118 protein-coding genes, 1 tRNA gene and 1 pseudogene (2 of these 120 only partly in view) are annotated in these 109,923 nt (G+C 64.5%); 54 read left to right on the plus strand and 66 right to left on the minus strand.

All coding sequences use genetic code 11. The annotated features are described in order from the left end of the window. The 25 genes and pseudogenes from secY to DM868_RS06265 all read right to left on the minus strand — a co-directional run. On the minus strand, positions 1 to 1,111 hold the 5' portion of the coding sequence (gene secY / locus DM868_RS06145) for a preprotein translocase subunit SecY (RefSeq protein WP_137275990.1). The gene continues 368 nt to the left of window position 1, outside the view; only the first 1,111 of its 1,479 coding nucleotides appear in the window; it begins with the start codon at positions 1,109 to 1,111; its stop codon lies beyond the left edge, outside the window. Next, positions 1,112 to 1,618 carry an uL15m family ribosomal protein gene (locus tag DM868_RS06150; RefSeq protein WP_137275991.1) on the minus strand — a complete coding sequence of 169 codons (507 nt, stop codon included), beginning with the start codon at positions 1,616 to 1,618 and terminating at the stop codon, positions 1,112 to 1,114. Beyond that, positions 1,618 to 2,082 (minus strand): 50S ribosomal protein L30, encoded by a 465-nt coding sequence (locus DM868_RS06155; protein ID WP_137275992.1) that lies wholly within the window; start codon positions 2,080 to 2,082, stop codon positions 1,618 to 1,620. Before DM868_RS06155 ends, DM868_RS06150 begins: the two co-directional genes overlap by 1 nt. Beyond that, positions 2,079 to 2,714, minus strand: a complete 636-nt coding sequence (locus DM868_RS06160; RefSeq protein ID WP_137275993.1) for a 30S ribosomal protein S5 — start codon at positions 2,712 to 2,714, stop codon at positions 2,079 to 2,081. Before DM868_RS06160 ends, DM868_RS06155 begins: the two co-directional genes overlap by 4 nt. Continuing rightward, the gene (locus tag DM868_RS06165) at positions 2,711 to 3,265 is read right to left on the minus strand and encodes a 50S ribosomal protein L18 (protein WP_137275994.1); all 555 of its coding nucleotides are present in this window, start codon (positions 3,263 to 3,265) and stop codon (positions 2,711 to 2,713) included. Before DM868_RS06165 ends, DM868_RS06160 begins: the two co-directional genes overlap by 4 nt. Continuing rightward, on the minus strand, positions 3,265 to 3,714 hold the full coding sequence (locus DM868_RS06170) for a 50S ribosomal protein L19e (RefSeq protein ID WP_137275995.1): 450 nt from the start codon (positions 3,712 to 3,714) through the stop codon (positions 3,265 to 3,267). The genes DM868_RS06165 and DM868_RS06170 overlap by 1 nt, the downstream gene beginning before the upstream one ends. Then, positions 3,711 to 4,430: a 50S ribosomal protein L32e gene (locus DM868_RS06175; RefSeq protein ID WP_137275996.1), complete on the minus strand. Its 720-nt coding sequence runs from the start codon at positions 4,428 to 4,430 to the stop codon at positions 3,711 to 3,713. The genes DM868_RS06170 and DM868_RS06175 overlap by 4 nt, the downstream gene beginning before the upstream one ends. Further along, positions 4,427 to 4,963 carry a 50S ribosomal protein L6 gene (locus DM868_RS06180; RefSeq protein WP_137275997.1) on the minus strand — a complete coding sequence of 179 codons (537 nt, stop codon included), beginning with the start codon at positions 4,961 to 4,963 and terminating at the stop codon, positions 4,427 to 4,429. The genes DM868_RS06175 and DM868_RS06180 overlap by 4 nt, the downstream gene beginning before the upstream one ends. A 2-nt stretch (positions 4,964 to 4,965) precedes the next feature. Continuing rightward, positions 4,966 to 5,358 (minus strand): 30S ribosomal protein S8, encoded by a 393-nt coding sequence (locus DM868_RS06185; RefSeq protein ID WP_137275998.1) that lies wholly within the window; start codon positions 5,356 to 5,358, stop codon positions 4,966 to 4,968. A 2-nt stretch (positions 5,359 to 5,360) separates the two neighbouring features. After that, positions 5,361 to 5,534 carry a 30S ribosomal protein S14 gene (locus DM868_RS06190; RefSeq protein WP_137275999.1) on the minus strand — a complete coding sequence of 58 codons (174 nt, stop codon included), beginning with the start codon at positions 5,532 to 5,534 and terminating at the stop codon, positions 5,361 to 5,363. After that, positions 5,531 to 6,073, minus strand: a complete 543-nt coding sequence (locus tag DM868_RS06195) for a 50S ribosomal protein L5 (protein ID WP_137276000.1) — start codon at positions 6,071 to 6,073, stop codon at positions 5,531 to 5,533. Before DM868_RS06195 ends, DM868_RS06190 begins: the two co-directional genes overlap by 4 nt. Continuing rightward, positions 6,070 to 6,855, minus strand: a complete 786-nt coding sequence (locus DM868_RS06200) for a 30S ribosomal protein S4e (protein ID WP_137276001.1) — start codon at positions 6,853 to 6,855, stop codon at positions 6,070 to 6,072. The genes DM868_RS06195 and DM868_RS06200 overlap by 4 nt, the downstream gene beginning before the upstream one ends. Next, entirely contained in the window at positions 6,852 to 7,214 is a 363-nt protein-coding gene (rplX, locus tag DM868_RS06205) for a 50S ribosomal protein L24 (protein WP_137276002.1), read from the minus strand. The genes DM868_RS06200 and rplX overlap by 4 nt, the downstream gene beginning before the upstream one ends. A gap of 3 nt (positions 7,215 to 7,217) precedes the next feature. After that, entirely contained in the window at positions 7,218 to 7,616 is a 399-nt protein-coding gene (locus tag DM868_RS06210; protein ID WP_137276003.1) for a 50S ribosomal protein L14, read from the minus strand. A gap of 11 nt (positions 7,617 to 7,627) precedes the next feature. Continuing rightward, positions 7,628 to 7,960 (minus strand): annotated as a pseudogene (locus DM868_RS06215) (30S ribosomal protein S17); the annotation flags it as partial. After that, entirely contained in the window at positions 7,951 to 8,229 is a 279-nt protein-coding gene (locus DM868_RS06220) for a ribonuclease P protein component 1 (protein ID WP_137276005.1), read from the minus strand. The gene DM868_RS06220 and the pseudogene DM868_RS06215, both read right to left, overlap by 10 nt. Next, positions 8,226 to 8,435, minus strand: a complete 210-nt coding sequence (gene rpmC / locus DM868_RS06225; protein ID WP_137276006.1) for a 50S ribosomal protein L29 — start codon at positions 8,433 to 8,435, stop codon at positions 8,226 to 8,228. The genes DM868_RS06220 and rpmC overlap by 4 nt, the downstream gene beginning before the upstream one ends. A gap of 2 nt (positions 8,436 to 8,437) precedes the next feature. Further along, on the minus strand, positions 8,438 to 9,349 hold the full coding sequence (locus DM868_RS06230) for a 30S ribosomal protein S3 (RefSeq protein ID WP_137276007.1): 912 nt from the start codon (positions 9,347 to 9,349) through the stop codon (positions 8,438 to 8,440). Further along, positions 9,349 to 9,813, minus strand: a complete 465-nt coding sequence (locus DM868_RS06235) for a 50S ribosomal protein L22 (RefSeq protein WP_137276008.1) — start codon at positions 9,811 to 9,813, stop codon at positions 9,349 to 9,351. The genes DM868_RS06230 and DM868_RS06235 overlap by 1 nt, the downstream gene beginning before the upstream one ends. Before the next feature lie 2 nt (positions 9,814 to 9,815). Further along, positions 9,816 to 10,238 (minus strand): 30S ribosomal protein S19, encoded by a 423-nt coding sequence (locus tag DM868_RS06240; RefSeq protein WP_137276009.1) that lies wholly within the window; start codon positions 10,236 to 10,238, stop codon positions 9,816 to 9,818. Position 10,239: 1 nt separating this feature from the next. After that, positions 10,240 to 10,971 (minus strand): 50S ribosomal protein L2, encoded by a 732-nt coding sequence (locus DM868_RS06245; protein WP_137276010.1) that lies wholly within the window; start codon positions 10,969 to 10,971, stop codon positions 10,240 to 10,242. Positions 10,972 to 10,973: 2 nt separating this feature from the next. After that, positions 10,974 to 11,222, minus strand: a complete 249-nt coding sequence (locus DM868_RS06250; protein WP_137276011.1) for a 50S ribosomal protein L23 — start codon at positions 11,220 to 11,222, stop codon at positions 10,974 to 10,976. Then, a complete protein-coding gene (rpl4p, locus tag DM868_RS06255) occupies positions 11,219 to 11,962 on the minus strand; it encodes a 50S ribosomal protein L4 (RefSeq protein WP_137276012.1) in 744 nt (247 codons plus the stop codon). Before rpl4p ends, DM868_RS06250 begins: the two co-directional genes overlap by 4 nt. Positions 11,963 to 11,965: 3 nt before the next feature. Next, positions 11,966 to 12,976, minus strand: coding sequence for a 50S ribosomal protein L3 (locus DM868_RS06260; RefSeq protein WP_137276013.1), 1,011 nt, complete (start codon positions 12,974 to 12,976; stop codon positions 11,966 to 11,968). 5 nt (positions 12,977 to 12,981) lie between these two features. After that, positions 12,982 to 13,818 carry a putative RNA uridine N3 methyltransferase gene (locus DM868_RS06265; protein WP_137276014.1) on the minus strand — a complete coding sequence of 279 codons (837 nt, stop codon included), beginning with the start codon at positions 13,816 to 13,818 and terminating at the stop codon, positions 12,982 to 12,984. Between the two features lie 206 nt (positions 13,819 to 14,024). On the opposite strand from DM868_RS06265, the gene DM868_RS06270 reads away from it, so the two are divergent. Next, positions 14,025 to 14,095: transfer RNA gene (locus tag DM868_RS06270), tRNA-Gly, on the plus strand. A gap of 324 nt (positions 14,096 to 14,419) precedes the next feature. Here the strand turns inward: DM868_RS06270 and DM868_RS06275 are convergent. Together DM868_RS06275 and DM868_RS06280 are read right to left on the minus strand one after the other, a co-directional pair. Continuing rightward, a complete protein-coding gene (locus DM868_RS06275) occupies positions 14,420 to 15,223 on the minus strand; it encodes a DUF6498-containing protein (protein WP_137276015.1) in 804 nt (267 codons plus the stop codon). Between the two features lie 83 nt (positions 15,224 to 15,306). After that, positions 15,307 to 16,203, minus strand: a complete 897-nt coding sequence (locus DM868_RS06280; RefSeq protein ID WP_137276016.1) for an alpha/beta fold hydrolase — start codon at positions 16,201 to 16,203, stop codon at positions 15,307 to 15,309. Between the two features lie 85 nt (positions 16,204 to 16,288). Here DM868_RS06280 and DM868_RS06285 point away from each other — a divergent pair, with 85 nt between their 5' ends. The 4 genes from DM868_RS06285 (at position 16,289) to hmgB (ending at position 20,427) form a co-directional block, all read left to right on the plus strand. Beyond that, a complete protein-coding gene (locus tag DM868_RS06285; RefSeq protein WP_137276017.1) occupies positions 16,289 to 16,600 on the plus strand; it encodes an MTH1187 family thiamine-binding protein in 312 nt (103 codons plus the stop codon). 54 nt (positions 16,601 to 16,654) lie between these two features. Next, positions 16,655 to 17,236 carry a DUF2150 family protein gene (locus DM868_RS06290; RefSeq protein WP_137276018.1) on the plus strand — a complete coding sequence of 194 codons (582 nt, stop codon included), beginning with the start codon at positions 16,655 to 16,657 and terminating at the stop codon, positions 17,234 to 17,236. A 226-nt stretch (positions 17,237 to 17,462) separates the two neighbouring features. Beyond that, positions 17,463 to 18,995 carry a hypothetical protein gene (locus tag DM868_RS06295; protein WP_137276019.1) on the plus strand — a complete coding sequence of 511 codons (1,533 nt, stop codon included), beginning with the start codon at positions 17,463 to 17,465 and terminating at the stop codon, positions 18,993 to 18,995. A gap of 94 nt (positions 18,996 to 19,089) precedes the next feature. Further along, the gene (gene hmgB / locus DM868_RS06300) at positions 19,090 to 20,427 is read left to right on the plus strand and encodes a hydroxymethylglutaryl-CoA synthase (protein WP_137276020.1); all 1,338 of its coding nucleotides are present in this window, start codon (positions 19,090 to 19,092) and stop codon (positions 20,425 to 20,427) included. 263 nt (positions 20,428 to 20,690) lie between these two features. Here hmgB and carA read toward each other — a convergent pair whose 3' ends face one another. Further along, positions 20,691 to 21,752, minus strand: a complete 1,062-nt coding sequence (gene carA, locus DM868_RS06305) for a glutamine-hydrolyzing carbamoyl-phosphate synthase small subunit (RefSeq protein ID WP_137276021.1) — start codon at positions 21,750 to 21,752, stop codon at positions 20,691 to 20,693. Between the two features lie 102 nt (positions 21,753 to 21,854). On the opposite strand from carA, the gene DM868_RS06310 reads away from it, so the two are divergent. The 3 genes from DM868_RS06310 (at position 21,855) to DM868_RS06320 (ending at position 23,202) form a co-directional block, all read left to right on the plus strand. Beyond that, a complete protein-coding gene (locus tag DM868_RS06310) occupies positions 21,855 to 22,268 on the plus strand; it encodes an Lrp/AsnC family transcriptional regulator (RefSeq protein WP_137276022.1) in 414 nt (137 codons plus the stop codon). A 49-nt stretch (positions 22,269 to 22,317) separates the two neighbouring features. Then, a complete protein-coding gene (locus tag DM868_RS06315) occupies positions 22,318 to 22,917 on the plus strand; it encodes an NUDIX hydrolase (RefSeq protein ID WP_137276023.1) in 600 nt (199 codons plus the stop codon). A gap of 105 nt (positions 22,918 to 23,022) precedes the next feature. Continuing rightward, the gene (locus DM868_RS06320) at positions 23,023 to 23,202 is read left to right on the plus strand and encodes a hypothetical protein (RefSeq protein ID WP_137276024.1); all 180 of its coding nucleotides are present in this window, start codon (positions 23,023 to 23,025) and stop codon (positions 23,200 to 23,202) included. An 86-nt stretch (positions 23,203 to 23,288) separates the two neighbouring features. Here DM868_RS06320 and DM868_RS06325 read toward each other — a convergent pair whose 3' ends face one another. Then, positions 23,289 to 23,573: a hypothetical protein gene (locus tag DM868_RS06325; protein WP_137276025.1), complete on the minus strand. Its 285-nt coding sequence runs from the start codon at positions 23,571 to 23,573 to the stop codon at positions 23,289 to 23,291. Between the two features lie 40 nt (positions 23,574 to 23,613). Further along, the gene (locus DM868_RS06330; protein WP_137276026.1) at positions 23,614 to 24,669 is read right to left on the minus strand and encodes a zinc-binding dehydrogenase; all 1,056 of its coding nucleotides are present in this window, start codon (positions 24,667 to 24,669) and stop codon (positions 23,614 to 23,616) included. Positions 24,670 to 24,810: 141 nt separating this feature from the next. On the opposite strand from DM868_RS06330, the gene DM868_RS06335 reads away from it, so the two are divergent. Further along, entirely contained in the window at positions 24,811 to 25,425 is a 615-nt protein-coding gene (locus tag DM868_RS06335) for a MogA/MoaB family molybdenum cofactor biosynthesis protein (RefSeq protein WP_137276027.1), read from the plus strand. 9 nt (positions 25,426 to 25,434) lie between these two features. Here the strand turns inward: DM868_RS06335 and DM868_RS06340 are convergent, their stop codons facing one another. Next, a complete protein-coding gene (locus tag DM868_RS06340; RefSeq protein ID WP_137276028.1) occupies positions 25,435 to 25,749 on the minus strand; it encodes a cupin domain-containing protein in 315 nt (104 codons plus the stop codon). Between the two features lie 133 nt (positions 25,750 to 25,882). On the opposite strand from DM868_RS06340, the gene DM868_RS06345 reads away from it, so the two are divergent. Next, positions 25,883 to 26,077, plus strand: coding sequence for a cold-shock protein (locus DM868_RS06345; protein WP_015408520.1), 195 nt, complete (start codon positions 25,883 to 25,885; stop codon positions 26,075 to 26,077). 112 nt (positions 26,078 to 26,189) lie between these two features. Here DM868_RS06345 and DM868_RS06350 read toward each other — a convergent pair whose 3' ends face one another. From DM868_RS06350 to DM868_RS06355, 3 genes are all read right to left on the minus strand, one after another. Continuing rightward, positions 26,190 to 26,885, minus strand: a complete 696-nt coding sequence (locus DM868_RS06350) for a carbonic anhydrase (RefSeq protein WP_137276029.1) — start codon at positions 26,883 to 26,885, stop codon at positions 26,190 to 26,192. Between the two features lie 95 nt (positions 26,886 to 26,980). Beyond that, complete coding sequence (locus DM868_RS15065; RefSeq protein ID WP_170964431.1) at positions 26,981 to 27,133, minus strand: hypothetical protein; 153 nt, start codon at positions 27,131 to 27,133, stop codon at positions 26,981 to 26,983. An 87-nt stretch (positions 27,134 to 27,220) separates the two neighbouring features. Continuing rightward, positions 27,221 to 28,183 (minus strand): glutathione S-transferase family protein, encoded by a 963-nt coding sequence (locus tag DM868_RS06355; protein WP_137276030.1) that lies wholly within the window; start codon positions 28,181 to 28,183, stop codon positions 27,221 to 27,223. A gap of 155 nt (positions 28,184 to 28,338) precedes the next feature. Here DM868_RS06355 and DM868_RS06360 point away from each other — a divergent pair, with 155 nt between their 5' ends. Beyond that, positions 28,339 to 28,725 (plus strand): secondary thiamine-phosphate synthase enzyme YjbQ, encoded by a 387-nt coding sequence (locus tag DM868_RS06360; RefSeq protein ID WP_137276031.1) that lies wholly within the window; start codon positions 28,339 to 28,341, stop codon positions 28,723 to 28,725. 69 nt (positions 28,726 to 28,794) lie between these two features. Next, a complete protein-coding gene (locus DM868_RS06365; protein WP_137276032.1) occupies positions 28,795 to 29,679 on the plus strand; it encodes a halocarboxylic acid dehydrogenase DehI family protein in 885 nt (294 codons plus the stop codon). 24 nt (positions 29,680 to 29,703) lie between these two features. Here DM868_RS06365 and DM868_RS06370 read toward each other — a convergent pair whose 3' ends face one another. Further along, the gene (locus DM868_RS06370) at positions 29,704 to 30,153 is read right to left on the minus strand and encodes a thioesterase family protein (RefSeq protein WP_137276033.1); all 450 of its coding nucleotides are present in this window, start codon (positions 30,151 to 30,153) and stop codon (positions 29,704 to 29,706) included. Between the two features lie 226 nt (positions 30,154 to 30,379). Between DM868_RS06370 and DM868_RS06375 the strand changes: the two genes are divergently transcribed. From DM868_RS06375 to DM868_RS06400, 6 genes are all read left to right on the plus strand, one after another. Next, a complete protein-coding gene (locus DM868_RS06375) occupies positions 30,380 to 31,525 on the plus strand; it encodes an alpha-D-ribose 1-methylphosphonate 5-triphosphate diphosphatase (RefSeq protein WP_137276034.1) in 1,146 nt (381 codons plus the stop codon). Between the two features lie 163 nt (positions 31,526 to 31,688). Beyond that, positions 31,689 to 32,015: a HalOD1 output domain-containing protein gene (locus DM868_RS06380; protein WP_246049027.1), complete on the plus strand. Its 327-nt coding sequence runs from the start codon at positions 31,689 to 31,691 to the stop codon at positions 32,013 to 32,015. Positions 32,016 to 32,182: 167 nt separating this feature from the next. Beyond that, the gene (locus tag DM868_RS06385) at positions 32,183 to 32,710 is read left to right on the plus strand and encodes a DUF7344 domain-containing protein (protein WP_137276035.1); all 528 of its coding nucleotides are present in this window, start codon (positions 32,183 to 32,185) and stop codon (positions 32,708 to 32,710) included. 269 nt (positions 32,711 to 32,979) lie between these two features. Then, positions 32,980 to 34,158 carry a Gfo/Idh/MocA family protein gene (locus DM868_RS06390; RefSeq protein ID WP_137276036.1) on the plus strand — a complete coding sequence of 393 codons (1,179 nt, stop codon included), beginning with the start codon at positions 32,980 to 32,982 and terminating at the stop codon, positions 34,156 to 34,158. Between the two features lie 191 nt (positions 34,159 to 34,349). After that, positions 34,350 to 34,832: a hypothetical protein gene (locus DM868_RS06395; RefSeq protein ID WP_137276037.1), complete on the plus strand. Its 483-nt coding sequence runs from the start codon at positions 34,350 to 34,352 to the stop codon at positions 34,830 to 34,832. 117 nt (positions 34,833 to 34,949) lie between these two features. Further along, entirely contained in the window at positions 34,950 to 35,543 is a 594-nt protein-coding gene (locus DM868_RS06400; protein WP_137276038.1) for a metal-dependent hydrolase, read from the plus strand. Here DM868_RS06400 and DM868_RS06405 read toward each other — a convergent pair. Continuing rightward, on the minus strand, positions 35,535 to 36,461 hold the full coding sequence (locus tag DM868_RS06405) for a sugar phosphate isomerase/epimerase family protein (protein WP_137276039.1): 927 nt from the start codon (positions 36,459 to 36,461) through the stop codon (positions 35,535 to 35,537). The genes DM868_RS06400 and DM868_RS06405 overlap by 9 nt on opposite strands. Positions 36,462 to 36,535: 74 nt before the next feature. Continuing rightward, the gene (locus DM868_RS06410) at positions 36,536 to 37,669 is read right to left on the minus strand and encodes a glycosyltransferase family 4 protein (RefSeq protein ID WP_137276040.1); all 1,134 of its coding nucleotides are present in this window, start codon (positions 37,667 to 37,669) and stop codon (positions 36,536 to 36,538) included. A 259-nt stretch (positions 37,670 to 37,928) separates the two neighbouring features. Between DM868_RS06410 and DM868_RS06415 the strand changes: the two genes are divergently transcribed. From DM868_RS06415 to DM868_RS06440, 6 genes are all read left to right on the plus strand, one after another. Further along, positions 37,929 to 39,431, plus strand: a complete 1,503-nt coding sequence (locus DM868_RS06415; RefSeq protein WP_137276041.1) for a lipopolysaccharide biosynthesis protein — start codon at positions 37,929 to 37,931, stop codon at positions 39,429 to 39,431. Between the two features lie 106 nt (positions 39,432 to 39,537). Then, positions 39,538 to 40,791, plus strand: coding sequence for an FG-GAP repeat domain-containing protein (locus tag DM868_RS06420; RefSeq protein ID WP_137276042.1), 1,254 nt, complete (start codon positions 39,538 to 39,540; stop codon positions 40,789 to 40,791). Positions 40,792 to 40,796: 5 nt separating this feature from the next. Beyond that, on the plus strand, positions 40,797 to 41,816 hold the full coding sequence (locus DM868_RS06425; protein WP_137276043.1) for a glycosyltransferase family 2 protein: 1,020 nt from the start codon (positions 40,797 to 40,799) through the stop codon (positions 41,814 to 41,816). A gap of 162 nt (positions 41,817 to 41,978) precedes the next feature. After that, positions 41,979 to 43,316 carry a glycosyltransferase family 4 protein gene (locus DM868_RS06430; protein ID WP_246049028.1) on the plus strand — a complete coding sequence of 446 codons (1,338 nt, stop codon included), beginning with the start codon at positions 41,979 to 41,981 and terminating at the stop codon, positions 43,314 to 43,316. Next, on the plus strand, positions 43,303 to 45,249 hold the full coding sequence (locus tag DM868_RS06435; protein WP_137276044.1) for an alginate lyase family protein: 1,947 nt from the start codon (positions 43,303 to 43,305) through the stop codon (positions 45,247 to 45,249). Before DM868_RS06430 ends, DM868_RS06435 begins: the two co-directional genes overlap by 14 nt. A gap of 40 nt (positions 45,250 to 45,289) precedes the next feature. Continuing rightward, the gene (locus DM868_RS06440; protein ID WP_137276045.1) at positions 45,290 to 46,273 is read left to right on the plus strand and encodes a DUF1616 domain-containing protein; all 984 of its coding nucleotides are present in this window, start codon (positions 45,290 to 45,292) and stop codon (positions 46,271 to 46,273) included. 38 nt (positions 46,274 to 46,311) lie between these two features. On the opposite strand, the gene DM868_RS06445 is transcribed toward DM868_RS06440, so the two are convergent. Next, the gene (locus DM868_RS06445) at positions 46,312 to 46,569 is read right to left on the minus strand and encodes a hypothetical protein (protein WP_137276046.1); all 258 of its coding nucleotides are present in this window, start codon (positions 46,567 to 46,569) and stop codon (positions 46,312 to 46,314) included. A gap of 268 nt (positions 46,570 to 46,837) precedes the next feature. Between DM868_RS06445 and DM868_RS06450 the strand changes: the two genes are divergently transcribed. The 3 genes from DM868_RS06450 (at position 46,838) to DM868_RS06460 (ending at position 51,779) form a co-directional block, all read left to right on the plus strand. Further along, entirely contained in the window at positions 46,838 to 48,631 is a 1,794-nt protein-coding gene (locus DM868_RS06450) for a hypothetical protein (protein WP_137276047.1), read from the plus strand. A 224-nt stretch (positions 48,632 to 48,855) separates the two neighbouring features. Beyond that, positions 48,856 to 49,083 (plus strand): hypothetical protein, encoded by a 228-nt coding sequence (locus tag DM868_RS06455; protein WP_137276048.1) that lies wholly within the window; start codon positions 48,856 to 48,858, stop codon positions 49,081 to 49,083. Then, the gene (locus tag DM868_RS06460) at positions 49,080 to 51,779 is read left to right on the plus strand and encodes a glycosyl hydrolase family 28-related protein (protein WP_137276049.1); all 2,700 of its coding nucleotides are present in this window, start codon (positions 49,080 to 49,082) and stop codon (positions 51,777 to 51,779) included. The genes DM868_RS06455 and DM868_RS06460 overlap by 4 nt, the downstream gene beginning before the upstream one ends. A 62-nt stretch (positions 51,780 to 51,841) precedes the next feature. On the opposite strand, the gene DM868_RS06465 is transcribed toward DM868_RS06460, so the two are convergent. From DM868_RS06465 to DM868_RS06485, 5 genes are all read right to left on the minus strand, one after another. Beyond that, the gene (locus tag DM868_RS06465) at positions 51,842 to 53,263 is read right to left on the minus strand and encodes a glycosyl hydrolase family 28-related protein (protein ID WP_137276050.1); all 1,422 of its coding nucleotides are present in this window, start codon (positions 53,261 to 53,263) and stop codon (positions 51,842 to 51,844) included. A 65-nt stretch (positions 53,264 to 53,328) separates the two neighbouring features. Beyond that, on the minus strand, positions 53,329 to 54,159 hold the full coding sequence (locus DM868_RS06470) for a hypothetical protein (RefSeq protein WP_137276051.1): 831 nt from the start codon (positions 54,157 to 54,159) through the stop codon (positions 53,329 to 53,331). Positions 54,160 to 54,551: 392 nt separating this feature from the next. Beyond that, complete coding sequence (locus DM868_RS06475; RefSeq protein WP_137276052.1) at positions 54,552 to 55,679, minus strand: glycosyltransferase family 4 protein; 1,128 nt, start codon at positions 55,677 to 55,679, stop codon at positions 54,552 to 54,554. Continuing rightward, positions 55,676 to 56,854 (minus strand): glycosyltransferase family 4 protein, encoded by a 1,179-nt coding sequence (locus DM868_RS06480; RefSeq protein ID WP_137276053.1) that lies wholly within the window; start codon positions 56,852 to 56,854, stop codon positions 55,676 to 55,678. Before DM868_RS06480 ends, DM868_RS06475 begins: the two co-directional genes overlap by 4 nt. An 84-nt stretch (positions 56,855 to 56,938) precedes the next feature. Continuing rightward, on the minus strand, positions 56,939 to 57,931 hold the full coding sequence (locus tag DM868_RS06485) for a glycosyltransferase family 2 protein (RefSeq protein ID WP_170964438.1): 993 nt from the start codon (positions 57,929 to 57,931) through the stop codon (positions 56,939 to 56,941). A gap of 717 nt (positions 57,932 to 58,648) precedes the next feature. On the opposite strand from DM868_RS06485, the gene wecB reads away from it, so the two are divergent. The 4 genes from wecB to DM868_RS06505 all read left to right on the plus strand — a co-directional run bounded on the left by wecB (position 58,649) and on the right by DM868_RS06505 (position 62,327). After that, positions 58,649 to 59,749 carry a non-hydrolyzing UDP-N-acetylglucosamine 2-epimerase gene (gene wecB / locus DM868_RS06490; RefSeq protein WP_137276055.1) on the plus strand — a complete coding sequence of 367 codons (1,101 nt, stop codon included), beginning with the start codon at positions 58,649 to 58,651 and terminating at the stop codon, positions 59,747 to 59,749. Next, positions 59,746 to 61,041 carry a nucleotide sugar dehydrogenase gene (locus DM868_RS06495; RefSeq protein WP_137276056.1) on the plus strand — a complete coding sequence of 432 codons (1,296 nt, stop codon included), beginning with the start codon at positions 59,746 to 59,748 and terminating at the stop codon, positions 61,039 to 61,041. The genes wecB and DM868_RS06495 overlap by 4 nt, the downstream gene beginning before the upstream one ends. A gap of 147 nt (positions 61,042 to 61,188) precedes the next feature. Beyond that, on the plus strand, positions 61,189 to 61,830 hold the full coding sequence (locus DM868_RS15300) for a DUF7344 domain-containing protein (protein ID WP_222845488.1): 642 nt from the start codon (positions 61,189 to 61,191) through the stop codon (positions 61,828 to 61,830). Positions 61,831 to 62,042: 212 nt separating this feature from the next. Beyond that, the gene (locus DM868_RS06505) at positions 62,043 to 62,327 is read left to right on the plus strand and encodes a PadR family transcriptional regulator (RefSeq protein WP_137276057.1); all 285 of its coding nucleotides are present in this window, start codon (positions 62,043 to 62,045) and stop codon (positions 62,325 to 62,327) included. Positions 62,328 to 62,334: 7 nt separating this feature from the next. Here the strand turns inward: DM868_RS06505 and DM868_RS06510 are convergent, their stop codons facing one another. Continuing rightward, positions 62,335 to 62,673 carry a HalOD1 output domain-containing protein gene (locus DM868_RS06510; protein ID WP_137276058.1) on the minus strand — a complete coding sequence of 113 codons (339 nt, stop codon included), beginning with the start codon at positions 62,671 to 62,673 and terminating at the stop codon, positions 62,335 to 62,337. A gap of 187 nt (positions 62,674 to 62,860) precedes the next feature. Here DM868_RS06510 and DM868_RS06515 point away from each other — a divergent pair, with 187 nt between their 5' ends. From DM868_RS06515 to DM868_RS06525, 3 genes are all read left to right on the plus strand, one after another. Further along, entirely contained in the window at positions 62,861 to 64,159 is a 1,299-nt protein-coding gene (locus tag DM868_RS06515; RefSeq protein ID WP_137276059.1) for an amidohydrolase, read from the plus strand. Between the two features lie 126 nt (positions 64,160 to 64,285). Then, positions 64,286 to 65,224, plus strand: a complete 939-nt coding sequence (locus DM868_RS06520; RefSeq protein ID WP_137276060.1) for a hypothetical protein — start codon at positions 64,286 to 64,288, stop codon at positions 65,222 to 65,224. Between the two features lie 72 nt (positions 65,225 to 65,296). Further along, positions 65,297 to 66,577 carry an adenosylhomocysteinase gene (locus tag DM868_RS06525; RefSeq protein WP_137276061.1) on the plus strand — a complete coding sequence of 427 codons (1,281 nt, stop codon included), beginning with the start codon at positions 65,297 to 65,299 and terminating at the stop codon, positions 66,575 to 66,577. A gap of 33 nt (positions 66,578 to 66,610) precedes the next feature. Here DM868_RS06525 and DM868_RS06530 read toward each other — a convergent pair whose 3' ends face one another. Further along, entirely contained in the window at positions 66,611 to 67,009 is a 399-nt protein-coding gene (locus DM868_RS06530) for a DUF5518 domain-containing protein (protein ID WP_137276062.1), read from the minus strand. 93 nt (positions 67,010 to 67,102) lie between these two features. Between DM868_RS06530 and htpX the strand changes: the two genes are divergently transcribed. Genes htpX through DM868_RS06555 form a run of 5 tightly spaced genes read left to right on the plus strand, consistent with a single transcriptional unit; the run spans position 67,103 to position 72,501 of the window. Further along, positions 67,103 to 67,969: a zinc metalloprotease HtpX gene (gene htpX, locus DM868_RS06535; protein ID WP_137276063.1), complete on the plus strand. Its 867-nt coding sequence runs from the start codon at positions 67,103 to 67,105 to the stop codon at positions 67,967 to 67,969. A 25-nt stretch (positions 67,970 to 67,994) separates the two neighbouring features. Then, complete coding sequence (locus DM868_RS06540; RefSeq protein ID WP_137276064.1) at positions 67,995 to 68,594, plus strand: hypothetical protein; 600 nt, start codon at positions 67,995 to 67,997, stop codon at positions 68,592 to 68,594. Positions 68,595 to 68,604: 10 nt separating this feature from the next. Then, positions 68,605 to 69,720 carry a thiamine ABC transporter substrate-binding protein gene (locus tag DM868_RS06545; RefSeq protein ID WP_137276065.1) on the plus strand — a complete coding sequence of 372 codons (1,116 nt, stop codon included), beginning with the start codon at positions 68,605 to 68,607 and terminating at the stop codon, positions 69,718 to 69,720. Then, complete coding sequence (locus DM868_RS06550; RefSeq protein ID WP_137276066.1) at positions 69,720 to 71,393, plus strand: ABC transporter permease; 1,674 nt, start codon at positions 69,720 to 69,722, stop codon at positions 71,391 to 71,393. The genes DM868_RS06545 and DM868_RS06550 overlap by 1 nt, the downstream gene beginning before the upstream one ends. 25 nt (positions 71,394 to 71,418) lie before the next feature. Continuing rightward, positions 71,419 to 72,501, plus strand: a complete 1,083-nt coding sequence (locus DM868_RS06555) for an ABC transporter ATP-binding protein (RefSeq protein WP_137276067.1) — start codon at positions 71,419 to 71,421, stop codon at positions 72,499 to 72,501. A 10-nt stretch (positions 72,502 to 72,511) separates the two neighbouring features. Here DM868_RS06555 and DM868_RS06560 read toward each other — a convergent pair whose 3' ends face one another. Further along, entirely contained in the window at positions 72,512 to 72,775 is a 264-nt protein-coding gene (locus DM868_RS06560; RefSeq protein WP_137276068.1) for a nickel-binding protein, read from the minus strand. A gap of 53 nt (positions 72,776 to 72,828) precedes the next feature. Further along, positions 72,829 to 73,143, minus strand: coding sequence for a DUF5783 family protein (locus tag DM868_RS06565; protein ID WP_137276069.1), 315 nt, complete (start codon positions 73,141 to 73,143; stop codon positions 72,829 to 72,831). Positions 73,144 to 73,257: 114 nt separating this feature from the next. On the opposite strand from DM868_RS06565, the gene DM868_RS06570 reads away from it, so the two are divergent. Next, positions 73,258 to 73,731, plus strand: coding sequence for a deoxyuridine 5'-triphosphate nucleotidohydrolase (locus tag DM868_RS06570; protein ID WP_137276070.1), 474 nt, complete (start codon positions 73,258 to 73,260; stop codon positions 73,729 to 73,731). Between the two features lie 12 nt (positions 73,732 to 73,743). Here the strand turns inward: DM868_RS06570 and DM868_RS06575 are convergent, their stop codons facing one another. From DM868_RS06575 to DM868_RS06585, 3 genes are all read right to left on the minus strand, one after another. Further along, a complete protein-coding gene (locus tag DM868_RS06575) occupies positions 73,744 to 74,427 on the minus strand; it encodes a class I SAM-dependent methyltransferase (protein WP_222845489.1) in 684 nt (227 codons plus the stop codon). Positions 74,428 to 74,584: 157 nt separating this feature from the next. Further along, positions 74,585 to 75,082: a dihydrofolate reductase gene (locus DM868_RS06580; protein WP_137276072.1), complete on the minus strand. Its 498-nt coding sequence runs from the start codon at positions 75,080 to 75,082 to the stop codon at positions 74,585 to 74,587. A 3-nt stretch (positions 75,083 to 75,085) separates the two neighbouring features. Beyond that, positions 75,086 to 75,652 carry a DUF1684 domain-containing protein gene (locus DM868_RS06585; RefSeq protein WP_137276073.1) on the minus strand — a complete coding sequence of 189 codons (567 nt, stop codon included), beginning with the start codon at positions 75,650 to 75,652 and terminating at the stop codon, positions 75,086 to 75,088. Positions 75,653 to 75,749: 97 nt separating this feature from the next. Between DM868_RS06585 and DM868_RS06590 the strand changes: the two genes are divergently transcribed. The 3 genes from DM868_RS06590 to DM868_RS06600 all read left to right on the plus strand — a co-directional run bounded on the left by DM868_RS06590 (position 75,750) and on the right by DM868_RS06600 (position 79,941). After that, positions 75,750 to 78,092: an ATP-dependent DNA helicase gene (locus DM868_RS06590; RefSeq protein WP_137276074.1), complete on the plus strand. Its 2,343-nt coding sequence runs from the start codon at positions 75,750 to 75,752 to the stop codon at positions 78,090 to 78,092. A 365-nt stretch (positions 78,093 to 78,457) separates the two neighbouring features. Beyond that, on the plus strand, positions 78,458 to 79,414 hold the full coding sequence (locus DM868_RS06595; protein WP_015409142.1) for a transcription initiation factor IIB: 957 nt from the start codon (positions 78,458 to 78,460) through the stop codon (positions 79,412 to 79,414). A 98-nt stretch (positions 79,415 to 79,512) separates the two neighbouring features. Beyond that, on the plus strand, positions 79,513 to 79,941 hold the full coding sequence (locus DM868_RS06600) for an SRPBCC domain-containing protein (RefSeq protein ID WP_137276075.1): 429 nt from the start codon (positions 79,513 to 79,515) through the stop codon (positions 79,939 to 79,941). A gap of 10 nt (positions 79,942 to 79,951) precedes the next feature. On the opposite strand, the gene DM868_RS06605 is transcribed toward DM868_RS06600, so the two are convergent. After that, on the minus strand, positions 79,952 to 81,322 hold the full coding sequence (locus DM868_RS06605) for an adenylosuccinate synthase (protein ID WP_137276076.1): 1,371 nt from the start codon (positions 81,320 to 81,322) through the stop codon (positions 79,952 to 79,954). Between the two features lie 388 nt (positions 81,323 to 81,710). Here DM868_RS06605 and DM868_RS06610 point away from each other — a divergent pair, with 388 nt between their 5' ends. After that, a complete protein-coding gene (locus DM868_RS06610) occupies positions 81,711 to 82,016 on the plus strand; it encodes a hypothetical protein (RefSeq protein WP_137276077.1) in 306 nt (101 codons plus the stop codon). Between the two features lie 57 nt (positions 82,017 to 82,073). On the opposite strand, the gene DM868_RS06615 is transcribed toward DM868_RS06610, so the two are convergent. Both DM868_RS06615 and DM868_RS06620 read right to left on the minus strand, forming a co-directional pair. Beyond that, entirely contained in the window at positions 82,074 to 84,275 is a 2,202-nt protein-coding gene (locus DM868_RS06615) for a DUF7527 domain-containing protein (protein WP_137276078.1), read from the minus strand. A 64-nt stretch (positions 84,276 to 84,339) separates the two neighbouring features. Next, positions 84,340 to 84,609 (minus strand): DUF7111 family protein, encoded by a 270-nt coding sequence (locus DM868_RS06620; protein WP_137276079.1) that lies wholly within the window; start codon positions 84,607 to 84,609, stop codon positions 84,340 to 84,342. Positions 84,610 to 84,699: 90 nt separating this feature from the next. On the opposite strand from DM868_RS06620, the gene DM868_RS06625 reads away from it, so the two are divergent. Beyond that, positions 84,700 to 84,975: a PadR family transcriptional regulator gene (locus DM868_RS06625; RefSeq protein ID WP_137276080.1), complete on the plus strand. Its 276-nt coding sequence runs from the start codon at positions 84,700 to 84,702 to the stop codon at positions 84,973 to 84,975. An 889-nt stretch (positions 84,976 to 85,864) separates the two neighbouring features. Here the strand turns inward: DM868_RS06625 and DM868_RS06640 are convergent. Continuing rightward, the gene (locus tag DM868_RS06640; protein ID WP_137276081.1) at positions 85,865 to 87,007 is read right to left on the minus strand and encodes an acyl-CoA dehydrogenase; all 1,143 of its coding nucleotides are present in this window, start codon (positions 87,005 to 87,007) and stop codon (positions 85,865 to 85,867) included. 132 nt (positions 87,008 to 87,139) lie between these two features. Between DM868_RS06640 and DM868_RS06645 the strand changes: the two genes are divergently transcribed. The 3 genes from DM868_RS06645 to DM868_RS06655 all read left to right on the plus strand — a co-directional run bounded on the left by DM868_RS06645 (position 87,140) and on the right by DM868_RS06655 (position 90,237). Continuing rightward, positions 87,140 to 87,502 carry a NifU family protein gene (locus DM868_RS06645; RefSeq protein ID WP_137276082.1) on the plus strand — a complete coding sequence of 121 codons (363 nt, stop codon included), beginning with the start codon at positions 87,140 to 87,142 and terminating at the stop codon, positions 87,500 to 87,502. A gap of 792 nt (positions 87,503 to 88,294) precedes the next feature. Continuing rightward, positions 88,295 to 89,059, plus strand: coding sequence for an IclR family transcriptional regulator (locus DM868_RS06650; RefSeq protein WP_137276083.1), 765 nt, complete (start codon positions 88,295 to 88,297; stop codon positions 89,057 to 89,059). A gap of 41 nt (positions 89,060 to 89,100) precedes the next feature. Beyond that, complete coding sequence (locus DM868_RS06655) at positions 89,101 to 90,237, plus strand: acyl-CoA dehydrogenase family protein (RefSeq protein WP_137276084.1); 1,137 nt, start codon at positions 89,101 to 89,103, stop codon at positions 90,235 to 90,237. Between the two features lie 45 nt (positions 90,238 to 90,282). Here DM868_RS06655 and DM868_RS06660 read toward each other — a convergent pair whose 3' ends face one another. After that, complete coding sequence (locus tag DM868_RS06660; RefSeq protein ID WP_137276085.1) at positions 90,283 to 91,809, minus strand: class I adenylate-forming enzyme family protein; 1,527 nt, start codon at positions 91,807 to 91,809, stop codon at positions 90,283 to 90,285. A 100-nt stretch (positions 91,810 to 91,909) separates the two neighbouring features. Beyond that, positions 91,910 to 93,049, minus strand: a complete 1,140-nt coding sequence (locus DM868_RS06665) for an acyl-CoA dehydrogenase family protein (protein WP_137276086.1) — start codon at positions 93,047 to 93,049, stop codon at positions 91,910 to 91,912. A 443-nt stretch (positions 93,050 to 93,492) separates the two neighbouring features. Here DM868_RS06665 and DM868_RS06670 point away from each other — a divergent pair, with 443 nt between their 5' ends. Next, positions 93,493 to 94,254, plus strand: coding sequence for an IclR family transcriptional regulator (locus DM868_RS06670; protein WP_137276087.1), 762 nt, complete (start codon positions 93,493 to 93,495; stop codon positions 94,252 to 94,254). An 18-nt stretch (positions 94,255 to 94,272) separates the two neighbouring features. Here the strand turns inward: DM868_RS06670 and DM868_RS06675 are convergent, their stop codons facing one another. Then, positions 94,273 to 95,013 carry an SDR family NAD(P)-dependent oxidoreductase gene (locus tag DM868_RS06675; RefSeq protein ID WP_170964439.1) on the minus strand — a complete coding sequence of 247 codons (741 nt, stop codon included), beginning with the start codon at positions 95,011 to 95,013 and terminating at the stop codon, positions 94,273 to 94,275. Between the two features lie 124 nt (positions 95,014 to 95,137). Between DM868_RS06675 and DM868_RS06680 the strand changes: the two genes are divergently transcribed. Continuing rightward, positions 95,138 to 95,908: an SDR family NAD(P)-dependent oxidoreductase gene (locus DM868_RS06680; protein ID WP_137276089.1), complete on the plus strand. Its 771-nt coding sequence runs from the start codon at positions 95,138 to 95,140 to the stop codon at positions 95,906 to 95,908. Positions 95,909 to 95,927: 19 nt separating this feature from the next. Here the strand turns inward: DM868_RS06680 and DM868_RS06685 are convergent, their stop codons facing one another. Together DM868_RS06685 and DM868_RS06690 are read right to left on the minus strand one after the other, a co-directional pair. Then, on the minus strand, positions 95,928 to 96,698 hold the full coding sequence (locus DM868_RS06685) for an enoyl-CoA hydratase/isomerase family protein (RefSeq protein WP_137276090.1): 771 nt from the start codon (positions 96,696 to 96,698) through the stop codon (positions 95,928 to 95,930). 74 nt (positions 96,699 to 96,772) lie between these two features. Beyond that, entirely contained in the window at positions 96,773 to 97,222 is a 450-nt protein-coding gene (locus tag DM868_RS06690; protein ID WP_137276091.1) for a MaoC family dehydratase, read from the minus strand. 117 nt (positions 97,223 to 97,339) lie between these two features. Between DM868_RS06690 and DM868_RS06695 the strand changes: the two genes are divergently transcribed. Next, positions 97,340 to 98,404, plus strand: coding sequence for a 2,3-butanediol dehydrogenase (locus DM868_RS06695; RefSeq protein WP_137276092.1), 1,065 nt, complete (start codon positions 97,340 to 97,342; stop codon positions 98,402 to 98,404). A gap of 18 nt (positions 98,405 to 98,422) precedes the next feature. Here the strand turns inward: DM868_RS06695 and DM868_RS06700 are convergent, their stop codons facing one another. Continuing rightward, a complete protein-coding gene (locus DM868_RS06700) occupies positions 98,423 to 99,319 on the minus strand; it encodes an amidohydrolase family protein (RefSeq protein ID WP_137276093.1) in 897 nt (298 codons plus the stop codon). A gap of 170 nt (positions 99,320 to 99,489) precedes the next feature. On the opposite strand from DM868_RS06700, the gene DM868_RS06705 reads away from it, so the two are divergent. Next, complete coding sequence (locus DM868_RS06705) at positions 99,490 to 101,034, plus strand: class I adenylate-forming enzyme family protein (RefSeq protein ID WP_137276094.1); 1,545 nt, start codon at positions 99,490 to 99,492, stop codon at positions 101,032 to 101,034. 27 nt (positions 101,035 to 101,061) lie between these two features. Here DM868_RS06705 and DM868_RS06710 read toward each other — a convergent pair whose 3' ends face one another. The 6 genes from DM868_RS06710 to DM868_RS06735 all read right to left on the minus strand — a co-directional run bounded on the left by DM868_RS06710 (position 101,062) and on the right by DM868_RS06735 (position 107,308). After that, positions 101,062 to 102,195, minus strand: a complete 1,134-nt coding sequence (locus DM868_RS06710) for an acyl-CoA dehydrogenase family protein (RefSeq protein ID WP_137276095.1) — start codon at positions 102,193 to 102,195, stop codon at positions 101,062 to 101,064. Between the two features lie 66 nt (positions 102,196 to 102,261). Then, positions 102,262 to 103,398: a thiolase family protein gene (locus tag DM868_RS06715; protein ID WP_137276096.1), complete on the minus strand. Its 1,137-nt coding sequence runs from the start codon at positions 103,396 to 103,398 to the stop codon at positions 102,262 to 102,264. A gap of 318 nt (positions 103,399 to 103,716) precedes the next feature. Further along, positions 103,717 to 104,160, minus strand: coding sequence for a pyridoxamine 5'-phosphate oxidase family protein (locus tag DM868_RS06720; protein WP_137276097.1), 444 nt, complete (start codon positions 104,158 to 104,160; stop codon positions 103,717 to 103,719). Positions 104,161 to 104,590: 430 nt separating this feature from the next. Further along, complete coding sequence (locus tag DM868_RS06725) at positions 104,591 to 105,661, minus strand: zinc-binding dehydrogenase (protein WP_137276098.1); 1,071 nt, start codon at positions 105,659 to 105,661, stop codon at positions 104,591 to 104,593. A gap of 72 nt (positions 105,662 to 105,733) precedes the next feature. Next, entirely contained in the window at positions 105,734 to 106,306 is a 573-nt protein-coding gene (locus DM868_RS06730; RefSeq protein ID WP_137276099.1) for a carboxymuconolactone decarboxylase family protein, read from the minus strand. 96 nt (positions 106,307 to 106,402) lie between these two features. Next, a complete protein-coding gene (locus DM868_RS06735) occupies positions 106,403 to 107,308 on the minus strand; it encodes an aminotransferase class IV (RefSeq protein ID WP_137276100.1) in 906 nt (301 codons plus the stop codon). Positions 107,309 to 107,423: 115 nt separating this feature from the next. On the opposite strand from DM868_RS06735, the gene DM868_RS06740 reads away from it, so the two are divergent. After that, entirely contained in the window at positions 107,424 to 109,475 is a 2,052-nt protein-coding gene (locus DM868_RS06740; RefSeq protein WP_170964440.1) for a hydantoinase/oxoprolinase family protein, read from the plus strand. Further along, on the plus strand, positions 109,472 to 109,923 hold the start of the coding sequence (locus DM868_RS06745) for a hydantoinase B/oxoprolinase family protein (RefSeq protein WP_137276102.1). Its footprint extends 1,345 nt past the window's final position; only the first 452 of its 1,797 coding nucleotides appear in the window; the start codon lies at positions 109,472 to 109,474; its stop codon lies beyond the right edge, outside the window. Before DM868_RS06740 ends, DM868_RS06745 begins: the two co-directional genes overlap by 4 nt.

A 109,923-nucleotide genomic window follows, 5' to 3' on the forward strand; every position in this document is an offset into this window, starting at 1 on the left:
CGACACGAACCATGATCTGCCAGGGGGCCGCGGCCGTCTCGCCGAGCCACCACATCCAGTCGTTCGGGGAGTAGATCGGGGCGAGATAGTAGAACAGCCCACCGGTCGGTTCGGCGAAGCCCTGTTCGGTCCCGGCGTAATCGCCGAGCCACGCGGGCATACCGGCCCACTGGGCGTTAAGAATGCGGCCGAGGAACTGCACGTTCGCCTGCAGCGCGCGAACGAGGATCATCGGCAGGACGCTCGCGTAGATGAGTTTCACGGGGAAGCGACCGCGAGCGCCCTTGACGCGGGCGTGGCTGAGCGGGATCTCGACGCGGACGGACTCGGCGTAGACGACGATCCCGAAGATGAGAAGCGTCGTGATCAACGCGAGCAGCTCGCCGGGACCCAAGAACAGATCGAAAAGCCCGGTTTGGGTCAGCACGGGCCCCATCTCGACATCGCCCGTGAGGATACCGTACCACCGCGGGAAGAAACCGACGTAGCCCGCACCGAGGCCACTCCACGCGATGAAGCCGCCGATAAGCCGCTGGCTCACACCGGCGATGATGAACAACCCGATACCGGAGCCGACGCCCCACTTCGAGATGATCTCGTCCATGTAGAGGATGAGCATGCCGCCGACGAAGATCTGGGCGAACATGATCCAGCCGAGCACCGAGGCCGACACGCCGAGCGATTCGGCGATCGATTGGCTTGGCTGAAGGAAGCCGGCGAACACCATCGGCAGGCCGGTGAGTACCGTCATGACGATGACGAGCATCTTCTGCAGCCCCTGGTACAGTGCCTGATCGCGAGGGTTCTCGTCCGTGTTGAGCCCCAGCAGGTCCGCCCCGCCGAGCAGCTGCAACACGATGGATGCCGTGACGATCGGACCGATACCGACCTGCAGTATCGATCCCTGCGAACCCGCGAGGATCGTTCGGAACTGCCCGAAGATGTCGGAGTTCTGGCCCAGCCCGTAGATCCCGACGTTCGTCAGGAAAAAGTACAGCACGAGCACGCCCGCGGTCCACCCGAGCTTCCGCTTGAACGGGACGTGACCCGTCGGTCGCTCGACGGCGGGCAGCCGCGTGAGTACCGGTTCGGCGGCCTCCTTCCAGCTCATTTACGCTTCCTCGTTATCCTCGTCGGTTGTGTCTTTTTCGGATTCCGCCTCGGCTTCGAGTTCCTCGCCGCGCTCTGTGAGGACGGCCTCGCCGCCGGCCGCGTCGAGCGCCGACGCCGCGCTCTCGGAGAACGCGTCCGCGACGACCTCGAGTTCGTTGTACACCTGTCCCGCACCGAGAACTTTCACGAGGTCGACGTCGTGGCCGTCCTCGACGAGGTCGCGAGCGTCGACGGCGTAGCCGTCGCCGGACTCGTCGGCAACGCCGTCGGCGGCGAGGACCGCGATGTCCTCGTCGATCTCGCGAAGATTGACCGTTTCGACGTCACGTCGGGTCTTTTGGGGCCGTTTGAACCCCGATTTCCCGAGCGGTTCGTAGTTGTGGAACTCGTGTTTGGATCGACCGGCGCGACCGCGGCCACCGCGATGGCCCGCGCCGCGACGGTTCTTGTGCGTCCCGCCACCGTGCGTTCTGGAACCGCGCTGTCGTCGTTTCTTCGAAGTCATTATCGCATCGCCTCCAGGAGCTCGTCGATCTCCTCGGTCGTGTGTTTGCCGAGCTGACCACCCTCCTTGGTCGGGTGTTTGATTCCGTCGTGGCCGCCGCGGGGCGGGTGGAGACGGATCGTCGGGGCGATCCCCTGCTCTCGAAGCGTCGTCTCCTCGGCGACGAGTGCCTCCGCGAGCGCCGAAACGTCGTCGTAGTCGGTGTGCACTGCGACCCACTCGTCGTCGATATCGGCGTCGCCTTCGGCCGGTTCCGCGCGACGGGAGACGAGCAGTTCGACGGTCTCGAGCGACGGTTCGCCGTGGGCGACCCAGTCGTTGACCTTCGTCACCATGCCGCCGTAGGTGTCCGTCTCAGGGACGAACGTCGCGTGGTTGACGCGGTGGAGATTGAGCATGCCGAGCGTGTCGCGAACTGCGGCGCTCTGGTTGACTTCGCCGCGTAGTTGGACGATCGCCCTCATTCTTGGGCCTCCCGACGGATCTTCCGAGTGTGCTCCGGTGTCCGCGACTCCGACGCGTTCTGCAGGGCGTTGTAGGTCGCCTTCGCGAGGTTGAGCGTCGTTCGCGTGTTACCGTGACACTTCGTCCAGGCGTCCTCGACGCCGGCGAGCTCGAGCACGTGTCGAACAGTCGGCGCCGCGGCCAGCCCGAGTCCGCGCGGAGCGGGTTCGAGCACGACTTCGACGGAGCCAGCCTTGCCGGTCGTCCGCCGCATCAGGGAGTTTCGACCGCCGGGACGGTCCTCCCACGAGCCCGAGCCGAGCGGAACGTCGATGATGTTCAGCTTCGCGACCTCGATCGCCTTCTGGATCGCGCCGCCGACCTGATCGTCGCGGCCCTGCGCGTAGCCGACGTAGCCGTCGCGGTTTCCGACCGCGACGACACACCGGAACTTCACGCGCCGACCGGAGTCGGTCATCCGCTGGACCATGTTGATGTCCAGCACCTCGTCCTCCAGCCCCGGTAGGAGCTGATCGACGATCTTCGGTTCCTTCAGCGGGAGCCCAGACTGCAGGGCCTCGCGCATCGATGTGATGTCGCCGTCCGCTACCTTTCGTCCGAGCCGCGTTCGCGGCTCCCATCCGTTACTCATAGTTCATCCTCCAGGCGCTCTCGCACCTCATCAAAGTGAGCCGGAAGCTCCGTCGCGTCGAAGTCGTGGCCGTAGAGCTCGTCGTCGAGCGATTCGGCGTACTCCGCGATGTGCGAACCGCGGGTCCGCTGCCAGTCGGCGAAGACATCCTCGTTGTGCGGGATCTCCAGCCCTGCGTCGATTGCACCTTCCTGTACTGCGAACACCTTGTTGCCGGGCGTCGCGGTGTTGAGCCCGATGTCGAGCACGGCCTCCTCGAGGCCGGCGTCGACCGCGCGCTTGCCGGCCAGATAGCCGGTCAGGTACGCGGCTGGCAGATTACCCGTCGGGGCCTCCCAACCGAACGCCGAGAGGTCGTTCGACGAAGCGCTCGCCACCGTTTCGTCACCGCTTTGACCCGTAACGACCAGCTGCGCCCTGGTGTGGTTGTTGCTCTTGCGAGCGACCAGTCGTGGCTTGCCGGATTTCAGCAGGCGCAACCTCTGATGGTAGTTCGTCCGGGCCTCGCGGCGACGCCGCATCGGCACCGTGTATCGTGGTCCTGTCGCCATTATTGTTCACCGTAGTTGTCCGCGATATATCGGTTCAGGTCCGCGACGCTGTCGAACTCGCCGCCGCTGGCCATGTCGTACAGCTTGCGGTACTGTGAACCGTCGATGTCGCCGTCCTCGCGCAGCTCGCGCAGCTCGCGACGCTGTGCGCGAATCCGGCTCCGCCAGTCGTCCTTTCGGTTCTGTCTGCCGCCCGCTTTCCCCTTCCGGGACCCGTGTCCCTTCCGGTGGCCGTAGGCGCGCTTTTTCTGCCGTTCGCGCGCTCGACCGCGGGAGTTGCTCTTCGCGTCCGTTGCCTGGATGACGCCGGAATCGATGAGTTCGCGCACGTCGTCGCGCGTGATCGCGTCTGCGATCTCCGCTTGCGCGTCGGGATCGAGTCGAACACGGTTCTTACCGACGCCGAGAATGTCGGCAGCGAGTCGTTTCTGTGCCTTCAGATCACTCATTCTTCGACCTCCACTTCGACGTAGGTCGGGTTGAGAACGCGGATCCCTGCCTCCTCGGCGAGCTCTTCGATGCGCTCTCGCTTTCGGGCGCCGACCGTCGAGCCGATTCGAATCGCCTCGCGATCGCCGTCGATACCGTCGACGTCGTCCGGCGTCTCGACGTGGACTTCCTCGAAGCCGCTCGGGTGACGGCCACGGATCGCCTTGGGCGTCCGGTAGCCGGCCTCGACTTTCGGGCCTTTGCCCTTGTAGCCGCGGCGCTGCTTCGAGAGACCGCCACGCGGGCGTCGCCACGACGTCGGGGTCCGCTTTTTCATGTGGTAGTCCTGTCGGTTGAACTGCGGTTTGCCGACGCGCTCGCGCTGTGCGAGCAGTCGATCTTCGTCGTCGGAGAGCTCCGGAGTCTTGTCTGCCAGCCCGCGGGGCTGCAGTTCCGTCTCGACGTCCTCGTCGACCTTCTCGGCCGCCTCAGGCGTCTCGTCTTCGACTTCGGCCTCCGTTTCGTCGGCGACCTCGAGATCGCCGACATCGGCTTTGATCCGCGCCGCGAGCGCGTTGCCGATCCCGTCGACCCCGGCGAGCTCCTCCTGTGTGAGCTCGCGGATGTCGTCGACGGTTTCGATGCCCGCCTCGCGGAGCTGTTCTGCCTTCGCGTCGCCGACGCCGCTGATGTCGGTCAGCTCCTCGTACTCGTCTTCGTGTTCCTCGTCGCTCATTTGGCCTCACCTCGATCGGGCATTCCCGTGATGTAGACGCCGTCTTGGAAGACGCGAGTATCCTTATCGGAGACGCGTGTCAGCTGTTCGATGTCCGCGGCCGTCTGACCGACGTCCTCGATGTTCGGACCGCTGATCGTCAGTTCCTCGCCGTCGACCGAAACCTCGGTGTCGCCGCGGATCGGCGTCCGTCGCGGCGCTCGCTCGCCGAGGAAGTTCTCGATGACGACCTCGCCGTCCTGAACGGAGACTTGCATCGGGAAGTGAGAGTAGAACACTTCCATGTTGTACTCCCACCCGTCGGTCACACCGTAGAGCATGTTCCGCACGTGGCTCTCGAAGGTGCCGACCGTCGAGTTCGTTTTCGCGTTGTCGTCGTCGGATTCGATCACGACTGCGTCGCCGTCCACCGTGACCGCGATGTCGGGGTACCAGAGGCGTCGCGTGACGCTCCCGTTCGTCCCCTCGACGGTCAACTCGAGGTGGTCCATCGTCACCGTGACCTCGTCCGGTATGTCGATTTCTTTGCGCATTGTCAGTATACGTAGGCGATTACCTGTCCACCGATGCCCTGTTCGCGGGCCTCGTAGTGGCTCATGACGCCGTGGCTGGTCGTGACGATGAGCGTCCCGTAGTCACGGGCGGGGAGGAACCGCTTCTCCCACTTCTCGAACTCGTCCGCGCCCGCCGAGTAGCGGGGCTTGACCGCGCCACACTCGTTGATAGCGCCTTTCAGTTCGACCTCGAATCGTCCGGCTTTACCGTCGTCGACGAACTGGAAGCCGCCGACGTACCCGCGGTCGTAAAAGACCTCGAGTACGGAGCCGATTTCGTTCGAGGCGGGCTGTATCGTCTGGTCTAAGTGGCCGACGCTTTCGGCGTTGTCGAGCCCCGAGAGCGCGCTGGCCAGTGGATCGTTGTCCGCCATTGTTAGCTGTACTTGTTGAAGCCCATGCCGCGGGCGATCTCTCTGAAACACTGTCGGCACAGCCAGATGTCGTACTTGCCGACGAGTCCCTGTTGGCGCCCACAGCGCTGGCACGATTCGAGCTGGCCGGTCCGCTTTGCGACCTGCTCGCCCGTCTGTTGGTCTGATTCGCTCATGCTGAGTCCTCCGCCGCAACGTCGATGTCGAAGCTCGATTCGAGGAACGCGATCGCATCCTCGGCCGTCAGCTGATGGTTCGCCGGGATCGGACGGGCGACCTTGTCGCGCTTGCGAACGCGGTAGCCGGGCCGTACCAAGTTCACCGTCACGTCGAGTCCGAAGATCCCGATGTCCGGGTCGTACTCTTGGCTCGGGAAGTCGGTATGCTCCTCGACGCCGAAGCTGAAGTTGCCGGTCTCGTCGAACTGCGATTCGCGAAGTTCGGCGAGCGGCAGCGCGGTCTCGAGGAACTCCGCGGCGGCCTCACCACGGAGCGTGACCTTCGCACCGATCGGATCGCCCTCGCGGACGTTGAAGTCCTGGATGGTCCGTTTCGCCGTCGTTCGAACCGGCCGTTGGCCGGCGACCTCTGCGAGAATGTCCTCGGCGAGGGCGAGCGGCTCACCGCCGCGACCGACGCCCATGTGGACGACGACCTTCTCGACGGTCGGTTCGCGCATCTCGTGGAACTCGCCCGACTCGAGTTCGGAGCTCATTCCGCATCACCGTCCTCGACGTCGTCCGCGTCGGCCTCCGACTCGTCGTCCGCAGCGTCGTCGGCCGACCCGGCGTCCGTATCCTCGTCGGTGAAGTTCTCGTCGATGACGACGACGTACTCCTCGACCGTCTCGAAGCGTTCGTCGCCGTCGACGGCGTCGATGAGCACGTTGTTGGCCGACGATCCAGGCGTGACCTGAATCTCGTCGACCGTACCGATTCGGCCCGCATGGGAGCCGCTAACGGCCGTGACGAGCGCGCCCTCCTCGTAGGTGAAGTGTGCGACGATGTCGTCGCCCTCGTTGGCGACGACGATGGAGTCGTTCGCGTCGTACGCCGTCGCGTCGTCGACGAGCAGCGTCTCACCGTCGTGGAGCGCGAGCTGCGTGGCGCCGCCGGCGACCTGCGTCTTGCCGACGATCTTGCCGAGCTTCGAGTCTGCGCTCTCGGCGTCGATGGGGGTCAACGAGAGCCGTCCACCCTCGTCGGGGAACACGCGGTAGTACTCCTCGCGCTCTTGGAACGCCAGGATGTCGAACATCCCGATCGGTCGTCGCTCGTCGGAGACCGCCTTCCCGTTGACCAGAACGCTGTCCTGACCGAGCGCGAAGCGGGCTTCCTTCTTCGAGTCGACGTAGCCGAGCACGTCGCGCAGGACGATCAGGAGCGGAACTCCTGCCGCACCGTGCGGACCCGCCGCGGCCTTCGTCGTGTATGTCTCTTCTTTCCGTTCGACCGGCCACGATTTCGGGACGGCCAGTCGTTTCTGATGTTTCGTCATTCGGTATCCTCCTCGGCTTCGAGTCGCGCCTCGCGAACGTCGTCGTCGAGGTCGAGTTCGGTCACCTGAACGTTGCTCGCCTCGAGCGGACGGGGAACCTCTTCGCCGTCCGCCGTCTCGAGTGTCACGTCCTCGACGTGGATCGTCGCCGAGCGGAGATCCACGTGGACGACCTCACCGGACTCGCCGGAGAAATCGCCGCGTTGAACCTCGACCGTATCGCCCGCGTTGACGCGGACGCTACGCTGGCCGTACTCATCGCGAAGATCCGGCGACAGCGATGCACGAACCTGCTTTTGCTTTTCGTGCAGCGGGGCGCGTTCCTGTCGATTGCGCTGTTTGCGTGGTTGTCGTGTCATGGTCTATACGATCATCGTCGCCGTCGAGGCGATGCTTCCGAAGCGTTCTGCGACCTCGCGGGCGATCGGGCCCTTGAGTTCGGTTCCTCGGGGGTCTTCGTTCTCGTCGACGATGACGGCCGCGTTGTCTTCGAATTTGACGCGAGTGCCGTCGGGTCGTCGGATCGGCTTGCGCTGGCGGATGATGACCGCTTCGAGCACCTGCCGTCGCATCTCCGGGGTCCCCTTCGTGACCGAGACGGTCACCTTGTCACCGAGTCCCGCCTTCGGATGGCGGTTCTTGGTGCCGGAGTACCCGGAGGTGGAGATGACGCGCAGTTCGCGTGCGCCGGTGTTGTCGGCGCATGTGACGAGCGAGCCCTTCTCCAGTCCTTGCGTCACGTCGGCATTGAGTGCCTCCATCAGGCATCACCCTCCGTGACCTCGACCACGACGTGGCTCTTCGTCTTCGAGAGCGGTCGCGTCTCTGCTATCTTCACGTTGTCGCCGACGGAAAGCGGCTCCAGTACCCCCGGCACGTGCGCCGGAATCTTCGATCGTCGTTTCATGTAACGATCGTATTTGGGTACGTTCACCTCGTACTCCCGCTCGACGACGACGGTACGGTCCATGTCAGTCGAGACGACCGTTCCCTCGATGACCTGCCCGCGAACGGGCAGCTCACCGTAGAACGGACACGTCTCGTAGTCGTACTCCTCCGGATTTTCGGGTTCCGGAGGCTGTGTTACGTCGAGTCCTATTGCCATAGTGAACCTCTGTGTGTTTCGGTGCGGAGCGCGGGGCGCGCGAGTAGCCGATCGCCCTCGACGGCCACGGTGGCCGTCTCCAGGACGAACCGGAACGTCGTCCCCGCCTTCGGCACCTGTTTGACCCCATCGCTCGTCGCCACGAGCAGCGTCCGCATCGTCTCGTCGCGAACGCAGCCGCTAATCCCGATCAGATCGGGATTGGTCGCGTCCGTGACTGTCACGTCCAAACCGGCAAGTTCGTGGCGGGCGAGCGATTCGGGGGTCATTCGTCGAAGTCGCCCTCCTCTCGCTGCACCGTCTTCAGGCGAGCGATCGTTCGTTTCAGTTCGCCGATGCGGCCCGGGTTCTCGGGCGCACCGCCGGCGGCCAGAACGGCCTTCTCGTTGAGCAACTCCGTTTTGAGCTGTTCGAGCTCCGCCTCGCGCTCGGCGGGCGTCATGTCACGGATCTCGTCGACGTGAAGGATCGCCATCGTCACTCGTCCTCCTCGTCAGCGTCCTCGGATTCCATCTCGTCGAGGAGCTCTTCCGCTTCGGCCTCGACATCCTCGTCGAGCTCCTCGACATCGAGTTCCTCCGCATCGTCCGCGGCCGTCTCGGCATCGCCGGTTTCGGCCTCGAGTTCGTCGTCGATTATCTCCTCTTCGGGGACTTCCTCGACGGCGTCGCTCGTCTCCTCGTCGATGACGTCTTCGGGGGCCGCGCCGACCGGCTCGGCCTCAGCGTCCTCGGGTGCGTCGAGCAGTTCCTCGACGTCGCCCTCGGGCTCCTCGATGAAGTCCTCGACCTCGACGCCCTCGTAGATCTCGAAGTCGTCGGGGAGTTCCGCGTCCGGCGGAATGATCTTCACCTGCACGCCGATTGTCCCCAGCTTCATCACTGCGGTACCGATACCGCTGTCGACGATCGTCTCGGCGGGTTCGCCGTTGTGTTTGATGTAGCCGCGGTTGAACTTCTCGACGCGCGAGCGAGCGCCCGTGACCTTCCCGCTGAGGACGATCTCGGCGCCGAGAGCGCCCGAGTCCATGATGCGGTCGATCGTCGTGTGGCCGGCCTTCCGGAAGTACCAGCCGCGCTCGAGCGCGTTCGCCAGTCGGTCCGCGACGATCTGCGCGTTGAGATCGGGCTCGTCGACCTCCTGTACGTCGATCTGTGGATCGTCGAGGTCGAACTCCTCCTCGAGCGTCGAGGTGATCTTCCGGATGTTCTTGCCGCCCTTTCCGATGACCATTCCGGGCTTTTCGGCCTTCAGAACGATCTGCGTACCCATCGGAGTCTTGACCACGTCCATGCCACCGTAGCCGGCTCGGGAGAGCTCGGCGGCGAAGAACTCGTCGATCTGTGTCCGCTGAAGCCCGTCCTCGATGAATTGGTGTTCGTCTGCCATTATTCGTCGTCCTCCTCCCGCAGGACGAGTTCGACGTCGACCTGTGGGGTGTTCCACGGAGAGGCGCGACCGAAGGCCCGTGACTTCTGACCGGGGGACTCCCCGACTTTGTGCGCCGCGACGTGTTCGATCGTCATGGTTTCGCCGTCGAAGCCCTGATGATCGGCGTTATTCGTCGCGTTCTCAAGGAGATTGAGGAACTCCTTGGAGGCCTTCTCTGGGTATCGTCCCGCGTCCCAGCCGTCGATGTCGTTTCGGTGGCCGACACCGCTGTTGTGGGATTTGAACGGGACGGATCGCTCGCCTTCGACGACGGCTTCGAGATACTCGACGGCGTCGCCGGCGATCATGCCCTTGATCTCCCGTGCGATCTCCTTGCTGTGCTTGTGACTCATGTGACGCTCCCGGAGCATGGCTTTCGCCGTGGAGTCCGGATCCGCGTCGACACTGTAGCTGATTCCCATGGTTATTTGAGCGGTACGAACTTCGACGAGCGGGTCGCGCCGATTCCGGCCTGTCCGTGTTCGACCGAGGTTCGCGTCAACTGGAACTCGCCGAGATAGTGACCGATCATCTCCGGCTCGACCGTGACGCGTTCGAACGACTGGCCGTTGTGAACCGCGAACGTCAGTCCGACGAACGCCGGGACGACCGGCATCGAACGCAGATGCGTCCGGATCGGATCGTTCGCGGTCTCCTCTTCGCCCGCGTCGCGGGCTTTCTCGAGGAGCTTCTCCTGTTCGACGGAGAGGCCCCGCTCTATGGTTCGCCGCTGTCGTGCGGGAAGCAGTTCCGCGACCTCGTCGAGCGACAGCTCCTGCAGCTCGCCGAGCGTGTGACCACGGTAGGTGAACTCACCTTCGTGGCCGATCTGGTATTCCGAACTCATGCTATTCTCGTCCTCCTTTCCCGCCGCGACCGGTCCGTTTGGAGGCGATGTCGCCGACCTTGCGGCCCGGTGGCGCGTTGCGGGAGACGCTTTTCGGTTTGCCGGGGTGCTGTCGGCCGCCGCCACCGAACGGGTGGTCGACGGCGTTCATCGCGACGCCGCGGACGCGCGGGTACTTGCTCCCGCGGGATTTCATCTTGTGATATTTGTTGCCGGCCTTGACGAACGGCTTCTCCGTCCGACCGCCACCGGCGACGACGCCAATCGTAGCGCGGCACTCGGGCGACAGCCGTCGAACCTCACCGCTCGGCAGTTGAACGACCGCGGCGTTCCGATCGTGGGTCATAAGCGTCGCACTCACGCCGCTGGCGCGGGCGAACTTCCCACCGTCACCAGGCTGTCGTTCGACGTTACATACCGGGATTCCTTCGGGGATCTCGGCCAGCGGCATCGTGTTGCCGGGCTCGATCTCCGCGGAGACGCCGATCTGAATCTCGTCGCCGACCGCGACACCCTCGGGGGCGAGGACGAGCCGTCGGTCGCCGTCGTCGAACTCGACATCGGCGAGCGGCGCGGATCGTGCGGGGTCGTGCTCGATCCCGACGATCTCGCCGGTCACGAGATCCGTGTCTTCGAGGCTTCGGTGCGAGAGATTCGCCTTGTACCGGTGCGACGGGGCGCGGAACGTCGACGTCCCGCGACCACGCCGCTGTCCTTGGATTCTGCGTCCCATGATCAGAACACCCCGATCCGCGATGCGACTTCCTGTGCGTCGTCGTCGTCCGAGAGCGTGACCGTCGCCTTCTTGTCACCCTTCATTCGCATCTGGGTGTTGACGGCGTCGACGGAGACGTCGAACTGCTGTTCGACGGCCTCGGCGATCTCGGGTTTCGTCGCCTCGGGCAGACAGACGAACTGCAGTTTGTTCTCGAAGTCCATGTCGTTCATGGCCTTCTCCGTGACGAGGGGGTGTTTGAGCGTCATCGCTCGGCCACCTCCTCGAGTGCGCTTTCGGTCCACAGCGTGAGTCGCCCCGCGTGCGTACCGGGCGCGAGGTTCTCGACGTTGACCTCAGCTGCGGTCGCCACGTCGGCACCCGCGAGGTTGCGGGCCGCCAGCGAGGGCTCCTCGCTCGTGACGACGAGGATCGACTTCGGCTCCGTGTACTTCCGTCCGCGGGTCGTCCCGCGGCCGGCACGGACCGATTTGCCGTCCTCGGCGCGCTCGACATCGGCGTACACGCCGAGAGAGTCGAGCGCTGCGACCGCGTGCTTCGTCTTGACGAGTTCTTCGAACTCGTCGGAAACGACGAGCGGAAGCTCGACGTCGCCGAAGGCGTGGCCGCGCTCGGCGACGCGTTCGGCGTCCGCGGTCGCGGCGATCGCGCTTCTGGTCGCGAGCTTTCGCTCCTTCGTGTTGATCTCGAGTCCGCGGTCCTTCTCGGCCTTCGGCGGGTGCGCCGCGCGACCGGAGACGGCCTGCGGCACCTCGCGTGCGCGCCCGTTCTGTCTCGGGATATGCGCCAGCCCGCGGCCGCTGCCGAGGGACTCCGCCGGGGTCCGAAGCCCCGCGTACTCGTCGGTACCAGTGTCTTGCTGTCGGTTGGCCTGTGCGGCGAGGACTGCGCGCTTGATCAGATCGGGCCGGAAGGCCGTCTCGAAGACGGCCGGCAGCTCGACCTCGCCCGCGTCGTCGCCGTCCAGGTCACGTACTGTTGCCTGCATGATTTAGCCCTGGTTGGAGACGGTGGAAACGTACCGGACCTCGGGGTCGAGGCGCGGTTGATCGGCCGGTCGCACCGCCGGGCGGAACCGAACGAGACGTTTGTCGGGACCCGGAACCGAGCCCTTCACGAGGGCGTACGGACCCGAAACCTCGCCGTAGTTGACGAAGCCACCGTCGGGGGTGACCTCGTCGTCGCCGAGTGCGACGAGCCGCTTGTTCAGTTCGGTCCGCTGGTGGTAGCCGGTCTGGCCCTGCTGGGGAACCGTCGAGCGGACCCGCGATGGGTTCCACGGGCCGAGGTTGCCGATGCGTCGGCGCCAGCCCTGGCGGGCGTGTTTGCCCTTCCGCTTTTGGACGCCCCATCGCTTGACGGGGCCCTGGGTTCCCTTCCCCTTCGTGATGCCCGCGACGTCGGCGTACTGGCCGGCGCGGAACACGTCGGTGACGGCGTGTTCGCCGCCATCGTCGACGAGGCCGAGTCCGAACTCGACTCGCTCTTCGAGGGAGCCGCCGCCGACGCGTGTCTCCATGACATCGGGGCGCTTCTTCGGGACGCTCGAAACGGATCGCGGGACGGTGTGGGTGATCACCCGCACGTCGGCGAGGGCACCCGCATCGAGCGCCTCGCGGATCTGGCTTTCGGCGTCGCCGGACTGTTCTTCTGGGACGGAGAGCGCGCGCCCGAGATCCTCGTGGACCTCGTCGGCCCAGAGCTCGGTCAGCGGTCGCTTTCCGTACGGCGTGTCTTCGTAAGCTCGAACGGCGACAGCCCGCATCGGTGGCGTCTCGACGACGGTCACCGGAACGGTCTCCTCTTGGCCCTCTCGGGGGGAGTTGGGTTCGTCGTTGATCGTCACGACGTGACTCATGCCGGCTTTGTATCCGGCGAAGCCCTGTAACCCAGGCTGCCCTTCATCGTCCGGCCAGGAGTTAAAGCGCGGGACCTCACTGGCCGCACGGCTGCGGGGGCTGAAGCCCATCGAGCCTTTTCGTGGTCTGCTTGGTTGTGGCATTTATCTCACTCCAGTGTGAGGGGGGCAAGGGTCGCGAACAGAGCTTCCTCCGTTCGGACGACCTCGCTACCCTGGTTCGGAACCGTATTGAGCCAAAGGTCGAACCGCGCTTTCGGTTCATCTTCGATCGTCTCCGCGCGAGGCTCACAGTCGAGGATCTCCGGCAGCCCCCGTTCGGGGGCGCCGAAGACGACCGTGAGTCCGTCGGTAGCCGACCGCTCCGTGAGTCCACGGAGCCGATCGACCGTCAACACCTCGCCGTGTCTGGACGCGGCGATTCGGACGCCGGCGTCCGGACGGGTGAGGCAGTCAGCGATGGTCGCGCGCTCGACGGCGAATCCCGGTGGGGAGTCCGCCACGAGTTTCGCGCGAACCGGCTCTCGCGAAGAGACCCTGATGGTGACGCGCTCTCCCGCCGAGACCGCCATGGATGGTGGCACCGGCAGAGAGATCGGGTGTTGCAGTCCGCAATTGACCCGGACGCGCCCGTCAGGTCCGACCTCGGTCACGATTCCCTGTCTTAACGACCCCGAACCGTCCGATCCGGAGCCGGTCTGTGTACGGACGAGGAGCGGCGGTAGGATGCCAGCGTACTCCAGTTCGTCCCGCCTGTCCCAGACCTCCTTTCGGAGGTATGGGGGCGTGGCGGCGTAGTCGAGCACGGTGCCGACGAACCCGTCGCCGAACCGACCGTCGTCGCCACCCCGATCGGGGTAGACGACCAGTCGATCCACCCGAAAGATCGTCGCCGCGCGGGCGACGTAGCCGAGTTTGCGAGTCGCCTCGCGTTTGTCCTCGGCCTCTCGGGTTAGAGACGACGGCACGAGCACGCTGCGTGTCATACCGTGGCGCTTCCGTATCCGATCACGAGACTGTGCCGTTGATACCGAATCCACCCATAAAAGCATCGCGGTATGCAGCGGTCGTGCCTGCCGTTGACAGGGGTTTCGCGTGTGTGACACTCTCGAACTCCGACGGGAACCCCCACGACCACCGCGGGTTCGCAAGTCTTTTATTTATCTCCGCGGTACGGTTGAATGCGAAGGACGCGCTGGTAGTGTAGTGGTATCACGTGACCTTGCCATGGTCACAACCTGGGTTCAAATCCCAGCCAGCGCATACCGACACCGAACGCAGTGAGGTCTCGAAAACGTGAACGGGGAGCGAAGCGACCCGTGAACGCATTTCTCTGACGAACATCACGCCGAGTGGCGCGTAGCGATAGCGGAGCGTCACGAGGAATCTCGTGAGTCGTGAATGCGGTCGGGATTTGAACCCGGCGAGTCGCAGCCCGCACAGCGAACGAAGTGAGCGAGCAGGACCGCCTCGACCCGGTTCAATATCCCAGCCAGCGCATAGCGAGGCCGAACGCAGCGAGGTCTCGAAAACGTCGGATTCCTCCCACGGCTAAAGCCGTGGGCTTCCTCCTTGCGCCTTTGTGACTCACAGCTCTCTCGGATCCTCCGGCAGAAACCACTTCGTGACTCCCCCCGGCTCCGGATCGCGGTCGGCCCGAAAGCGCGCCCACTCGACGGTGAGTTTCATCAGAACCCCCCCCGAGACGAGCAGGAATTCGATCCGAGCGGCCATCAGAGCGATCCCGAAGACCTCCGGGACGGCGACGAACGCGAAGAAGAGCCACGGCCAGCCGACGAAGGCGATGAAAAGGAGTAGAAACAGCGGGAAGAGAACGATTCGGATCGGGATCTCGAGCACCATGTGTGCCGACAGCTCCTCGTAGCGCTTCTCGACGAACAAATCGCGCCGTAGCTCGGCGAGGTGCGAGAAGACGATCCCGACCGACGCCACGAGCACGGCCGGCGAGAGCGCGTCCCGAACCACGGTGGTGATCTCGAGGGCGGAGATCGGCCCGATCCAGAGGGCGATACCCAACACGAACGACAGCGAAATGACGCCGAAGTCGTGTAGATAGATCGACAGAAGCGGCCCGGGAACCTCGATACCGACCCGTTCGCGCCCGGGAGGTGAACGAGTACGCCCTGACTCATGACTCGTCCCCGGGAGGACGAACGTCCGATCGTCGGTTTCGATCGGTAGTTCCGCGAAGAACGCGACGAAAGTGTATACGAGCAGCATAACGCAGACTTCGATCCAATAGAGCACGAGCGCCTCGGCGGTTCGCCACCCGAACAGCGCGATCCCGGCGAGCGGGACCAGGTTGGCGAGGAGGATCGACGCGAACGCGACGGCGTCCGAGCGATGGAGACGTGGAGGGCCAATTCGCATCAGTCGATCGTGTTCGGTGGAGAGAAAATACCCCTGTGATCCGTTTACGTCGATATCGCGGCGAACTGTCGACAACGCCGAGGCTACAGAAACGCCGCGATCTCGTCGCCGACGACGTCGGGGCGTTCGTGGTGCATGAAGTGGCCGGCACCGGGGACCCGGACGACTCGACAGTCCTCGATCACCTCGCCGGCGCGTTCGAACAGTTCGGGACCGACGCTTCCGTCCCGATCGCCGCAGATGACAAGCGTCGGCGTCTCTATCGACGGCACCTCATTTAGCGAGGGGCCGTTGCCGAGAAGGGCAGACGGTGGGACGTTGATCGTGTCGCGGTAGTACTGAACGGCGTGTTCGACGGTCCCCTCGGCGCGGAACGTCTCCTTGACGTCGTTGACCCTCGAGTCCGGGTAGTCCCAGTCGGGACTCCACGTCCCCCACAGGAACTCGATCAGCGCGAAGTTGCGCCACCGGAGGGCGCGCTCCGGGAGGTCGGGGAGCTGGAAGAGCCACATGTACCAGCTCCGGAGGAACTGCCGATGGTGCGTCGGAAGGAGCGCGTTGAACCCCGGCGGGACCGCCATCGCGACGAGTTTCGAGAAGGCGTCCGGATCGGTCCGGTCGGCGGCGTAGGCGGCGGCTGCGCCCCAGTCGTGGCCGACGAGAACGGCGTCGTCGGTGTCGAACTCCTCCCCCAGTACCTCGGCGAGTTCGATCGCATCGCGCCCGAGCGCTCGCGCTGAGTAGTCGCCGTCGGGTGCGGGGTCGGTGGGGGCGTAGCCGCGCATGAACGGCGCGACGGCGGTGAACCCCTCGTCGACGAGTCGCCACATGATCGGGGCCATCGAGCCCGCGTTGTCCGGAAAGCCGTGCAGACACAGCGCCAACCGATCGTCCTCGCCGGAGTGCAGACACTCGAAAGTCAGCCCGTTGGCGTCGACCCGTCGCCGCTGGAGTCGGTGGCCGGCAGTCTCTCCGCTCATATCCTGAGGTGGGCACCAATTTATATAGAAATTTGTGGAGGAGTCACAGGATAATGTCTATCAGCGCGGGCGGCGAAGTCTTCGCATGAGCGTCGTAGCACTCCTGAGCGTGGCACCGGTTATCGAAGACAGCATGGCGAACGAGGTCGCCGCCGCGGTCGAGGCGCTCGAGGCGTTCGACGTCGCCTACGAGACGAACCCGATGGGAACGATCATCGAAGCCGACGACATCGACACGCTGCTCGCGGCTGTCGGGGCGGCGCACAACGCTGTCGACGCCGATCGCGTGAGCACGTTTTTGAAGATCGACGACAAGCGAACCCGAAAGCAGCGCGCAAGAGAGAAGGTCGAAAGCGTCGAGCGAGAACTGGGACGGACCGCGAAGCGAGAGCGATAGCGCGGCGAGACGGGCAAGGAAAAGGCATATCCCCGGCCCCCCGTATCTTCGGACATGAGCACGCCTCCCGGCGAATACTACGCGGAAGAGCGGTGGAACAACTGGCTGGACCGGCTTCGAGAGGAGGAGATCGATCCCGAGAGCGACGACGCCGCACGGCTGTTTTTTAATCTGCTCGACGACGCGACGATCGCCATCGCCAAGATCGTCACTGACTACGAGGACGGCGAACTCGACGACGCCGACACAGCGGTCGAAGAACTCGCCCGAATCCGGGAGATCGTTCTCTCCGAAGTCGAGATCGACGACGAGGAGAAACTGACGCTCGTCGACGGGATCCAGACCTCGCTCGTGTGCGCGTTCTACACCGCCGAGGAGTTCATCGTCGGTGGGCCGGCCGGAGAGGGGACCGTTGAGGAACACCTCCGGGCCGCCGCGGCGGCGGAAGACGAGGAGGATCTCGACACCGCGTTGGCACACTGCGTGCAGGCGGGCACGCTCATCGTCGACGGCGAGGAGCTCGGGATGGACGTCGCCGAGGAGATCGAGTACGGGCTCGTCGCCGATTGGATCAACGGCCTCGATTCGCTGGGGCGCGCACTCGCCGATCCGGAAGTCGTCGAGGAAGACGAATAGGGCGTACGTTTTTATCCGGGACGACCGTTCATCGGCCATGGAATTCGGGGGCGACGAGCGCGCGCAGTCCGTCCTCGTCGGATCGATTCTGCTGTTTGCGATGTTGATAATCGCGTTTTCGACGTATCAGGCGTTCGTCGTGCCCAGTCAGAACGCCGAGGTGGAGTTCAATCACAACAGCGACGTCCAGACGGATATGCAGGAGTTGCGGAACTCACTTTTCGACGTGCGGTCGGTCGAACGTGTCGAGGAAGGCGACTACGAGATCGTCTCCGAACACCGTCCGGTTCGAGTTCGGATCGGAGCACGGTATCCGGCTCGATTGGCAGCACTGAATCCACCAGACCCGTCGGGGGATCTCCGAACGATCGATCCGGAAACCAAGTTCGTTATACGGGACGCCAAAGCGACGACTCCGGGTGCCTTCGATAACGATCCCAACGACCTCCTTGACGACTTCGAGGACGGGTTCGAAACGCGGTTGCTCGGGTACCAACCGGGGTATAACGAGTATCAAGAAGCACCCGAGACGAACTTCGAGCACTCGCTTTTATATAACCAGTTTCGGGACACCGACCTCGTGGTCAAGGACCAGCGATTAATAAACGACAAGCGACTGAACGTCGTCCTGTTCAGTGGCGACCTCTCGCGGACGGGCGGGCAAGCGATCACCCTCGATCCGGAGACACTCGACGGACCGACGGCCCCGATCGAGATTGAGGCGGCAAACGACAACATCGAGTTTACGATTCCGACAGAGACTCCCGAACTGTGGGCAAGCGAGGACGTCATCGGGGAGGAGTTCGACGAAGGGGAGCCCCACGCCCGGGTACCCACCCCCGGAGCCGAAGACGACCGCGTCACGATCGAACTCGAAGCGGGCGAGACGTACCAGCTTCGAGTGGCGCGAGTCGGCTTCGACGGCGGCTCAGTGGATGACGAACAGTTCACCCCGGTTCAGTACGAGCGTACCGAACCCGGCGGGGAGGGTGGCGACGAAACGCTTCCTGGACCAAGAGTGGATGTCAACAGCGACGATGAATCGCTAGAGGAAGGCGACACGTTCGATATCAGGGCGGACGTTTCGAGTGTGGGGAAGACAGGTGAAGATAATTGGCGAGGGGGTACTACTATTCAGGCCGCGGAGTGGTATATACAGGGCGATGATCCCGGGGAAGGAAACGCCAATCCGATGGAAGCTGTCGACGGCGAGTATCTAAATGACGTTGAGCTCGAAGTTGAAGACGAAATTTCGGCTGACGACCTCGAGGAAGGGACGAATACGTTGGTGATTCGTGGGCAGGATAGCCGTGGAGTCTGGGGTGATGATACGGATAGTGTGAAAGCGACTGTGGAAGAAGCTGACTTTCCGCCAGGTCCGCCGGGTCCGCCGGGAGACGTTAATTTTGTAGCGAATGATATAGAAATTAACAACGACTCACAGACATTCAGTTTTGAACCCGAAATGGGGAACAATAACGAGGCGATAATAGATCTCTCGTCGGCACAGGGAGACACGATTAATTACACTGGGGGCGAAGTTGAGTTTCTACAGCAGTCTAATAATAACGATCGAGTCGAATACGATCAAGAGAACGATCAGATCATATTTACTGCTAGGGGCAATAAGGGTGGAGACACGATCGAGATTGTGATAAACGGTATAAATGTGGTTGGAAACGTTGGTGACGCAAGTACCGTGGATTATGGGGATGATAGCGGTGCCGAAGACAGCGATGCATTCGAGATTACAGATTAGCACCGTGTCGAATAACGGCTTTTGAGCGCGAATATTCGTCAACTGTCGAAACAGCCACCGACAATAACTTATAACGAGACGTTGAGTATCCGATATGACAACCGTAGGTATCGACGCCGTCGAGATCCACACGGGAAAACTCAGGCTCGATCTCGCGGAGACGTTCGCACCGGAGATGGGCGACGCGCCCGAAAAGTACACCAAGGGACTCGGCCTGCACGCCAGTTCGTTCCCGGACACCTACGAGGACATCGTCACGATGGGCGCGAACGCCGCCCACCGACTGATGAAGCGGAAGGGTCTAGAACCCGACGACATCGGCCGGATCGACGTGGCGACGGAGTCGGCGTTCGACCACTCCAAGCCCGTCTCGACGTACATCGCGGGCTGTCTCGAACAGGTCTTCGAGAGCGACTTCCACCACGCGAACAAGGGCGAGCGGAAGTTCGCCTGCGTGGCGGGCACCCAGAGCATCGACGACGCCTACAACTGGATCAAGGCGGGACGAAATCGCGGGCGGGCGGCGCTCGTCATCGCGACGGACACGGCGCTGTACGCGCGCGACGACCCCGGCGAGGCGACCCAGGGGGCGGGTGCGGTCGCGATGTTAATCGACGAGGATCCCAACCTCGTCGAACTGTCGACCGAGCAGGGGTACGGCTCGGCCGACGAGACGGACTTCCTGAAACCCCAACAGCAGTTCCCGAGCGTCGACGGCAAGCGCTCGGTGAACGTCTACCTCGCCCGCATGCGCGAGGCGCTCATCGATTACGAGCGCGTCGGCGGGAAGATCCACGCCGACGACTTCCGCCTCGGGCCGTTCCACACGCCGTTCCCCGGGATGGTCCGGAAGGCTGCCGTCCTCGCGTATCGCCACATCACCCGCGACACGGAGATCGAGGAGGAACTGGCCGAGGAGATCGGTCGCCAGCCCCGATCGGAAGCGTTCGACTCCGACGAGGCGTATCTAGAAGCGCTCTCGGAGTACACGGACGCGCTGAAGGAGACCGAACGCTATCAGGCGTGGTACGGTCGAACGATCGATCCGACGCTGACGCTCTCTCGGCACGTCGGCAACTGGTACACTGGGTCGGTCCACGTCGCCCGCGTCTCGGGACTGAAAGCGCTCGCCGAGGCCGGCGAAGATGCGGTCGGAGAACGACTGTTGGTCGGCTCGTACGGCTCGGGTGCGCAGGCGGAGATTCACGTGGAAACGGTGCAGGAGGACTGGCGCGAGGAGATCGAAGCGATCGACATCGACGAGCGGCTCGAATCACGGTACGAACTCACCTTCGAGGAGTACGAGGACGTCCACGACGCACATAACTTCGACGAGGAGTCCGCAGTCGAGGAGTTCACCGTGCCCGAGGCGGAGTTCGCCTTCGACGGCTGGGGGCGGATGGGTGAGCGAAAGTATCGGTACGTCGAATAGCGAGGACGACCGTAGGGAGTCCTCGAATAGATCGAACGGCGAACCGTGTGAGCCGTGAGATAGCGGGGGCGAGCAGCGCGAGGCCATCAGAACTTGCGAACGGCGAACCGTGTGAGCCGTGAGATAGCGCGAGCGACCGTGGGGAGTTGTTGAATGGATCGAGCGGGAGGAGCGAATCGACCCGCGAGATAGCGAAACGCGACGGGGAGAGTGTCTCGGGGAATCGAACCGAAAAAAACCTATTTTGAGAGGTTTGCCGTCGGTTACCGCTCGACGGTTGGCGGGGAGTCAACCATCCCGAGTACGTCGTCGAAGAAGCCAAGCGTGTCGTGGGGACCGGGGTTCGCCTCGGGGTGGTACTGTCGTGTGATGACGTTCAGCTCCTCGCTTTCGAGCCCCTCCGGCGTGTCGTCGTTGACGTTGATTTGGGTGACGTCGAGTTTGCCGGGGTCGGAGACCGTGTAGCCGTGGTTTTGGGTCGTCATGACGACCTGCTCGGAGCGGAAGTCCAAGACCGGCTGATTGACGCCGCGGTGACCGAACTCCATCTTCTCGGTTTCGCCGCCGAGCGCGTTGGCGATAACCTGCTGGCCGAGACAGATGCCCGCGAGCGGGAGCTCGCCGACGAACGCGTCGACGAGAGCCGCAGCTTGCTCGAAGTTCTCGGGGTCACCCGGGCCGTTCGAAATGAAGAGGATGTCCGGATCGATCGCCTCGATATCGGAGGCAGTCGCGTCGTACGGGAGCTGCTTGACGACCGCATCTCGCTCGACGAGCGAGGAGGCGATCGACCCCTTCGCGCCACAGTCGACGAGCGCGACCGTGGGGCCGTCGCCCTCGGCGTTGTACGTCACCGGCTCGGTGACCGAGACCTGCGAGCCGATGTCGGTGTGTTCGCTCATTCCCTTGCAGGCGGCGAGCTCTGCCTCGGCGTCTTCGGGAGTCGCATCGGGACCGGCGGCGATCCCACAGCGCATCGCGCCCTGCTCTCGGATGCCGGTGACGAGGTCGCGGGTGTCGAGTTCGTCGACCGCGGGGACGCCCTCGCGTCCGAGCCACTCGGCGACGTCCTCGGTCAGTTCCCGCGCGACGACGCCGCGTGGGTGGACCCGATCGGACTCGAAGCGCTCCTCGCGGACGCCGTAATTCCCGATCAGCGGGTACGAGAAGGTGAGGATCTGCTCCTCGTAGCTCGGATCGGTGAGCGATTCCTCGTAGCCGGTGTAGGCGGTAGTAAACACCAGTTCGCCGCGGGTACGCCCCGGAGCACGCGAGCGCGCCTCCACGACCTGCCCGTTCTCCAGCGCCACGTAGGCCTTCGTCATTACGAGATGCGTATGACACACCCGCAATTAACGCTTGTGTTCGAAGGATCGCTACGAAATTCGTAATCTGTAAGTGCGATCGGAGAAAACGGACGCATCTCGATGGACGATCTCGACCGCCGGATCCTCGCGATCCTCCGCCGCGATTCCCGGACGCCCTACACGGAGATCGCCGACCGGGTGGGAACCTCCGAGGGGACGGTTCGAAATCGCGTCGAACAGCTGCTCGATTCGGGTATCATCGAGCGTTTTACCGTCGCGACCCGGACGGGGAACGTCAAGGCGATGATCGAGATCGGCGTCGCGGTCGACGTCGACACCGGTACGATGTCCGAACGGATGGCCGACTGGACCGAGGTGGATTTCGTCTGGCAAGTCTCCGGCGAGGAGGACGTCGTCGTCGTCGTGGACACGACCGATACCGGGACGCTCAACGACCTCATAACCCGGGCGAGAGAGCTTGACGAGGTCGTCTCGACGAAGACGCGACTCATCCTCGACGAGAAGCGTGGGTAACACCGAGCGAGTCGAAGGCTCCTTAACCTCGTCACGCGTCTGCCGGAACATGAGCACGGACGACACCGATCCCGCCGGATCGGGACCGGATTCGGAAGATCTCACGAACCACAAGAACGCCGGACAGGACGTCATCGCCGTCGACCCAGACGACAACCCGGAAGGGCTCGTCAACCGAATCGACGCCCACACGGGGGAGGGAATCAGACATCGCGCGTTCACCGCACTCGTCTTCGACGGCGAGGGGAACGTGCTACTCGCACAGCGCGCCCCGGGGAAGCGACTATGGGACACCCACTGGGACGGGACCGTCGCGTCCCATCCGGTCGAGGGACAGACCCAACTGGAAGCCACCGAGGAACGTCTCGAAGAGGAACTCGGGATCACGCCGGATCAGTACGACGATCTCCGAGTGACGGACAAATTCGAGTACAAGCGCTACTACCTGAACGACGGTCTCGAGTGGGAGGTCTGCTCCGTGCTGCAGTGTACCCTCGAGGATCGGACGCTCGATCCCGACGAGGAGGAGGTCGCGGGCGTGATGTGGGTCCCCTACGAGCGGCTCCATCAGAACCCACGGTGGTACCGGCAACTCCGGCTGTGCCCGTGGTTCGAAATCGCGATGCGGCGGGACTTCGACGAGGACTGATTCCGGATAGAATAGCGATACTATTTTTGCACTTTTTGAGACGTTCGGGCAACAGATCCGAAGAAAGATTTACATTTGATTCACGAGTAGACATCAACGGAGACGATGGATGATAAAGAAATTCGAGACGCCGTGCTCCGGTACATAACTGGGCAGTTGACCGAGGTCGAGGCCGCTCGTCGGGCGGGGATTCCGCGGTCCAGGCTTCGGCAGTACGCTCGAACCTCCGGTATCATCGCACCCTCGCCCGTCGAAGGGACGGACCACTCCGAGCCAGCGGCGTAGGTGCCGTTGTGCTCGAACGCGTCGACAGCCGCTTGAGGACGGAACCAAGCGCTGTCCGGCGCACGTCCGTTCGACCGGCCCATCGATCAGGGACGAGTCGTTGCCCACACCGCGAGCAGGCCGAGGATGACGGCGGGAATCATCGGTAACACGAGATACGTGTCCCAAAACGAGAGGCCGACGATCGACGGGGCGTGTGGGTACAGGTATATTATCCCCGGAACCGCGACGAACGCGACGAAGATCGCCCCGACGAGCGCCCAGCCGCGCCAGTCGAACTTCCGATCGACGGCATCCGGGTGCGTGATCAGCGCATCGTTGGCGTCTCGATCGGTAGGTGACGGGTCGCCGTCGTCTCGATCCTCGCTCATGGGCCCCGAACACCGCTTCGCGGCACTCGACCGGCGGACATCACTCGTAGTCGCTCGGATCGTAGTCCTCGTCGGGGACGACCACGACGGAGCCGAACCCGTCGCGGGATTCGAGCATCTCGTGGGCCTGTTGGATCTCGCTCATCGGGAGCACGTCCCGGACGTGCGGCTCAAACGTGCCGTCGAACACCTTCGCCATCACGTCGTCCATCTCGCCCGGCGTCCCCATCGTCGAGCCGAGGATGTCGAGCTGTTTCCAGAACACTTTCGGGATGTTCGTCTCGGGGGAAACACCGGAGGTCGCCCCGCAGGTGACGACGGATCCGCCGTGAGCGGCCGCGCTCAACGAATCGTCCCACGTGGCCGCGCCGATGTGGTCGACGACGACGTCGACGCCGCGGCCGTCGGTTAGCTCCTTGATCTCGTCGGCGAACGAGTCCTCTTCGTAGTTGATCAGGTGGTCGGCTCCGCACGCCCGCGCGTGATCGAGTTTCTCCTCGGAGGACGCCGTGGCGAACACTTCACAGCCCTCGTTGGCGGCGATCTGGACGCATGCGTGGCCAACGCCGCCGGAGGCGCCCAACACGAGGACGGTGTCCGATTGGTCGATCCCAACCCGCGTGCGTAACATTCGCCAGGCGGTCTGGAAGGCGAGCGGGGCGGCCGCGGCCCTCACGAAGTCGGTACCCTCGGGGAGGTCGAGGAGGTTGTCCTCGTGAACCGCCGCGAGTTCGCTGTGGACGCCACGGACGTGCTCACCCGTGATCTTGTAGTCGACGCACAGCGACTGTTCGCCCGACCGGCAGAACTCACACGAACCGCAGTACAGCCCCGGATCGACGACGACGCGGTCGCCGGGTTCGAAGCGAGTGACCCGATCGCCGACCTCGCTGACGACGCCGGCACCGTCGCTGCCGGGGATGTGCGGCATCTCCTCGGGGCTCGGCATGCCCTTTCGGGTCCAGACGTCGAGGTGATTTAGTCCGCCAGCTTTGATCTCGACGAGTACCTCCTCGGCCCCGATTTCGGGGTCGGGGAAGTCGCCATACTGGAGGACGTCCGACGAGCCATGCTCTTCGTAGTATATCGCCTGCATGCGTGCGAGTGCGGTCCGAGGGTGCAAAACACTAGCGAAGTCTGCCGTCGGAGTTGACGGGCGAGCAGACTGGAGCCCGGGCGATCGCGGGTGGCGCGCATCGAACCGGTCGTTTTTCCCACGGCTGGTCGTGGTATCGGTATGGACGATCCGACGAGCGCGGACGAAATAGCTGACGACGGAACCGAGACCGCAGAGCCGGATGGCCGTCACGGAAGCGGTGAAGACGAACACGACAACGAACACCACGGCCACCACCACCACGACGTCGACGAACTCGGCGTCGCGATCGTGACGGTCTCGTCGAGCCGCGGGATCGACGAGGATGCCGCGGGCGACGCCATCGCCTCCGCGATCGCGGACGCCGGACACGCGGTCACGGTTCGAGAACTGATCAACGACGACTTCGACACGGTACAGAGCATCGTCGATCGCCTTGTCAACAGAGGCGACACCGACTGCGTCGTCACGACCGGCGGGACCGGCGTCACCCCTGACGACGTGACCGTCGAAGCCGTAACGCCGCTGTTCGACAAGCGCCTGCCGGGATTCGGCGAACTGTTCCGGAGCCTCTCGCGAGATGAGATCGGCACGCGCGTCGTCGGCACGCGGGCGACGGCCGGAATCGCCGACGGTGCCCCGGTCTTCTGTCTACCGGGGAGCGAGAGCGCCGCACGTCTCGGAGCCGAAGCGGTGATCGTCGAGGAAGCGCCGCACCTGGCCGGATTGGCGCGGCGTGAGGAAACCGAAGAGTAGCGCGAGCGATCAGGGCAACGGACAGAGACTGGCGGTCAAGAGCGCCAGATTCTCACTCTCGTTTTTTGCGCCGTGTTCGACCCCACGGGGGTTGTGAACCACCGCGGGCGCACGGACGGTCTCCTTGACGTCGTCCTGCGTGACGACGATCTCGCCCGTCAACAGGTGAAAGACGTTCTCACAGTCGTCGTGGACGTGCGGGTCGAAGGTTCCGCCGGGGCCGAGGGCGAACAGTTTCACGAGAACGTCGTCCTCGACGACGAGTTCGGCGGTTTCGACGGTGCCGGCGGCGGGATCGAGATCGGGAAGTTCGTTCAGCGTCATACGAGCACTTCGGCGGCTCAACCAATTAGTGCTTGGATGTGTGCGATTCGTACGCTCGCGCCACTGTCTGACCCGCGAGTTGCCCGATCAGATCCCGGAAGGGTTATATGTGCAGCTACGTTGTGATTACAAGATGGCAACCGGAACGGTTGATTTCTTCAACGACACTGGCGGATACGGCTTTATTGACACTGAGGACGCGGACGAGGACGTCTTCTTCCACATGGAGGATGTCGGCGGCCCGGACCTCGAAGAAGGACAGGAAGTCGAGTTCGATATCGAGGAGGCCGACAAGGGCCCCCGCGCGACGAACCTGACCCGCCTGTAAGGCCGACGACTCGTATCGCTTTCGACCACTTTATTTTACGTCCGGAGCGCCGCGGTCGTCGAACGCGGAAGCGACAGAAGAGAACGGATCCTCGGCTCGCGAGCCCAACGGGTTAGGCCACGAGCCGATCGACGTGAGATTCGAATCGATCCGGAACGACGGTGCGAAGCGCCTCGGCGGACGTCTCGCCGTCGTAGTTGACGAGATAACACCGACCGAGCGCGTCCCCGTAGACGCCCTGGAAGTCGTAGACGAAGCCGACGACGGTCGTGGAGTCGGGGATCGAGTCCGCCGCTCGAAGGAACTCGACCTGTCTGTCGACGTTGTACTCGACGAGCTGATCGATCACCCCCGCCGTCTCGTCGTCGCTGATCCGATCGTCGTCGAGGCCGGCCTCGACGATCGGACGGAGCGTCTCGACGCGCTTTTCGATTCCCTCGGGAAGCAGCGTCTGCTCGTCCGATCGAACCCGTTCGAGCGTGGCGGTGACGGCCCCACAGCCGGTGTGTCCCACGACGGCTGCCAGCCTCGTGTCGGTGAACCGAATGGGGTAGAGAACGTCCCCGCTGACGACCTCGCGTCCGTCGTAGCGGTCGCGGACCTGATTGCCGATGTTGCCGGCGGTGAAGAGCCAGCCCGGTTCGTCGACGTCCCACATCCCCTCCTGTGAAACGCGCGAATCCGAGCAACAGACGGAGACCACCGCCGGCATCTGTCCGGACTGAACGGCATCGAAATAGTCCTCGGGGATGGATTCGGCGTGACGAGCGTTCCGTTCGAAGAGTTCCGCTAGCGTCGCTTCTGGCATACGTACGCCTCATCGTCTTGGAACTAAAATCGCAAGTATCCCGTTCGGACGGGGTGGACGTCGATCAAGCCGCGCGAGACGGCCCAGAAGCGCCGTTAAGTGTCGAGCTCGATCTCGACGTCTTCGTACAGTTCGTCGAAGTCGAGTTCGCGGTCGCGCGCTTCGATCGCCTGCTCGATCTCGTACTGCCGGCGCTGTGCTTGCTTCATCCGACCCTTTCGTTCGCGTCCACGCTTCGTGTCAGGCATATCCATGTCACACTATACCACGACAGTATATAATTTTTGTCGCCGTTTCGGATCGAAGCGGTGAGAACCGACGGACGCGCGGTTCACCTATCGGACCGGCGGCTGTCCGGGCAGTTCGTCGCGGTCGTGTGGGGCCTCGAAGTCCGGACCCGGACCTATCGGAACGATGCGCTTCGGACTCACGTCAGGGTGGGTTGTGTAGTAGTGTTCCTTGATGTGTGCCATGTTCGTTGTCTCGCCGAACCCCGGCGTCGTGTAGAGGTCCCGCAGATACGGCCAGAGGGTGTCGAACTCGCGGATGAGCGTGCGGTTGCACATGAAGTGCGTGTGATACACCTCGTCGAACCGCACGAGGGTCGTGTACATCGCGATGTCCGCCTCGGTGAGACGATCGCCGACGAGATACCGTTGGGATTCGAGCACCGAATCCCAGTGATCGAGGGCGTCGAACAGCTCGGTGACGGCCTCGTCGTACGCCGCTTGCGTGTCGGCGAACCCGGTCCGGTAGACCCCGTTGTTGATCGGCTCGTAGATCCGATCGAGCGTCTCGTCGATTTCCTCACGAAGTTCTTCGGGGGCGAGATCCACGCCGTTGCCCAACTCGGCGAAGGCCGTCGTCAGGTCCCGCATCACCTCCCGCGATTCGTTGTTGACGATCGTGTCCTCGACCGTGTCCCACAGCACCGGGACCGTCACCCGACCGGTGTAGTTCGGGTCGACCTCGACGTAGGCCTCCCGGAGGTAGTCGACGCCGTTGACCGAATCGACCGTACAGCCGTCCTTGTCGGGCGTGAACTGCCAGCCGCCCTCGGCGCGAAACGGGTCGACGACGTCGACTGAGATGACCTCCTCCAACCCGAGCAGTTTCCGAGCGATGAGCGTCCGGTGGGCCCACGGACACGCGTAGCTCACGTAGAGGTGATACCGACCGGCTTCGGCCTCGTCGGGATCGACTCGGTCGCGGAACGACGTCGGCTGTCGCTGAAACGAGCCGTCCTCGTCGGTGGCTTCGTACTCGCTTACCCACTCGCCGTCGACGAACTGATGCATACTTCGGGTAGGCGTCGAGCACGGATAGGTGTCCGGTCGGAGACGGATCCTTGCCGGATTCAGTATGGACGTCGTCCGTGATGTGGAGTTTGCCGGCAGACACGCGCCCGATACCGTGAGCTAGCACTTAGTCGAACCGGAACCTACGACACCCCATGAACGTATCCACCGAGCACCGGATCGACGTCGTCGACGTGACCGAGCGAGTCGAAGCCGAACTTCCGGCCGTCGATCACGGACTCTGTACGGTGTTCGTCGAACACACGACGGCGGCGCTCTCGATCAACGAAGCCGAACCGCACCTAGTGGACGACATCGAGGCGTTCGTCGCCGAGCTGTCCGCCTCGGACGGCTGGAAACACGACGCGCTCGACGGCAACGCCGATTCACATCTCCGGTCATCGCTGTTCGGTCGCAGCGTCTGCGTCCCGATACGCGACGGGAAACTGGCGTTGGGAACGTGGCAGTCGGTTTTGCTGATCGAGTGCGACGGTCCCCGGACCCGGTCGCTATCGGTGACTGCGACGCCGAGCGTCGAGTAGAGTGCGGCGCGGAAAGCCGCGTACACCCCAGCAGCAGCTTTTTGCGCTGTTCCCGTCTCTCATCGGAGAATGGACACGAGCAAACAGCTGTACGAGCACGAGGCGACCGGGTGGAAGCGCGGGCTCTACGACGACGTCAAGCACACGTTTCGAGCGCCGATCGTCAACTGGATATTCCGGACGACGATGGCGAACCATCCCGAGTTCGTCCGCCACATGTGGGGGCAGGTGAAGCCGGCGTTTCAGACGCGAGCGTTCGGCCGCGTCTCGATCGAGTATCGCGACGCCGTGTTGGGTGCCGTCGAGTCAGAACGCGACCTCCCGGCGTACGGTCGAGAGGAGATCGACGTCTCGCCGGCCGAATACGCGGAACTCCGCCGACAGCTCGCGACGTTCGACGTGGTCGCACCGCGGCTCGCGGTGTTGTTCGAACTCGTCGACCGATCGCTCTCCGAGCAGCCGGTCGGAACGGCGACGATGGACGCGTCGAGCGCGACCGAACCGTTGCCGCCGGCGCTCGACCGGGACCGGGGAGCACCGCCGACGCTTGCGGCGTTCGACGATCCGCCGACCGACCTCGCCGGAACGATCGAGTCGATCCGGGCGTTTCACGGCATCGACGAGGGGCTCCCCAGCGTCCACCGATGTCTGGCGCAGTGGCCCGAGTATCTCTCGCGGGCCTGGACAGATATCGAGCCGGCGCTCCGGGACGAGACGTTCGACGACGGTCGTGCTGCTGCTCGCCGAGTCGTCGAGGAATACGTCGGGTCGCTTCCGTACGTGCCGCAGCTCGGGGCGGACGTGTTAGCTTCGCGCGGACTGGACGAGGACGCGATCGAGGAGCTCCGCGCGCTGTTCAGGGAGTTCAACCGCGGCGCGATCGAGACGGTCGTCCCGTCGATCCACGTGTTTGCGGACACGCTGAGAGTCGCGGGACGACGGGACGGCTGGTGAGCCGGCACGTTCGCACGTGCGGCGTCAGGGGTCTTCGGCATCGATCCGGTCGAGGAACGCCTCGCGCTCGACCACCCGAAGCGTGTTCACCACCTCGCCGACAAGTTGGTCCGAGTCGACGAGAGACAGCGTCCCCTCGATCGTGAGCGTCCGGTCCGTCACGTCGGTCAGTTCCGTTCGAACGAGCACGGAACGGTCGACCGAGACGGCTCGACGGTGTCGAACCTCCGCGCTCGTTCCGGCGACACCGGTGCCGTCGGGGAGCGTCCCACGCAGCGATTCGCGGCCCAGAAACTCGACTTCGGCGAGCAGTTGTGGCGTGCCGAGCACCCGCATCGAATCCCCGTCGTCAGCGTCGGCTGCGGCGGGCAAGCCGGGGGGATGCTTCTGTGTGCCGAATAGGTGTGTCGTGTGGCGACGCTCGACGCGAAACGTCCGCTCGGCGGTGATTCCGGGGCGCGGGAGACCGTCCATGGCTGCCGGACGGGCGGGCGGACGGGTAATAGTGATTGCGTCGGTCGGCGGAGCGTGGCCATCCCTACCGACTGAGAATCACGGCCGGATTCAGGGTCAGTGGCCGGCGTCGGGCGGCGATTTACCACTCGTATAACAAAGTCGCTCTCGTCGGTATACAGCGTATGTTCTCGCGATCGTGCGACGAAACAGCGGTGGGCCACGCGTTCGCGGAGGCAGAGTCGTGATGGCCACGACGGAGCGAATTCTGCTCAAAAACGGGCGTGTCGTCACGCCCGACCGCGTCATCGAGGGCGGGTGCGTCGTCATCTCCGGGTCGCGAATCGAAACCGTCGAGACGGCGTCGAGGGCGTCGGACGTGTCGGCGACGACGACGATCGACGTCGAGGGGCGCGTCGTGATGCCGGGCTTGGTCGACCTACACGGTGACGACATCGAACAGCAGTATCATCCGCGGGCGGAGGCACGGGTGGACACCGCAACGGCGCTGGTCACGACCGATCGACTCAATCTGTGCAACGGCGTGACGACGAAGTTCCACGCGATCGCCTTCGAGGACGATCCGACCGAGACCCGGAGCCCGGAGGGCGCCACGGAGCTCTGTCAGGAAATTTCGAGCGCCGAGTACACGCTCGGGGACCAACGCGTCCACGCACGCTGTGAACTCACGACTGAGAGCGTCTCCGCCGTCGAGCGATTGATCGACGACGTTGCTGTCGATCTCGTCTCGGTGATGCACCACGCACCCGGCGATGGACAGTTCGACGAGGCTGGCTTCGAACGACACTACACGGCGAACCGGAACTGTTCGACCGAGGAGATCGAGACGTTCGCGATGAAGCGGCGCACGGCGTCGCAAACGGTTCTCAGGAGCCAACTCGAGCGCGTAGCAGAGCTCGCGCACTCGCGGGGGATTCCGTTGGCCTCTCACGACGACGAGACGCCGCCGCGCGTCGACGCCATGGCGGACCTCGGCGTCGAACTGAGCGAGTATCCGATAACGCTCGCCGCGGCGAGACGGGCCACAGAGCGCGGGCTCACGACGGTGATGGGAGCGCCGAATCTGGTCCGCGGACACAGTCTGTGGGGAAATCTGGGCGTTCGAACCGCGATCGATCACGGTGCGGTTGACGTTCTGTGCAGCGATTATCATCCTCCGTCGCTGCTCGCGGCACCGTTCGTCGAGACGGGCGAGTCGCTGGTTGATCGCGTCCGACGTGTGACCGCCGCTCCGGCCACCGCGGTCGGACTGACGGATCGCGGCCGACTCGAACCCGGTGCGAGAGCCGACGTGATCGTCGTCGACCCGCACCCGATCCCGACGATCGAGCGCGTTTTCGTCGAGGGGGCAGACGCGCTTCGGGCCGGATGAACTGCTCGACGAAACCATCCAATCGGTGCCATGAGCGGGCGAAACTCGATACCGCGTCCACGCGTCGCTTATTTCACCTCAGAAGGCGTGAAATAGCCCTCAAGCAACTGCGTAGTGATTCTCATAAGAGTTATACGATATGGCAATAACGTGGAGGTAGTCAATGAGCGACGAATTCAAGACACCATCCATGCCGGAACGTGATCTCATCACGGCCACCGATGAGACGAATGTCGTTCGCGCACAGTACGAGTGGTCCTCGACGGATCCCTCGACGGCGGTCATCGAAGCCGTTTCCGCGGTCGTCGAGCGAGAACCGACCAAGATCGAACCGCTGTACAGCACCATCGATCCGGACGCGCTGAACGCGGCCATTCGGTCGGGGTCGGATGCCGCGACCACCGTGTCGTTTCCCTTTGCCGGTCGGCGCGTGACCGTACACGGAACAGGGGAGATTGCCGTCCGATCGGGAACACAGAACTTCGAGTAGGAAGACCATTCTGCGGAGACATCGCTGAAACGGAGAGCGAGAGCGATCGGGGGGATCTCGGCGGGGACCGTGTTCTGAGGACTCGTGAGGTAGTCGACACCTAACAAAGCGGCTGTCCGGAGAACGTACAGTCGGCACCACGCACGATCGGGCTACTCTCGAAAACGATGGACACAGAATCAACGAAACTTCCCCAGGACACGGCGTTCGATCTGTTGAGCAACGGTCGACGGCGCCTGCTCTTACGGCGTCTGCAGGGCACCGACGGGATCGAACTCGGCGAGTTGGCGACGGAGCTAGCGGCCATCGAGAACGATCGCTCTCCCGAGGAGCTTTCGGCACAGCAGCGAAAACGAACCTACGTGTCGTTGTACCAAACGCACGTCCCGAAACTGGAGGACTCCGGCGTGGTCACCTTCGATCCGGAATCAGGGCTCGTCAGTCCGACCGATCGCGTCGACGGGCTCGTCGCGTACTTCGATACGGAGACGAACGACGTCTCCTGGCACCGGGTGTATCTCGTCGTCGCCATCGTGGGGCTGTTCGTGTACGCCCTCGCAAGCCTCCTCGGAACCCAACTCGTGCGCCCGATCTACGTCGGAACGGTCGTTCTGATCGGGATCGTCGTCGTGAGCCTCGTCCACCGGCGGTACGCCGCCCATTCCGACGCACCGACGCCAGCGATTCCGGAGTGAGCGTCCGACGGCTCGCCACGGAACGGACTGCAATGTTGAAACGACGGGCGATCCACTGGGCTGTACAGTACATTTATCATCGTTGGCACGAGATATCAAGACGGCACCTCCGTACTCGCCTGTCAGCCTGTGTGCCAGCACCTGCGGGCGCGCTTCGGGGGGCCTTTTCTGATGGAGACTCGTTCAGCAGGCGTAGAAACCGACGATGAGCGCCCGAACCGGCGATTAGCCGATATATACTATTTAACCGCGTCGGTGTAGTTGACCCGATGACATATCGTGTTGCGATAGTGGGAACCGGGGCGAATCCGGAGACACGCGGCCGCGATGGGTACGCGATGGCGTACCGCCACGCGAAGGGGTACGAGCGCCTCGAATCGTGTTCGCTCGTCGCGTGTGCGGACATCGTCCGGGAGAACGCGGAGGCCTTCGCCGAACACCACGATATTGAGGAGGTGTACGAGGACCACGAGGAGATGTTGGCGGCGGTAGAGCCCGACATCGTCAGCGTCTGCGTTCCGCCGGCGATCCACGCGGAGTTGGTTATCGACTGTGCGCGAGCACCGGGCGTCGAGGCCGTTCACTGTGAGAAGCCGATGGCCACCACGTGGGCGGACTGTCGGCGGATGGTGGCGATCTGTGAGGCCGAGAGCGTCCAGTTGACCATCGACCACCAGCGTCGGTTCGCGATGCCGGTGGTACGCGCGAAGGAACTGCTCGCAGCCGGGGAGATCGGGGAGCTACGGCGGCTCGAGTGGTCCGAAGTGAACCTCTTCGACGCCGGGTCTCACCTGTTCGATCTCTGCGATCTGTTCACCGACGGCGAGCGGGTCGAGTGGGTTCTCGCCGGGATCGATTACGCGCGCGAGAACCGGTGGTTCGGGGCGATCAACGAGACGCGAGCGATCTCACAGTGGCGGTACGGTGACGGGACGATGGGGTTCGCCTCGACCGCCGAAGAGGGGCCGACGCTGGTGGACGCGTACTGCAGACTCGTCGGTACCGAGGGCGAAATCGAGATCCAACCCGACGGTGGACCGCCGCTGCGGATGCGAACCGACGGAGGGTGGAAATCTATCGACACGGCCAACGAGACGGTGTACAGCTACTCGCCGGGCATCGTTACGGCGACGGCAAAGAAACTCGCGGGTGTGCTCCCGGTGACGATCGAGCGATTCGAGGACCCCCCGACGCACTACGAGCGGGCGATCGAACACCTCGTCTCGTCGCTCTCGTCGGGCGAAGAGCCGACCATATCCGGTCAGTCCGTGCTTCGGGGGACCGAACTCGTGTTCGCGAGTTGGCAATCGGCCCGTCAGCGTGGACGAGTTCATCTCCCACTCGAGATCGACGACAATCCGCTCGAGGCGATGTACGAGGCAGGCGCACTGAACGCACCGAGAGAAACCGAGACGGACGCGACAGAGGGGGAACTGGCAGCCGACTAAACGCGGGACTGAAAACCGCAACCCGGCCGTTCGATCGTCCTCCGTAGGAGTCGGACGGGGCAAAAGAGCCGCTGTTCCCGATCGGTAAGACGCGATTACCGGCCTACACATAACATATCGGGACAGTCACGTATCGCGAAACATGTAATAAACAAAACACTTATCCCAATTAGGTGCAGATTACCGACCGCATGGCACACAGGCGGACACAGGAGACAAGTACGGACGCGCCCGATCCGGAGCGAACGACGGGAGAGAGCGACGATACGTTCAGCTTACCGCGCAGGCGGTACGTTCGAAACGGGGCCGCGACGCTCGCAGCGCTCGTCGGCATCGCGGGACGAACCACAGCACGGCCCACGGCCGGGGAGACGGAACACCACGTCCTGATTCAGGGGACAGAGGCGGTGTCGAGATACGAACTCACCGTGGACGGCGAGCTCAAACCCGAGCGTAGAGCGAGCGAGGGCGCGAGTGCCCGGATCTCCGGGAGCAGCGCCGAGGGCGTCGTGAGAGACGGAAGCCGACGGTACCGATTCAGCGGTGGGATTCGGGACGTGGCGGTCGACGGCGACGCCGATATCTACGTCGCGACCGAACGGATCGATCCGGCGCAGGACGGCATCGAACTGCTCCGTCGGGACGTTCCGGATTTCAGCGGGCGACCCCGCTGAGCGTCGGTCACGGACAGCGGAGAGCGTCGCCGTGGCTGGAACCTTGAGATCCGGAGCGGTCCGCGGACGGATAGCACCATCATAACTATCGGCCGATCACGACAGCTTCGGACACGAATGTGGCCCTGGGAGCACGTCCTCTTCGCGTACATCTTTCTCTCGCTGTACATGCACGTCCGCCACCGGGCTCCGCCGGAACACCGCCCGACCGTGCTACTCGCGTTCGGATCGCTCTTTCCCGACCTCGTCGACAAGCCGCTGGCGTGGCAGTACGGGCTGTTCGAAACCGGATGGGGGATCGCACACTCGGTGTTCGTCGCAACCGCCGTCTCGTTGCTCGGCTACGTGGTGACGAGGCGGGCCAGCGCCGGGCGGGTCGGCGTCGGGTTCGGCGTGGGGTATCTCCTCCACCTCGTCGGGGATGTGATCCCGGCCTCGCTCTCGAGGGGGCGGCTGTATCTCGACCCCGTCCTGTGGCCGTTCGGGGATCCAATCACCGACATGGCGCACGAGTCGTTCCTCGGCGGCGTCGGGACGCTTTTGTTCGAGTACACGACGCAGCTCCTCGCACTGGAGATCACGCCGATCGTCGTGTTACAACTCGGGTCGGTCGCCCTCGGCGGGGCGCTGTGGATCTACGACGGTTGCCCGGGGCTCCGGGGTATCGTCGTGTGGATCCACCGCTCGATCGTCCGAGACGGGTCAGCGTGATCGAGGACGCTCCTCGACCGGAACCTCGCTACCGAGGAGATCGATTCCGCGCTGGATCGTACCCGCTGGATCGGCCGCCGTGTCGTCCTCGAAGACCAACCACTCGGCGTCCGTTTCGCGTGCGGCCGCGACCGCTCCCGAGAGATCGACGATGCCCTCGCCCGGCGAGGTCGAACGATAGGTTCTCGGGAAGCGCCGCGCGATCGCGACGTCGGAGACGTGGACGGACACCAATCGGTCGCCGAGCAGTTCGAACACCGACGTCGGATCGTACCCGGCGGCGACGACCCATCCCACGTCGATCTCGAACGTGAGTCCGGGCGAGGTCCGTTCGAGGAGCCGTCCGAAGCCGGTTCGATCCGAGATATCGTCACCGGAGACGAGGAGTCGCCCGAGCGCGGTCGCCGTTCGATGCCAGCCGTCCATCGGAAGTGGCACGGCGGTCACCGCGGACGGGACGAACCGATCGAGTGGCGGTGAAAAGGAGTGTCGGGCGTTGTGGTACGTGAACTCGATATTGTCCATCTCGAAGCGCTCGACGAGCGTCGTGAGCCGGTCCGCGAGCGCGTCCGTCCGCCCCGTCGTTCGGAAGTGTCCCGAGCCGGCGTGGGGGACGACGACCCGACGACAACCCGCGGTCCGACACCGATCGACGATCGCTTCGGGGTTCTCCTCGATCCGCCCCAGACCGACGTGGGCGGCGACCGGGGCGATCCCCGTCTCATCGAGGGCTGATCGAACGGTGTGCGGATCGGTTTCGAGGAACCGACCGGCGAATTCGACGCCCTCGTACCCCGCGGCAGCGACGCGACGGATCGTCTCGGGGAGCGGTTCGGTGGCCGTCCTGAGAGAGTGAAGCTGGATCGCCGATCGGGGCGATGACGAGCGTGCGGTCGCCGGGAGAGACTCCGATATCATTGGGTCACGTCGGCCCAGGAGACTCTTGGTAATGGATGGCTTATCGTCGCCAACGCCGAGCGCGGGGGACGATCTCATGCGCGTTCGAAGATCGGGCCTGAGCCCGAGCGGTCGAGTGCGAGGCGATAGACGCCGGTCAACCGCGCGGCCGCAGTCTCCCAATCCTGTTCGACGGCGTGTTCGTGGTTCGATCGACCGATGGCTTCGAGATCGGGATGCTCCCGAGCGCGACGGAGCGCTCTCGCGAGCCCGTCTGGGTCGTCCGGATCGTACAGGAAGTTCTCCCCCGGCAGCGTCTCGGGGAGACAGCCGATCGTCGGTGCGACGACCGGTATCCCGTAGGAGAGGCCGAGGTGTGCCGATCCGGAGTTGAGGATGTTCCGGTACGGTAACGCGAGGACGTCGGCTGCGTTCATGTAGTGCTGTATCCGATCGTCGGGGACGAACTCGAAGACCGTCTCGACGCCGCCGATGCCGTACGAGAGCGTCTCGAGTTCCCGCCGTAGCTCGTCCGTGTGCGGGTTACCGACGATCCACAGCTCCGTGTCGGGCGCGTCGAGCTCGACGAACGCCTCGATGAGCTCGGGGATGCCCTTGTACTCGCGGACCAACCCGAAGAAGAGACAGACGAACGCGTCCTCGGGGATTGAGAGCTCCTCTCTGGCTATCTCCTCCGAGGCCTCGTTTTCGTACGCGGCGATGAAGTTCCCGTCCGGAACGACCGAAACGTCTGCCGGATCCGCGAACGAGTACGTCGACGCGATCGTCTCGATCGCGGCGTGGCATTTGACCGTCACGGCGTCGGCGACCGAAAAGAGGAGTTCGTTGACGACCCGCTCGATCCGTCGATACTTCCCCTCGTGGTGCCGTTCGTTGTGAACCGTCCAGACGACGGCGACCGGGAGCAAAGAGACGATGACGAGATCGACGAGCATCGTCACGGCGCGCAGTACCGTGGCAGCTCGATCGATCAGTTCGTCCCCGGTCGGGCTGATGATGTAGTAGTCATAGACCCAATCGAGTTGCATCACGTCGGCGTCGCGATGCGCGAGCGCGGTCCGAGTCAGCGGGAACAACAGCGGCAGTTCGGGCGTTCTGACGTCCGCACCCAGCTCCCGAAGCGCGCCTGTCGACAGCGACATGTAAGGGTTCTCCGGATAGCGCTCGCCGTCCATGAGGAGCACGGTGAGATCGTCGGCCCGGCTCATCGGTCCTCAGTGGGGGCAGTGGGGTCGAGGCTGTAGAGCGTGTGTACGTGCCCGAGAAGCGCCGAGACGTGTGCGGACATGTGAGAACGCACGGCGAATCGGATGGTAAGTATGGACCGCTTATCGGACGGTACGGAATCGCGGATCGGTGAACGCCCGACGTTACGTCCAGAATAACAATCGTCACCTCATGCCGAGACCCGTCAATGAGCGGCGTACGATTCGACGAACACCGCCGACAGTGCACAGTGGTTCGGAGATGAGAGACCGGCTGGAGCGACTCGTCGCGCGACTGGTTCCGACCGGATCCGTGCTGCAGCGGACGGTCAAAAGCGGCATCTGGGTGTCGGCGACGAAGATGTCGCTTCGGCTGTCACAGATGCTAATGTTGGTCATTCTCGCTCGGTTGCTCGCGCCGCGCGACTTCGGGTTGATGGGCGTCGCGCTGTTGACGCTCGCGGCGACCGAACGGTTCACCGACATCGGTCTCAATGCCGCGCTCATCCAACAGAAGGAGACGAACGTCGACGGGTATCTCAACACCACGTGGTGTCTCGAGATCGCGCGGGGCGTGTTGGCGTTCGGGGTCGTGTTCCTCTCGGCGCCGTTCATCGCGGCGTTCTTCAGCGAACCGGGAGCGACGAACGTCGTCCGCGTCCTCGCGCTCGTTCCGGTCCTCTACGGTCTCCGTAACCCAGCAGTGGTGTACTTTCAGAAGGACCTCTCGTTTCACAAGGACTTCATATACAACGCGGCGGGTGCGATCTCACAGCTCGTCGTTGGCGTCGGCTACGCGCTGTACTCCCCGACCGTGTGGGCGCTCGTGTTCGCGACGATGAGCCAGCCCGCGGTCCGACTCGTTCTCTCGTACGTCCTCCACGAGTACCGACCGTGGCCGTCGTTCAACCCCGAGATGGCCAGAGAGCTCATCCACTACGGCAAGTGGATCACCGGCGCGTCGATCATGGGCTACCTCTACAGCCAGGGCGACGACGTGTTCGTCGGCTGGTATCTTTCCGCCACGGCGCTTGGATTTTACCAGTACGCCTACCGGCTGGCGGACCTTCCCGCCGCGGAGGTGTCCGGTATCATCTCGAAGGTCACGTTCCCGGCGTATTCGCGGATCCAGAGCGATATGGACGCACTCAGGGACGCGCTCTTGCAGTCGACGCGTCTCACCGCGTTCGTCGCGTTTCCGTTAACCTTCGGAATCGCACTCGTCGCCCCGAGTTTCGTCCCCGCGATCCTCGGCGAGCAGTGGACGCCGATGATCCTGACGATGCAACTGCTCGCCATATACGGGCTGTTACACGCGATCACGCGAAACTTCGGATCGCTCTGGAAGGCGCTCAATCATCCCGATTACGTCGCAAAGCTCGGACTCTTGCGGGTGATCTGCATCGCGATCTTGATCTGGCCGGCGACGGCCCGATGGGGCATCGAGGGGACCGCGGTGGTCGTCGTCGGCGTCTACATCTTCCCGATGTTGCCGCTCGACGTGTATCTCTCGGCGAAGGTCGTCGAGGGCCGTTCGATGCAGATCTACCGCGAATACCTCTACCCGTTCGTCGCCGCCGCCACGATGTTCGGGAGCCTCTGGTACGCGCGCGGACTCGTCGATCTGTCACCGCTCGTCGAGTTCGCGTTCCTCGTTCCGGCGGGGACGGTGGTGTATCTCGCGGTCGCGCTCGTGTTGGAGCGGCAGTTCGACTGGGGAATCGAACGCATCATTCGGATGATATCGAACGGACTCCGGGGATGAGCCCACCGACAGGTTCGAACGCCTACCCGATCGATCACGGCCTGTCGGGGGCGATGGCGGTTAGCAACAGTATACTAACCACGATCGCTCGCATCGCTTCAACGAGATGAAGTTCGAACACGAGCATATCGACTCGTTGCCACCCTGTGGTCGGCTCTTCGTCTGTCAGCCGATCGATCTCACCGACAACGGTCGACCGGATCTCATCGTCGGCGGTGCGGGCAGCGAAACGCTCCCGATACTCGGCGTCGAGGGCGTCCCGCTGTTCGGGCGGTTGTTCCGGCAGCTCGAGAACGATCTGTTCTGGTACGAGAACCCCGGCTGGGAGCGACACGTCATCTCCTCGCGGTCGGATCTCAACGTGAATGGGAACGCGCTCGGCGATATCTCCGGGAACGGACGGCTCGACCTCCTCGTCGGACAGGCTCTCGGCGACCGCGACATCTACTGGTTCGAACAGCCGGCCGATCCGCGCGAGCCGTGGACGGAGCACCTGATCGGCGGCGAGTTCGAAAAGTACCACGACCTCGCGTTCGGCGACGTCGACAACGACGGCGAACCGGAGGTGGTCGGTGCCTCCCAGCGGAGCGAGGTCGTGTTCTACTACGACGTACCCGACGATCCGTACCAGTCGCCGTGGCCGAGCGAGTGTCTTCACGTGATCGACCGGGGGAGACACGTCGAGGGGCTCGAGATCGTCGATATCGACGGCGATGGGCGGAACGAACTCATCGCGGGGACGGGCGTCTACCGGTGCGACGAGGCGGTGGCGGCTGCCGCCGAATCGACCGCGACGACGGACGGGGGACAGCGATCGTCCGTCGAAATCGAACGGACGGGGGAACCAGATGGCGGTCCGGACGCACGATCGAACGGCGACCGAGCGCTGACCGACGGCTGGCGGCGCGAGGACATCGCCGTCGGCTGGGAGTGGACCCGGGTTGCCGTCGGGGATATCGACGACGACGGCGACTTCGAGGTGGTGTTCACCGAGGGCGACCTCCCGGAGCTCGGCGACCGGATGGGGCGGGTCGGCTGGTTCGATCCCCCTGAGTGGACGGCCCACATCCTCCGCGACGACCTCCACTGTCCGCACTCGGTACAGCTCGCCGATTTCGACGACACCGGACGACTCGACATATACGTCGCCGAGATGGGCCTCGACCGCCACGACGACGAGGCGAAACACTTCGTCTTTCGCAACCTCGGCGAGGGCCGCTTCGAGGAGACCGTCGTCGCTTCGGGGATCCCAACACACGAAGCGAAGGCCGTCGACGTGGACGGCGATGGACGGATCGACATCATCGGCAAGTCCTACGAGCCGAACACGCACGTCGATGTCTGGTACAACGGGGCCTGAACGCGATGTCATCCGAGACGACACATCCCAGGACGAACGGATCAGCCGCGACGTATCGAACCGAACACGAGATCGACCGAAACGCGACCGACGAGTCGTCACGGTCGCCGCTCGTGAGCGTCGTGATCACCACGTACAACAGACCGTCGTATCTCCGCGACGCGGTCGAGAGCGTGTTCGAACAGCGCTACGAGGCGATCGAACTCATCGTCGTCGACGATCACTCCGAGACGGACACGCGAGCAGCGATCGCAGCGCTCGATGTCTCGTCGTTGACCGAGTTTCAGTACATTCGCCACGACGAAAACCGCGGCGCGAACGCGGCCAGAAATACAGGGATCGAGGCCGCAACGGGCGAGTACGTCGCCTTCCTCGACGACGACGACCGATGGGTTCCCGGGAAGATCGACCGGCATGTCGAGGCCTTCGAGACGGCCGGTTCGGACGTCGGCGTGGTCTACACCGGCATCGAGGCGATCCGACCCGAGGGCCGCGTGATCGAGATCCCACCGCCGATCGAGGGGGACATGACGAAGGCGTTGCTCTGCCGCAACGTCGTCGGGACGATGTCTGTCGTCATGGTCCGGACGGATGTTGCCAACGACGTCCCGCTCGACGAGGCGTTTCCGGCGTGGGCCGACCTCGAGTGGTATATCAATCTCTCGCGTCGAACCGAGTTCAAACGGCTCCCGGAGCCGCTGACGGTGTACGAGTTCACGTCGCACGACCGCCTGAGCGACGACATCGAAAAGAAGCTTCGCGCCTACGAACTGTTCGTCGACCGGTTCGATTCGCTCGCGGCGTCGTACGGGCGGCTGTTTCGGCGCAAAATGCGCGGTTGGGCCGCCTATCGAGCCGGGAACGCGGCACTCATGGCCGGACGGTACGATCGCGCCCGCCGGTTCTTCGCGACTGCGCTCGTCTCGTACCCGTTCGAACCGACGTTCGCCACGCATTTTCTCGCCTCCACGGGCGGCCACGTCACGCACGGCCTCGCCAGGTGGATCAGACGCGTCACCACCTGATGGTTCGCCTCGAAGCGATCGAGCCGGAGTTAGCCGGTTCGTAAGTAAGTACGACAGCGACCAAGCCCGACCAATGCGTACGACGAACGTCGAGGTGCCGAGTGGTCGCGTCGTGAACCCGACCGGACCGGCAGCCGACCGAGGGGCGGGAGGACAGCAGGCGTGACCGCGACGAACCGCCGCGTGGTGTTCGTCTCACAGATGTTCCCGCCGGAAACGGGCGGGAACGCGTCCCGTATCCACGACACCGCGACCAACATCCAGAGGGACGACTGGGCCGTGACCGTCCTCGCGCCGCCGCCGAGCTATCCGCCGGGGGCGTTCGACCGGAGCTGGCGGCGCTCGCGGACCGAGGACGTCGACGGCGTCACCGTACACCGGCTGTGGACGTGGCAGCCGACCTCCGAAAATCCGGGGATGGCAAAGCGGCTCCCCTACTACCTGATCTTCGGGATCCACGCCATGGTCTGGCTCCTCTGGAACGTTCGGAACTACGACATCGTGATCACCTCCACACCGCCGATCTCAACCGGCGCGCCCGGGCTCGTCGCGTCTGCGCTCGGCACGCCCTGGATCGTCGACATCAGGGATCTGTGGATCGACGCGTCGATCTCGCTCGGGTACCTCGAATCGGGAAGCGCGGTCGAGCGAGCCAGCCGCCGATTCCAGCGGCTGGTGTTGCACCGCGCGGATCGGCTCACCGTGACCACAGAAACCCTTGGACGAGCCGTTGCCAGGCGGTACGGTGAGGGACTCGAACTGAAGACGGTCATCGTGCCGAACGGGGTCGACACGGAACGGTTCCGGCCGGCGACCGCGGTGGCCGCCGAAAGCGGGATCGAGGCCGCAAGCCGATTGGTGACCGACGGACTCGCCTCGAACGGTTTCGGTGGCGGGTCGACGACCGAGGACGATGGTCGTGAGCCGTCGACCGACTCGCCGCCGACGATCGTCTACACCGGCAACCTGGGGACCGCTCAGAACCTCGAAGCCTGTGTCGAGGCGATGCGACACGTCTCCGAGCCCGCCGTGTTTCGGCTCGTCGGGAGCGGTGACGTGGAATCGAAGCTCCGCCGGCTGGTCGACGACCTCGGGGTCGGGGACCGAGTCGAGTTCACCGGACTCGTCTCGCGCGACGAGGTCCCCGAGATCCTCGGGGACGCGACGATCGGTGTCGCACCGCTCGAGGAGACCGAAACGCTGGCGTACGCGATGCCGACGAAGGTGTACGAGTACATGGCCTGCGGGCTTCCGACCGTCGTCACGGGGCGTGGCGAGATCCGCCGGTTCGTCACCGAGTCGGATGTCGGTGTCCACGCCGAGGGCGACCCCGAAGCGCTCGCCGACCGGTTCGACGAACTGCTCGCGGATCGCGGGCGTCGAAACGAGCTCGCGGTCCGGAGTCGCGAACACGTCGTCGAGCACTACGACCGGACGGCCATCGCGCGTCGGCTGAGCGACGAACTGCGCACACTCGTCGGGGACCATGAGTCGGCGTAGCCGGGTCGTTCGGGAGGTTCCCGCAGCGAGGACGCTGTACCTCGGCGCGCACACGCTCGGGCGGATGCGGCCGCAACAGATCGCCGGCATCGGTCTCAGAAACGCCCGCGAACAGCTCCTGCCCCGGCTGCCGATCGACTTCGATCGGCGCTACGATCGTCGGGTGCCGTCGGATCCGGTGGCGTCGACCGACGCGATCGCGGACAACACCGCCGTCCTTCGCGACAGTCTGGACGACGACGACCGACGGCGGCGGAGAGACCGCGCGTGTGCCGTCGCCGATGGGCGAGTGGTGTTGATGAACCAAACCGTTCGGCTCGAACGCGGCGAGCCGATCGATTGGCAGGACGATCGATTCGAGGATCGATCGCCGCTGTGGCGATCGAAGCTGTACGCGTTCGAGCCGTTGGCGGACGTCGCGCTCGGGGTCGAACCGACGGCGTCCGACAACGACGTTCGAAACGCCTTCGACACGTGGATCGACGCGTGGATCGACACGGTCGACGTGGGCGGCCAGAACTACCTCCGGCGGCTGTGGACCCCGTGGTCGGTCTCGCTGCGGATCCAACGCTGGCTCCGGTATCTCGCCTGGCGACGAGCGGACCCGGCGTGGGTCGACCCGGACGCCGACGCCGCGCTTCGGCGCGAGACATATAAGAACGCGTGTTTCCTGCGGAACCACGTCGAGCGGGACGTCGGCGGCAACCATCTGATCGAGAACGGGGCCGCGCTGCTCGTGGCGGGACTCGCCTTCGAGGCGCACGACACCGACTGGATCGAGACGGGGCTGTCGATACTCGACTCGGCGGCCGAACGGCAGTTCCTCGACGACGGCTGCCACTTCGAGCGGAGTCCGATGTATCACGCCCTGGTCCTCACCCGGTTTCTGACCGCACAGGACCTCCTCGAACGGACGGGGCGACCGGTACCGCCGGGGATCGCGTCCGTGGCGACGGTGGCCACCGGCTTTCTCGAACGGCTCCGGCCGCCGGACGGGCGGATTCCGCTGTTGAACGACGCCGTCTACGGGGAGGCGCTCCCGCTGGACGCCTGCCTCCGGTACGCCGACCGCGTCGGCGTCGGCCGGGTCGAGTCCCGCGACGAGGTCCCCCGAACGGTTCGCGACGTTCCGCCGACGATTTCGGGATACGAGTGGCTCCGGACGGAGATCGGGTCGATGCTCGTCGACGGCGGTCCGGTCGGTCCGCGGCACCTCCCCGGGCACTCCCACAGCGACACGCTCGGGGTCCTCCTGTGGATCGGCGATCACCCAGTCGTCACCGACACCGGAACGTTCGACTACGTTGCCGGACCTCGGCGCGAATACGCCCGCGGCGTTCGGGGGCACAACACGGTACAGGTGGGAACGTCGGAGCCGATCGCGATCGGCGGGAAGTACTTGATGGGGCCGCGCCCACGACCGACCGCGAGCGTTCGCTCGGGTGAGGTGTCGCTGTTCGAGGGGCGCTACGAGGCGAATCCGCTCGGCGAGTCGCCGTACGCGCACCACCGCGCGATCTACGCGGGGGACGACTGGTGGGTCATCGACGACACAGTCCGCGGCGACGGCGCGTCCCGGGCGCGAGGCCGCCTCCACCTCCACCCCGACGTCGTCCCCGCCATTGAGGACGACGGCGTGTCGCTACGGATACCGGGCGAACGGACGATTTGGATTCACGCGCTCAGCGGCGCGACGATCGATCTCGAAGACGGCTGGTACTACCCCCGGTTCGGCGAAGCGATCGAACGACCGGTGCTGCGGTTCGAATCGAGCGACACCGATCCCGCGACGATCGGGGCGGCACTCACGACCGACGCTGTGGAGAGCGCCGAGTGGACGATGGACGGGGGGCAGCGGGTGCGATTCGACCGCACCGAACACCGACTCCCGACGCCGAAGTTACGCGCCGCGGAGTTCCGAACCCGGCGTTAGGCGTCGCTTAGCTATCATAGCGTCTCTCGAAAGGCGCGATATGTCAGCATCGGAATCGAGTACCCGTACGGCAGTTTCGTTCGATCTCTTGGCGATATCGATCGTTTCGATCGCGATCGTTGGGATCTCCTCCGCGCCGGTGCTCGTCGCTCCGTTCGTACGGGTCAGTCTGGGGATCGTGTTCGTCCTGTTCGCACCCGGATACGCGCTTGTCTCGGTGCTCCTCCCCGAGCGAACGGCGATCGAATCCGGCCGAGCGCGGCAGATCACGATCGCCGAACGGCTCGTCATGTCGATCGGATTGAGCGCCATAATCGTCCCGCTCGTCGGGTACGCGCTCCACTACGCGACGCTTCGGATCGACGGGGCGGCGATGGTCAGCTTCGTGGGCGCGATCACGGTCGCGCTGGCGGTGCTCGCATGGGGGCGACGCCGATTGGCGAGCGACCCCTTCGGGATCGATCCCTTCGGGGCGATGGATCGCACGAAGGCGTTTCTCGTCGTCCCACGGCAGAGGCGTGAAACCGCGCTCAACGCGGCTATCGTCGTCGGGATCGTCGTCGCGGCGGCGACCATTGGGGTCACGGCCGCGACGAACGAAAACGGCGAACGGTACACCGAGTTCTATCTCCTCTCGGGGGGCGCAGAGACCGAAGGCGCGGTAGCTGACGGATATCCCGTCGAGGTGACGAGCGGGGATTCAGCGGCGTTCGTGGTCGGGATCGCGAACCACGAACGCGAATCGATCACGTACACGGTCGTCGTGCAACTGCAGCGGATCGATGCGGCGGCTGACGATCGGGCGATCACGGAGCGCGTCGTCCTCGATACGTTCGAGGTTTCAGTCGATAGCGGCGACTCCGTTGAGCGCGAACACGTGATCGAGCCGACCCTCGAGGGCGAGGACCTTCGGGTGACCTACCTGCTGTACGCGGAGACGCCCCTAGAGGATCCGACTGCCGAGAACGCCTACCGATCGACGCACGCGTGGATCGACGTGACCGCATCGGTGACGGCGTCGTGAGTCCCGCGGCGTCTCCGCATCGCGCGTTCCTAACGCCCTCAGAACGTGACGATTCGGAGGTACACGATGTAGCCGAAGACGAGAAAACAGGCGGCCTCGACCCACATGAGGCCCTGCCACCACGTCGGCCGCTCGGTCGTGGGAGCGTACAGCTGCATCATCGCGACGAGGCCGATAAACGAGACCGTGAAGTACGTCTCAATGGAGAAGTGCCCCAACACGAAGAGGCCAACCAGTCCAACGAACATCCACGCGGACATGGATAGCAGGAATCCGTTCCGCAGTTCGGCGGTCATCGTTCCGAAAAGACCGGCGATACGCCTTGTTATGAACGTCGTAATCGGTCGAACGTCACCGAAGGAATCGTCTCATTCACCGGACTGCGTGTGCGTGACGTGGCAGTGGAGACCCGCGCTCGCGGGATCGGGATTCGCGGCGAAATTCGGTCACCGTTCGGCCCAGAAACGTGGGTTAAGCCCGCCATTACTACACCGATATGGGGTGAGAACGTAGACGGGGGAGAACCGAATCGCCGCCCCGCCGCGGTCTACGGAGTTGGGAGGAATGACAGACGAGACACCGACGCGAGGGATGCACGCACTCGCACTGATCGGGGTTGGATTTTTGATATCGATAGCGGCGACCGTGTACGTGACGCCGCCGGCGTCAGGGTACGAGGTGGAGATCTATGCGAGCTATCCGATCCAGTTTTGGATATCGGTAGTCGGCGCGATCTTCGTCGGACAGCTGTTGGTTCTGCAGAGCGTCGGGTCGAGAGGCGACGGCGGAGGACGTGTATTCGGCATCGCGTTCAGCCTCGTTGGCATACTCACGCTGTTGCTTCTGCCGTACATACGTGGCTACCCGGTGTACGGACGCGCGGACGTACTCACACACATCGGGCTCGTTAGCGATCTCGGCGTATACGGCATTGAGGGGAACATCTATCCGCCGATGCACATCCTGGTGGCGTCGTTGGCCGGAGCCACGGGCGTCGAGCCGATCGCGCTCATCAACCTCTTGTCGGTCGTCTTTACGCTCCTGCTCGTCGGGTCGATGTATTTCCTCGTCACGCAGCTCTTTTCGAACCGAAGGGTCGTCACGTTCGCCCTTCCGTTCGCGTTGTTTCCAGTGGCTGGGGCGGCTCACGTGACGTCGGTACCGTACGGGCTGAGCCTTCTCATGGTCCCGTTTGTCGTGTATCTCCTCTTCAAAGAGCAACGGGCGCAGGTGATGTCGCTCCGCGTGATGCTGCTGTTCGCGATCGTCGGGGTGGTGTTGTTCCACCCGCTGACGGCGATGTTCGTGTCCATCGCGTTGGTGGTGTACGCCGCGGTCAAACGCATCCCGGCGTTCGAGACGGATCACTTGGGCCCGACCCACGCGGCGTCGTTTTCGCTTCTCGTCTTCGGCGGATGGTATCTCGACAACGCAGGGATCATCATTCGGTTCCGGACGGTCACGACGGATTTCTTGAATCCGGATTCGGGGGGCTCCGAGCTCGCCAGCACGGCCGAGACGGTGAACCGAACCGGTGCGGAGCTGAGCGATATCCTCCGTATCGCGGTCTTCCAGTACGGTAGCGAGGTGATACTGTTCGGCCTGGCGACGATATTCGTCGCGATCGTGATCACGCTGTGGATACGAAGCGGAGAAGCACCCGGCGTGTTCGCGTTTGCCTTCGGCTGTACGGTGGTGCTGTTCGCGGGGATCGGCGTCCTCTTTTTGACCAACGATTTCATCGTCGGCTTCGGTCGTCCGTTGGGCTTCGGCGAGCTGTTCGCCGCGCCGCTCGCGGGCGCATTCTGGTACGTCGCGTGGCAATCGAAAGACGCGCCCGCGTGGCGGACGGCCACGACGGTGGCGTTCTCGGTCGTGTTGCTGATCGTGGTCAGCCTCACGGTTGTCGGCATGTTCACGTCCCCGCTCACCGCCGAGACGAATCAACAGACGACGCAGATGGAACTGGACGGTATGGAGTGGTTCTTCGAGCACCGGAACGACGACTTCCTCATCGAGGAGTTCGGGATCCGTCAGTATCGGTTCGACCACGCGCTGCACGGGGTGGAAGGGGAATCACAGATGATCAGGCGGAGCGATACGCGACCGCCGGATCACTTCAATTACACCACCTACGACACGCTTGGTGAGAGCTACGCCGACGATCGGTACCTGCTTTTGACCCGGCTGGGTCGAGTCACCTACCCGGCGAAGTTCCCCGACTACAGGGACCAGTGGCGCTTCACCGGGGACGACTTCGAACGCTTGGAGTACGATCGATCGGTCGCGCGCGTGTACGACAACGGGGAGTTCGACATCTACCGAATCAACGGGTCGGAGACGCCGCCTCCGGAGTAACCGCGAGCCCTGTTGTGATATAACGGACCGCTCCGAATAACTGGGGAATACCGACTGCGGACCGACGGTATCCGGTGCTTTCCGAGACACGATCACGGATCGTTCGAAACGGTTCTTCATCCGTACAGTCAGTATTATTTAGGTAACTATCGAGGGAATTCATCAAAAAGACAATATGTAAGAATCAAAATACTTATTCCGGTTAGCTCCAGATTACCAACCGCATGGCACACAGGCAGGCAGGTCCTAGCGGCCCCGACAGCGATGAGCCCTCGGAGGCAAAATCGGGCACAGGGAGCGCGAAAGAACTGATTAATCGCCGAAAGTACCTCACACTGGGAGCCACCGCAACAGCGGCGCTCTTCGTGACCGGGACCGCCTACAGCGCGGGGGGGGATCCCGGAGACGGTGAAAACACCTACTGGACGGACTTCAGCGAGGGGGCGTTATGACGATCCTAAACGTCCGAGATTACGGGGCGAGAGGCGACGGAAGCGCGGACGATACGGCGGCGATCCAGCGCGCGATCGACGACGCGAGCGATGGGGACACCGTGTACGTTCCGGCCGGGACGTACGTGCTCGATCGACACGCTGGTGAGGGGATCATCGTCTACGACGGTGACGACCACGCCAGTCCGCTCACCATCGAAGGCGACGGGCCGGAGACGGTGTTGAAGATGCAAGGCGGACAGTCCGACACCTACCGAATGATCCGACACCTCCGCCCGAGGGGGAACGAGGTGCTGCTTCGGAACATGGTGTTCGACGGGAACAAAAGCGAGCACCCGAGCGTGAGCGGGACCGCAGTCGAATACCGATCGACCGACGCGAGCGGGACCGGCGACATGCGGGTCGAAGACGTCGAGATCAGAGACTGCGCGTCCAACGGGATGATAATCCAATACGGCGGGGTCACCGCCGAGCGAGTCACAGTCCACGGATGCCACGGTCACGGGATCGCCGTCCACACCGACAGCTCGGGACACAACGACCCACCCGCCACGCTCCGGCGAATTCACTCCTACGAGAACGCCGAAAACGGCGGTCGATACGCTGTCGACATGTCCGGCGGGAAGGGGATCATCGAAGACAGCGTGATCGGAGAAAGCGTCAACGGCGGTGGGACGAAAGTCTCGAGAGGCGCGATCAAGATGGAGTATCACCGCGTCCAAATCACATCAAGCCCCTCACACGCCTTCCAGAACACCGGCGGCGGGAACGGCGTACACGTCGTGTTCGACGACGTGGTCTTCGAGGAGTGTGGCCGAAACGTCAGACTCGACGACGACGGCCGCTACGAGATCCCCGACGGGAGCGCGCTAATCGCCACCGGTTTCTACGGCGACGATCGCGGACAGATACACCTCCTGGACGACGCCACGCTGGACGCCGGTGGTGGGACCATCTACTCGAACCAGGCGGGCGACGGCGCTGCCGGACTGAATTCCGAAACGTCGTTTGATAGTGCCATCGGCGCGTATTACCACTCGCAGAACGACGGCGGGAGCATAGAGAATCAACGCAACCTCAAGATTGGCACCCAAGGCGAGCGCGACAAGAGGAGTCTGGCGACCGTTCCGACCGCCGACGAGGTCGGTGCCTGGACGGACGGCAACCGAGAGGAAACCGAAGGCGAAAACGGAGAAGAGTCGTGGAGCGAACCAACGGAACCGGACGAAAAGACGGCGTTCGAATCGTGGACACCCCGCTGGGAAGCCGCCGACGGTGACTGGCGTGTCGTAACGGGATCCGGATACGAAGGCGAGCACGCGCTGGAGTTCGAACACGACGGGTCGGAACGGACGCGATACGCGATCTCGTGGGACGCCGTGGGGGAACCGTCCGATGTTGAGGTGCTCGATAAGTTCCGAGTCCCGGAGTTCAACGAGGACGACGCGCTCGGGTTTCACGGACGGGTACACCTCCGCTCTTCGATTGACGGCGGCCAGGAGGGCGGCTACTGGATCGAGACCGAGGCGAGAGAGAACGCGTTCCGTCTCGGGAAGTACACCGACGGCGACCTGACGACGCTGGGTCGCTTCGGAACGCCAGCCGAGAACACGTTCTTCTACCGGCGGTTCAGAGCCGAAGGAGAGACGCTTCGAGCCAAAGTCTGGGAGGTAACAGAGGCGGAACCAGCGGGTTGGGACATCGAAGTGACCGACGGCGATCATTCGGAGGGTTGGGTCGGTCTCGGCTCGTTCGGTACGGAAGCGGTCGAAACGGACGTTCTAAGCGTCGGTATCGACGGGGAGACCGCACCGGGACCGTTCTCCGACGTATCGCGCCCCCCGTCTCTCTCGTGGGAGACGCCCGACGATGGTGCCACCGCGGACGGTGCCGTCTCGATCGCGATCGACGTTACCCACGCCAACGAGGCGTCGCCAACCGTCGAGTACAGAGTCGACGACGGAACGTGGTCGTCGGCATCGTACGAGTCGGGATCGAGGTACGTCGATACCTGGAACACGACGACGGTTCGAGACGGTTCGCACACCCTCGAAGCCCGCGTGGTTGACGGGGATGCCACGGTCACCGAAAGCATCGAAGTAACGGTCGAAAACGGCGTCATCGTCGGGTCGAAGCGGGCTCGCTCCGCGACCGAGGACGGCGTGACGCTGGTCGGAGAACTGATCGCGATCGGTACCCTCGACGACGTTTCATGTTACTTCGAGTGGCGGACGACCGGCTCCGATTCGTGGAACGTCGCTGGGGCGACGACGAAGGGGTCGACCGGTGAGTTCGAGGCGGAACTCGACGGTCTCGAAGCCAAAACCGACTACGAGTTCCGGGCCGTCGCGGACGGAAGCCAAGAGCACGGACGGACGATCTCGTTCCGAACGTCGGCGAACGGTGTAGAGGAACGCGGCCTCAGTATCGACCGGTTCGACGTGAACGATAGGAGCGACTCGACCCGTAGCTGGTTCAATATCCAGTGGGCAGTCTCCGACGACGACGGCGAACTCGATACGGTCGTCACGGAGCTGCGGTACGGTGGAACGACGGTCGCGGCCGATAGCACCAGAGTCAGCGGCGAAACCGCGAGCTTCTCCCACAACCTGCACGTTCGTGGCGACGTGGACGAGGTTCGACTGTCGGTCAACGACACGTCGAACGAAACCCGCACTGAGACGAAACCGCTGTAAGTGCGGCTGACCGACGATCCGTTTCGATCGTCAGGACGGCTTCGGTGCGGTCGCCACACCGGTCATTCGAACCGGGAGCGGTCGCCCGAACCGGCGCCGACATCGCTGGCGGTCGGGATCGCTCGGTCGATGCTGTCGAACTGTTCTCTCGCCAGCGTGCGTGCGTCACCGAGACCGATCGCGTTTTGCGTGTGAAAACGGTAGTACTCCTCTCTCGTGTACTGGTTGAGGATCTCGAGCCCGTCGCGCTCGATCGCGAGGTCACCCGCCGGGTTCCCGGCGTAAACGTACGTGTCGATCGTCGACGGCTGCGTGCTGCCGAATCGAAGCCCCTCCCCGTGGACGGCATCGTACGAGAGGACGAGGCCCGCGTCGACGGAGGAGTCGTCCCGTATCATGATGTTCGCGGGGTTCTGGTTGCTGCTGTTGTTTCGACGCGAAACGATCCGGTCGACCTCGTAGTCGGTGTCGGAGCCGAACCGGAAGCCGGTCTGCCCGTTCCCCTCGGCGATGACGTCGACGAAACGCACTTGCGCGCGCTGTCCGACGACGGACTCGGTCGTCGGCCGGTTGTAACCGAGCGTGTTGTTGTGCTTGAAGCGGCATCGACGATACGTGGTCTCGACGATCTCCTCCGTGGTTTTCGTCCCCTGCTCGTTGTTCTCCGAAACGAAGTCCTCGACGATGATCTTCCCGCCGGAGCAGTCGATCCCGTACAGGCCGTTTCCGCTGGCATAACACTGGCGGACTTCGATCGGCGGATCCATGTTTCGGGACTCACCATCGCCCCACGAGTCGATCGCGAACCCGTGGAGCTCCGCATCGAGGGCGGTACACCGGACGTGCGAACAGCCGCCGAACGCCGTGTGGAACCCGTTTTGGTTCGCATTAACGGACCAGATGTCGCAAAACGTGATGTCCACGGTGATCTCCTTGCTGTTCGCTTTGCCGACATCGAAGTTCCAACCGCCCATCCCGGCGTCCTGCGTCTGGTCGGATTTCGACCCGTCGACTTTGAAGTTCTCGAGCACCAGGCCGTCGATACCGGGACCGATCGCGACCTCGATCACGGTGTGGTTGCTCACGTGGCCGCCGTCCATTTTGATGACGCTCTCTTCACCTTCTCCCCTGATTGTCAGATTGTTGGGATGGGTGTTGCCATCGATGACGATCGCGGCAGTCCCGGCCTGTTTTTTGTTCGCGCCCGAAACGAGCGCAGTACCCGCCGGTAGGTGAACCGTATCGCCCTCCTCGGCGGCGTCGATCGCGGCCTGAATCGCCCGCGCGTCATCTGTTTGGCCGTCGATCGTCGCACCGAAGTCCCTGACGTCGAGGATAGAGTCATCACGTGATGGTTGCGGCGTCTCGTCGCCCGGCGCTGGCGTGGGCGACGGATCCGGATCAGTTCGATTACAGCCAGCAAGTGCCACGAGGGGAAGCGAACAGAGTCCCAAAAGCTTCCGACGTGAGATCACGGATGCCACGTTACCGCCGCCACAGCATAGTTATGGAGCTTATACCGACCTACTGAACGCCGATGGACGTCGAATTAGTCACCCGTCGACGGGGGCCGAACCGATCGAGGCAGCAGGTGTTTGAGATCCGGATGTTCGGCTCTAATCGCGCGTTCTGGGGTCTCGACGGCGGCGACCCGTTTGCGCTGCCACTCTCGGTGACGGGCGAAGATTCGAACCGGGACTCGATCGATGCCGAGTATCTTCGCGATGGCGAGGCGGTGTCGGCCGTTGAAATTAAACAACAGCTCCCCGGACCGACCGATGTTGACATCGATTTCGTAGTGTTCGGGGTGCGGAAAGGTCGACTGTTTGAGTGGTATGTTCCCGTAACTTTCCAGTTCGCGCTGGGTTTTGTAGCCGTTCGATCGGATGAACTCGAAGAGTTCGTCGACGCGCCCCAGCCGTTCGACCGTCGACTCGGCGGTCGGATACTGACCGACGGTCCCGGGATGCTTATCGACCCAGTGGTACCATTCGGTATCCTCCCACGGGACTCCCTCGTCGAAGTGAGCCCGCATCGATCGGTAGAGCGCGTGCGACTCGAACGGTGCGATGACCGGCGGGTCGAACGCTCGCGTGTACCAGACATCGTCGTATCTCACGAGTCGATCCCAGCCGCCGCCGACGACGTGGGTGCCGTACTGAGAGAGGTTCAGCTGACCCATCAGCGACGGAAGGGTGCAGTACTCGATGTCGGCCGGATCGACCCAGACGAGTTCGTACGGGGAGGGGGCGGCGTCGCCGTAGCGAGCGGCGTGTCGCAGATGTCGAGCCTTCGCGATCACGATACCCAGCAGCGCTTTCGAACCGCCCTGCAGCGCCGTTGAACCGTCCCGTATGACCGAAGACGGGTTTCGGAGCATTCGAATGCGATTCACGCCTCCAATCTCACCCCTTCGCTGAGGAAGACGGCCCGCGATCCGTGAGCGCACGGCGTCTCGCTTCGTACCGAGAGGGAATCGGCTCCGAGAGCCCCCAGTTGAAGGTCGCCGCGAACCCCGTAGCACGATACGGCCCAGTACATGGAGTCGGCTCGAACCGGGAGTACGTAGTTATATATACTTTAATATAGCCGACATGAGCGGTACGCGCGTTCGATCGTGTGAGTGCCGCCTCAGCGCCTTCTCACTGGAAGCGCCTATATCCGCTTTGGTGAGCCGCACGGCCGGGTCCTCGGCGATCGCCGCGAGAGGTGAAAATCCACGTCGACGGCGCCCGCCGAAACGCCAGGGGAAACGGCGTATAAACTGACCGTTCAGCGGATGTCACGAACGAAAGCAGACAGAAACGACCCCAGTCTGTCACTGATCGCTTCCGGATCGTTCTCCCGACGCGCCCGCAGTCGCGCTCGCGCTCCGATCCGACGTCGCATGGTGGGATTTTCGAGCAACAGCTCGATCCGACGTCGCAACGCACCGGGGGATTCAGAATCGACGAGAAAGCCGGTATCGCCGTCCGCGATCTGATCGCGCATCCCGTACGCGTCGTTCGCGACGACCGGGAGGCCGGCGGTCTGTGCCTCCAAGACGACGTTCGGATAGCCGTCGAGGTCCGAGACGTACGCGAACACGTCCGCCAGGGCGTACAGATCCGCGACGGTCTCGACGTGGCCGAGAGCGTGAACGCGCCGACGGATCGCCGGATCGTCGATCCGATCGTCGAGATCGGCCACGAGTCGCTCGTGGTACTGGCCGCCGCCGGCAACGACGTAGGAGAGCTCGTCGTCCGCACGGAGCAGCGGCAACACCTCAGGGAGGATCGTCCGAACGCCGTCGTATTTGGCGCGGAACGTGAGGTTCGTCACTGTGAGCAGGACGAGGTCGGTATCGATACCGAACGCCGCCCGCGCCGCCGCGGCCGAGCCGGTTCGAAACGCGTCGGTCGTGATCGGGATTGGGACGACGCCGATACGCTCGTGTTGACACCCGGTTCGATCGGTAACGACATCGCGTAACGCGGTCGAGACGGTCACGAACCCGTCTGCCCGGTCGAAGATGTAGCAATTCAACGCCTGGCTGGTGCGGTGTCGAAGGTACGCCGGGGCGTCGCGACGCTTTCGAGCCGGCGCGAGTCGCTCCTCCTCGATCGTTCGCCAGTGGTCGCCGACGAGTCGGACGACGATCGGCACCTCGCGTCGCGACGCGACCCAGACCGCCGGTGCGCCGATCGTTTCGAAGCAATCGAGCAGAACGAGATCGGGGCGATGCCGACGGATCGCGGCGTCCGTCCGACGGAGGGCCGCCAGCGCGCGGATCGGCGGCGCGGCGTCGGCGTCGAGCGAGAGGACGTTCGTCTCCGCGTCCAGCCCCGAGATCGAGTGTATCACCTCCGCCGGACGATGGGAGGTGATCACGAGTATGGAGAAGGCGTCGGTTGCGGTCATTCGATCGCCGCCAGATGGAGTTCTCGAAGTCGTCTCGCGTGACCGTCCCAGGTCCACTCCTGCTCGAGGAGCCGATCGTAGCCGGCCCGCCCGAACCGGTGGAGTCGATCCGAATTGCTCGACAGACGTTCCAGCGCGTCGCGAAGCGCCGCCACGTCGCCCGGCGGGACCAAGTGGCCGGTTACCCCGTCGACGACCTGTTCGGCGACGCCGCCGACGTCGGAGGCCAACACGGCCGTTTCGCTCGCCATCGCCTCGTAGATGACTGTCGGCCGCCCCTCGGCGTGGCTCGGGAGCAAGAGGAGATCTGCCGCGGCGTACCACTCTCGAAGCGTCTCCGACGGCATCCCCGTGTAGACGTGTTCGGAGAACTCGCTCCTCGCGATCGCGCGTCGGAAGTCGTCTTCGAGGGGGCCGCCGTGGCCGACGAAGGCGAACGTCACGTCCGAGACGTCGAGATCCGGGAGCAGTTCGATGAGCTCCGCGATCCCCTTGCGCTCCGAGAACTCCCCCACGAAGAGGACGACCGTCTCGTCGGGATCGACGTTCAGCTCGCGGCGTATCCGCGCGCGTTCCTCGACCGGAAACTCGTCGGGGTCGGCACCGATCGGAACCGTGGTTACCTTCGCCGGATCCGTGAGCGAACGGGCCGTCTCCGCGAGCGCGTCGCTCACGCAGAGCACGCCGGTCGCCGCCGACAGCGTCTCGCGAACCCGAGCGTCGACGCCCGGGGGATGCTCTCCGAACCCGTTGAGGAGTGCGCCGTGTGAGACGACGAACAGCGGCACGTCGTGTTCGCGAACGTACGGGAGCATGCCGTAGCCGTCGGGAAAGATGTGGCAGGCGTGCACCACGTCCGGCGTCTCGAACGTTCGCTCGACGTACCGCGGGACCCGCCGAGCGTACGAGTCGCCGGAGAGACCGTACAGTAGCCGCTTGGGGAGCAGATACCAGAATCGCGGACGGTGAACGGTGTACGCGCCGCACTCCTCGATGTCGGGGATCGAGGCATACTCCGAATACGGGCCGATCGGCGGTGCGAACGGCCGCGGAGACACCGCATCGACCGGGAGCCCGGACGCCGCGAGCGATTCGATGATGCGGTGGTTGAACAGCCCTCGGTACGGATTGATCCCGTCTGGATGGTTGATCGCGCTCGTGAGGACGGAGTACATTGCTGTCTTCAGCGTGAGTGGGGGGGGCGGATGCCCAAGAGTATGCACCGATTATCGGCGACCGACGGCCACCGAACGGTTCGATCACCGATTGGCGAATTTGAGGACCGACCGGGGGGCGTTCGGATACGCGAGCCAGGTGGCGACGATGAGGCCGCCCGCCGCCAGCCCGACCGCCTGGGTTGTTCCACCCAGCCCGAACACCGCGGCCGCCGACGCGAACGCCAGGAGGCCCACGAGAGCCCCCGCGAGGAACCGGATGGATCGCGTCGAGAACAACTCCGCGAAGATCGCTTTGAGGAGCGCCAGCCCGTGCGTGATCGGATGGTGGCTGCTCGGCTCATCGATGTCGTACTCGATGATCGTCGAAACCTCCTCGACCTCGAACCCCTCGCGGGCCGCGCGAAAGAGGATGTCGAGGCTGGCACCCATCCCCTCTCCGATCTCCCCGCTCCGTGCGAAGGTTTCAATCGCGTCGCGTCTGTACGCCCGGAACCCGCTTTGGGTGTCCGCGGCGGTCGTCGTCGAGTAGCGGAGCCAGATACCGGCGTTCGTCAGCGCGTTGATCACGAGGAGGCCGAGGCGGCGGTACGCCGGAAGGCTGGTTTCGGAGTCGCCGACGAATCGACTACCGACGACGATCTCCGCCCCGTTCGCCCGCTGGACATCGAGGAGTTTCGGGATGTCGTCCGGGTCGTGCTGTCCATCCCCGTCGAGGATCACGAGCTGTTCGCTACCGGTCTCTCGCGCGCGCTCGAAGATTGTCCGCAGGGTCGCGCCGTATCCCCGGTTGCTCGAATGTGCGACGACCGTCGCACCCGCATCGCGTGCGCGCTCCACCGTTTCGTCCTCGCTCCCGTCGTCGACGACGACCACTTCGTCGGCGTATCGGGCGGCCGCGGTCACGACGTCTGCGATCATCTCTGCCTCGTTGTATGCCGGAATACCGACCATGACGATCCCGGTCGAGCGTCGGCTGTCGACCGCCCGAACGGCCGCGCTCGATCCCCGCCGCGCCCGATGATCCCGTTCGTACTCGAAGGGGCGACGAGCGTGTCCGATGGAGGGGTCGTCCATACGAGCCATCAGGCGCCGGTCTCGGCGGGGAATGCGTCTTGTCATCGTTACTCTGCCCCGTCGGAGTGACACCCGAACCGGGGCATACCGGAGGTTGGTCAAAGACGGAAATTGTTACAAACAACATAATCGCCGCCCCCGTCGAATCGTTCGAAATCCGGGGACGACTGGTCGAACGGATCGGTCAACGGGTGGGGGGAAGCCTCGACCGTTCACGGACCCGTGATGCGGTCCATCACGGGGTAACGAACACATACCGGAGCCGCGCTTGGGAACGCCAGTGGTTCAGCAGCGCACACGGTAGCAACAACTCTCGAGCGAGCGAACAGACGTGCACGGCTGAAAAGCGTCGACACCCGTTCGCCGAGCGGTACCCCCGGGCGGTACTTGCGCGACTGACCGGCGATGGAGAGGACCGTCTGCTCGGTTGGGGGGCGAACGCGTTCGCGAGGCGGGTGGCGAAGACGGTGTATAACAAAGCCTGAAACTGCGGTTGTGACGAACGACAGTGACCGACGGCCGCCGAGGATCGGCGTCGATCGGACACCGACTATCCATGTCACACAACACACCACGAGCCACCCCACAGGTCGTCGACGGAGTAGCGGCGAAATCGCCCGTGGTCGCGGCGTTACCGACCGCGAAACGACTCGGGTGGGCCGCCCACAGCTCGACGGACCCCCGACGGCGGGGGGATCTCTCAGCAAGGAGCTCACAATGAGCGAACACGTCGCCTTCGTGTTAGGAACCCGCCCGGAGATCATCAAGCTCGCCCCGGTGATCCACGCCTGTTCGGACGCGATGCTCCCGTACACGATCGTTCACACCGGGCAACACTACTCGGAGTCGCTGGACTCCGTGTTCTTCGAACAGTTGGATCTACCCGACCCGGCGTACAATCTCGGCGTCGGTTCGGGAAGCCACGGCAAACAGACCGGCGAGATGCTGATTCGAATCGAGGAGACGCTCGAGGAGATCGACCCCGATACCGTCCTGGTTCAGGGGGACACGAACAGCGTGCTCGCCGGGGCCATCGCGACGAGTAAAACCGACATCGACCTCGGCCACGTCGAGGCGGGACTGCGGAGCTTCGATCGACGCATGCCGGAGGAGACGAACCGGGTCGTCGCCGACCACGTCTCCGAACACCTGTTCGCGCCGACGGCACAGAGCGAACGGCAGCTCCGCCGCGAGGGGATCGAGGCGGAACGGATCACGGTGACTGGGAACACCGTGGTCGACGCGGTGTATCGGAACCGCGAACTCGCCCGCGAGAAGAGTACGGTGCTCTCGACGCTGGGGCTCGACGGACGGGCATTCGTGTTGATGACGGCCCACCGAGCCGAGAACGTCGACGACGAGGCGCGGTTTCGCTCGATACTGCGCGGCGTCGACCGGGCGGCGCGAGAACGCGATGTCGAGGTCGTGTACCCGATACACCCGCGTGCGGCGAAGCGACTCGACGACTTCGGAATCGATGTCCCGGACCGAATCCGGACGATCGAGCCCCGAGAGTACCTCGACTTCCTTCGGCTGGAGGCGGAGGCAGACCTGATCGTCACCGACTCCGGGGGCGTTCAGGAGGAGGCCTGCATCCTCGGCGTCCCGTGCGTGACGATGCGCGACAACACGGAGCGTCCCGAGACCATCGAAGTCGGAGCCAATCGGCTCTGCGGTGCCGATCCGGAGGCGATCGTCCGGATAGTGGACGAGATGTGGGACGTCACCTCCGACTGGGAGAACCCGTTCGGCGACGGGGACGCGAGCGAGCGCATCCTCGAAACGCTCGGCGTGAGCGTCGAGCGAGGTGTCGCATGAGCACCGTCTGCGTCCACGGGATGGGCTACATCGGCCTCCCGACGGCGACGATGCTGGCCAACTACGACCACCGGGTGTTCGGCTACGACACGGACGCCGAGGTCCGTTCGAAACTCCGAAACGGGAACGTCCACTTCGAGGAGCCGGGACTCCGCGCGTTCGTCACGCAGGCGCTCGAATCCGAGCAGTTGGAGATCACGGACGAAGTGCTCCCGGCGAAGTATCACGTCATCTGCGTCCCAACGCCGTTCGACGAGGAGTCGAAGGAGGCGGATCTCGCGTACGTCCGGTCGGCCGGGCGAGCGGTCGCCGAACACCTGCGTCGCGGCGACACCGTGATCTTGGAATCGACGGTACCGCCGGGAACGACCGAGGGGGTGTTGGGCCCGATCCTCGAGGAGTCGTCGCTGTCGGCGGGCGACGACTTCTCGCTCGTTCACTGCCCCGAGACGGTACTCCCCGGCAACATCATCACCGAACTCCGGGAGAACAACCGGATCGTCGGCGGCGTCAACGCCGTCTCGGCCGAATCGGCGGTGCGACTCTACGAGTCGTTCGTCGACGGCGACATACGGACCGCGACGGACGCGACGGTGGCCGAGTTCGTCAAACTGATTCAGAACACGTTCCGCGACGTCAATATCGCGTTAGCCAACGAGATAGCGATGCTCGCCGACGATTACGGGGTCGACGCCCGCGGCGCGATCGATCTCGCCAACAGCCATCCGCGGGTCGACATCCTCCAGCCTGGCCCCGGCGTCGGCGGCCACTGTCTGCCGATCGATCCGTGGTTCCTGGGCGACGGATCGGATCGCCTCGACCTCATCTCGACCGCGCGTCGGATAAACGACGGGATGCCGGGGTACATCATCGAGCTACTCCGCGATGAGCTCGGCGATCTCAGGGGCCGGACCATCGCGATCCTCGGCGTGGCGTACAAGGGCGACGTCGGCGACACGCGAATGAGCCCAGGGCTGGCGTTGGCCACCCAACTACAGCGCGCCGACATCGCGCAGCCGGCCGCGACCGACGGTGGGGCCGAAACCGCGAGTGGGCCCGCGGTGACGATCCACGACCCACACGTGGCCGACTCGACGCTCAATCTCTCCGATCTGAAGACCGCGACGACGGGCGCGGACGCGATCGTCATCGCGACCGATCACGACGAGTTTGAGTCGCTCGATCCCGACGACCTCCGCGCGTGGATGGCGGGCGACGTGGTGATCGACGCGAAAGGAGCGCTATCGGCATCGGCGTGGCAGCGATCAGGATTCACCGTTCGTTGTATTTAAATGCTTGTTCTCGCGAATTTCTTTAATATTTAAGTTTTAATATGTAATTAACCGATCTCGGGCTGTCGATACTAGAGAGTAGTTACCTACTAACAAGGACCCTTAGAGATGTTAGCGACTCCTATGGCAACTGATGGTAGGGGAGGGATGGTAGAATGGTCCACGGACGAAAACGCGGTCTCGCCGAACCCGAACGGTCGGGAGTTGTCGATAGACGCCGAGCAGCTCGACGACCTGCCGGGGAAGAAGCGACAATGCGACGGCGAACTCGACATCGGGGACGTCTTCGAGCTGTTGAAAAACGAACGGCGACGGCGAGTCATACGGTTCTTGAACGAACAGGAGGACGGCGTGACGACGCTGAACGTGATGGCCGAACACATCGCCGCACTCGAAAACGACATCGACGTGTCGCAGCTCTCGTCGAGTCAACGCAAGCGCGTGTATATCGGGCTCTACCAGTGTCATCTCCCGAAGATGGACGAGTACGGCGTCATAGATTTCCAGAAGAACCGCGGTATCATTACGCTCAAGAACACGACGCAGCTCGAATCGTATCTCCCGAACGAAGACGGCGAGGGATCGGCCACGGAGGACCGAACCGAGACAGGCGACGTGGGCGACGTGGACGCGGAAGCGAACCTCGAACGGTCCGATCTGTTCGCCGCCTCGGCGATCGCGGCGGCGGTGGCGATCGGCGCGGTGGGGCTCGGCCCGCTCGCCGCCGTCCCCAGCGGACTCTGGATCGCCGTGAGCCTCGTCGCGCTCCTCTGGTTCGCGCGAAACTGATCCGCACACACTTCCGAACACGGACCGTGTACGGAGCGGCGTATCGTTCGGCGTACTCCGCGAGCCGATCGGTTAGTGTCAGCGTTTCGCGGCGACGGGCGTTGGTGGGTGCGGCTTACCGGCTGGCGGGCGGCTCGGCCGCCGAGACGAATCGAACCGGTTCACTCGTTTTCATATTCCTAACAATATACCGTGAGATTCCCATTGTGTACATGTTCGATCTCACCGCCTTTCAGCGAGATGTGCTGTACGTTACGGCAGGGCTGGACCGGCCGTCCGGACAGCGGATCAAGTCCGAACTGCAGAAGTCGATCGACAGGATCACCCACGGACGGCTGTATCCGAATCTCGATACACTCGTCGAACAGGGGTATCTCAGCCAGGGACAGATCGACCGGCGAACGAACTACTACGAGTTGACCGACCAAGGCGAGAGCATCATCGTCGATCGGCGCCGGTGGGAAGACTCCTACGTCGACATCGATGCGATGTCGTAAGTAACGGTCAGCGGCTCCGAAGCGGCGTCTCGCCGTCGGTGGGGGGATACGCGATGACCTGCCCGCTTCGATAGACGGTGATGGTGCATCCGTCGTGTGTGAACGTCAGATGGTCGTTCGAGCGATCGTCGAGACACTTGTTCCGGAACAGCTGGTCGAGCGCGTCCGGATCGACCGACTCCGAGAGCGGCGGTCCGGAGCTCGGCTCCTCGCCGGAAAGAGCCAAGATCACGTACGTGACGGTTTGGCTGAGTGGATTCGACGATGTCCAGTCGTGGTGAAGGTGATACGACCCCCGGATCGGATCGTATCCGAGTTCATCGGCTTCGTGTTCTGGTTTCGCCATGATCGAGTGCCCGTTTCGTGATCATTGATAAACACCCACGCACCTTTGTTAGCCCCCCACAATAGTCGGTAATTCCGTCGTTTACCGAGGTAATAGCCAATTTATCGTGAGGATCACGACGTTCGATATGGCCGAGCGGGGGATCGATCCCGGCAGTTTCAATCCGGATCGATTCGAACGCGGGTCCATGAGCACGCTACAAATTGCGGACGGAGCGGTCCTCGCTGCGGATATGAGCGTCCGATCGGCGGACGTTCTGGCCGATCGCGAGACGGGACGAATCGTCGAGGTCGGCGATACCGCACGGGGCGACGAGATCCTCGACGCCGACAGTGGGCTCGTGATTCCGGGACTGGTCAACGCTCACTGTCACGTCGCCATGACGCTCCTTCGCGGCTACGCGGACGACAAACCGCTCGACGCGTGGCTCCGAGAAGATATCTGGCCGACGGAAACCGAGCTCGAGACGGACGACATCGTCGCCGGAACCCGCCTCGGGGCGGTCGAGCTGCTGAAAAACGGCGTGACCGCGCTCGGCGATATGTACTTCGAGGTGCCGGAGAGCGCCGCCGCGCTCGCCGAGGCCGGCCTCAGAGCCCGCGTCGGCCACGGGATCGTCACGGTCGGCAAGGAGGAAGTCACCGCGCGGGCGGACTTCGAGACGGGGCTCGACGTCGCGCGAGAGCTCGACGGTGCGTTCGACGGTCGGATCGCGACGGCGCTGATGCCGCACTCGCTCACGACCGCCGCCGCCGACCTCCTCGCGGAGTACGTCCCTCGCGCGAGAGAGGCGGGAATCCCGCTGCACTACCACGCCAACGAGACGCGCGACGAGGTCGAGCCGATCGTCGAGGAGCGCGGCGTTCGACCGCTCGAGTACGCCGACGAACTCGGCATGCTCGAGGAAGGGGACTTCATCGCACACGGCGTCCACACCGACCGAACGGAGATCGAGCTGCTCGCCGAGCGCGGCGTCGGCGTCGCCCACTGTCCGGCCTCGAACATGAAGCTCGCGAGCGGGATCGCCCCCGTTCAGGAACTACTCGACGCCGGGGTGACCGTCGGGATCGGCACCGACGGCGCGGCCTCGAACAATGACCTCGACGCGTTCGACGAGCTCCGCGACGCCGCGATGGTAGGCAAACTGAAGGCCGACGACGCCTCGGCCGTATCCGCCCCCGAGGTCGTTCGAGCGGCGACTGCGGGCGGAGCCGACCTGCTCGGCTTCGATTCGGGTCGGATCGAGCCGGGGGCACTCGCGGACCTCGCCGTGATCGACCTCGAAGCGGCCCACCTCACACCGGCCCACGACCTCGTCAGCCACCTCGCCTACGCGGTTCGGGGCTCGGACGTGCGCCACACCGTCGTCGACGGCGACGTGATCGTCCGTGATCGCGAGATCCTCACCCTCGACGAGGCGGCCGTCCGACGGGAGGCCGAACGCCACGCCGAGTCGTTGATCGCGCGCGCCGAATCGAACCGTTGAACGCTCACAGGGGCCGATAAACGATATACACCATTCTCCTGCGGTCGTAAACTCGCACCACCCCCGGTGAACGAAATGAACGGGTACCCCGGTTTAGGGACGGCGTACCTGTACGGGAGGATGCATATGAACCCGAATACACGGCTCATCGCAGTCAGCCTATCGGCGCTGTTGATGCTGTCAGCCCTCGGTCCCGGACTGGCGATGGCGGACGCCGCATCCGCGAGCGGCAATTTGAGCATCAACGTCGCCCAGAACGACGGCGTCCTCGTGACGGTGAGTGACGACGACGGTGGCGTGACGAACGCGTCGGTGAACGTGACCGTCGACGACGCGAACGCCACGTACGGAGGCGCTGGAACGCACACGACCGACGAGAACGGAACGGTCGGACTCCCGACCCCCGATGAGACGGTGGCCGTGACGATCGACGCCGAATCGGGGAACCGAACTGCGACGACGAGCGCGACGTTAACCGCCGAATCCGAGCCAACGGGCGGAACGCCGTTCGGGCTTCGCGTGACCGAGTTCGTCTACTCGCTGGTGAACGGCAACGGGGACGACGACCGAAGCATCAGTGAGCGCGTCTCCGGTTTCGTCACGTCGAACAACCCGGGGAACGCCTCGGATCGGTCCGGACCCGAGGACCGACGCGGTCCGCCGGAATCGAGCGATTCGGATGAGCCGAACGAGACGGCTGACGACGCCGACGAACGGCGCGGCCTGCCGACGCACGCCGGACCGGACGGCGAGGTCGGCCCACCGGCACACGCAGGCCCCGATGGTGACGAAGGTGACGCCGTGGACGACGAACCGGAGGACGAAGGTGATGATGCTGGCGAGGGCGAAGAAGGCGGAGCGAATGACGTAGATAGCGACTCCGAAGACGACGCCGAGGCGGGAGACGAGACCGAGCCGGAAGACAGCGACGCGGATGCCGAGCGTTCGAGCGATGAGCACGAACGCGGCGACGAGTCCGACGGCGGCTCCGAAAGCAACGGGGGACCGAGCGACGCTCCCGGAAACAGCGGGAACGCCCCCAGAAACGGACCGCCCGATCGGTGATCGGGCGGACCGTCACCGCGGGTCGAACCGGCCTTCGGTAGCGTTTTCCCGCGCTCGCTCCTCGTGACGAGTATGAGTCACCTGACGATCATCGAACAGCTCGACGATCCGGAGGAGGCCCGCCAGTCGGGCCGAAAGAAGATCGAGTGGGCCCGCCAGCACATGCCCATTATGACCGCCGTCGCCGAGGAGTTCGGCGCGGAGAAACCGCTCGACGGAGAAGTGATCGCCATGGCGATGCACGTCGAGGCGAAGACAGCCGTCCTGACCGAAGTGCTCGCCGAAGCGGGCGCGGAGGTGGCGATCACCGGCTGTAACCCGCTGTCGACCCACGACGACGTGAGCGCGGCGCTCGACGCGAACGACGCGATTACCTCCTACGCCAAGCGCGAGGTCGACGAGGAGGAGTACTACGCCGCCATCCAGGCGACGCTGGAACACGATCCGACGGTCACGGTCGACGACGGCGGCGACCTGGTGATGGCGATCCACGAGGACTACCCCGAGCTCATCGACTCGATCGTCGGCGGCTGTGAGGAGACGACGACGGGCGTCCACCGCTTGCGCGCGATGGATGACGACGGCGCGTTGCGCTACCCGATGTTCGCGGTCAACGACACGCCGATGAAGCGGCTGTTCGACAACGTCCACGGGACGGGCGAGGCCTCGCTGTCGAACATCGCCATGACGACGAACCTCTCGTTCGCCGGCAAGACAGTCGTCGTCGCGGGCTACGGCTACTGCGGGAAAGGCGTCGCGATGAAGGCGAAGGGGCAGAACGCCCACGTGGTCGTCACCGAGGTCGAGCCCCGAAGCGCTCTCGAAGCGCACATGGAGGGCTACGAGGTCTGTCCGATGGCAGAGGCCGCCGAGAAGGGCGACATCTTCGTGACGACGACCGGAAACCGCGACGTGATCGTCGAGGAGCACTTCGAGCGGATGGCGGACGGCGTCGTCCTCGCGAACGCCGGCCACTTTAACGTCGAGATCAACCTCGATGAGTTGGACGACCTCGCCGTCTCGCGCCGCGAGGTCCGCGACGGCGTCGAGGAGTTCGAGCTGGACGACGGCCGCCGGATCAACGTCCTCGCCGACGGCCGCCTCGTGAACCTCGCCTCGCCGGTCGCCATGGGCCACCCGGTCGAAGTGATGGATCAGAGCTTCGGGATTCAGGCCGTCTGCGTCCGCGAGATGGTCGAAAATGGCGACGCGTACGACGCCGGCGTGCACGACGTGCCGGACGATCTCGACCGGGAAGTCGCCGAGATCAAACTCGCCGCCGAGGGCGTCGAGTTCGATGGCCTGAGCGACGAACAGGTCGAGTACATGGGCAGCTGGCAGCACGGAACCTGATCGACCGGTCGATCCGCGGGGCCACGGCGGCGCTCACAGCTCGTTTTTTACGTAGCCGCCGAGATAGCCGCCGAGCGCGCCCAGACCAATCGTGTACGCGGCGACGAACACCAGCGCGAGAACGCCGACGATGCCGATCGCTCTCGGGACGCCCGCGAAACCGAGCAAAAAGAGTGCGAAGAACATGATGAGGACGAACGGGAGGAGCATGACGAGCCCCGCGAGCGTGCCGACCCGAAGGCCCGCCTTTGGATCACTCCCCTCCAGATAGCCGGCGACGCCGCCGCCGAGGATCGTCGAGAACGGGAGAAACGCGAGGACGATGCCGACGAGACCGCCGAGAAGGGCGTTGATACCGGAAGACGTTCCCGTGGTGGTTCGCTGCCGGTCGGGAGGCGTCGAGTCGGACGGCGTGGAGGGCTCGGAGACCATACGGGACGCTACCCCATCGATACACAAAAACCCGGTGGCGATACCGCTCCCCGACTGCGATACTTTTTATTCGGTCGGAACGAACGGTGCCGTATGGAATGGCAAACCGACTGGGGACTGCGGTTTCGCATGGGCTTTACCATGTTTTTGCTCTTCGCCCTCTATTTGATCTTCATCGGGATACTGACGGCGTACTTCGGGAATCTCCTGTTCGCCGCGGTCATGCTCGGAGCGTTCTCGATCGTCCAGTTCTTTTTCAGCGACAAGCTCGCGCTCCGGTCGATGGGCGCACGGACCGTCACGGAGGAGGAGTACCCGAAGCTCCACGCCCAGATATCGCGGCTCGCCCAGCAGGCTGACCTGCCGAAGCCGACGGTCGCCATCGCCGAGAACCGGACGCCGAACGCCTTCGCGACCGGCCGGTCGCCCTCGAACGCGTCGGTCTGCGTGACGACCGGGATCCTCTCGACGCTCGACGACGACGAACTGGAGGGCGTGTTGGCACACGAACTCGCCCACATCAAAAACCGCGACGTGGCCGTAATGACGATCGCCTCCTTTCTTTCGACGATTGCCTTCCTCATCGTCCGATGGGGGTGGCTCTTCGGCGGGCGGGATCGAAACGGGGCTCCGATGATCGTCGCCATCCTCGTCTCGCTGCTCGTGTGGGTGATTTCGTTCCTGCTCATCCGCGCGCTCAGCCGGTATCGCGAGTACAGCGCCGACCGCGGCGCGGCGATGATCACCGGCAATCCGTCGGCGCTCGCGACGGCGCTGATGAAGATCTCCGGGCGGATGGACCAAGTGCCCGACGAGGATTTGCGCGAGCAAGCGGAGATGAACGCCTTCTTCATCATCCCGATCACGCGCGGGTTCATCGGCCGGATCGCGTCGACGCACCCACCGACCGAAACCCGGATCGAGAAGCTCCGGGAACTCGAACGAGAGATGGAGCGTTAACCGCCCGCTCTGTCGTGGTTGCTGAGTGAACCACCTCGGGGTCAAGCCCCGAGGCACTCGGCCTGCTCCGTCCGTAGAGGATGAGCACGAACAGCGAGAACTCCAGGGTGATGGAGAGCGCATCGGCGGCCAGGGAGAGGGCGAGCGGTCGGAGGAAGTCGTTGGCGGCGGTCGTGAGCTCCGCGATGCCGACCTCGTAGGCGAAGCCGAGGACCTCGACCGGAAGCTCGTCGGGGAGGTTGTTGAGCAGTTCGATGGGCGTGCCGCGGCGCTCGAACAGCGCGAGGGCGATCGGGAGCAAGAGAAGAATTACGACGAGGAAGGCAGCGATCGTGACCGCCGCGCTCGCGAGTCGCCGTGGGACACCATGAGCGACGAGTCGCTGTCAGAGCGGATAGAGCACGTACGCGACCGTGATTGTGAAAAAGACGACCTCGACGACGTTCCAGAGGACCGCGACCGCCAGCGCCCCGACGGCGACCAGGAGTCCGGCGATGACATGACAGCGCCGTCGGAGCGAGGGCACACGTCCAGATGCCTCCCCGAACACAAACTCGTTCCCGGGAAGACGAACGCCGACGGCGCAACGTCGGCGACCGGGATACTTACATACCACCGAGTGTAACCACGCAGTAATGAGACGACGAACGTTCGTTTCGGTCGCCGGGGGGAGCCTTGCCGCGCTGTCGGGCTGTCTGGGCAACGGCGGCGAAAACGGGAACGGTAACGGTGGAAACGGCGATAGTACCGACACCAGGGACGCAACCGAGACCGAAGACGGCGGGACGGCAACCCCGGTCGAGGATCCGACGATCACGATCGCCACCTACGACTCCTTTGTCGACGGCGAGGACCCGGTCGGGCCGTGGCTCAAATCGGAGTTTGAGGCCGAGTACGACGCGACAGTCGAGTTCCGGACGCCGAGTTCGGGGATCAATCAGTACATCCAGCGTGCCCAGCAGGGTGCGGAGATCGACGTCGACCTGTACGTCGGGCTGAACGTCGACGAACTCATCCGGATCGACGAGCAGCTCGATTCGGCGCTGTTCGACTCGCTCGACGGGGAGATCGACGGCTCGGATCGAGTCCGCGACGAGCTCCGATTCGACCCGGACGGGCGGGCGATCCCGTACGACACCGGCTACATCAGCCTCGTCTACGACGAGCGCGAGGTCACCCCCAAGACGTTCGAAGACCTCACGGACTCCGAAAACGCGGGGGAGCTCATTGTCCAGAACGCCCAGCAGTCCGACCCGGGCGTCGCGTTCCTGCTGTGGACGATCCACGAGTTCGGTGCCGACGGGTATCTCGACTACTGGAGCGACCTGCAGGACAACGACGTTCGCGTCCTCGGCTCGTGGGACGACGCGTACAACGCTTACCTCAACGAGGAGGCCAGCATGGTCGTCTCCTACTCGACCGACCAGGTCTACTACGGGGACCAACCGCGACACCAGGTCGGCTTTCTGAACGATCAGGGCTACGCCCAACCGGAGGGGATGGCCCGCTTCGCCGACGCCCCGAACCCCGACGCCGCACGGGAGCTGATGGAGTTCATGCTCCGCCCCGACGTGCAGGGCGTCATCGCCCAGAAGAACGTCCAGTTCCCCGCGGTCGCCGACGCCGACCTCGACGAGGAGTTCGACGCGGTCGCGCACGTTCCGCCCGAACCCGTCACCTTCGGCTACGACGAACTCGCCGGCAACCTCGACGGCTGGATTGAAGCGTGGGCCCGACAGATCGTCGGGTGATGCGTCGTCGGCCTCGACTCTCCGAGCTGCCCGTACTCGTCGCCGCAGTCGCCACGGCGGTCCTGCTCGCGGTCATGCTGTACTACCCGGTCGCGAGTGTGCTCGCCGGAGCCGTCCTCGTCGACGGACGCCCGACGCTCGAACCGATCCGTTCTATCGTCACGGATTCCTTTTATTTGCGGCTGTTCCGATTCACCGCCTACCAGGCGCTGTTGTCGACGATCGCGAGCCTCGCGCTCGGGCTCCCGGGCGCGTACCTCCTGTCGCGATACGAGTTCCCGGGGCGACGGACGATCCGCTCGCTGACGCTCGTGCCGTTCGTGCTCCCGTCGATCATGGTCGCCGTCGGCTTCGCCGCGATGTTCGGCACCGGGGGGCCGCTGAACCGCGCGCTCGCGGCGTTCGGGCTGCCGCCGATCGAGCTGCTGTTCACGCTCAAGATCATCGTCCTCGCGCACGCGTTTTACAACGCGCCGCTGGTCGTCCGTGTCGTCGCGGCCGCCTGGGAGACCGTCGATGCACGGACCGTCGAAACCGCCCGAAGCCTCGGGGCGTCGCCGCGGCGCGCCTTCCTCGACGTGGTCGTGCCGCAGCTCCTGCCGGCTGCGCTGACGAGCGCGCTGTTGATCTTCATATTCACGTTCATGTCGTTCCCGATCGTGTTGGCCCTCGGCGGCCTCCAACTCGCGACCGTCGAGGTGTGGCTCTACGATCGGATCACGAGCCTTCGGCTCGACGAGGCCGCCGCGCTCGCGGTCATCGAAGCGGCGATCACGCTCGGACTGACGTACGCGTATCTGCGATACGAGACGGCGCAAGCGGCGTCGCGAAGCGTCGCGCGTCGCACCCGAAAGCGGCTGTTCGGTACCCTCGACCTCGATCGGATCGCGATCGGCGCGTACGGCATCGTCGTGCTCGTCGTCTTTCTCGGGCCAATCGTCTCGATGCTGCTGGCGAGCGTCACGAGCGTGAGCGGGGGGATCACGCTCGAACACTACGAGCTTCTCTTCGCCCGACGGGAGACGGTCGTCGGCACCCGACCGGATCTCGCGATCTGGAACTCGCTCGTGTTCGCCGTCGGGACGCTCGCGCTCGCGGTTCCGATGGGCGTCGTGCTATCGATGCTGACCGCGCGGGACACGCTCACGGCGAGAGTCGTCGGAACGCTCGCCATGGTCCCCTTCGCGGTCTCCGGAATCGTCGTGGGGCTCGGGCTGTTGCAGACGGTGGTCTTCGGCGTCGATGTGTTCGGCTATCGAGTGCAGGTGACCGGCGCGGTCGCGATCGTCGCCGCCCACGCCGTCGGCGCGTACCCCTTCGTCGTCCGCACGGTCGCGCCGGCGCTCGCGTCGATGGACGACCGACTCGTCGAATCCGCCCGGGCGCTCGGCGCGTCTCGAACCCGCGCGCTCGTCGACGTCGAACTGCCGCTCGTGATGCCAGCGGTCGCGGCGGGTGCTGCCTTCGCCTTCGCGATCAGCATCGGCGAGTTCAACTCCACGATCGTGCTGGTGGAGGGCGGGGACGCTTACACGATGCCCGTCGCCGTCGAACGGTATCTCGCTGACCGGACGCTCGGTCCGGCGACCGCGATGGGGTCGGTACTTTTAGTCGTCACGAGCGTCAGCTTCGTCGTGATCGAGCGCGTCGGGGCGTACGGAGGGATCGAGTGATGGACGAGGTCGGGGGATCGAGCCGATGAGAGTCGAACTCGACGGCGTCTCGAAGCGCTACGGCGAGACGACGGCGCTCGAATCGGCGTCCATCACCGTCGAGGACGGCGAGTTCTTCACGCTCGTCGGCCCGTCGGGATGTGGGAAGACGACGACGCTCCGCCTGCTCGCGGGGTTCGAGGAACCGACCGAGGGAGCGATCCGCTTCGACGGCGAGTCGGTCGCCGGAACGCCGCCGGAAGACCGCTCCGTCGGCCTCGTTTTCCAGAGCTACGCGCTGTTTCCGCACATGAGCGTCGCCGAGAACGTCGCCTACGGGCTGAATTTCGCCGATCCGCCGGACGGCGTCTCGACTGACGAGCGCGTCGTCGAACTCCTCGAGTTGGTCGGGCTCTCGGGGTTCGACGACCGCGACCCGTCCGAGTTATCGGGCGGCCAACAGCAGCGCGTCGCGCTGGCGCGGGCGCTCGCGCCCGGCCCCGATCTATTGCTGCTCGACGAGCCGATGAGCGCGCTCGACGCCCGGCTCAGACAGCGTCTGCGGCGGGAGCTCAGGGAGATCCAACGCAACCTCGAGATCACGACGGTCTACGTCACCCACGATCAGGCCGAAGCGCTCGCGGTGTCGGATCGGCTGGCGGTGCTCTCTGACGGGACCGTCGAACAGACGGGCGAACCCACGCGGCTGTATCGCCGCCCCGAGAGCCGATTCGTCGCGGATTTTCTCGGCGAGAACAACGTCTTCGAAGCGGAGGTGTGCAACTCAACGGGAACGGGTGAGCGAGGCCAGACACGCACCGTCGTTCGCGTCGACGGCCGCGAGTTCGAACTGGCCACGGACGGGGCGATCACCGGCGGCGTCACCTTCTGCGTCCGGCCGAGCGCGTTCGGAACGGACGTCGACCGGAACCGAATCACCGGCGACGTCCTCGACAGCGAGTTCCTCGGCGAGACGGTACGAGCCCGACTGTCGTGGAGGGACCGCCGACTCGTCGTTTCGCTCTCGGAGCCGCCGGCGAGCGATGAGCTGACGGTCGGCTTCGATCCGGCCGACGCGTGGATTATCGGTGAAGAAGCGAGCGGAAACGCGACCGAGCGCGAAGGGTGAGCGGACGCGACTACTCGCCGTCGAGCGGTTCGCCGCGGCGGTCGACCCGCGTGGCCGGCAGACCGGCGCGCTCGGCGTGCTCGTGGATCGTCGCCTCGTCTTCGGCTTGGTAGTAACGGAACGTTCCCGTGACTGCGCCATCGTCGTTCGTCAGTACTTCGGAGTCGACCCACCAGATGCCGACGTCCCCCTCGCGGAGCGATTTGACCGCCTCAGCGGAGCTCTCTCCAGTTCGCGAAGGATCAGAAAGTCGTCGCCAGTCATCGAGATCCAACGGCGATTCGAGAGATCGGCGTACAAAAGTGGGGAATCGGCGGCGCCCGGCGGTTACCCGAACGTCCGTTCGAGTTCGGCTTCGAGTTTCTCGACGTAGGTGTCCAGTACGGTCTGGAAGCGCTCCTGCTCGACGACGACCCCCGATCCGTCGAGTCGTCCGTAGGGGTTCTCGGGCACGTCGAGGGAGAACGACCCCGATTCGTCGTCGTAGAACGGCTCGGACTCGTTGAGCACGTACTGATCGATCCCGTGGATCAGCGTCGAGTCGTACTCGTCGTTCATCCGGTTGAACACGTTCTTGTACGCTTGCTGAAGCTGCGGGAAGAAGTCGACGTACTTCTTTTCGTCGAAGGTTTCGGCGTCCATGGGCGCGGTTGGGAACGGACGGGCAAAAAGCGGTCGGACCGGGGCTCGGCGCTCGACTGAGGCGGGCGTCGGGGCGAACGCAACCGATTTGAGCCCGCCCGGTGATCGACGCGTATGTTCCGAAGCGGCCGTTTCGTCGCCGGCCACATCGATCCGACGACCGACGCGCAGCGCCAACCGAACGGGACCGATCTGACGCTCGACGCGGTGTTTCAGCAGGTTGAGCCGGGGCGAATCACCCGTGACGGTAAGACGATCGGCGAACGGGAGGAACTCGAGCCGGACGCCGACGGAGAGCGCGACGTCTACCGCCTCCCGCCGGGCGGTTACGTAGTCCGCTACTGCGAGACGGTCTCGATCCCGGAGGGCCACATCGGCTTCATCTACCCGCGTTCCTCGCTAATGCGGAACTCCTGTATGCTCAATACGGCCGTCTGGGACGCCGGCTACGAGGGAAAAGGCGAGGGACTGCTCGAGGTTCATCACCACGTCGAACTGGAGGCGGGCGCGCGGATCGCACAGATCGTCCTCGCCGAGGCCGGTCACGAGGGAACCTACGACGGGAGCTATCAGGGCGAAAACCTCTGAGTCCGAAAACCGTCACGAGGGCGCGACGCCGACCGTCAGGAGCGTTCCGAGCTCGCGGTAGCGCTCGACCATCGCCGCGCGAGCCTCCCACTCCTCGGTTGGGAACGCCGACTCGTCGGGGATCTCGGTCTCGGTGTCGGGGACGTTTTCTTGTCCCGCGACGAACAGGCCGGCCTCGCGGAACGCGTCGCGATACTCGGGGGCGGACCACCGGGTCATCTCGATGGAGATGTTCTCCTGCCAGACGTGTGAGTGGACGTTCTCCTCGTAGTAGTTGACCGCACAGTAGAACGTCCCGCCAGGGCGGAGCACGCGGCGGATCTCCCGAAGCGTCTGAATGGGATTTTGCGCGTAGTAGAACGCCTCCATCGAGAAGACGTGATCGACCGAGTCGGTGGCGAAGGGGAGGGCGTCGAAGTCGCCCCGGACGAACCCGATCGCGTCGTCGTCGGTGTAGTCTCGGGCGTTTCGAAGCATCTCCGGCGCGCCGTCGAGGCCATAACACTGGCCGGCGCTTCTGGTCTCCCGGAGCGCCCGCAGCGCGTACCCGGATCCGGTACCGAGATCGAGCACCGTCTCTCCCGCCTCGACGGGCATTCTGGCGAGGACGTGCTTCGCGGTGTGCCAGTGGCGTTCCTCCATCCCGCGGTCCCGCCCCTCAGCGGCCCACGAATCGAACTCCGTCGCGACGTTCATACGCGTACCGAGCGCGCGACGGCACAAAACAGTACAGAAACTGGCCTGGATCGCGTCACCGATCGTCGGGGTCATCCTTCATTGCCGCAGGCCTTGCACGTGACGACCATCTCCGCTAGCTCGGGCGTGGCGATCGACGCGATCGCCTCGTCCGCCACTACGGGGTCGACGCGTGTCGCCACTCCTCGAGCGTGAATCCCTCGTGCTCCGTTTCGCGCTCCAGTAGCCACTCGTTGGGAGCGAAGTTGGGGTAGTACGCGTCGCCGTCGTACTCGCCGGGAACGCGGCTCAGCAGCATTCGATCGACGCGCGGTTGGAACAGTTCGTAGATCCTGCCGCCGCCGAGTACGTACACCGTCTCGGTACCCAGCGACGCCGCGAGTTCCGTCCCGAGCTCCAGCGCCGCCTCGACGCTTCCAGCGTGGTGAGCCGTCTCGACGTCGTACTCGCGCTTGGTGCGGCTCAGGACGACCTGTGCACGGCCGGGGAGGTCATCGAGCATCGACTCGAACGTCCGGCGGCCGAGGGTAACCGGCGAGTCGGCGACGCGGGCTCGGTACTGCTCTTTGTCCGCCGGGATCGAGTCCCAGGGGAGTTCGCCGTCAGCGCCGATCACGCTATTTTCCGCCACCGCGGCCACGGAGACCAGTTGCATGGGCTACGCCTCGTACCGTTCGCCGGCCGGGATCGCGATCTCCAGCCAGTTCTCCTGCGGCGGCAGCGGGCACTCGTAGGCCTCGGTGAACGCGCAGAAGGGGTTGTACGCGAGGTTGAAATCGAGCGTGAAGGTGAAGCCGTCCTCGAGTGTCCCCTGATAGTGCAGTTCCATGTACCGACCGCCGGGGTAGGTTTGCTGCCCAGTCGTCTTATCGCGGAACGGGACGAACAGCGAGCCGTCGTCCTGATCGACGCGGCGGTAGCCGACGAGGGTCTGCTCGGTGGGCTCGCCGCGCTGGTCGGGGATTTCGAAGTGCAGCCGCGCCACCCGCTCGTACAGCTGTTCGCCGTCGGTGCTCGTCGCCATCGTCACCGTCTCGTCGCTCTCGTCGAGTTCGACCGTCGCCTCGACGCGGTAGTGGGGATCGGGCTCGAAGTAGTCGAGGCCGTCGAACTCTCGCCGCCCGTCAGGCCCGAGCGGCGAGGAGTGCGGCGTCTCGAACTGCTCGTCCTTGCGTTCACGATACGATTCGAGCTCCTCTCGCCACTCGTCGACGTCGAATGCCATACCCGAACGTCGACGCGGCGGTCAATAAGCCGTCCGGGACGCCCCGAGCTGTGCCGCGGTCGATACGTCTTTAGGTGAAGACGAGCCAGTTCCGGTCGTGTCCTCGGAGTCCGACTGGCGGCCGATCTTCGGCCACGACGAGCCCTACGACGATCAGATCGACGGCATCGACGCCGCGATCGAAACCGCCGAGCGATCGGGCTTTCTGGCGCTCGAAGGAGCCTGCGGAACGGGAAAGACGATGCTCGCGCTCACCGCGGGCATCTCGCTCGTCCGCGATCCGGACTCGCCGTTCGAGCGCGTCTTCGTTCTGACGAGCGTCAAACAACAGCTCAAACAGTTCGAGAAGGATCTCCGGACGATCAACGCGAACCTTCCCGACGACTGGCGAGCGGTCTCGGCGATGACGCTCGTCGGGAAGGCCGACGTCTGCCCGTACAACCTCGCCGGCTCGGGTGGCATCGACGATCGGAACGTCTACGAGCGGTGCGAGGGATTGCGGGACCGAACGCGCGGACTCGTTTCGGAGGAGACGACGGCCGGATCGCTCGTCGCAGACGCGAAGAGCCAACAGGTCGGACTGGCTGATTCCCAGCGCGGAGCGACGTATCTCGAAGCCGCCGACGAGCCGACGCCGTACCCGAAAGAGATGCCGGAGTACGGCGGAACAGTCGAGTACTGCCCCTTTTACGCGCAGTATCTCGACGACCTGCCCGAGGACGGCGATCCCGTGGAGGCAGTTCCGTTCGATCCGACCGATCGCGGGCTCATCGAGACCGACGACCTCGTTCGGCTGGCGGCGGGCCGGGGGAGCTGTCCGCACTCGGTGATGGGCGCGCTGTTGCCGCACGTCGAGGTGCTCGTCGGTAACTACTACCACGCGTTCGATCCGACGACGGTCGAATCGTTCACCGGCGAACTCATCGACGAAGAGACGTTCGTCGTCTGTGACGAAGCCCACATGCTCGAACCGCGGGTCAGAGAGCTCGTTGGCGACGGCGTCTCCGATCGGGCGCTCTCGAACGCCGAGAACGAGCTCTCGCGGGTCATCGAACCGGTCGCGGCGGTCGAAGAGGCCGGCACTGAGGCGCGATACGGTTCGGATGCGAAACAGCAGGCCACAGCGATCCGCGAGGCGCTCGCCGAGACCGACGTGACGCTCGGCGAACTCCGCGATACCCGCCGGTTTTTGGCCGCGCTCGTCGATCGACTCGACGATCGAGTGACGGCACACCTCGACGAGGAGCGACCACGGTGGCGCGAGAACCTCGCGGAACTCGACGACGACGAACTCCCGCTTCGCGACCCCGAGACGCCGGCGACGGACGAACTGACGCGGTGGGCAGAGCAGAACGGATTCGACGCGCGGATCTGGACCCGCGCCGAGAGCGTCTGTGCGGTGACCGGCCGGATACTCGACACGATCGAAGAGGAAGACAAACGCCGGGCCGCGCCGCCGGTCGGTCGGACGCTCGGACGGTGGTATCGAGCCGATCACACGGAGTTCTTCCGCGAAATCGAATTGGAGCGGACGTGGGACGATATCCACCCCGACGGCTCGTGGCGGCGCGCGTACACCGCGACGTACCGCCTGCATAACTGTCTCCCCGCCGGGGCGATCGGCGACCGACTCGACGCGTTCGGCGGTGGCGTGTTGATGAGCGCGACGCTGGAGCCGCTCGACGTGTTCGCCGAGGTGACGGGACTCGACCACCTCGAATCGGAGGCCGAACGCCCCGTTCGAACGCGCACCTACGGACTCGAGTTTCCGGCGGAGAATCGGGCGTCGTTCGCACTCGCTGCGCCGAAGTTCACGTACAGCAACCGTGGCGACACGGACGAGGCGACGCCGACGCGACGCGCACACGCCAGGGCGATCAGACAGGTCGCCACGAGCCCCGGGAACGTGTTGGTCGGGATGCCCTCCTACCGAGAGGCCGAGTGGGCCGCCTCGGTGCTCTCGGCGGTCGACAAGCCCGTCCTCCTCGACGAGGCGACCGACGACGTCGCGACCGAGCGGTTGAAACGGGAGTTCTTCGAGGGCGGGCCGAAGGTGTTGGTGACGAGTCTCCGCGGAACGCTCACGGAGGGCGTCGACTATCGCGGCGACCGACTCTCCGCGGCGATCGTCTGCGGGGTCCCGATCATCAACACGGCGAGTCCGCGGATCCGCGCGGTCAGGACCGCCTACGACCGGGCCTTCGGTGACGGGTTCGAATACGCGCTCGCCGTCCCGGCCGTCAGGAAGGCGAGACAGGCGATCGGTCGGGTCATCCGCGGGACCGACGAGCGCGGCGTTCGGGTGCTCTGTGACGAACGCTACGCGAAGGAGTCGTGGGATAGCGTTCGCGACCTGCTCGGCGAAGCCGAGCGAGAGGAGTTCAACCCCGTCGGAACGGACATGTTCGACTACGCGTTAGAGCAGTTCTGGGGCGAGTGAGTCGGACGCGCTGCTCACAGATACAGTTTCGACATAAGCCGTCCGCGTCCGCTCGGGACGCCTTCTGGCGAGCGCGCCCCTTCGCCTTTCCGGACGAACACCGACGGCCGTCGGCTCGCATATCCGGCTACGATGAGATTTTCTCAGTCCCAATACAAAAATTCGATGGCCGACTCAGCGATCGATACGGCGACCCGGGGGCGCTCGCACGGCCAACAGGGCGACGGCGGCGACATCGATCGTTGGACGAATCGCTCGCCCGCAGGGGGACGACCGGACCGCCAGCGGGGCGCTCACCGAAAACGGGGCAAAAAGCCAGGTGTGCAAAGCATTTATATGTAGAGTCGTCAAACCATATAAGTATAATGCCAGGACCCACCCGCCAGCGAGAGCGTACCAGCGAGGAGGAGACAGAAACGGAGGAAGAGACCGGCTGTCCGGAGTGTGAGTCGGATTCTCTGGTACGGAGCGCTGACGGAGGGGGTGAACTCGTCTGTGAGGACTGCGGGCTCGTCATCGAGGAGGAGAACATCGACCGCGGACCGGAGTGGCGGGCGTTCAACCACTCCGAGCGCCAGTCGAAGTCCCGCGTCGGCGCACCGACGACGCAGACGATGCACGACAAGGGACTCACGACGCAGATCGACTGGAAAGACAAGGACGCCTACGGCCGTTCGATATCCTCGGAGAAACGCTCACAGATGCACCGCCTCCGGAAGTGGCAAGAGCGGATCCGAACCAAAGACGCGGGCGAGCGGAACCTCCAGTTCGCGCTGTCGGAGATCGACCGGATGTCGTCGGCCCTCGGCGTCCCCCGATCGGTCCGGGAGGTCGCCTCGGTCATCTACCGTCGCGCGCTCGACGACGACCTGATCCGCGGCCGCTCGATCGAGGGCGTCGCCACGGCCGCCCTCTACGCCGCCTGCCGGCAGGAGGGCATTCCGCGCAGCCTCGACGAGGTCGCGGAGGTCGCCCGCGTCGAACAGAAGGAGATCGGTCGCACGTATCGCTACATCGCACAGGAGCTCTCGCTCGGGCTCGAACCGGTCGATCCGGTCCAGTACGTCCCCCGCTTTTGCTCGGAACTCGGCCTGAGCGAGGAGGTCGAGCAGAAGACCCGCGAGATCATCGAAGTGACCGCCGAGAAAGGGATGTTGTCGGGGAAATCTCCCACCGGCTACGCGGCCGCCGCGATCTACGCCGCCTCGCTGCTCTGTAACGAGAAGAAGACCCAACGCGAGGTCGCCGAGGTGGCACAGGTGACGGAAGTCACGATCCGAAACCGGTATCAAGAGCAGATCGAAGCGCTCGGCATCCACTGATCGCACGTCCCCGTTTTCGTGATCGCGCCTGTCGGGCTGAAGCGGCCGTATAGCCGTATCGACTGCATACTCTTGACCGAAGCGCCCCTGTCTCCGGTGTGAAAACCGTCGAACACGAGATCCGCATCGCGGCGTCTCCCGAGACCGTCTGGAATATTCTCACCGATCTGGAATCGTACGCAGACTGGAATCCGTTTATACCGAACGCCGAGGGGACGATCGAGCGCGACGCGCGCTTACGCGTCAGGGTCGAACCGCCGGGCAATCGACCGATGACGTTCAAGCCGCGGGTGAAGATCGTCGAACCGAACGGTCGGCTCGTCTGGCTCGGGCGGCTGTTCGTTCCGAATCTCTTCGACAGCCGCCACGAGTTCATCATCGAGCCGGCGGTCGACGGCGTCCGGTTCCTCCAGCGCGAGACGTTCGCGGGAGTTCTCATCCCGATCGCACTGGATGTCGAGTCCGCCGAACGAGGATTCGAGGAGATGAACGAGGCGCTGAAGCGGCAGGCGGAGACGGTAGCATAGCCGGGATCGCTCAGAACGGCGACTCGACGATGATGGTCTCCTCTCGACCGGGGCCAACTCCCACGACGTAGATCGGCGTGTCGAGTTCGTCGGCGACGTAGTCCAGGTACGTTCGGGCGTTTTGGGGTATGGCGTCGTAGCCCTCCGCGGCGACGGCGGACCAGTCGACGTCGTCCCAACCGTCGAACGTCCGGAACTCGGCCTCACAGTCGCCCCACTTCTCGGTCGTCGCGGGCATCGAGAGCAGCTCCTCGCCGTCGAGGACGTAGCTGTGGCCGACGCGAACCTCGTCGAGGCCGGCGAGCACGTCGATGTGGTTGATCGCGAGACCGGTGAAGCCGTTCGCGCGCGCCGCGTGGCGGAGCATCGGCATGTCGAGCCAACCGACCCGTCGCGGGCGACCGGTGACGGTGCCGTACTCGCCGCCCTTGTCGCGGATGAACGTCGCGAGTTCGGACTCCCCGGGACGACCGCCGTTCTCCGGCGTCTGGCCGTCGACGGAACCGAGTTCGGTCGGGAGCGGGCCGGTCCCGACGCGGGAGAGATACGCCTTGACGATCCCGATCACTTCGCCCCGACCGACGACGGACGGGCCGACACCGGTGCCGACCGCAGCGCCCCCGGCGGTGGGGTTCGAGGAGGTGACGTAGGGGTAGATCCCGTGGTCGATATCGATCGAGGTGCCCTGTGCGCCCTCGAACATGATCTCGTCGCCCGCGTCGAGTCGACGCTGGAGGAGCTCGCCGCAGTTGACGGCCATTCCCTCGCGTTCGATCCGCTCGCCGAAGCCACGATACGTCTCGAAGAGCGCGTCGATGTCGAATGCCTCGGCATCGACGTCCCCGCCAAGTTCGATCCCGTAGACGTCCTCGACGAGCGCTCGTTTCTGTGGGACGACGTACTCGAGTCGATCGCGGAGCGTCTCCGGGTCGAGCAGGTCGCCGATCCGAACGCCGCGTCGGCCCGCCTTGTCCTCGTAGGTCGGGCCGATTCCGCGACCGGTGGTTCCGGCGGCGAGGTCGTCGTCGGATTTCACGTCCTCTTCCATCCCGTCGATGATCCGATGGTACGGAAGGATGACGTGAGCGCGCTCTGCGACGCGGACGTCCGGGGAAAGCCCGCGTTTGGAGAGCGCATCGAGTTCCTCGAAGAGCGTGTTCGGATTGACCACACAGCCGTTGCCGAGAACGCCGATCTTGCCGCGGACGGCACCCGACGGAACGAGAGAGAGTTTGTACTCGTCGCCCTCGTAGACGACGGTATGGCCGGCATTGTCGCCGCCCTGATAGCGCACGACGACGTCGACGGCATCGCCGTACACGTCGACGATGCCGCCTTTCCCTTCGTCGCCGAGCTGTGAACCGACGATGGTTACGGTCATCGAGACGACGTTGCCACCAATGGGGTAAACCGATTACGGTATGTGGGAGGCGCGAGCAGCGCGAGCGCCTCCAAGTGTGAACGGGGAGCAACGCGACCCGTGAACTGGGAGAGACGAGCGAAGCGAGTCTCTCAGTGTATCGATCGGCGACGAAAGAGCCGCGAGATGTGGGAGGCGCGAGCAGCGCGAGCGCCTCCAAGTGTGAACAGGGAGCAACGCGCACGCCCGGACGTCGGTATCTTTTACCATTGAACCGGTACCATGCGTGTATTGGTCACAAGGGCTTTATACACCTAACGCGAATCTGTGTCACGGTTCGGTTGGGACACTGATTTTGCTCGTGCGGACAGCAACATTTAAAACCTGCAAACACAAGTTAACAAATGCCATGATAGATAGACTAGAGAAGGAAGTAGACATGCTCGAACGGCACCTTCGGGTGCTCCGAATGGTGATCGAGAACGAACCGATCGGTATCGTCAAGATGTCGAACGAAACGGGCTATCCACACCACAAGGTCCGGTACTCGCTCCGCGTACTCGAAGAAGAGAACCTCATCGAGCCGTCGAGCCAGGGTGCGATCACGACCGAAGACACGGGCGACTTCGTCGACGATCTCGACTCGAAGATCGACGACATCATCGACAAACTCGAAGGCATGAAAATCGACGACATGCCGGAGATCCAAGGCTGATTCGGATCTGTTCTGACGTTTTCTCACGCCGATAGCCGCGGCCGCCGACGGTGACCGCTACAACTCCGGGACGGTCAGGTTGAACGAACCGTCTCTCGCCTCGACTAGACAGAGATGGTACCCGTTCGCCCGCGAGAGTTTCACGTAACTCCGGTGTTTGCTGCGGCTGAGCAGACTCGTACTGGTCGCCTCCTCGACGGCACCCATCGCGTCGGACTCGAAGTAACTCGACGTGATTGCGACCGCGCACGCGAGTGATTCGTGGTCTTCGCACACGTCGGAGGCATCGGTGACGAACGGTTCGATCGCCTCCGCCCGCGTCGGGTCGCGTTGTCGGTCGAACTCGATGATGACGAGGGGATTCCCCTTTTTGTTGCGGGCGACGATGTCGAAGGAGACCTCGTGGCCGTCCGTGCCGTCGCCGACCGCGATCGTCTCCTCGAAGCCGATCCGATCGATCCCAGGGAGCGCATCGTAGAGCGGTCGCAGCCCCTCGACCGAACCGGTTGATCGGATCTCAAAGAGCAGTTCCATCACGAGCCACTCGGCGAACGCGTGCGTGTCCGAGGCGTGGAGCCACGATTCGAACGGCTCGCCGTCGACCGAGACCGCGCCGTCGTCGAACGTCGTGTGGTACTCGATGCGGAGATTCGAGGCGACCGTCTCCCGATCCGCGTTGCCGTCGTGTGCGTCCTCGAGCGTGGCCTCGCCGCGGGTCGTCTCCCGAACGAACAGGCTCGTTCCGGCGAGTGCCTCGGTCGCCGACATCGAGCGCGTACCGGGGGCGCTGTCCACCGCGTCGAGACGCGCCTGCAGCTCGTCGCGTTCCGACCGAATCGCCTCGATTTCGGTCTCCAACTCCTCGATTCGCGCGTCGGCGTCGTCGAGTTCGTCCTCTAACTCCTCGATCCGGGACTCGTAGGTTTCGAGCTTCGATTCGTACTCCTCGCGTCGTTCGGCATCTCGATCCGAGGCGGAGGGACTCGTCTCGGCGCGCGAGTCGGAGCGCGTGTCCGTCGGCTGCGACCGCGGCGACGGTTGCGAACTGGGCGTGTCCGTCGGCCCCGAGGAATCGTCGCTCCGACCGCTGTTTTCGGGGTCGAGCGACGGGACCGTCCGGGTCGTGACCGCTTCGATCCCGCCCGCCCCTCGGCTATCGCTCCGGTTCGAGTGCCCGGTGCTGTCCTCGGACCCACGTCCCGGTGTTTCGGACGTCGCGACGGTCGTATCGGGGGCGGAGTCGGCGCGCGCGTTCGAAGAACGGGGCGACCCCGAGTCCGTCGAGCCGGCCGCGGGGTCGGCGGACGAGTCCTCGGTGTCAGCGTGCGCGCTCGCGGACTCGGTAGGCACGGGATCTTCGGTGTCCGACTCCGACGGTGTGTCCGCCGGATCCGAGTTGACGTCGGCAACCGAATCAGCGCCGGCATCCGTGACAGCGTCCGCGTGCGCATCCGTAACGGCGACCGAAGCGGAGTCCGCGGGTTCGACGTCGGTGTCGGCATCGGTCGGCGGTTCGGAGCTGGTGGCTGCCGGCGAACTCTCGGTCGGATCCGATTTCGAGTCGTCGTCCGGTTCGGCGCGTTCGGTGTCGCCGGCCGTCGGTTCGTCGGTGAGGTCGGATCCCGATACCGGGGCGGGGTCGGACGCTGATTCTGAACCCGGTGCCGGTTCGGGGTCGTCTTTCGGTTCTGGGTCCGGTTCCGGGGGCGCGGGCAGCTCGGGGTGCGGGAGCCGGACCGCGGTGACGGCGTAAATGCCGACTTCGTCGGTGGCCCGCGATTCAGCGTCCTCGCCGAGAAGCAACTGCGAGGAGCCGACGAATCCGACGTGGTCGACTTCGCCGTCGACGTAGACGAAGTAGTAATCGCCGCTGAGCACGTTCTCGGAGAGCTCGACGTAGCCGGTGAACCCACCGCCCGAGAGCGTTTCGTCCACGGCCTCGATGGGCGTGTCGTCGGTGAAGTACTGCCCGCGAACGTCGCCGTCGAGAGCCAGCATCGCGGCGAGCGTCGCCACGGTCGGATTCGGGGCCTCGTGTTGCTGTCCCGAAGCCTCGTCGAACGTATCGATATCGCCGGAATGAGGGGCGGTGTCGAGATCGGAAACGACGGCGAGCGGCTCCCCCTCCCGGAGGAACAGCCACGTCCCGCGGGCCTCCACAGCGCCGCTGAATCCCCGCGAAGCCAGTTCGTCGAGTCCTGCGAACCCACCGTCGAACGGCGCGGCGTCCCAGTCGTCGACAACGGAGTGGGCGTCCATGTGCACGGAAAGCCACAGGACAGACATATAGCTACCGACCGATTGGGCCATCGAGCCGTCGCCCTTACATTCCCATGTCCGCGGCGTCATCGGGGATCGGCAGCGCCGCCGAGTCGACCCCGAGCAGCTCGGCGGCGTGATCGAGCGCCATGTCGAAGCCGTAGTAGCGCTCTAGTTCGTCGCCGTCGGCGCTCGGTCGCACCTTCAACATCGCGTAGCCCTCGATGTTCTGGGCGATGACAGCGGTCCGGCCGTCGCGTTCGAACGCCAGCAGGCGTTCGCCGTTCCGTTCGTCGTAGCGAGCGAGTATTCCGTCGGATTCTGCGGTCGACATACTCGCCGGTACGGATCGACCGGTTGCCAAACTACCGATCCCGGCCGCACGATCCGGTGGGTCTTTCGGGCCGCCTCGCCGAACGCACGTATGGAGTGGCTCACGAGCGGCCTCCGTCGCGACATCTGCGTGTTGCTGTACGGTGAGGAGCGGCGCGCGCAGGCGCTGAAATCCGCGATGGAGTCGCACTACGACCGCCGGATCAAACCGGATCGTTTCTACGGTGCCCTCGACGCTCTCGAATCGAAGGGGTTCGTCCGAAAGCGCGTCGAGGGGCTTGAGGACGTCTACTCGCTGACCGAGGCGGGACGAGAGCGCGTCGAAACCCAGCTCGAGTGGATGCGATCGCGGGTCGATGACACGTGAGTGCGATAGGGCCAGACCGACAGGCCACCGTAGAGCTGGCCAATGCCCGCGAACACGAGCACGGTACCCGCGAGCCGCGTGAGCGTGCCGACGCGCCCGGCGATCGGACGAGCGAGCGCGCTCCGAATCTGCGAGGTCATCTCCTCGGCGCTCGATCGCCGGCGACTCCGCCAGACGACCCAGTTTCGCTGGACGAGCGAACTTGTAGGGGACCCCGGAAGGGGCAAGCGCACGCCTCAGTTGGAGGTTACGGTCGGCGGCGACCGGCCAGGAGCCGTCGTGCCCAGCCCACAACTCGGCGACGTCTTCGCGCGTCACGGTGCCGCCCAGGGGTTCGCTCGTCACCGAGACGAACTGGACCTCGTCGCCGACCGACTCGTGCGTGGCCGCCAGTTCCGGCATCATCGACTCACAGACCGTACACCACGTCGCGAACAGCTCGACGAGCGTGACTCAGCCGATTTCGGGAACCGTCGTGGTCCCGGCGGTGCTTCCGGGCGCGCCGATCGTGTCTAGCTCGATCGGTGTCGACCGACTTCGCAGGATCCAGCCCCTCGTCTTGCGACCGGGGCTGCGCCTCCGCAGAAGCCTCCTCCGCACCGTTGCTGGTACAGCCGGCGAGGGGGAGTGCACTCCCCGCACCCGCCGCCTTCAGGAACGTCCGTCGGTGGGTGTTGGTTTTGGATTGGGTCACGCTCGTTCCACACCCGTACATTACAGGTGTTTATACAAGAGCCGGGAAGTGGCGTTTCAGGGGTGGAAACGGACGCCCGTGACCACCGCGGTGTCGGGAGAATTTACAAGTAAAAATGGTCGACCCGGGGACGGCTCTCGCGGCGGTATATAAATGCCGTGCGACGGAGGACGGTATCGAGGCGACGTGCGCCGATCAGTCGAACAGTTCGTTCGCGATCGTGTTCCGGAGAACTTCGCTCGTCCCCTCGTAGATCTCGTTGAGTTTCGCGTCCCGGTAGAAGCGCTCGGCGGGGAAGTCCTTCGTGTAGCCGTAGCCGCCGTGGATCTGGATCCCCTCGTTGGCGACCTCACGGGAGATCTCCGACGCGTAGAGTTTGGCCTGCGCGGCCTCCTTGATGAAGTTCTCGCCGCGCATCTTCTTGTCCGCCGCCGAGTGCATGAGCAGCCGCGCCGCGCGCGTCTTCGTGTCCATGTCGGCGAGTTTGTGCTGGATCGCCTGGAACTCCGAGATCGGGCTGCCGAACTGCTCGCGCTGTTGGGCGTACTCGGTCGCCTCGTCCAACGCGGCTTGGGCGATACCGACCGAGCGGGCGGCGATGGTGATTCGGCCGCCGTTGAGCGTCTTCAGCGCTTGCACGAAGCCGCGCCCCTCGTCGCCGAGACGGCGCGATTCGTGGACGCGGACGTCGTCGAACCGGAGTTCGGCGGTCGGACAGCCCTTGTCGCCGAGTTTTTCCTCCGTCCCCTCGACGATGAACCCGTCGTCCTCCTCGGGGCGGACGACGAACGATGAGATCCCCTTGTTTCCGGCGTCGGGGTCGGTCATCGCGAACACGGTGATAGTGTCGGCGACGGAGCCGTTCGAGATCCACAGCTTACCGCCGTTGATCACGTACTCGTCGCCGTCGCGCTCCGCGGTGGTCCCCATCGCGGGCACGTCGCTGCCCGCGCCGGCCTCCGAGAGCGCGAACGCACCGATGTCCTCACCCTGCGCCAGCGGCGTGAGGTACTCCTGTTTTTGTTCCTCGTCGCCAAACTGGTAGAGCATGTTTCCGGCAAGCGAGATGTGAGCGGCGAGGATCGTCCCAAGGCCGCCTGAGCCGCGAGCGATCTCCGAAAGTGCCGCCGGATAGGCGTGGTAGTCGAGGCCGGCTCCGCCGTACTCTTCCGGGAATGGCATCCCCATCAAGCCCAACTCGGCGAGTTCGTCGACGATCTCGGTCGGGAACTCGTCAGTCTTGTCGATCTCCGCCGCGTGCGGGACGACCTCCTCGTCGACGAACTCGGCGACCATCTCGGTGATCTGCTTTTGTTCGGCGCTGAAGGCGAAATCCATACCTCATCATTATTTCGTCGGCACTTGACCTTTCCTTTCTCCGAACGGACCGCGAAAGCTCGGTCTCGGCGATGGTCACCCGGTTCGCCGCGGAGCCAAATGTTCATACGGGTGCACCACGTATACGTGCCCATGAGCACGGAAACCGCCGACAGCGAAGACGAGCTCCGCGAACGAATCACCAACTTCCTTCGCCGGAACTTCCCGCAGATCCAGATGCACGGTGGCAGCGCCGCGATCCGAGACCTCGACCGCGAGGCGGGCGAAGTGACGGTGATGCTCGGGGGCGCGTGCTCCGGCTGTGGCATCTCACCGATGACCATCCAGGCGATCAAGAGCCGCATGACTCAGGAGATTCCCGAGATCGATACCGTCCACGCTGACACCGGTATGGACGGCGGCAGCGAGGGCATGATGGGCGGTCAGGTGTCCCCATCGTTCCCCGGTGAGGGCGGCAGCGACGATAGCGACGAGGGACCGCAGGCACCCTTCTAGACGGACGAACCGCGGAACTCCCCGCTCCGAGTCGGCGAGCTATGTTGATGGACCGGCACGCGCGGAGCCGCGCCGCCGCCGAACCGCTCCCAGATCGGGCTCAGGACGGTGGAATCACCACGTGGATACCTGCTGGACCACATATGACAATAAAATTTGAATAAATATATATTATAGATATAATAAAGATGGGAGTAGTCGTGTGAGAATATGTAAAAAGCGTTGAAAAGCTGAATTTTGCATAGTTGAGCAGAAGCGTGAGAACTACAACAAAAAGGTCGTGTGTGAATTAAACATACACGAATAAAGCAGCGAAAAATTTATTATCGCAAGCGTCTGTTGTACTCCACTATCGAGACATATCGGGGAGTTTCTCCCATAAATAACTATTTTATGATACAAAAAACATCGAATATTTGTTACTTTGGGTCGGGCGAATCGCGATCGGCGTTCGGATACATTGTTCCGACATTCTCGGAGTAAAATGTCGCACCTCTACAGTAACAAAATTAAGTTTGTTACATAATCCGGGATCGGTCCGGGCACAAGCTGTATATACCGGAGTTGACGACAGTAGAGACGCGCGATCGCTTTGGCGAGCACCGCAGCGACCGCGCCGGTTCAGGGATCGTACGACTCACGCCCGATGGAGCAACGGTCGTGAATGCGCTGTGAGGGGCGACTGGCCGCATATTCTTGCGGAGACGCGTCGCAGTGAAAGAATACATCGACGACGACGCGTAGTTCCGATAGTATCGGAACACATTTGCGTCCAGTGGACGCAGGCGGCGCATGGGTAGCCCCAAAACGATCGCGACCATCGAGAAAGCCTTCGGCGTCGTCGAGGAGTTGGCGCGCATGGACGGCGGGCGCGCGACGGATCTCGCGGACCGATTGGAGATGCCGATCAGCACCGTCTACGACCACCTCACGACACTGGAGCAACTCGAGTACGTCGTCGAACGGGAGGACGGCTACCACCCGAGCATGCGATTTCTCAAGCTCGGAGCCGAGCGGCGCTCGAAACTCGGACTCTACGGGAGCGCCGCCGCGGAGGTGGCGGGGCTCGCCGACGAGACGGGCGAGCTCGCGAGCCTGATGATCGAGGAGCACGATCGGGGGGTCGTCCTGTCGCTCGAGGAAGGTGACCGGGCGATCGACCCACACAACTTCGTGGGCATCCGAATGCCGCTTCACACGACGGCGTTGGGAAAGGCGATCTTGGCGCACCTCCCCGCCGAACGCCGGGCGTCGATACTGGACAGGTACGGCGACAAAAAGCTGACCGAGCGGACGATCACGGACCGAGAGACCCTCGAATCCCAACTCGAACGCGTCGCCGAACAGGGGTACGCTGTCGATCGAGGCGAGTTGATCGTCGGGGTGCTCTGCGTCGCGACGCCGATCGTGGACACCGACGACCGCGTTCACGGATCGATCTGCGTCTGCGGACCGATCAGTCGGCTGCGCGAGGCGGACGCGTTCGAGCGGATCAAGGACGCGGTGTTGCAGGCCGGAAACGTGATCGAAGTCAACCTCGGCTACTCGGCGCTGTGACGCCCGGAAAGTGTTAAGTCGGCATCGATCAACGACCCGGTATGGAGTTCGGCTTAAACCAGGTCCAGCGGATGTACCGCGATCAGCTTCGGACGTACGTCGAGGACAACGTCATCGGCGAGAACGCGACGTGGGACGACGACGAGGGCTTCCCGGAGGACGTCTGGGCGGACCTCTGTGCGCTGGGCGTCGTCGGGCTGTCGATCTCCGAGGAGCACGGCGGCGAGGGGCTCGATCCGATCACGGCCGGCGTCGTCTACGAGGAGTTGGGGCGGGGCGACGTGGGCTTCGCCACGCTCGTGTTGGCCGAGAACCTCGCCAATCACCTCCTCGCGGCGTACGGGAGCGAGCGACACCGAGAGATCGCGAGGGCGAACGCGAACGGCGACGTCCACCTCGCATTCGCGCTGACCGAGCCGGACCACGGCTCCGACGCGCAGGCCATCGAGACGACGGCCGAGCGCGACGGCGACGGCTGGATCCTCACTGGCGAGAAGACGGCGATCACCGGCGCGACGACGGCGGACCAGGTTCTCACGTACGCGCGCGAGACGGACACGGACGGGATCCGCGCGTTCTTGGTGCCGACCGCCGCCGACGGCGTCGAGTGCAAACCGTACCCTGCGCTGGGCTGTGAAGTGAGCGGGTGGGGGCAGGTTCACCTCGACGGCGTCCGCGTCGACGGCGACGCGCTCGTCTCCGAGGACAACGGGTTCAAGATGGCGATGCAAACGTTCGACAAGTCTCGCGCGTGGATCGGCCTCTACTGTCTCGGCGCGGCGCGACAGACGTTGGAGGAGACCCAACAGTATCTCGTCGACCGCGAGGCGTTCGGGAAGCCGCTGGCGGGGTACGAGGGACCGCAGTTCCAGATGGCCGAACTCGAAACGCACCTCGATGCGGCGCGGCTGAAAGCCTACGAGGCGCTGTGGCGCGCTCGCGAGGGGAAACCCCACACCAAGGACGCCGCGATGGTAAAGTGGTACGCCCCGCAGATCGCCACGCGGACGATCCACGAGTGTCTCGTGTTGCACGGCCACTACGGCTACTCGAAGGACTTCGGCATCGAGAAGCGACTTAGGGACACGATAGGGCTGGAGATCGGCGACGGGACGCCGCACGTTCAGAAGCTGATCGTCGCCCGCGAGACGTTCGGCGCGGAGTATCTCCCCTACTGACGGAGGAATACGGAAAACGGTTCGTTCGGCGACGCTATCGGCGGCTCAATCGCGGTACTGATACCGCTGTTTCTTGCCGGTCGCCGTCCGTTCGAGCGAATCGACGAAGTGGTACTGCCGGGGCCGTTTGTAATCGGCCAGCGAGTCGTGGTCCGCGCAGTACGTGTCGAGTTCGTCGGCCGAGGTGTCCCCCACGACGTACGCGGTGACGAGCTGGCCCCACTCCTCGTCGTCCTCGCCGACGACGACGGCACCTTCGACCGACTGGTGCTCCTCTAAGATCTCCTCGACCTCGATCGGGGAGACGAGTTCGCCCCCGCTGAGGATCATGTCGTCGGCGCGGCCGGTGACCGTGAGGAAGCCGTCCTCGTCGACGACGCCGAGATCGCTCGTGTAGTACCAGCCGTCCCGGATGGAGTCTTTGGTCTTCGTCTCGCTGCCGAAGTAGTAGTCCATCACGGAGGCCCCCGAGACGATGATCTCGCCCTCCTCGCCGTGCGGCACGGTGGCGTCGGGATCCGCGGTCCCGCCCTGTCGGTACTCGATGAGTCGCATCTCGGTATCGTGGGTAGGCTGGCCCGCCGCGCCCGCCTTCTCCGGGAGGTCTTCGGGTCTGAGGACGCTGTCGAGCAGCGTCTCCGTCGTCCCGTACCCGTTGAATACGTTCGACGTGATGACCTCCAGCAGCGTCTCCGCAAGCCGTTTCGACAGCGGGGACCCCATGCACAACAGGCACTCCAGACTCGACAGGTCGCGATCGTCGATGTCGTCCAGCTCCGCCATCCGCTGGGCGACGGTCGGGACGCCGACGATGTGGGTGATTCCCTTCGCCTCGACGAGGTCGGCGACGGGTTCTGGCTCCCAGTTTTCCGTCACGATGATCGTCCCACCGGCCTCGATCGTCGGGTGGACGGTCAGGTCGACCCCGCCGGCGTGGAACCACGGCGAGACCTGCAACGCGACACTGTTCTTCGAGAGGCCGAGACACCGCGACCCCTCCTGTGCGCGGTTCGACGCCGTCTCGGTGGTGAACGTCACGCCCTTCGGCGCGCCCGTTGTCCCGCTGGTGTAGAGGATGTACGCCGGGTCGTCCGCGCGAACCGGGACCTCGGGCGGTGCCGCGGCGTCACCCTCGGCCGCGAGCGACTCGAACCCCTCGTCGGCGGCCGGGCACGAGCCGACGCCGATCCGACGGGCCGGCACGTCCGCGCGCTCCAGCGACGCTTCGACGTCCTCGGCGACGGTCTCGTCGTAGACGACCGCCTTCGGGACGACGTCGTCGAAGATGTACGCGAAATTGTCGCGCGCGAGCATGAAATTGATCGGGACGGGAACGGCGCCGATCTTGTAGCACGCGTACAGCGTTATCGGGAACTCGGTCGTGTTGAAAAGCACCATCGCGACGCGGTCGCTCTTCCGGATGCCGCGATCGGCGAGCGCGTTCGCGACCCGGTTCACCTCGGCGTCGAACTCCCCATAGGAGTACGATTCGTTCGATTCGATGACTTCGAGGGCGGTCTCGTCACCACGCCACGTCGCATTCCGTTCGAGATACGTTCTGTGGGAGATCACGAATGCGGATAGCTAACGATACTACATAAATATACCTGCCAGCGATTCGCACGGGCGAGAGGCGCGACCGACTATCGGTCGAGACGGCTGGACGTGGCGCTTACAGCAACCGATCGGCGATGATGTTCTTTTGAATCTCGCTCGTCCCCTCGTAGATCTTCGTGATCCGGGCGTCGCGGTAGTAACGCTCGACGGGGTGGTCGGAGACGTAGCCTGCGCCGCCGTGGACCTGGATCGCCTCGTCGGTCACGTCGACGGCGTGCTCGGAGGCGAACAGCTTCGCCATGCTGGCGAACTTCGCCGCGAGTTGATCGTGGCCACCATCGACGGTCGAGGCGGCTCGATACGTGAGCGCGCGCGCCGCCTCGACGTTCGTCGCCATGTCGGCGAGTTTGTGCCGGATCGCCTGGAACTCGCCGATCGGCTGGTCGAACTGCTCGCGTTCGCCGGCGTACTCGAGCGCCGCGTCGAGGGCGGCCTGGGCGGCCCCGACGGCCTGGGCGGCGACGCGGGTCCGGCCCTGTGCGAAGAAGTCCATCAACTGGTAGAACCCCTCGTCGACCTCGCCGACGACGTTCTCCTCGGGGACGCGCACGTCTTCGATGACGACCTCCGCGAGGTCCGACGCCCGGATACCGAGTTTGTTGTCGATCTTCTCGGTCCGGAAGCCCTCCGTGTCCGTCGGAACGAGAAAGGCGGTGATTCCCTTGTGACCGGCGTCGGGCGTCGTCTTGGCCATCAACACGCCCACGTCCGCGACGGTCCCGTTGGTGATCCACATCTTGTTGCCGTTGATCACCCACTCGTCGCCGTCTTTTTCGGCGCGGGTCTCCATCCCGGCGACGTTGGAGCCGTGCGCCGGTTCGGAGATCGCGGAGTACGAGGCGGCCTCGCCGTCGGCGATGGCTGGCAACCACTCCGATTTCATCCACTCGTCGCCGTACTCGACGATCATGTTCGTCCCGAAGCCGGCGCTGCCGACGGCGCTGCCGATGCCGGGGTCGGCCCGCCACAACTCCTCGACGACGATGACCGACGAGAGCAGATCCATGCCCGCACCGCCGTACTTCGCCGGGATGTGCGGCGCGACGAGGTCGAACGCTGCGGCCTCGCGCCGGAGTTCCTCGGGATATTTCGCCGCCTCGTCGTGTTCTCTCGCGACGGGGCCGATCTCGTTCGCACCGAACTCGCGGACGGCCTGCCGGATCGCGCGGTGCTCGTCCGATAGCTGAAACGCCATATTGGGTACACGCACACGGCGTTTGAAATACTTCCGGTGGACCGCGTCCCACCGGGGGTTGTAAATGAATGAAGTAAAATATATTAGTTTAAATAACATTTGAATAGTGTGTAAAAATGTGGCCAGCTGTATATCATTTAAACCTTAGAGCGCGTTCATACGAAATATTGTAGAAAATTTTCGTATATAATTTAAATACAATTGTGTAAAGTACATGTGTTTGTAAGGCTTGTGGCGACCGAGAATAATATATCAATTTTGTATACATATATTGTATATTACTAATACGTAAATGATGCGCGTTTCCGAATCGAGAGCGGGGGCGCGGCAGTCGACGGTCCGTGCTCGCCATCGAACCGGTGTACGGCGCACGGACAGACACGCGATTTTCCTGTCATCCGAGATATCCGAACGTTTTTGATCGATCGAAGCCCAGAGGGACCATGCAACGGACGGATCCGCCGCTTCGGACGGTCGCGCGAGCCTTCGACGTGATCGAACTGCTCTGGGAGTCGAACGGGGCGACGCTCGCCGAGGTCACGCGCCGACTCGACCTCCCGAAGAGCACCGTCCACGACTACCTCCGCACGCTCGAGATGGTCGGCTACGTCACGCGGATCGACGACATCTACCAGGTGAGTTACCGATTCCTGACGACCGGGGGGCGACTCCGAAACCGCAGCCGGTTCTTCCAGACGGCCCGTCCCGTCGTCCACCGGTTAGCCGACGAGACCGGCGAGGTCGCGAGCATCGGCATCGAGGAGGACGGCGAGTGCGTCATCCTCCACGCGATGCGCGGCGAGCAGTCGTTGGAGTTGGGGATCTATCCGGGGCTTCGAATCCCGATGCACGCGCACGCGACGGGGAAGGTACTCCTCGCACATCTCCCGGAGGCGTACGCCGAGGAGGCGATCTTCTCGGGGGGGCTGGAGGCCGTCACCGACCACACGATCACGGACGTCGACCGAATGAAGCGGGAGCTGGAGACGATCCGCGAGCGGGGATACGCCGCCGACTGGGACGAGCAGATCCTCGGCATGGGCACGGTGTCGGTCCCCATCGTGATCGACGACGAGCTCATCGGCTCGATCTCGGTCTCCGGGCCGACCGGCCGGATCGAAGACGACGACTACCGCGAGGAACTACTCAAGCGCGTTCGCGAGGCGGCGAACACCATCGTGGTCGGCTATCAGTACGGCCACTGAACGCGTCGATTTCGGGCGTCACAGCGGAAAGCCGCCGTCGATCCGGATCCTCTCGCCGGTCACGAACGACGCCTCGGGCGAGGCGAGAAAGACGACCGTGTCGGCGACCTCACCGCGCTCGGCGTACCGCGACAGCGGCGTCCCCTTGTGAATCGCCTCGCGAATCCTCGGCGTTTCGAGCTCGGTTCGGTTCTGTCGCGTCTCGACGTACCCTGGCGCGACGGTGTTCACGCGGATGTCGTAGTCGGCGTACTCGACGGCGAGGTACTCGCCGAGCGTCCGAACCGCCGCCTTGCTCGCGGCGTAGTGGCCGAGACCGTTCATCACCGTGTCCTCCGAGATCGAGCCGACGTTCACGATCGACCGGTGTTCGCCCGTCAGATACGACGGGGCGAGGCGGACGGCGTTGAAGACGCCGGTCAGATTCACGTCGAGAACCGTCGCCCACTCGTCGTCGTCGACGTCCGGTACCGGCTTCGCGTCGGGGACGTAGCCCGCGCAGTTCACCAGCGTGTCGATGTCACCGTACGTCTCGGCGACCGCCTCGAAGAGAACTTCCACCTGATCGGCGTCGGTCACGTCGGTCGGTTCGACGAGATCACACTCAACCGCCTCCGCGGCCTCGCGGACGCTCGTTTCGGTTCGGCTCGTCGGCACGACGCTCGCGCCCGCCGCGTGCAGTTCCTCGGATATCGCTCGGCCGATACCGGTCGTGCCGCCGATGACCACGGCGGTCTGGCCGTCGAGACGTGTTTCCATCGTGCCGACGAGTGACACCCCGCGCATATGAGCGTTGCGTGCGAACGGTCGAGAGAGACGATGAGGCGGGGAGCTGATGGCGCGAGCCGAAGCTTTATTACCAGCTGTGGGAAATCCACGTGTGATGCGTGAACAGATAGATTTTAGCGGAGACTCGGTTATCGTTACCGGGGCGGCATCGGGCATCGGACAGGGCGTCGCCGAGGGGTTCGCGGCGGAGGGGGCGAACGTCGTCATCGCCGACATCGACGAGGAGCGCGGCCCGTCGGTCGCCGAGGAGATCGCCGACGAGCACGGCGTCGACGCGGAGTTCATCTACACCGACGTGAGCGATCACGACTCCTGTGGCGAGACCGTCTCGGACACCGTCGACGCGTTCGGGAGTCTCGACGTGCTCGTGAACGTCGCCGCCGGCGGCCTCCAGAACGCGAAGGACCTGAACCAGCCGTTCATCGAGGAGACGCCCGACAACTGGGCGCCGCACATCCACGTGACGCTCAAGGGACCGATCAACATGACGCACAACGCCCTCCCCGTGATGAAAGAGCAGGGCGGCGGCTCGATAATCAACTTCGCCTCTGACTCCTACCAGGGACAGGATCCCAATCTGACGATGTACGCGACCGCGAAGGCCGGCGTCGTCACGTTCACGAAGTCGCTGGCGAAGGAGGTCGGCGAGTTCGACGTCCGCGTCAACTGCATCTCCCCGAGTACGACGTGGACGCCGTCGACCCAGGAGTGGCTCGATGAGTACGGCGACAAGGTCGCCGAGAACTATCCGCTCGGACGGCTCGGCTACCCCGAGGACCACGCCAACGCTGCGATCTTCCTCGCGAGCGACGCCTCCGATTGGGTCACGGGGCAGGTGCTGAGCGTGAACGGCGGCTTCATCTAAAACGGGCGTTCGGCGGTTTTTACTGGGGCCAGTTCGGCTCGCGCCCCTCGAGTTGCGCGTCGACGCCCTCGGGATGGTCCGGGTCCACCCGGACGCTCTCGACGGCGATCCGTTCGATGTGGTCGCGGCCGCTGCTCGGCGACATCTCGAGGCTCGCGTAGATCGACTCCTTCAGTTTCTTCATGATCCGCGGCGGCTTCGACGTCAGGGTGTCGAGGATCGTGTCGACCTCGTCGTCGAGGTCGTCGGCCGGAACGCAGCGTGTGATGAGCCCCATCTCGGCGGCCTCCTCGGCGCTCAGCGTCTCGCCGAGCATCATGATCTCCAGCGTCTTCCGGAGCCCGACCATCCGGTGGAGCAGCGGCGGCGAAAAGTGGTTGACCAACCCGAGGTTGATCTCCGGCTGACCCAGGACGGCGTCGTCGGAGGCGACGACGATGTCGGTGTGCAACGCGAGGTCGAACCCGCCGCCGAGCGCGTAGCCGTCTACTTTCGCGACGGTCGGCTTCCCCAGATCGTGCATCAGCGTGAACAGCTCGTCCCACCCCTCCGTGAACGGTATGAGCTGATAGTCCATCTCGTAGACCTCCTGGAGATCGCCGCCGGCACAGAAGGCGCGATCCCCCTCGCTCTCGAAGAGGACGGCCCGCACCTCGCCGTCGTCGCGATACGCCTCCAGGCGGTCGATGATCTCGGTCTTCGTCGGGAGATCGATCGCGTTGAGCTTCTCGTCGCGTTCGAGCCGAACGCGGCCGACGCCGTCGGTCACAGTGAAGGATGCGTTCACCATACCCTACGACTTCCCGGTGTCTACAAATAGCTTGCGTCGAGGTGTCGAATCACACGCCAGCCGGGGGACCGAGATTACGGCGCCCCCCGGCGTCGGACCATACTCAACGTCACGTACGACATCGCGACCGACCCGTCCGGTTTGGTGATGGTGATCTCGAAGTCGACGTTCCCGCGCGTGTCCCGCAGGCCGTCCTCGGGTTTCGCGACGACCTCGGCCGCGCCCGAGAGCGTCTCGCCGGGATAGATCGGACGGTGCCACCGGAGATCGTCGATGCCGCGGCCGCCCATGATCGCGATGTCGTCGAAGGCGTGATCGACCAACAGCCGCATCGAGATCGAGGCGGTGTGCCACCCGCTGGCGACGAGTTCGCCGAAGACCGAATCTGCCGCCGCCTCGGCGTCGAGGTGAAACGGCTGGGGGTCGTATTTGCCAGCGAACGCCCGGATCTCCTCGTCGGTGACGTCGTACTCGCCGAACCGAAACCGATCGCCGACGGACAGGTCCTCGTAGTATTTCGTCATGTTCGCTGGGAGGAACACGCGGGGAATAAACGTATCGTCCGGTCGCCGGGATGGTACCGAAACCGCGGCGGACCCCGCACAACAGTTAAGCAGGTGGGTTCGAGTGCAGTAACCGTCATGCGCGCCGCCGTCTACCACGGGCCCGAAGACGTCCGAATCGAAGACGTTCCGCAACGACCGCTGGGGGCGACCGACGTCCGGATCGGCGTCGCGGCCTGCGGGATCTGCGGCTCCGATCTCCACGAGTACCGGTCGGGGCCGATGTTGATCCCCGAGGAGCGCCCCCACCCGATCACGGGCGCGACGCTCCCGCTCGTCATGGGCCACGAGTTCGCCGGCGAGGTCATCGAGTGCGGGGCGGACGTGTCCGGCGTCGAGCCGGGCGACCGAGTCACCGTCAACCCGATCCTCTACTGCGGCGACTGTCGCTACTGCGATCGGGGCGCGTACCACCTCTGTTCGAGCGGCGGCTTCCTCGGGCTGACCGGTCGCGGCGGCTTCGCCGAGACCGCCGTCGTCTCGGCCGACAGCGTCGTGAAACTCCCGGACGGCGTCGATTACGCTGGGGGCGCGCTGATCGAGCCGCTGAGCGTCGCTGTCCACGCGATCCGGCAGTCCGGGCTACAACTCGGCGACACCGTCGCCGTCCTCGGGGCGGGGCCGATCGGACTCGCGGTCGTCGCCGCGGCGCGCGCGGCAGGCGCGCGAACGATCGTCGCCTCCGAACCCCAACCCGACCGCCGCGAGCTCGCCGTCGAGTTCGGGGCTGACGTGGCCGTCGATCCGACGACCGACGACGCGGTCGACGTGGTTCGCGACCACACGGACGGCGGTGCCGACGTCGCCTTCGAGGTCGCGGGCATCGAGGCGACGTTCAATCAGGCCATCCGGGCGACGGCAAAGAACGGGACGGTGGCGGCGGTCGGCATCTTCGAGGACGACGTGACCATGGGCGCGCGGACGGCGATCCCCGGCGAGCGAGCGGTCGTCGGCACGCTCGGCTACGAGGGCGGACCGCTGGCTGCGCTCGATTTCAAGCGGACGCTCGCCCTGCTGGAACGCGGCGCGTTCGACCCGTCGACGTTCGTCACGGCCCGGATCGGTCTCGACGAGATCGTCGAGGCGGGGTTCGAAGCGCTCCTCGACGGCGGCGAGCACGTGAAGGTCCTCGTCGAACCTTGACGCGCGCGAGTCGCAGTTTCAGAGGTCGAACAGTTCGACGGCGTTCTCTTTGAGCACGCGGCGGCGCGTCTCGTCGCGGAGGTCGAGCTCCTCGAACTCCGCTCTGTGTCGGCCGAGATCCAGCCCATTCGTCGCCCACAGGACCTTCTCGCGGATGCGGCCCGAGTCGATGAACTCGACCTGCTCGTCGGGCATGAACTCGGGGTAGTACGCGCCGACGTTGCCGTAGACGTTCGGGTGTCGCCACAGCATCGAGCACCACTCGCTCGTCCACGGCCAGCCGGTGTGCGAGAGCACGAGTTCGAGTTCGGGGAAGTCGATGGCGACCTCGTCGGCGTACATCGGCCGCCCCGGTTCGCTCGTCAGTGGTTCGGCCGACTGGCCGGTCTGGATCGTCACCGGCACGTCGAGTTCGACGCACTTGCTGTACAGCGGGTAACACTCGCTGTCGCTCGGTTTGAGCCCCCACGACATCGGGTGGAACCAGACGTACTTGAAGCCGAGGTCCTTGACGGCGCGTTCGAGCCGTTCGATGCTTTCGGTGATCCGGTTTGGATTGTATCCAACGCCGGGGACGATCCGACCGTCGGATCGGTCGGCCATCTCGGCGAGCTCCTCGACGCTCGCGGCCGTGATCAGCCGCGAATCGCGCTGGGACCAGAGCATGTTCTGGTCCATGAACATGTACTCGACGCCGACCTCGTCCATCTCCTCGACGGTCGCCTCGAGGGAGTCGTTGCCGAGAACGGTGAGGACCTTCCAGAGCTCGTCATCGCCGAGACCCATCTTCTCAGTCAGGCCGCCGAAGGTGGTCTTCGCCAGCACCCGGTACTCGTAGGCCTCGAAGAGGCCCTTGGCCATCTCGGGGTCCGCGTACTGCGGCCGGGACATCGTATCTATGGCTCGAAAGCTCATTACACCGAACGATCGGCGTTGCGGATAATAAAGCCACGGACGGCCGCGATCGTGGAGAGGCGAATCGGGGGCACGTGACGACGAACTGGGGGAACGGAGCGACGATCCGCGCGGTCGGGGCGACCGCCTCACGGTTAATTATTTATACAGACGGGCGCACCCTGTGAGTGATGATCACGCACAAAGAGTATCTGGAACGGAACGCCGAGTGGCGGAGCGATCGGTCCGCCCTCCGGATCGCCGAGACGGGCGAGTCGGTGACGTGGGAGGCGTTCGACGAGCGCGCCAACCGGTTCGGGAACGCGCTGGCCGACCGGGGTATCCGCAAGGGCGATCGGGTCGCGGTCGTGCTGTACAACACCGTCGAGTTCCCGGTCGCCGTCTACGGCTGTTACAAGATCGGCGCGGTTCCGGTCCCGCTCAACTACATGCTCACGCGGGGCGACTTCGCGTACATCTTCGACGACACGAACCCGCAGGTCGTCGTCTACGACGCGGGGGTCGGCGAGGCCGTCGAGGGAGCGGCCGACGACGCCCGCCGGCGTGCCGACCTGATTCGCGTCGGCGACGAAGGCGAAGCGGGGGAAAGCATCGAGGCGTACGACCAACTCCTCGAATCGGGAGCGACGCGCCGACCCGACGACTACCCCCTGCACGCCGACGAAACCGTCTACATCCTCTACACCAGCGGGACGACCGGCAACCCCAAGGGCGTGACGTTCACCGCCGAGACGGCCGACAGGCGAGCCATCGAGATGGCGTCGATGACAAATCTGACCCAGGACAGCACCGCCTTACAGCTCTCGCCGTGGTTTCACGCCGGCGGCATCGACAACACCGTTCATCCCTCGGTGACGGGCGGGGCCGAACTGGTCGTCCAGGACGACTTCGGTCCGGAACCGGCGCTGGAGTCGATCGAGTCCTACGCCGTCACCCACATCTCCAGCGTGCCGACCCTGACAAAGCGCATCGCCGAAACCGAGGGGGTCGACGATCGCAACCTCTCGTCGATCGAGTGTTGGATCAACATGGGATCGCCGCTGTCGCAGCGGAACGCCGAGACGTTCCTCGAGACGCTGACGCCGAACGTCTACAACAACTACGGAACGACGGAGACGCTGACCGACACCGTGTTGCGGCCCGAAGACCTGCCCGAAAAGGCGGGAACCGTCGGCCGGCCGAACATCGACAAGCGGGTCCGAACGATCCGAACCGACCGCGGCCGGCGCGTCGATCCCGACGAGACGGTCCCGGTCGGCGAGAAAGGGCAGGTGGTCGTCTCCGGCGACACCCTCTTCGACGGCTACTTCGGGAACGCCGAGGCGACGAAGCGGGCGTATAACGACGGGTGGTTCTACACGAAGGACGTCGGCGTCATCGACGAGGACGGCTACCTGACGATCACCGGCCGCGCCGACGACATGATCAACAGCGGCGGCGAACTCGTCTCGCCGGTCGAGGTCGAGGACGCCTTGGAGTCACACGACGGCGTCGAGGCGGCCATCGTCGTCGGCGTCCCCGACGAGGAGTGGGGCGAGCGCGTGAAGGCGATCGTCGTCGCCGACGAGGGCACGGACGAGGAGACGCTGGTCGAGTACTGCAAGGCATCCGGCAGGCTCGCGGGCTACAAGCGACCGCGTCGTTGGGAGTTCACCGACGAACTCGAACGCACGGCGACCGGGAAGAAACAGCGGTTCAAGTACCGACCGGACTGACCGCGGGAGCGATTCGTCTCCGACGACTTACTCCATGACGTTCTTCGCGATGACGTTCTTTTGGATCTCGCTCGTCCCCTCGTAGATCTCGATCCCCTTCGCGTCGCGGAAGAACATCTGGACGGGAAACTCCTTCGTGTAGCCGTAGCCGCCGTGGATCTGGACGGCCTCGCTCGCGACGTCGTGGGCGGCTTCGGAGGCGTACAGCTTCGCCATCGACGCCTCGGTGTCGAAGGGTTCGCCGTCGTCACAGAGCCGCGCGGCGTTGTAGACGAGGTGCTTGGAGTTCTCGATCTGGACGGCCATGTCCGCGATCTTGTGCTGGATCGCCTGGAACTCGCCGATCTTTTTCCCGAACTGCTCGCGCTCGGTGATGTATTGTTTCGAGGCGTCGTACGCGCCGACGGCGATACCGAGCCCGCGAGCGGCGACGGAGACGCGGTTCTCCTCGAGCATCTTCATCGTGTGGTAAAAGCCCCCGTTCTCCTCGCCGAGCAGGTTCTCCTCGGGAACGCGACAGTCGTCAAGGACGACCTCGTGAGACTCGGAGGCGTCGAAACCCATCATGTCGATGCCGGGTTCGACGGTGCAGCCGTCGTTGTTCTGCGTCTCGATCAAAAAGAGGCTGATCCCGCGGTGGCGTTCCGGCTGATCCGTCTTCGCGGTGACGACCATGAGATCGGACTTGCCGGCGTTCGTCACCCACATCTTGCTCCCGTTGAGGACGTACTCGTCGCCGTCTCTCTCGGCGGTCGTCTCGATGCCGGCGAAGTCGGAGCCGTAGTCGGGCTCAGAGAGGGCGATCGCGTCGACGTACTCGCCGGAGCAGAGTTTGGGGAGGTACCGCTCTTTTTGTTCCTCGGTGCCGAACATCCGGAGGTACCGCATCAATCCCTCGTCCATCTTGATGCCCGCGGAGGGCCAGACGGCCGAAACCTCCTCCATCACGATCGCGTGGCTCAGCATGTCCATCCCGACGCCGCCGTACTCGACCGGGACCATGATCCCGCGCAGGCCGACCTCGGCCATGTCCTCGACGAGGTCGTAGGGGAACTCGCCCTTCTCGTTGTACTCGCGGTAGATCGGTTTGAGTTCGTTCTGGGCGTACTCGCGAGCGGTTTTCCGCACGGCTTCGTACTCTTGGCTGACTGGGACCGTCATACTCGCCGTAGCGGGCGGCGGATAATAGAGATACCGGTCGGACGGGTCGTGGCCCGCGGGGCGGCCCTACTCGACGTGGAACTGGATCGCCACGCCCTGCCCGTAGCCGACGCACATCGTCGAGAGGCCGAGGCCGCCGCCGCGTCGTCCGAGTTCGTGGATCAGCGTCACCGGGAGGCGGGCACCGGACGCGCCGAGGGGGTGGCCGATCGCGATCGCGCCGCCGTTGACGTTGAACGCGTCGTCGTCGAAGCCCAGCTCGCGCTGGCAGTACAGCGTCTGGCTGGCGAACGCCTCGTTCAACTCGACGAGATCGTAGTCCTCGGCCGTCGTCCCGGTTCGCTCGTTGAGTTCCCGGACGGCCGGCACGGGTCCGATTCCCATGATCGTCGGGTCGACGCCCGCGACGCTGTGATCGCCGACGGTCGCCAGCACGTCCAGGCCATGCTCCTCGGCGAAGGCTCGCGACGTTATCATCACCGCGGCCGCGCCGTCTGAGACCTGCGAGGCGTTGCCGGCGTGGACCGTTCCGCCCTCCTCGAACGCCGGTGGGAGGTTCGAGAGCTTCTGAGCGGTTGTACCCGGTCGGAGCCCCTCGTCGCGCTCGACGATTCCGTCCCCGGTTTCGATCGGGAGGATCTCGTCGTCGAATCGTCCCGATTCGGTCGCCTCGACCGCGCGCTGTTGGCTTCTGGCCCCGTACTCGTCTTGGGCCGCCCGCGAGACGTCGAACTCGCGGGCGACCTTCTCGGCGGTCATCCCCATCGCGAGCGCGTCGGCGTCGTATCGCTCCGCGATGCCCGGAAACGAGCCGATACCGTAGTCGCGCTCGACGCGGGACATGTTCTCGACGCCGCCCGCAATGATGCACTCGCGTTGGCTGGCGACGATCGAGTCCCTGGCGGTGATGATCGCCTGCGCTGAGGAGCCACAGAGGCGGTCGATCGTCGTCCCCGGGACGCGCTCGCCGAGGCCGGAGGTGAGCGCGATCACGCGCGCGATGTTGTTCGTCTGCTCTTTGACCTGCTTGGCGCAGCCCCAGACCACGTCGTCGACCTCGTCTCCGGAGAGTCCGGTGTCGTCGAGCATCCGGTCGACGAGAGGGACCGAGAGGCGTTCGCTGTGTACGTCCGCGAAGACGCCCCCGTGTTTGCCCTGCGGCGTTCGAACTGCCTGTACGATTACTGCGTCAGTGGGGCTCATATCGTGCCGTCGGCGCGCGGAGTCATATTGTCTTTGGTTCACACGGTCACGACGCCGGCGATCGACGCCTCGACACACTGGACGCTGTGATTGCGTACGAATATATCGGATAAAAGGTGCCATACGGCGGAGTTAAATATAACAAGCATAACTACGTTAGTTAATTCGGGATAGGTGGGCGTTCCGGCGAGGGATCGCGGGTGCCGACCGATGCGGACATCGATGTTTCGCGGCTTTCAGCGGCGTTCAGTCGGTTTTAGGTGCTGTCCGAAATACGCGGATAACTACGGGCGAACGGTACGGCGCGCCCAGGGCCGATCAGTTCACCTTGCTGAAATCCCAGGCGACGACGTTCTCCGGTTCGACCTCGATGACGACGCGATCGACGCGCTCGTATCGCTCTTGATCCTTCACTTCGCCCTCGAAGATCTCGTCCATGAGCGCGTCGTGCGTCATCGTCTCGTGTTCGCCCTCGTCGTAGATCGTCGCTCGACCCTGGATCATCACGCCGCTGAGGGTCTCGTAGTCGTCGCCGGCGGTGCCCTCGTCGACGATGCAACAGACCTTGTCGTCGTGGCGGATGTTCGCGGTCTTCTTCGAGCGCTCGTCGGAGGGGAAGTAGACCCGCCCGTCGCGGTAGTGATACCCCACCGGGACGTTGTGTGGGTAGCCGTCCGAGGAGTTCGTCGCCACGCGCAGCGTCTTGTTGCGTTCGAGGAACGCCTCCCGTTCCTCGTCGCTCATCCGAATCTTTGGATGCATGAAACCACGGTACTCCGTCGGCGATAATGGATGTTTGGATCGGACGAACCGACCCGCGAGCGACGACAGAACAAATAGTTTTAAATAAATAGAGAGAAATAAACGTGTTAACCACGTTCAAATAATATTTAAAAATTCTAATTATTATGCCATTTATAAGATACTACTAACGTTTCATCTTAATAAAAATTGTTATATGAAGTATTTTTAAAAATAAATTAAAATATTTTGAAAATTATAAAGTAATAGAATTTTACATTATAAATCATTGTGCCGCGCTCGATACACCAAACAGCGAGACGGAGCGCCGATCAGTCCGCTCGGAACCGGAACGGGTGACTTCGGGGCGTGCCAGGGGGGCGACTGGAACGAGCTCGCGTCCACGCGGGAACAAAAAGCCGCCGAAAAAGCCAATCGGCGACGCTGGACCTCACTCCTGCGTGAGCACGAGCTTTCCGTAGACGTCGCGGTTCGCCATCTTCTCGAACGCCTCGGCGTACCCCTCCAGCGGGTACGTCTCCTGGATGACCGGTTCGAGGTCGTCGCCCCACACCTTCTCGAGCATCTGCGTGAAGTCCGTGTGGCTGTGGGAGGTGCTGCCGACGACTTCGAGTTGCCGCATGAAGACGAGCCGGAGTTCCGTTTCGGGGTTCGGGCCGGCGGTCGCCCCGGAGACGATCAGGCGGCCGCCGTTCCTGAGCGCGCGCATCGACGGTACCCACGTGTCGCCGCCGACGGTGTTGAACACCGCGTCGACGCCCTGGCCGTCGGTCAGCTCCCAGACCGCGCTGTCGAAGGACTCCTCGGCGTAGTTGATCACGTGGTCGACGCCCATGTCGCGGAGGACCGCCGCCTTCTCCTCGGAGCTCGTCGTCGCGTAGAGCGTCTCGACATCGAAGACGTTTCGGGCGATCTGGACGGCGTAGGTCCCGACGCCGCCGGTCGCGCCCACGATGAGCAGTTCGTCGGACGGGTGCAGTTCCGCCCGCGTGGCCAGGGCCCGCCACGCGCAACCGGCGGCGATGGGGACCGCGGCGGCCCGCGTGAAGTCGTACTCGTCGGGGATCGCGTGGAGGTTCCGCTCGGGGACGTCCAGGTACTCGGCGTAGCCGCCGCGGCGGTGTTCGCCGTACACCTGGAAGTTCCGACACATGGACTGCTCGCCGGCCAGACAGAGGTCGCACTCCCCGCAGGCGATCCGGGAGTTGACGAGTACTCGGTCGCCGACGCTCCAGCCCTCGACGTCCTCGCCGAGCGCCGCGATCACGCCGGCGGTGTCGCCACCGCCCCAGAAGGGGTAGTCGGTGATGTAGTGGTCGAGTTCGCGGACGGCGAAGAGGTCCTGGTGGTTCAGCGCCGTCGCCTTCACGTCGACGAGTACCTCGTCGGCGTCGATCTCTGGGATCGGGACGTCGAGCAGTTCGAATTGGTCGATGTCGCCGTGTTCGTGGAAGCCGACGGCCGCCATGCTATCGGCCTCGATGGATGCGTTATCACTCATTGACGCTCAAACGTCGGGGCGATGGGATCAAAACGTTTGCGACGCCGGGCGCGTCCGAGCGATCGCAGTGAATCAGTCGCGCTCGAGGTTCTCGAGCTCCCAGCCGACGAACGGCTCCTCGGTCTCGACGTCGAACGCGCTCAGGATGACGTTCAGGTCGACGTAGACGCCGACCAAGGCGACGATCCCGGCGACGTCGTCGTCGGGGAACGCATCGCGGAGAGACTCGACGTCCTCGTCCGTGACGCCGTTGCTCGCGGCGGCGGCCGCGAACTCCATCAACAGCGTCTCGGTGTCGTCGAAGCTCTCGTAGTCGCGGGCCGAGAGCGCTCGGATCTCCTCGGGGGAAATCCCTTCGAGGATGGCGATTCGGACGTGTTGGTGCCACTCGTACGCCGAGTCGATCTCGCGGGCCACGGACAGCAACACGAGTTCGCGGTCGCGATCGCTGAGCCCGCAGTGCTCCCACGTCGCGCCGATGTGCGCGCGCAGCGTCTCGACGACCTCGGGGTCGTGGGCGATCGATCGGTAGACGTTTCGGGCGTCCTGTTGGCCGATGTGACTGTACTTCTCGGGCAGCGAGTCTGGGCGCTGGGATTCGACGAGATCGGGGTCTACGTCCTCCGGAAACGGGATGCGAGCCATACCCACACCGCGGCGCGGGGGCGATAAATCAGTTGCGCTCTCGGTCGGAAGCGCAGGTGCGCGGTCGGTCGCGCGGTGACCGCGACCGGGCGGTCGTCACTCGAGCGGCGTGCCGTTCTCGATCAGATGATCGACCAGCATCTCGTTCATCGCCGCCGCGACCGGGCCGGCCTCGCCGGCCCCGATCGGGTCGCCGTTGAGATGGGTGATCGCCTTGACGCCGCCGATCGATCCGGTCACGAACAGCTCGTCGGCCGTGTACAGATCGTACGGGGTGAGACCCGTCACCTCCGCCTCCCATCGGTCGTCGGCTTCGAGCAGATCGAGGAGCGCAGCGCGCGTCGTCCCCGAGAGGATCTGCTGATCGTCCGGCGTGAGAACGGTGTCCCCATTGACGACGAAGACGTTCGCCGCCGCGGCCTCGGTGACGTAGCCGTCGTCGTCGAGGCGGATCGGGACCGAGGCGTCGGTGTCGGCGATCTCCATCTTCGCGAGAATGTTCGGCATATAGTGGTTCGCCTTCACACGGGGGTCGCGAACAACGGGTGAGGGCGATCGGATCGAGGAGAGCCGAGCGCGCGCCGACGAGAGCGTTTTGAAGCCGCTGGAGCGGTGCAGTTGCGGGATCACGTAGACGTTCGGCCCGTCGACCTCGCCGTGGTTCGAGATCCCCATCGGCCCCTCGCCGCGCGAGACGAGCGGGCGCAGATAGCCGGTGTCGATCTCGTTTTTCCGCGCCGTGTCGAGCCATCGTTCGGCCATCTCCTCTCTCGATATCGCGTCTTCGAGCCCGAATCGCGCCCGCTTGGCGGAGCGGTAAAGTCGATCGACGTGCTCGTCAAGCTTGAGGATCCGCCCGTCGACGACGCTGACGCCCTCGAAGACTCCGTCGCCGTAGACGAACGACCAATCCAGCACCGAGACGGTTGCTTCCGGCCCCTTGACGTACTCGCCGTTGATGTTTACCCACGTCTCTTGCCAACTGTCCGCAAACTCTGACATACCAGTACCGTACGACCTGGATTATTTGAAGATTGTGTTTCGGCCGGCTAACCAGAGCCCCACCCGCGACGCCGGTCGGCACCTATTTATCCGGCCCATGTCGAGAACCAACAACATGCGTGCGATAGGTGTTGACATTGGCGGCACGTTTACCGACACGGTTCTCGTCGGCGACGACGAAATCCACGCGGTCAAGACGTCGAGCACGGCCGACTTCATCGGTGGCCTCTCGGCCGGTATCGACGCCATCTGCGAGGCAACTGGAACCGATCCGAACGGCGTGACCGGGTTCAACCACGGGAGCACGATCGCGGTCAACGCGCTGATCGAGCGGACGGGCGCGAAGACGGCGATCGTCACGACGGCCGGGTTCAGCGACGTGTTGGAAATCGGCGAGGGGTATCGGGGGGCGGACCTCCTCTATGCGCCCTGCAATGACCGGACGGCACCGTTGCTCCCGAGGCGGCACCGGTTCGGGGTCGAAGAACGGATCGACGCCGACGGCGAGGTCGTCACGCCGCTCGACGTAGGGGACCTCGACCGCGTGATCGACGAGATCCTCGCGGCCGACGTCGAAGCCGTCGCCGTCTGTCTCCTCCACGCCTACCGGAACGACGAACATGAGCGCGCGATCGTCGAGCGGTTCGCCGAGCGCGCACCCGACCTCGACGTGAGCCGTTCGTCGTCGGTGTCGCCGGAGATCCGCGAGTACTCGCGGACCGCGACCACGGTCGCCGACGCGTATCTCAAGCCGGAGCTGTCGGCGTACCTCGACCGACTGGAGGACGAGCTCGGCGACGCGGGGATCGAGGCCCCGGTCGCGATCATGAAATCCGACGGCGGACTCGCACGCCCCGAGATCGCCGCGAACCGACCGGTCACACAGGTCATCTCCGGACCGGTCGCGGGGGTGAACGCGGCCACCTACCTCGCCGGCCAGCGCGGCCTCGAGAACGTCCTCACCTTCGACATGGGCGGGACCTCCTGCGACGTGGCCGCCGTCGCCGACGGGGAGCCGATCGAGGTCGCCCACCGCGAGATCCAGGGGCTGAAGATCAACGGCCCGTTCACCCACGTCGAGACCGTCGGGGCGGGGGGCGGCTCGATCGCCCGACTCGACGAGGTCGGCGCGCTCAGGGTCGGCCCCGACAGCGCGGGCGCTGATCCAGGACCGGCGTGTTACGGGCGCGGGGGCGAACTCCCGACGGTGACGGACGCCGATCTCGTCCTCGGGATCTTGAACCCCGAGACGTTCGCCGGGGGCGCGGTGGCGCTCGACGCCGACGCCGCCGAGCGCAGCATCCGAGCGCACGTCGCCGAGCCGATGGGGGTGTCGGTCGAGGCCGCCGCCGCCTCGATCCGCGACGTGATCGACACGAAGATGGCGAGCGCGACGCGCGTCACCGCGGTCAACGAGGGGCTCGATCCCCGCGAGTTCGCGCTCGTCGGCTTCGGCGGAGCGGGGCCCGTCCACGCCTGCAACGTCGCGGCCGAACTCGAGATCGACGAGGTCGTCTTCCCGAACCGGCCCGGCGTCCTCTCGGCGCTCGGGCTGCTCGTCTCCGACATCCGCCACGAGCACGTCAGGTCGCTGGTCGAGACCGTCGATCGGGTGGACCCGGGAGAGATCGAAGCGGGGATCGACGAACTGATCGAGCGGGCGGACAGCGAGCTCGAATCCGAGGGCGTCGCCACGTCGGATCGCGCGTTCGAGGTGTCCTTCGACGCGATGTACGAGGGGCAGGCGCACTATCTGAACGTCCCGTACCCGAACCGGACCGTCACGGGGGCCGACCTCGACGAACTCGCGGCGGCGTTCGAGTCCGCCCACGACCACCAGTACGGGTTCGTCGACGACCGCAATCCGATCGAGCTGGTCAACCTCCGAGTGACGGCCGTGGGGTCGACGCCGACGCCGCCCGCGACGGAGACGGGATCGACGACGGCCCGAACGCCTACGCCGGTCGGCCACCGCGAGGTCGTCCTTGGCGCGGACGAACGCGTCGAGACAGCCTACTACGATCGGAACGATCTCGAAGCCGGACACGAAATAGAGGGGTCGGCGGTCGTCGAATCGGACAACACGACGATCTGGCTTCCGCCGGCGTTCGACGGTACGGTCGACGGATACGGAAATCTGGTCGCGACGAGAGAGGTGAACCGATGACAGACACCGGCGAGACAACTCGACCCGGCGGATCGAACCCCGCCGGCTTCGACATCGACGGTGCCGTCGACATTTCGGGGGCCGACCCCGACCCGGCGCTCGTCGAGATCGTCCGCAACCAACTGCACGACGTGGCCGAGGAGATGCAGGCGTCGGTGATGAACTCGGCGTACTCGCCGCTGTGGCAGGAGGCGGGCGACCTCTCGTGTGCGGTCGTCACGCCCTCCGCGGAGATCGTCGGCCAGTCCGAACGGGTCGTCCCGATCCACATCGCGACGATGACCTCCTCGATCAGCGCCGCGATCGAGGGGACCGGCGGCCACGACGCGCTCGAACCGGGCGACATCCTCCTGCAGAACGATCCTTACGCGGGGAACAATCACCTCCCGGACTTCGTGATGGCACAGCCGATCTTCGTCGACGACGATCTGCTCGGCTTCGCCGCCGT

The organism is Natronomonas salsuginis, from assembly GCF_005239135.1.
Lineage (GTDB): Archaea > Halobacteriota > Halobacteria > Halobacteriales > Haloarculaceae > Natronomonas > Natronomonas salsuginis.

What these genes read in the sequence shown, in the direction of transcription:
- DM868_RS06150 (WP_137275991.1), bottom strand. Translation starts at nt 1,618, where the DNA reads ATGACTTCGAAGAAACGACGACAGCGCGGTTCCAGAACGCACGGTGGC.
- DM868_RS06155 (WP_137275992.1), bottom strand. Translation starts at nt 2,082, where the DNA reads ATGAGGGCGATCGTCCAACTACGCGGCGAAGTCAACCAGAGCGCCGCA.
- DM868_RS06160 (WP_137275993.1), bottom strand. Translation starts at nt 2,714, where the DNA reads ATGAGTAACGGATGGGAGCCGCGAACGCGGCTCGGACGAAAGGTAGCG.
- DM868_RS06165 (WP_137275994.1), bottom strand. Translation starts at nt 3,265, where the DNA reads ATGGCGACAGGACCACGATACACGGTGCCGATGCGGCGTCGCCGCGAG.
- DM868_RS06170 (WP_137275995.1), bottom strand. Translation starts at nt 3,714, where the DNA reads ATGAGTGATCTGAAGGCACAGAAACGACTCGCTGCCGACATTCTCGGC.
- DM868_RS06175 (WP_137275996.1), bottom strand. Translation starts at nt 4,430, where the DNA reads ATGAGCGACGAGGAACACGAAGACGAGTACGAGGAGCTGACCGACATC.
- DM868_RS06180 (WP_137275997.1), bottom strand. Translation starts at nt 4,963, where the DNA reads ATGCGCAAAGAAATCGACATACCGGACGAGGTCACGGTGACGATGGAC.
- DM868_RS06185 (WP_137275998.1), bottom strand. Translation starts at nt 5,358, where the DNA reads ATGGCGGACAACGATCCACTGGCCAGCGCGCTCTCGGGGCTCGACAAC.
- DM868_RS06190 (WP_137275999.1), bottom strand. Translation starts at nt 5,534, where the DNA reads ATGAGCGAATCAGACCAACAGACGGGCGAGCAGGTCGCAAAGCGGACC.
- DM868_RS06195 (WP_137276000.1), bottom strand. Translation starts at nt 6,073, where the DNA reads ATGAGCTCCGAACTCGAGTCGGGCGAGTTCCACGAGATGCGCGAACCG.
- DM868_RS06200 (WP_137276001.1), bottom strand. Translation starts at nt 6,855, where the DNA reads ATGACGAAACATCAGAAACGACTGGCCGTCCCGAAATCGTGGCCGGTC.
- rplX (WP_137276002.1), bottom strand. Translation starts at nt 7,214, where the DNA reads ATGACACGACAACCACGCAAACAGCGCAATCGACAGGAACGCGCCCCG.
- DM868_RS06210 (WP_137276003.1), bottom strand. Translation starts at nt 7,616, where the DNA reads ATGGAGGCACTCAATGCCGACGTGACGCAAGGACTGGAGAAGGGCTCG.
- DM868_RS06220 (WP_137276005.1), bottom strand. Translation starts at nt 8,229, where the DNA reads ATGACCCCCGAATCGCTCGCCCGCCACGAACTTGCCGGTTTGGACGTG.
- rpmC (WP_137276006.1), bottom strand. Translation starts at nt 8,435, where the DNA reads ATGGCGATCCTTCACGTCGACGAGATCCGTGACATGACGCCCGCCGAG.
- DM868_RS06230 (WP_137276007.1), bottom strand. Translation starts at nt 9,349, where the DNA reads ATGGCAGACGAACACCAATTCATCGAGGACGGGCTTCAGCGGACACAG.
- DM868_RS06235 (WP_137276008.1), bottom strand. Translation starts at nt 9,813, where the DNA reads ATGGGAATCAGCTACAGTGTCGACGCGGATCCGGACTCCACGGCGAAA.
- DM868_RS06240 (WP_137276009.1), bottom strand. Translation starts at nt 10,238, where the DNA reads ATGAGTTCGGAATACCAGATCGGCCACGAAGGTGAGTTCACCTACCGT.
- DM868_RS06245 (WP_137276010.1), bottom strand. Translation starts at nt 10,971, where the DNA reads ATGGGACGCAGAATCCAAGGACAGCGGCGTGGTCGCGGGACGTCGACG.
- DM868_RS06250 (WP_137276011.1), bottom strand. Translation starts at nt 11,222, where the DNA reads ATGACGCTCAAACACCCCCTCGTCACGGAGAAGGCCATGAACGACATG.
- rpl4p (WP_137276012.1), bottom strand. Translation starts at nt 11,962, where the DNA reads ATGCAGGCAACAGTACGTGACCTGGACGGCGACGACGCGGGCGAGGTC.
- DM868_RS06260 (WP_137276013.1), bottom strand. Translation starts at nt 12,976, where the DNA reads ATGCCACAACCAAGCAGACCACGAAAAGGCTCGATGGGCTTCAGCCCC.
- DM868_RS06265 (WP_137276014.1), bottom strand. Translation starts at nt 13,818, where the DNA reads ATGACACGCAGCGTGCTCGTGCCGTCGTCTCTAACCCGAGAGGCCGAG.
- DM868_RS06275 (WP_137276015.1), bottom strand. Translation starts at nt 15,223, where the DNA reads ATGCGAATTGGCCCTCCACGTCTCCATCGCTCGGACGCCGTCGCGTTC.
- DM868_RS06280 (WP_137276016.1), bottom strand. Translation starts at nt 16,203, where the DNA reads ATGAGCGGAGAGACTGCCGGCCACCGACTCCAGCGGCGACGGGTCGAC.
- DM868_RS06285 (WP_137276017.1), top strand. Translation starts at nt 16,289, where the DNA reads ATGAGCGTCGTAGCACTCCTGAGCGTGGCACCGGTTATCGAAGACAGC.
- DM868_RS06290 (WP_137276018.1), top strand. Translation starts at nt 16,655, where the DNA reads ATGAGCACGCCTCCCGGCGAATACTACGCGGAAGAGCGGTGGAACAAC.
- hmgB (WP_137276020.1), top strand. Translation starts at nt 19,090, where the DNA reads ATGACAACCGTAGGTATCGACGCCGTCGAGATCCACACGGGAAAACTC.
- carA (WP_137276021.1), bottom strand. Translation starts at nt 21,752, where the DNA reads ATGACGAAGGCCTACGTGGCGCTGGAGAACGGGCAGGTCGTGGAGGCG.
- DM868_RS06310 (WP_137276022.1), top strand. Translation starts at nt 21,855, where the DNA reads ATGGACGATCTCGACCGCCGGATCCTCGCGATCCTCCGCCGCGATTCC.
- DM868_RS06315 (WP_137276023.1), top strand. Translation starts at nt 22,318, where the DNA reads ATGAGCACGGACGACACCGATCCCGCCGGATCGGGACCGGATTCGGAA.
- DM868_RS06320 (WP_137276024.1), top strand. Translation starts at nt 23,023, where the DNA reads ATGGATGATAAAGAAATTCGAGACGCCGTGCTCCGGTACATAACTGGG.
- DM868_RS06325 (WP_137276025.1), bottom strand. Translation starts at nt 23,573, where the DNA reads ATGAGCGAGGATCGAGACGACGGCGACCCGTCACCTACCGATCGAGAC.
- DM868_RS06330 (WP_137276026.1), bottom strand. Translation starts at nt 24,669, where the DNA reads ATGCAGGCGATATACTACGAAGAGCATGGCTCGTCGGACGTCCTCCAG.
- DM868_RS06335 (WP_137276027.1), top strand. Translation starts at nt 24,811, where the DNA reads ATGGACGATCCGACGAGCGCGGACGAAATAGCTGACGACGGAACCGAG.
- DM868_RS06340 (WP_137276028.1), bottom strand. Translation starts at nt 25,749, where the DNA reads ATGACGCTGAACGAACTTCCCGATCTCGATCCCGCCGCCGGCACCGTC.
- DM868_RS06345 (WP_015408520.1), top strand. Translation starts at nt 25,883, where the DNA reads ATGGCAACCGGAACGGTTGATTTCTTCAACGACACTGGCGGATACGGC.
- DM868_RS06350 (WP_137276029.1), bottom strand. Translation starts at nt 26,885, where the DNA reads ATGCCAGAAGCGACGCTAGCGGAACTCTTCGAACGGAACGCTCGTCAC.
- DM868_RS15065 (WP_170964431.1), bottom strand. Translation starts at nt 27,133, where the DNA reads ATGCCTGACACGAAGCGTGGACGCGAACGAAAGGGTCGGATGAAGCAA.
- DM868_RS06355 (WP_137276030.1), bottom strand. Translation starts at nt 28,183, where the DNA reads ATGCATCAGTTCGTCGACGGCGAGTGGGTAAGCGAGTACGAAGCCACC.
- DM868_RS06360 (WP_137276031.1), top strand. Translation starts at nt 28,339, where the DNA reads ATGAACGTATCCACCGAGCACCGGATCGACGTCGTCGACGTGACCGAG.
- DM868_RS06365 (WP_137276032.1), top strand. Translation starts at nt 28,795, where the DNA reads ATGGACACGAGCAAACAGCTGTACGAGCACGAGGCGACCGGGTGGAAG.
- DM868_RS06370 (WP_137276033.1), bottom strand. Translation starts at nt 30,153, where the DNA reads ATGGACGGTCTCCCGCGCCCCGGAATCACCGCCGAGCGGACGTTTCGC.
- DM868_RS06375 (WP_137276034.1), top strand. Translation starts at nt 30,380, where the DNA reads ATGGCCACGACGGAGCGAATTCTGCTCAAAAACGGGCGTGTCGTCACG.
- DM868_RS06380 (WP_246049027.1), top strand. Translation starts at nt 31,689, where the DNA reads ATGAGCGACGAATTCAAGACACCATCCATGCCGGAACGTGATCTCATC.
- DM868_RS06385 (WP_137276035.1), top strand. Translation starts at nt 32,183, where the DNA reads ATGGACACAGAATCAACGAAACTTCCCCAGGACACGGCGTTCGATCTG.
- DM868_RS06390 (WP_137276036.1), top strand. Translation starts at nt 32,980, where the DNA reads ATGACATATCGTGTTGCGATAGTGGGAACCGGGGCGAATCCGGAGACA.
- DM868_RS06395 (WP_137276037.1), top strand. Translation starts at nt 34,350, where the DNA reads ATGGCACACAGGCGGACACAGGAGACAAGTACGGACGCGCCCGATCCG.
- DM868_RS06400 (WP_137276038.1), top strand. Translation starts at nt 34,950, where the DNA reads ATGTGGCCCTGGGAGCACGTCCTCTTCGCGTACATCTTTCTCTCGCTG.
- DM868_RS06405 (WP_137276039.1), bottom strand. Translation starts at nt 36,461, where the DNA reads ATGATATCGGAGTCTCTCCCGGCGACCGCACGCTCGTCATCGCCCCGA.
- DM868_RS06410 (WP_137276040.1), bottom strand. Translation starts at nt 37,669, where the DNA reads ATGAGCCGGGCCGACGATCTCACCGTGCTCCTCATGGACGGCGAGCGC.
- DM868_RS06415 (WP_137276041.1), top strand. Translation starts at nt 37,929, where the DNA reads ATGAGAGACCGGCTGGAGCGACTCGTCGCGCGACTGGTTCCGACCGGA.
- DM868_RS06420 (WP_137276042.1), top strand. Translation starts at nt 39,538, where the DNA reads ATGAAGTTCGAACACGAGCATATCGACTCGTTGCCACCCTGTGGTCGG.
- DM868_RS06425 (WP_137276043.1), top strand. Translation starts at nt 40,797, where the DNA reads ATGTCATCCGAGACGACACATCCCAGGACGAACGGATCAGCCGCGACG.
- DM868_RS06435 (WP_137276044.1), top strand. Translation starts at nt 43,303, where the DNA reads ATGAGTCGGCGTAGCCGGGTCGTTCGGGAGGTTCCCGCAGCGAGGACG.
- DM868_RS06440 (WP_137276045.1), top strand. Translation starts at nt 45,290, where the DNA reads ATGTCAGCATCGGAATCGAGTACCCGTACGGCAGTTTCGTTCGATCTC.
- DM868_RS06445 (WP_137276046.1), bottom strand. Translation starts at nt 46,569, where the DNA reads ATGACCGCCGAACTGCGGAACGGATTCCTGCTATCCATGTCCGCGTGG.
- DM868_RS06450 (WP_137276047.1), top strand. Translation starts at nt 46,838, where the DNA reads ATGACAGACGAGACACCGACGCGAGGGATGCACGCACTCGCACTGATC.
- DM868_RS06455 (WP_137276048.1), top strand. Translation starts at nt 48,856, where the DNA reads ATGGCACACAGGCAGGCAGGTCCTAGCGGCCCCGACAGCGATGAGCCC.
- DM868_RS06460 (WP_137276049.1), top strand. Translation starts at nt 49,080, where the DNA reads ATGACGATCCTAAACGTCCGAGATTACGGGGCGAGAGGCGACGGAAGC.
- DM868_RS06470 (WP_137276051.1), bottom strand. Translation starts at nt 54,159, where the DNA reads ATGCTCCGAAACCCGTCTTCGGTCATACGGGACGGTTCAACGGCGCTG.
- DM868_RS06475 (WP_137276052.1), bottom strand. Translation starts at nt 55,679, where the DNA reads ATGACCGCAACCGACGCCTTCTCCATACTCGTGATCACCTCCCATCGT.
- DM868_RS06480 (WP_137276053.1), bottom strand. Translation starts at nt 56,854, where the DNA reads ATGTACTCCGTCCTCACGAGCGCGATCAACCATCCAGACGGGATCAAT.
- DM868_RS06485 (WP_170964438.1), bottom strand. Translation starts at nt 57,931, where the DNA reads ATGGACGACCCCTCCATCGGACACGCTCGTCGCCCCTTCGAGTACGAA.
- wecB (WP_137276055.1), top strand. Translation starts at nt 58,649, where the DNA reads ATGAGCGAACACGTCGCCTTCGTGTTAGGAACCCGCCCGGAGATCATC.
- DM868_RS06495 (WP_137276056.1), top strand. Translation starts at nt 59,746, where the DNA reads ATGAGCACCGTCTGCGTCCACGGGATGGGCTACATCGGCCTCCCGACG.
- DM868_RS15300 (WP_222845488.1), top strand. Translation starts at nt 61,189, where the DNA reads ATGGTAGAATGGTCCACGGACGAAAACGCGGTCTCGCCGAACCCGAAC.
- DM868_RS06505 (WP_137276057.1), top strand. Translation starts at nt 62,043, where the DNA reads ATGTTCGATCTCACCGCCTTTCAGCGAGATGTGCTGTACGTTACGGCA.
- DM868_RS06510 (WP_137276058.1), bottom strand. Translation starts at nt 62,673, where the DNA reads ATGGCGAAACCAGAACACGAAGCCGATGAACTCGGATACGATCCGATC.
- DM868_RS06515 (WP_137276059.1), top strand. Translation starts at nt 62,861, where the DNA reads ATGAGCACGCTACAAATTGCGGACGGAGCGGTCCTCGCTGCGGATATG.
- DM868_RS06520 (WP_137276060.1), top strand. Translation starts at nt 64,286, where the DNA reads ATGAACCCGAATACACGGCTCATCGCAGTCAGCCTATCGGCGCTGTTG.
- DM868_RS06525 (WP_137276061.1), top strand. Translation starts at nt 65,297, where the DNA reads ATGAGTCACCTGACGATCATCGAACAGCTCGACGATCCGGAGGAGGCC.
- DM868_RS06530 (WP_137276062.1), bottom strand. Translation starts at nt 67,009, where the DNA reads ATGGTCTCCGAGCCCTCCACGCCGTCCGACTCGACGCCTCCCGACCGG.
- htpX (WP_137276063.1), top strand. Translation starts at nt 67,103, where the DNA reads ATGGAATGGCAAACCGACTGGGGACTGCGGTTTCGCATGGGCTTTACC.
- DM868_RS06545 (WP_137276065.1), top strand. Translation starts at nt 68,605, where the DNA reads ATGAGACGACGAACGTTCGTTTCGGTCGCCGGGGGGAGCCTTGCCGCG.
- DM868_RS06550 (WP_137276066.1), top strand. Translation starts at nt 69,720, where the DNA reads ATGCGTCGTCGGCCTCGACTCTCCGAGCTGCCCGTACTCGTCGCCGCA.
- DM868_RS06555 (WP_137276067.1), top strand. Translation starts at nt 71,419, where the DNA reads ATGAGAGTCGAACTCGACGGCGTCTCGAAGCGCTACGGCGAGACGACG.
- DM868_RS06565 (WP_137276069.1), bottom strand. Translation starts at nt 73,143, where the DNA reads ATGGACGCCGAAACCTTCGACGAAAAGAAGTACGTCGACTTCTTCCCG.
- DM868_RS06570 (WP_137276070.1), top strand. Translation starts at nt 73,258, where the DNA reads ATGTTCCGAAGCGGCCGTTTCGTCGCCGGCCACATCGATCCGACGACC.
- DM868_RS06575 (WP_222845489.1), bottom strand. Translation starts at nt 74,427, where the DNA reads ATGAACGTCGCGACGGAGTTCGATTCGTGGGCCGCTGAGGGGCGGGAC.
- DM868_RS06580 (WP_137276072.1), bottom strand. Translation starts at nt 75,082, where the DNA reads ATGCAACTGGTCTCCGTGGCCGCGGTGGCGGAAAATAGCGTGATCGGC.
- DM868_RS06585 (WP_137276073.1), bottom strand. Translation starts at nt 75,652, where the DNA reads ATGGCATTCGACGTCGACGAGTGGCGAGAGGAGCTCGAATCGTATCGT.
- DM868_RS06595 (WP_015409142.1), top strand. Translation starts at nt 78,458, where the DNA reads ATGCCAGGACCCACCCGCCAGCGAGAGCGTACCAGCGAGGAGGAGACA.
- DM868_RS06605 (WP_137276076.1), bottom strand. Translation starts at nt 81,322, where the DNA reads ATGACCGTAACCATCGTCGGTTCACAGCTCGGCGACGAAGGGAAAGGC.
- DM868_RS06610 (WP_137276077.1), top strand. Translation starts at nt 81,711, where the DNA reads ATGATAGATAGACTAGAGAAGGAAGTAGACATGCTCGAACGGCACCTT.
- DM868_RS06615 (WP_137276078.1), bottom strand. Translation starts at nt 84,275, where the DNA reads ATGGACGCCCACTCCGTTGTCGACGACTGGGACGCCGCGCCGTTCGAC.
- DM868_RS06620 (WP_137276079.1), bottom strand. Translation starts at nt 84,609, where the DNA reads ATGTCGACCGCAGAATCCGACGGAATACTCGCTCGCTACGACGAACGG.
- DM868_RS06625 (WP_137276080.1), top strand. Translation starts at nt 84,700, where the DNA reads ATGGAGTGGCTCACGAGCGGCCTCCGTCGCGACATCTGCGTGTTGCTG.
- DM868_RS06640 (WP_137276081.1), bottom strand. Translation starts at nt 87,007, where the DNA reads ATGGATTTCGCCTTCAGCGCCGAACAAAAGCAGATCACCGAGATGGTC.
- DM868_RS06645 (WP_137276082.1), top strand. Translation starts at nt 87,140, where the DNA reads ATGAGCACGGAAACCGCCGACAGCGAAGACGAGCTCCGCGAACGAATC.
- DM868_RS06650 (WP_137276083.1), top strand. Translation starts at nt 88,295, where the DNA reads ATGGGTAGCCCCAAAACGATCGCGACCATCGAGAAAGCCTTCGGCGTC.
- DM868_RS06655 (WP_137276084.1), top strand. Translation starts at nt 89,101, where the DNA reads ATGGAGTTCGGCTTAAACCAGGTCCAGCGGATGTACCGCGATCAGCTT.
- DM868_RS06665 (WP_137276086.1), bottom strand. Translation starts at nt 93,049, where the DNA reads ATGGCGTTTCAGCTATCGGACGAGCACCGCGCGATCCGGCAGGCCGTC.
- DM868_RS06670 (WP_137276087.1), top strand. Translation starts at nt 93,493, where the DNA reads ATGCAACGGACGGATCCGCCGCTTCGGACGGTCGCGCGAGCCTTCGAC.
- DM868_RS06675 (WP_170964439.1), bottom strand. Translation starts at nt 95,013, where the DNA reads ATGGAAACACGTCTCGACGGCCAGACCGCCGTGGTCATCGGCGGCACG.
- DM868_RS06680 (WP_137276089.1), top strand. Translation starts at nt 95,138, where the DNA reads ATGCGTGAACAGATAGATTTTAGCGGAGACTCGGTTATCGTTACCGGG.
- DM868_RS06685 (WP_137276090.1), bottom strand. Translation starts at nt 96,698, where the DNA reads ATGGTGAACGCATCCTTCACTGTGACCGACGGCGTCGGCCGCGTTCGG.
- DM868_RS06690 (WP_137276091.1), bottom strand. Translation starts at nt 97,222, where the DNA reads ATGACGAAATACTACGAGGACCTGTCCGTCGGCGATCGGTTTCGGTTC.
- DM868_RS06695 (WP_137276092.1), top strand. Translation starts at nt 97,340, where the DNA reads ATGCGCGCCGCCGTCTACCACGGGCCCGAAGACGTCCGAATCGAAGAC.
- DM868_RS06700 (WP_137276093.1), bottom strand. Translation starts at nt 99,319, where the DNA reads ATGAGCTTTCGAGCCATAGATACGATGTCCCGGCCGCAGTACGCGGAC.
- DM868_RS06705 (WP_137276094.1), top strand. Translation starts at nt 99,490, where the DNA reads ATGATCACGCACAAAGAGTATCTGGAACGGAACGCCGAGTGGCGGAGC.
- DM868_RS06710 (WP_137276095.1), bottom strand. Translation starts at nt 102,195, where the DNA reads ATGACGGTCCCAGTCAGCCAAGAGTACGAAGCCGTGCGGAAAACCGCT.
- DM868_RS06715 (WP_137276096.1), bottom strand. Translation starts at nt 103,398, where the DNA reads ATGAGCCCCACTGACGCAGTAATCGTACAGGCAGTTCGAACGCCGCAG.
- DM868_RS06720 (WP_137276097.1), bottom strand. Translation starts at nt 104,160, where the DNA reads ATGCATCCAAAGATTCGGATGAGCGACGAGGAACGGGAGGCGTTCCTC.
- DM868_RS06725 (WP_137276098.1), bottom strand. Translation starts at nt 105,661, where the DNA reads ATGAGTGATAACGCATCCATCGAGGCCGATAGCATGGCGGCCGTCGGC.
- DM868_RS06730 (WP_137276099.1), bottom strand. Translation starts at nt 106,306, where the DNA reads ATGGCTCGCATCCCGTTTCCGGAGGACGTAGACCCCGATCTCGTCGAA.
- DM868_RS06735 (WP_137276100.1), bottom strand. Translation starts at nt 107,308, where the DNA reads ATGTCAGAGTTTGCGGACAGTTGGCAAGAGACGTGGGTAAACATCAAC.
- DM868_RS06740 (WP_170964440.1), top strand. Translation starts at nt 107,424, where the DNA reads ATGCGTGCGATAGGTGTTGACATTGGCGGCACGTTTACCGACACGGTT.